Source organism: Brevibacillus daliensis (assembly GCF_021245735.1).
GTDB lineage: Bacteria > Bacillota > Bacilli > Brevibacillales > Brevibacillaceae > Brevibacillus_B > Brevibacillus_B daliensis.
Window position 1 is genome coordinate 57,672 of record NZ_JAJISB010000006.1, and the last position, 115,343, is coordinate 173,014.

General features: G+C 41.9%; 113 protein-coding genes and 4 pseudogenes (2 of these 117 cut by a window edge). 106 read left to right on the forward strand and 11 right to left on the reverse strand.

Annotated features, from left to right (window positions below):
* The 7 genes and pseudogenes from LM917_RS07955 to LM917_RS07980 form a co-directional block, all read left to right on the forward strand.
* Positions 1-66, forward strand: the 3' portion of a protein-coding gene (locus LM917_RS07955; RefSeq protein ID WP_232696968.1) for a response regulator transcription factor. 309 nt of this gene lie to the left of the window's left edge; 66 of the gene's 375 nt are visible here — the last part of the coding sequence; its start codon lies off the left edge, out of view; its stop codon occupies positions 64-66.
* Between the two features lie 16 nt (positions 67-82).
* On the forward strand, positions 83-2,602 hold the full coding sequence (locus tag LM917_RS07960; protein WP_232696969.1) for an ATP-binding protein: 2,520 nt from the start codon (positions 83-85) through the stop codon (positions 2,600-2,602).
* 120 nt (positions 2,603-2,722) lie between these two features.
* Positions 2,723-3,976: pseudogene (locus LM917_RS07965) on the forward strand (GGDEF domain-containing response regulator); the annotation flags it as partial.
* A gap of 78 nt (positions 3,977-4,054) precedes the next feature.
* Positions 4,055-4,390 (forward strand): annotated as a pseudogene (locus tag LM917_RS24765) (response regulator transcription factor); the annotation flags it as partial.
* A 179-nt stretch (positions 4,391-4,569) separates the two neighbouring features.
* Positions 4,570-5,232, forward strand: coding sequence for a GGDEF domain-containing protein (locus LM917_RS07970; RefSeq protein ID WP_232696971.1), 663 nt, complete (start codon positions 4,570-4,572; stop codon positions 5,230-5,232).
* A 371-nt stretch (positions 5,233-5,603) separates the two neighbouring features.
* Positions 5,604-6,221 (forward strand): DUF47 domain-containing protein, encoded by a 618-nt coding sequence (locus tag LM917_RS07975; protein ID WP_232696972.1) that lies wholly within the window; start codon positions 5,604-5,606, stop codon positions 6,219-6,221.
* Positions 6,214-7,221 (forward strand): inorganic phosphate transporter, encoded by a 1,008-nt coding sequence (locus LM917_RS07980; protein ID WP_232696973.1) that lies wholly within the window; start codon positions 6,214-6,216, stop codon positions 7,219-7,221. Before LM917_RS07975 ends, LM917_RS07980 begins: the two co-directional genes overlap by 8 nt.
* 25 nt (positions 7,222-7,246) lie before the next feature.
* Here the strand turns inward: LM917_RS07980 and LM917_RS07985 are convergent, their stop codons facing one another.
* The 4 genes from LM917_RS07985 to LM917_RS08000 all read right to left on the reverse strand — a co-directional run bounded on the left by LM917_RS07985 (position 7,247) and on the right by LM917_RS08000 (position 10,134).
* Positions 7,247-7,474, reverse strand: coding sequence for a hypothetical protein (locus LM917_RS07985; RefSeq protein WP_232696974.1), 228 nt, complete (start codon positions 7,472-7,474; stop codon positions 7,247-7,249).
* Between the two features lie 143 nt (positions 7,475-7,617).
* Positions 7,618-8,406: a prolipoprotein diacylglyceryl transferase gene (gene lgt, locus LM917_RS07990; protein ID WP_232696975.1), complete on the reverse strand. Its 789-nt coding sequence runs from the start codon at positions 8,404-8,406 to the stop codon at positions 7,618-7,620.
* 124 nt (positions 8,407-8,530) lie between these two features.
* Positions 8,531-9,427, reverse strand: coding sequence for a non-homologous end-joining DNA ligase (gene ligD, locus LM917_RS07995; RefSeq protein WP_232696976.1), 897 nt, complete (start codon positions 9,425-9,427; stop codon positions 8,531-8,533).
* Between the two features lie 233 nt (positions 9,428-9,660).
* A complete protein-coding gene (locus LM917_RS08000; RefSeq protein ID WP_309241944.1) occupies positions 9,661-10,134 on the reverse strand; it encodes a pyridoxamine 5'-phosphate oxidase family protein in 474 nt (157 codons plus the stop codon).
* Positions 10,135-10,245: 111 nt separating this feature from the next.
* On the opposite strand from LM917_RS08000, the gene pdxR reads away from it, so the two are divergent.
* Positions 10,246-11,709: a MocR-like pyridoxine biosynthesis transcription factor PdxR gene (pdxR, locus tag LM917_RS08005; RefSeq protein WP_232696977.1), complete on the forward strand. Its 1,464-nt coding sequence runs from the start codon at positions 10,246-10,248 to the stop codon at positions 11,707-11,709.
* A gap of 23 nt (positions 11,710-11,732) precedes the next feature.
* Here the strand turns inward: pdxR and LM917_RS08010 are convergent, their stop codons facing one another.
* Positions 11,733-12,662 (reverse strand): ATP-dependent DNA ligase, encoded by a 930-nt coding sequence (locus tag LM917_RS08010; RefSeq protein ID WP_232696978.1) that lies wholly within the window; start codon positions 12,660-12,662, stop codon positions 11,733-11,735.
* Positions 12,663-12,800: 138 nt separating this feature from the next.
* Here LM917_RS08010 and LM917_RS08015 point away from each other — a divergent pair, with 138 nt between their 5' ends.
* Positions 12,801-14,306 (forward strand): YybI family spore inner coat protein, encoded by a 1,506-nt coding sequence (locus LM917_RS08015; RefSeq protein WP_232696979.1) that lies wholly within the window; start codon positions 12,801-12,803, stop codon positions 14,304-14,306.
* Between the two features lie 134 nt (positions 14,307-14,440).
* Here the strand turns inward: LM917_RS08015 and ku are convergent, their stop codons facing one another.
* Together ku and LM917_RS08025 are read right to left on the reverse strand one after the other, a co-directional pair.
* Positions 14,441-15,469 (reverse strand): non-homologous end joining protein Ku, encoded by a 1,029-nt coding sequence (ku, locus tag LM917_RS08020; RefSeq protein WP_232696980.1) that lies wholly within the window; start codon positions 15,467-15,469, stop codon positions 14,441-14,443.
* 76 nt (positions 15,470-15,545) lie between these two features.
* Positions 15,546-15,689 (reverse strand): hypothetical protein, encoded by a 144-nt coding sequence (locus LM917_RS08025; protein ID WP_232696981.1) that lies wholly within the window; start codon positions 15,687-15,689, stop codon positions 15,546-15,548.
* 427 nt (positions 15,690-16,116) lie between these two features.
* On the opposite strand from LM917_RS08025, the gene rsmD reads away from it, so the two are divergent.
* Positions 16,117-16,680, forward strand: a complete 564-nt coding sequence (gene rsmD / locus LM917_RS08030) for a 16S rRNA (guanine(966)-N(2))-methyltransferase RsmD (protein ID WP_232696982.1) — start codon at positions 16,117-16,119, stop codon at positions 16,678-16,680.
* Positions 16,681-16,683: 3 nt separating this feature from the next.
* A complete protein-coding gene (gene coaD, locus LM917_RS08035; RefSeq protein WP_232696983.1) occupies positions 16,684-17,172 on the forward strand; it encodes a pantetheine-phosphate adenylyltransferase in 489 nt (162 codons plus the stop codon).
* A gap of 56 nt (positions 17,173-17,228) precedes the next feature.
* Here the strand turns inward: coaD and spoVV are convergent, their stop codons facing one another.
* The gene (spoVV, locus tag LM917_RS08040; RefSeq protein WP_232696984.1) at positions 17,229-18,446 is read right to left on the reverse strand and encodes a dipicolinic acid transporter SpoVV; all 1,218 of its coding nucleotides are present in this window, start codon (positions 18,444-18,446) and stop codon (positions 17,229-17,231) included.
* Positions 18,447-18,578: 132 nt separating this feature from the next.
* Between spoVV and LM917_RS08045 the strand changes: the two genes are divergently transcribed.
* Together LM917_RS08045 and LM917_RS08050 are read left to right on the forward strand one after the other, a co-directional pair.
* Positions 18,579-19,412, forward strand: a complete 834-nt coding sequence (locus tag LM917_RS08045) for a patatin-like phospholipase family protein (protein WP_232696985.1) — start codon at positions 18,579-18,581, stop codon at positions 19,410-19,412.
* Complete coding sequence (locus LM917_RS08050) at positions 19,369-20,469, forward strand: SepM family pheromone-processing serine protease (RefSeq protein ID WP_232696986.1); 1,101 nt, start codon at positions 19,369-19,371, stop codon at positions 20,467-20,469. The genes LM917_RS08045 and LM917_RS08050 overlap by 44 nt, the downstream gene beginning before the upstream one ends.
* Here the strand turns inward: LM917_RS08050 and LM917_RS08055 are convergent.
* Entirely contained in the window at positions 20,435-21,679 is a 1,245-nt protein-coding gene (locus LM917_RS08055) for a nucleotidyltransferase (protein WP_232696987.1), read from the reverse strand. The two genes, LM917_RS08050 and LM917_RS08055, sit on opposite strands and share 35 nt — an antisense overlap.
* Positions 21,680-21,849: 170 nt before the next feature.
* Here LM917_RS08055 and LM917_RS08060 point away from each other — a divergent pair, with 170 nt between their 5' ends.
* The 26 genes from LM917_RS08060 (at position 21,850) to LM917_RS08185 (ending at position 45,783) form a co-directional block, all read left to right on the forward strand.
* Entirely contained in the window at positions 21,850-22,368 is a 519-nt protein-coding gene (locus LM917_RS08060) for a YceD family protein (protein WP_232696988.1), read from the forward strand.
* Between the two features lie 190 nt (positions 22,369-22,558).
* Positions 22,559-22,729, forward strand: a complete 171-nt coding sequence (gene rpmF / locus LM917_RS08065) for a 50S ribosomal protein L32 (protein ID WP_232696989.1) — start codon at positions 22,559-22,561, stop codon at positions 22,727-22,729.
* Between the two features lie 789 nt (positions 22,730-23,518).
* On the forward strand, positions 23,519-24,103 hold the full coding sequence (fapR, locus tag LM917_RS08070; protein WP_232696990.1) for a transcription factor FapR: 585 nt from the start codon (positions 23,519-23,521) through the stop codon (positions 24,101-24,103).
* 53 nt (positions 24,104-24,156) lie between these two features.
* Positions 24,157-25,170 (forward strand): phosphate acyltransferase PlsX, encoded by a 1,014-nt coding sequence (gene plsX / locus LM917_RS08075; RefSeq protein WP_232696991.1) that lies wholly within the window; start codon positions 24,157-24,159, stop codon positions 25,168-25,170.
* Positions 25,167-26,177: a beta-ketoacyl-ACP synthase III gene (locus LM917_RS08080; RefSeq protein ID WP_232696992.1), complete on the forward strand. Its 1,011-nt coding sequence runs from the start codon at positions 25,167-25,169 to the stop codon at positions 26,175-26,177. The genes plsX and LM917_RS08080 overlap by 4 nt, the downstream gene beginning before the upstream one ends.
* Before the next feature lie 40 nt (positions 26,178-26,217).
* Positions 26,218-27,165, forward strand: coding sequence for an ACP S-malonyltransferase (gene fabD, locus LM917_RS08085; RefSeq protein ID WP_232696993.1), 948 nt, complete (start codon positions 26,218-26,220; stop codon positions 27,163-27,165).
* The gene (gene fabG / locus LM917_RS08090; RefSeq protein WP_232696994.1) at positions 27,159-27,899 is read left to right on the forward strand and encodes a 3-oxoacyl-[acyl-carrier-protein] reductase; all 741 of its coding nucleotides are present in this window, start codon (positions 27,159-27,161) and stop codon (positions 27,897-27,899) included. Before fabD ends, fabG begins: the two co-directional genes overlap by 7 nt.
* A gap of 53 nt (positions 27,900-27,952) precedes the next feature.
* The gene (gene acpP / locus LM917_RS08095; RefSeq protein ID WP_232696995.1) at positions 27,953-28,186 is read left to right on the forward strand and encodes an acyl carrier protein; all 234 of its coding nucleotides are present in this window, start codon (positions 27,953-27,955) and stop codon (positions 28,184-28,186) included.
* A 126-nt stretch (positions 28,187-28,312) separates the two neighbouring features.
* Positions 28,313-29,554 carry a beta-ketoacyl-ACP synthase II gene (gene fabF, locus LM917_RS08100; protein ID WP_232696996.1) on the forward strand — a complete coding sequence of 414 codons (1,242 nt, stop codon included), beginning with the start codon at positions 28,313-28,315 and terminating at the stop codon, positions 29,552-29,554.
* Positions 29,555-29,611: 57 nt separating this feature from the next.
* Positions 29,612-30,274, forward strand: a complete 663-nt coding sequence (gene rnc, locus LM917_RS08105; RefSeq protein WP_232697169.1) for a ribonuclease III — start codon at positions 29,612-29,614, stop codon at positions 30,272-30,274.
* Between the two features lie 193 nt (positions 30,275-30,467).
* Positions 30,468-34,040, forward strand: a complete 3,573-nt coding sequence (gene smc / locus LM917_RS08110) for a chromosome segregation protein SMC (RefSeq protein WP_232696997.1) — start codon at positions 30,468-30,470, stop codon at positions 34,038-34,040.
* Positions 34,041-34,101: 61 nt separating this feature from the next.
* On the forward strand, positions 34,102-35,142 hold the full coding sequence (ftsY, locus tag LM917_RS08115; RefSeq protein ID WP_232696998.1) for a signal recognition particle-docking protein FtsY: 1,041 nt from the start codon (positions 34,102-34,104) through the stop codon (positions 35,140-35,142).
* A 205-nt stretch (positions 35,143-35,347) separates the two neighbouring features.
* Complete coding sequence (locus LM917_RS08120) at positions 35,348-35,686, forward strand: putative DNA-binding protein (protein ID WP_232696999.1); 339 nt, start codon at positions 35,348-35,350, stop codon at positions 35,684-35,686.
* 11 nt (positions 35,687-35,697) lie between these two features.
* Positions 35,698-37,140 carry a signal recognition particle protein gene (gene ffh, locus LM917_RS08125; RefSeq protein ID WP_232697000.1) on the forward strand — a complete coding sequence of 481 codons (1,443 nt, stop codon included), beginning with the start codon at positions 35,698-35,700 and terminating at the stop codon, positions 37,138-37,140.
* A gap of 104 nt (positions 37,141-37,244) precedes the next feature.
* Positions 37,245-37,520 (forward strand): 30S ribosomal protein S16, encoded by a 276-nt coding sequence (rpsP, locus tag LM917_RS08130; RefSeq protein WP_232697001.1) that lies wholly within the window; start codon positions 37,245-37,247, stop codon positions 37,518-37,520.
* A 21-nt stretch (positions 37,521-37,541) separates the two neighbouring features.
* Positions 37,542-37,769 carry a KH domain-containing protein gene (locus LM917_RS08135; protein ID WP_232697002.1) on the forward strand — a complete coding sequence of 76 codons (228 nt, stop codon included), beginning with the start codon at positions 37,542-37,544 and terminating at the stop codon, positions 37,767-37,769.
* A 101-nt stretch (positions 37,770-37,870) separates the two neighbouring features.
* Positions 37,871-38,287: a YlqD family protein gene (locus LM917_RS08140; protein ID WP_232697003.1), complete on the forward strand. Its 417-nt coding sequence runs from the start codon at positions 37,871-37,873 to the stop codon at positions 38,285-38,287.
* Positions 38,288-38,296: 9 nt separating this feature from the next.
* A complete protein-coding gene (gene rimM / locus LM917_RS08145; RefSeq protein ID WP_232697170.1) occupies positions 38,297-38,809 on the forward strand; it encodes a ribosome maturation factor RimM in 513 nt (170 codons plus the stop codon).
* A 14-nt stretch (positions 38,810-38,823) separates the two neighbouring features.
* Positions 38,824-39,573 (forward strand): tRNA (guanosine(37)-N1)-methyltransferase TrmD, encoded by a 750-nt coding sequence (trmD, locus tag LM917_RS08150; protein ID WP_232697004.1) that lies wholly within the window; start codon positions 38,824-38,826, stop codon positions 39,571-39,573.
* Positions 39,574-39,828: 255 nt separating this feature from the next.
* Positions 39,829-40,176, forward strand: a complete 348-nt coding sequence (gene rplS / locus LM917_RS08155) for a 50S ribosomal protein L19 (RefSeq protein ID WP_232697005.1) — start codon at positions 39,829-39,831, stop codon at positions 40,174-40,176.
* A 202-nt stretch (positions 40,177-40,378) separates the two neighbouring features.
* Positions 40,379-40,939, forward strand: coding sequence for a signal peptidase I (gene lepB / locus LM917_RS08160; RefSeq protein WP_232697006.1), 561 nt, complete (start codon positions 40,379-40,381; stop codon positions 40,937-40,939).
* A 52-nt stretch (positions 40,940-40,991) separates the two neighbouring features.
* Positions 40,992-41,888, forward strand: coding sequence for a ribosome biogenesis GTPase YlqF (gene ylqF, locus LM917_RS08165; RefSeq protein WP_232697007.1), 897 nt, complete (start codon positions 40,992-40,994; stop codon positions 41,886-41,888).
* 264 nt (positions 41,889-42,152) lie between these two features.
* Positions 42,153-42,932, forward strand: a complete 780-nt coding sequence (gene rnhB, locus LM917_RS08170; protein WP_232697008.1) for a ribonuclease HII — start codon at positions 42,153-42,155, stop codon at positions 42,930-42,932.
* Positions 42,933-43,033: 101 nt separating this feature from the next.
* Entirely contained in the window at positions 43,034-45,103 is a 2,070-nt protein-coding gene (locus LM917_RS08175) for a TP0910 N-terminal domain-containing protein (protein WP_232697009.1), read from the forward strand.
* Positions 45,104-45,118: 15 nt separating this feature from the next.
* Entirely contained in the window at positions 45,119-45,409 is a 291-nt protein-coding gene (locus LM917_RS08180) for a FlhB-like flagellar biosynthesis protein (RefSeq protein WP_232697010.1), read from the forward strand.
* On the forward strand, positions 45,406-45,783 hold the full coding sequence (locus LM917_RS08185) for a YraN family protein (RefSeq protein ID WP_232697011.1): 378 nt from the start codon (positions 45,406-45,408) through the stop codon (positions 45,781-45,783). The genes LM917_RS08180 and LM917_RS08185 overlap by 4 nt, the downstream gene beginning before the upstream one ends.
* Positions 45,784-46,129: 346 nt before the next feature.
* Here LM917_RS08185 and LM917_RS08190 read toward each other — a convergent pair whose 3' ends face one another.
* Both LM917_RS08190 and LM917_RS08195 read right to left on the reverse strand, forming a co-directional pair.
* Entirely contained in the window at positions 46,130-46,378 is a 249-nt protein-coding gene (locus LM917_RS08190) for an AbrB/MazE/SpoVT family DNA-binding domain-containing protein (protein ID WP_232697012.1), read from the reverse strand.
* 377 nt (positions 46,379-46,755) lie between these two features.
* Positions 46,756-48,360 (reverse strand): YifB family Mg chelatase-like AAA ATPase, encoded by a 1,605-nt coding sequence (locus LM917_RS08195; protein ID WP_232697013.1) that lies wholly within the window; start codon positions 48,358-48,360, stop codon positions 46,756-46,758.
* Between the two features lie 504 nt (positions 48,361-48,864).
* Between LM917_RS08195 and LM917_RS08200 the strand changes: the two genes are divergently transcribed.
* The 67 genes and pseudogenes from LM917_RS08200 to rnpM form a co-directional block, all read left to right on the forward strand.
* Positions 48,865-49,029, forward strand: coding sequence for a transposase (locus tag LM917_RS08200; RefSeq protein ID WP_232697171.1), 165 nt, complete (start codon positions 48,865-48,867; stop codon positions 49,027-49,029).
* A gap of 11 nt (positions 49,030-49,040) precedes the next feature.
* Positions 49,041-49,097: pseudogene (locus tag LM917_RS24770) on the forward strand (helix-turn-helix domain-containing protein); the annotation flags it as partial.
* A gap of 45 nt (positions 49,098-49,142) precedes the next feature.
* Positions 49,143-49,579: pseudogene (locus LM917_RS08210) on the forward strand (zinc ribbon domain-containing protein); the annotation flags it as partial.
* 166 nt (positions 49,580-49,745) lie between these two features.
* Positions 49,746-51,680 (forward strand): ABC transporter ATP-binding protein, encoded by a 1,935-nt coding sequence (locus tag LM917_RS08215; protein WP_232697014.1) that lies wholly within the window; start codon positions 49,746-49,748, stop codon positions 51,678-51,680.
* A 553-nt stretch (positions 51,681-52,233) separates the two neighbouring features.
* On the forward strand, positions 52,234-52,530 hold the full coding sequence (locus tag LM917_RS08220; RefSeq protein WP_232697015.1) for a hypothetical protein: 297 nt from the start codon (positions 52,234-52,236) through the stop codon (positions 52,528-52,530).
* Between the two features lie 239 nt (positions 52,531-52,769).
* Positions 52,770-53,684, forward strand: a complete 915-nt coding sequence (locus tag LM917_RS08225; RefSeq protein ID WP_232697016.1) for an AlbA family DNA-binding domain-containing protein — start codon at positions 52,770-52,772, stop codon at positions 53,682-53,684.
* Between the two features lie 41 nt (positions 53,685-53,725).
* Positions 53,726-54,781, forward strand: a complete 1,056-nt coding sequence (locus tag LM917_RS08230; protein ID WP_232697017.1) for a hypothetical protein — start codon at positions 53,726-53,728, stop codon at positions 54,779-54,781.
* A 263-nt stretch (positions 54,782-55,044) separates the two neighbouring features.
* Entirely contained in the window at positions 55,045-56,205 is a 1,161-nt protein-coding gene (gene sucC / locus LM917_RS08235; RefSeq protein WP_232697018.1) for an ADP-forming succinate--CoA ligase subunit beta, read from the forward strand.
* A 53-nt stretch (positions 56,206-56,258) separates the two neighbouring features.
* The gene (gene sucD, locus LM917_RS08240; protein WP_232697019.1) at positions 56,259-57,161 is read left to right on the forward strand and encodes a succinate--CoA ligase subunit alpha; all 903 of its coding nucleotides are present in this window, start codon (positions 56,259-56,261) and stop codon (positions 57,159-57,161) included.
* 155 nt (positions 57,162-57,316) lie between these two features.
* Entirely contained in the window at positions 57,317-58,420 is a 1,104-nt protein-coding gene (gene dprA / locus LM917_RS08245) for a DNA-processing protein DprA (RefSeq protein ID WP_232697020.1), read from the forward strand.
* Positions 58,421-58,487: 67 nt separating this feature from the next.
* A complete protein-coding gene (gene topA / locus LM917_RS08250) occupies positions 58,488-60,569 on the forward strand; it encodes a type I DNA topoisomerase (protein WP_232697021.1) in 2,082 nt (693 codons plus the stop codon).
* Between the two features lie 55 nt (positions 60,570-60,624).
* Positions 60,625-61,938: an FADH(2)-oxidizing methylenetetrahydrofolate--tRNA-(uracil(54)-C(5))-methyltransferase TrmFO gene (gene trmFO, locus LM917_RS08255; RefSeq protein WP_232697022.1), complete on the forward strand. Its 1,314-nt coding sequence runs from the start codon at positions 60,625-60,627 to the stop codon at positions 61,936-61,938.
* Between the two features lie 61 nt (positions 61,939-61,999).
* A complete protein-coding gene (gene xerC, locus LM917_RS08260; protein WP_232697023.1) occupies positions 62,000-62,923 on the forward strand; it encodes a tyrosine recombinase XerC in 924 nt (307 codons plus the stop codon).
* A gap of 7 nt (positions 62,924-62,930) precedes the next feature.
* Positions 62,931-63,482: an ATP-dependent protease subunit HslV gene (gene hslV / locus LM917_RS08265; protein WP_232697024.1), complete on the forward strand. Its 552-nt coding sequence runs from the start codon at positions 62,931-62,933 to the stop codon at positions 63,480-63,482.
* A 7-nt stretch (positions 63,483-63,489) separates the two neighbouring features.
* Positions 63,490-64,887: an ATP-dependent protease ATPase subunit HslU gene (hslU, locus tag LM917_RS08270; RefSeq protein WP_232697025.1), complete on the forward strand. Its 1,398-nt coding sequence runs from the start codon at positions 63,490-63,492 to the stop codon at positions 64,885-64,887.
* Between the two features lie 60 nt (positions 64,888-64,947).
* Positions 64,948-65,727 (forward strand): GTP-sensing pleiotropic transcriptional regulator CodY, encoded by a 780-nt coding sequence (codY, locus tag LM917_RS08275; RefSeq protein ID WP_232697026.1) that lies wholly within the window; start codon positions 64,948-64,950, stop codon positions 65,725-65,727.
* Between the two features lie 341 nt (positions 65,728-66,068).
* Positions 66,069-66,479, forward strand: a complete 411-nt coding sequence (gene flgB / locus LM917_RS08280) for a flagellar basal body rod protein FlgB (RefSeq protein ID WP_232697027.1) — start codon at positions 66,069-66,071, stop codon at positions 66,477-66,479.
* Positions 66,480-66,486: 7 nt separating this feature from the next.
* Positions 66,487-66,948: a flagellar basal body rod protein FlgC gene (gene flgC, locus LM917_RS08285; RefSeq protein ID WP_232697028.1), complete on the forward strand. Its 462-nt coding sequence runs from the start codon at positions 66,487-66,489 to the stop codon at positions 66,946-66,948.
* A gap of 13 nt (positions 66,949-66,961) precedes the next feature.
* On the forward strand, positions 66,962-67,261 hold the full coding sequence (gene fliE, locus LM917_RS08290; protein ID WP_232697029.1) for a flagellar hook-basal body complex protein FliE: 300 nt from the start codon (positions 66,962-66,964) through the stop codon (positions 67,259-67,261).
* 37 nt (positions 67,262-67,298) lie between these two features.
* Positions 67,299-68,867, forward strand: coding sequence for a flagellar basal-body MS-ring/collar protein FliF (gene fliF / locus LM917_RS08295; RefSeq protein ID WP_232697030.1), 1,569 nt, complete (start codon positions 67,299-67,301; stop codon positions 68,865-68,867).
* 12 nt (positions 68,868-68,879) lie between these two features.
* Positions 68,880-69,893, forward strand: coding sequence for a flagellar motor switch protein FliG (fliG, locus tag LM917_RS08300; protein ID WP_232697031.1), 1,014 nt, complete (start codon positions 68,880-68,882; stop codon positions 69,891-69,893).
* Positions 69,877-70,707, forward strand: a complete 831-nt coding sequence (locus LM917_RS08305) for a FliH/SctL family protein (protein WP_232697032.1) — start codon at positions 69,877-69,879, stop codon at positions 70,705-70,707. The genes fliG and LM917_RS08305 overlap by 17 nt, the downstream gene beginning before the upstream one ends.
* Entirely contained in the window at positions 70,704-72,026 is a 1,323-nt protein-coding gene (gene fliI / locus LM917_RS08310; protein WP_232697033.1) for a flagellar protein export ATPase FliI, read from the forward strand. Before LM917_RS08305 ends, fliI begins: the two co-directional genes overlap by 4 nt.
* Complete coding sequence (fliJ, locus tag LM917_RS08315) at positions 72,027-72,479, forward strand: flagellar export protein FliJ (RefSeq protein ID WP_232697034.1); 453 nt, start codon at positions 72,027-72,029, stop codon at positions 72,477-72,479.
* Positions 72,480-72,493: 14 nt separating this feature from the next.
* Positions 72,494-73,378: a MotE family protein gene (locus LM917_RS08320; protein ID WP_232697035.1), complete on the forward strand. Its 885-nt coding sequence runs from the start codon at positions 72,494-72,496 to the stop codon at positions 73,376-73,378.
* Between the two features lie 59 nt (positions 73,379-73,437).
* Positions 73,438-74,769: a flagellar hook-length control protein FliK gene (locus LM917_RS08325; RefSeq protein ID WP_232697036.1), complete on the forward strand. Its 1,332-nt coding sequence runs from the start codon at positions 73,438-73,440 to the stop codon at positions 74,767-74,769.
* A 23-nt stretch (positions 74,770-74,792) separates the two neighbouring features.
* Positions 74,793-75,194: a TIGR02530 family flagellar biosynthesis protein gene (locus LM917_RS08330; RefSeq protein WP_232697037.1), complete on the forward strand. Its 402-nt coding sequence runs from the start codon at positions 74,793-74,795 to the stop codon at positions 75,192-75,194.
* A gap of 85 nt (positions 75,195-75,279) precedes the next feature.
* A complete protein-coding gene (locus tag LM917_RS08335; protein ID WP_232697038.1) occupies positions 75,280-76,086 on the forward strand; it encodes a flagellar hook-basal body complex protein in 807 nt (268 codons plus the stop codon).
* Positions 76,087-76,208: 122 nt separating this feature from the next.
* Positions 76,209-76,427 carry a flagellar FlbD family protein gene (locus LM917_RS08340; protein ID WP_232697039.1) on the forward strand — a complete coding sequence of 73 codons (219 nt, stop codon included), beginning with the start codon at positions 76,209-76,211 and terminating at the stop codon, positions 76,425-76,427.
* 12 nt (positions 76,428-76,439) lie between these two features.
* Complete coding sequence (locus LM917_RS08345; RefSeq protein WP_232697040.1) at positions 76,440-76,889, forward strand: flagellar basal body-associated FliL family protein; 450 nt, start codon at positions 76,440-76,442, stop codon at positions 76,887-76,889.
* A gap of 57 nt (positions 76,890-76,946) precedes the next feature.
* Positions 76,947-77,942, forward strand: coding sequence for a flagellar motor switch protein FliM (gene fliM, locus LM917_RS08350; protein ID WP_232697041.1), 996 nt, complete (start codon positions 76,947-76,949; stop codon positions 77,940-77,942).
* Entirely contained in the window at positions 77,935-79,287 is a 1,353-nt protein-coding gene (gene fliY, locus LM917_RS08355) for a flagellar motor switch phosphatase FliY (protein ID WP_232697042.1), read from the forward strand. Before fliM ends, fliY begins: the two co-directional genes overlap by 8 nt.
* A gap of 29 nt (positions 79,288-79,316) precedes the next feature.
* Positions 79,317-79,679 carry a response regulator gene (locus LM917_RS08360; protein WP_232697043.1) on the forward strand — a complete coding sequence of 121 codons (363 nt, stop codon included), beginning with the start codon at positions 79,317-79,319 and terminating at the stop codon, positions 79,677-79,679.
* A 4-nt stretch (positions 79,680-79,683) separates the two neighbouring features.
* Complete coding sequence (locus LM917_RS08365; protein WP_232697044.1) at positions 79,684-80,379, forward strand: flagellar biosynthetic protein FliO; 696 nt, start codon at positions 79,684-79,686, stop codon at positions 80,377-80,379.
* A 2-nt stretch (positions 80,380-80,381) separates the two neighbouring features.
* A complete protein-coding gene (fliP, locus tag LM917_RS08370) occupies positions 80,382-81,161 on the forward strand; it encodes a flagellar type III secretion system pore protein FliP (protein ID WP_373688769.1) in 780 nt (259 codons plus the stop codon).
* Positions 81,162-81,176: 15 nt separating this feature from the next.
* Entirely contained in the window at positions 81,177-81,446 is a 270-nt protein-coding gene (gene fliQ, locus LM917_RS08375; protein WP_232697045.1) for a flagellar biosynthesis protein FliQ, read from the forward strand.
* Positions 81,447-81,449: 3 nt separating this feature from the next.
* Positions 81,450-82,235 carry a flagellar biosynthetic protein FliR gene (gene fliR, locus LM917_RS08380; RefSeq protein ID WP_232697046.1) on the forward strand — a complete coding sequence of 262 codons (786 nt, stop codon included), beginning with the start codon at positions 81,450-81,452 and terminating at the stop codon, positions 82,233-82,235.
* Positions 82,232-83,332, forward strand: a complete 1,101-nt coding sequence (flhB, locus tag LM917_RS08385; protein ID WP_232697047.1) for a flagellar biosynthesis protein FlhB — start codon at positions 82,232-82,234, stop codon at positions 83,330-83,332. The genes fliR and flhB overlap by 4 nt, the downstream gene beginning before the upstream one ends.
* Positions 83,329-85,383: a flagellar biosynthesis protein FlhA gene (gene flhA / locus LM917_RS08390; protein WP_232697048.1), complete on the forward strand. Its 2,055-nt coding sequence runs from the start codon at positions 83,329-83,331 to the stop codon at positions 85,381-85,383. Before flhB ends, flhA begins: the two co-directional genes overlap by 4 nt.
* Positions 85,380-86,864 (forward strand): flagellar biosynthesis GTPase FlhF, encoded by a 1,485-nt coding sequence (gene flhF, locus LM917_RS08395; RefSeq protein WP_232697049.1) that lies wholly within the window; start codon positions 85,380-85,382, stop codon positions 86,862-86,864. The genes flhA and flhF overlap by 4 nt, the downstream gene beginning before the upstream one ends.
* The gene (locus LM917_RS08400) at positions 86,857-87,723 is read left to right on the forward strand and encodes a MinD/ParA family protein (RefSeq protein WP_232697050.1); all 867 of its coding nucleotides are present in this window, start codon (positions 86,857-86,859) and stop codon (positions 87,721-87,723) included. Before flhF ends, LM917_RS08400 begins: the two co-directional genes overlap by 8 nt.
* 48 nt (positions 87,724-87,771) lie before the next feature.
* On the forward strand, positions 87,772-88,914 hold the full coding sequence (locus LM917_RS08405; protein WP_232697051.1) for a protein-glutamate methylesterase/protein-glutamine glutaminase: 1,143 nt from the start codon (positions 87,772-87,774) through the stop codon (positions 88,912-88,914).
* A gap of 16 nt (positions 88,915-88,930) precedes the next feature.
* Entirely contained in the window at positions 88,931-90,997 is a 2,067-nt protein-coding gene (locus LM917_RS08410) for a chemotaxis protein CheA (RefSeq protein ID WP_232697052.1), read from the forward strand.
* A gap of 17 nt (positions 90,998-91,014) precedes the next feature.
* A complete protein-coding gene (locus LM917_RS08415; protein WP_232697053.1) occupies positions 91,015-91,497 on the forward strand; it encodes a chemotaxis protein CheW in 483 nt (160 codons plus the stop codon).
* Positions 91,498-91,500: 3 nt separating this feature from the next.
* Positions 91,501-92,136 carry a chemotaxis protein CheC gene (locus LM917_RS08420; RefSeq protein ID WP_232697054.1) on the forward strand — a complete coding sequence of 212 codons (636 nt, stop codon included), beginning with the start codon at positions 91,501-91,503 and terminating at the stop codon, positions 92,134-92,136.
* A complete protein-coding gene (locus LM917_RS08425) occupies positions 92,123-92,608 on the forward strand; it encodes a chemotaxis protein CheD (protein WP_232697055.1) in 486 nt (161 codons plus the stop codon). Before LM917_RS08420 ends, LM917_RS08425 begins: the two co-directional genes overlap by 14 nt.
* A 2-nt stretch (positions 92,609-92,610) precedes the next feature.
* Complete coding sequence (locus tag LM917_RS08430) at positions 92,611-92,988, forward strand: hypothetical protein (protein WP_232697056.1); 378 nt, start codon at positions 92,611-92,613, stop codon at positions 92,986-92,988.
* Between the two features lie 17 nt (positions 92,989-93,005).
* Positions 93,006-93,797, forward strand: a complete 792-nt coding sequence (locus LM917_RS08435; RefSeq protein WP_232697057.1) for a FliA/WhiG family RNA polymerase sigma factor — start codon at positions 93,006-93,008, stop codon at positions 93,795-93,797.
* A 48-nt stretch (positions 93,798-93,845) separates the two neighbouring features.
* On the forward strand, positions 93,846-95,243 hold the full coding sequence (locus LM917_RS08440; RefSeq protein ID WP_373688771.1) for a flagellar assembly protein A: 1,398 nt from the start codon (positions 93,846-93,848) through the stop codon (positions 95,241-95,243).
* 18 nt (positions 95,244-95,261) lie between these two features.
* Positions 95,262-95,591, forward strand: coding sequence for a hypothetical protein (locus LM917_RS08445; protein WP_232697059.1), 330 nt, complete (start codon positions 95,262-95,264; stop codon positions 95,589-95,591).
* A gap of 28 nt (positions 95,592-95,619) precedes the next feature.
* Positions 95,620-96,213, forward strand: a complete 594-nt coding sequence (locus tag LM917_RS08450) for a DUF6115 domain-containing protein (RefSeq protein WP_232697060.1) — start codon at positions 95,620-95,622, stop codon at positions 96,211-96,213.
* Between the two features lies 1 nt (position 96,214).
* A complete protein-coding gene (locus tag LM917_RS08455; RefSeq protein WP_232697061.1) occupies positions 96,215-96,940 on the forward strand; it encodes a hypothetical protein in 726 nt (241 codons plus the stop codon).
* A 285-nt stretch (positions 96,941-97,225) separates the two neighbouring features.
* Complete coding sequence (gene rpsB, locus LM917_RS08460) at positions 97,226-97,930, forward strand: 30S ribosomal protein S2 (RefSeq protein WP_232697062.1); 705 nt, start codon at positions 97,226-97,228, stop codon at positions 97,928-97,930.
* A 142-nt stretch (positions 97,931-98,072) separates the two neighbouring features.
* Positions 98,073-98,960, forward strand: coding sequence for a translation elongation factor Ts (tsf, locus tag LM917_RS08465; RefSeq protein ID WP_232697063.1), 888 nt, complete (start codon positions 98,073-98,075; stop codon positions 98,958-98,960).
* An 87-nt stretch (positions 98,961-99,047) separates the two neighbouring features.
* The gene (gene pyrH, locus LM917_RS08470) at positions 99,048-99,773 is read left to right on the forward strand and encodes a UMP kinase (RefSeq protein WP_232697064.1); all 726 of its coding nucleotides are present in this window, start codon (positions 99,048-99,050) and stop codon (positions 99,771-99,773) included.
* Positions 99,773-100,330, forward strand: a complete 558-nt coding sequence (gene frr / locus LM917_RS08475; RefSeq protein WP_232697065.1) for a ribosome recycling factor — start codon at positions 99,773-99,775, stop codon at positions 100,328-100,330. The genes pyrH and frr overlap by 1 nt, the downstream gene beginning before the upstream one ends.
* 68 nt (positions 100,331-100,398) lie before the next feature.
* The gene (gene uppS / locus LM917_RS08480; RefSeq protein WP_304502586.1) at positions 100,399-101,169 is read left to right on the forward strand and encodes an undecaprenyl pyrophosphate synthase; all 771 of its coding nucleotides are present in this window, start codon (positions 100,399-100,401) and stop codon (positions 101,167-101,169) included.
* 24 nt (positions 101,170-101,193) lie between these two features.
* Positions 101,194-102,042, forward strand: coding sequence for a phosphatidate cytidylyltransferase (locus LM917_RS08485; protein WP_232697066.1), 849 nt, complete (start codon positions 101,194-101,196; stop codon positions 102,040-102,042).
* 33 nt (positions 102,043-102,075) lie between these two features.
* Positions 102,076-103,230 carry a 1-deoxy-D-xylulose-5-phosphate reductoisomerase gene (locus tag LM917_RS08490; protein ID WP_232697067.1) on the forward strand — a complete coding sequence of 385 codons (1,155 nt, stop codon included), beginning with the start codon at positions 102,076-102,078 and terminating at the stop codon, positions 103,228-103,230.
* Between the two features lie 165 nt (positions 103,231-103,395).
* Complete coding sequence (gene rseP / locus LM917_RS08495) at positions 103,396-104,649, forward strand: RIP metalloprotease RseP (protein ID WP_232697068.1); 1,254 nt, start codon at positions 103,396-103,398, stop codon at positions 104,647-104,649.
* A gap of 59 nt (positions 104,650-104,708) precedes the next feature.
* The gene (gene ispG / locus LM917_RS08500) at positions 104,709-105,773 is read left to right on the forward strand and encodes a flavodoxin-dependent (E)-4-hydroxy-3-methylbut-2-enyl-diphosphate synthase (RefSeq protein ID WP_232697069.1); all 1,065 of its coding nucleotides are present in this window, start codon (positions 104,709-104,711) and stop codon (positions 105,771-105,773) included.
* Positions 105,774-105,804: 31 nt separating this feature from the next.
* Complete coding sequence (locus LM917_RS08505; RefSeq protein WP_232697070.1) at positions 105,805-107,517, forward strand: proline--tRNA ligase; 1,713 nt, start codon at positions 105,805-105,807, stop codon at positions 107,515-107,517.
* Between the two features lie 252 nt (positions 107,518-107,769).
* Complete coding sequence (locus LM917_RS08510; protein ID WP_232697071.1) at positions 107,770-112,083, forward strand: PolC-type DNA polymerase III; 4,314 nt, start codon at positions 107,770-107,772, stop codon at positions 112,081-112,083.
* Positions 112,084-112,269: 186 nt separating this feature from the next.
* Positions 112,270-113,247 (forward strand): DMT family transporter, encoded by a 978-nt coding sequence (locus tag LM917_RS08515; protein WP_232697072.1) that lies wholly within the window; start codon positions 112,270-112,272, stop codon positions 113,245-113,247.
* A gap of 400 nt (positions 113,248-113,647) precedes the next feature.
* Positions 113,648-114,106 carry a ribosome maturation factor RimP gene (gene rimP, locus LM917_RS08520; RefSeq protein ID WP_232697073.1) on the forward strand — a complete coding sequence of 153 codons (459 nt, stop codon included), beginning with the start codon at positions 113,648-113,650 and terminating at the stop codon, positions 114,104-114,106.
* Between the two features lie 22 nt (positions 114,107-114,128).
* Positions 114,129-115,226: a transcription termination factor NusA gene (gene nusA / locus LM917_RS08525; protein ID WP_232697074.1), complete on the forward strand. Its 1,098-nt coding sequence runs from the start codon at positions 114,129-114,131 to the stop codon at positions 115,224-115,226.
* A protein-coding gene (rnpM, locus tag LM917_RS08530) for an RNase P modulator RnpM (protein ID WP_232697075.1) crosses the window boundary here: on the forward strand, positions 115,223-115,343 show its beginning. Its footprint extends 170 nt past the window's final position; 121 of the gene's 291 nt are visible here — the first part of the coding sequence; the start codon lies at positions 115,223-115,225; its stop codon lies beyond the right edge, outside the window. Before nusA ends, rnpM begins: the two co-directional genes overlap by 4 nt.

The window sequence follows — 115,343 nt, forward strand, 5'->3', positions numbered from 1 at the left end:
GCGAAACCATTCAGTCCTTTTCAGCTATTAGATGAGATTGAACTATTATTGAATAGACAGAAATGAAGAGTAGGTGTGCAGCATGACGAAGAGAAGAGGCTTAGCAAGTCGGATAGCACTTTTGATTTTTGTAAGTTTACTGTTTTATTCTATCGTTGCTGCGTCAGCATATTTAGTCATTAATCAGCTGCAAAATACGCAGGACCAAGAGATTATTACATATGGCAAAACGTTAAAAGAGATCGACCAACTGGAAAGTATCTATGATGAGCTAGTACTAAGTTTTCGTGGCTACATTGCGTTTGGTACAACTCATCAGCTAACGATTATTGAGCAGGCGAAAATGGATTTTATCAATCAATTGAAAGAGCAAAAAGCGAAGACATCTCAGATACAGGAGTTTCAAAAGGAAAAACAGCAAGCGATAGCTGAGATTGAAGATTCCTGGAAAGCATATATGAAATGGGTTGAAGCTTGTATTCAGCTTAAAAAAGAAGGCAAGACGGAAGAGATCGAAACACTGCGAGTACAAGTTGGCACAGAAGCATTAGGAAATATGAATGAGGATCTTGCTCGCTTATATCGATATTATGAAATACAGATGGATCAAGCTTATCAGGAGAGAGAAACATATAATACTTGGGAATATGTTGTACCTGTATTTATCCTGTTGGGGCTTTTGATAACAGGGATCTTTTTAGTTCGATTCTTGCGTAGGGACGTCGTGACCCCCATAGAAGAAATTGACAAAACAATGAAACAGATCAGTGCAGGTGAGTTTGCCTGGATTCCTGAAAACAAACGGGATGATGAGCTAGGAACATTGGTAAAAGGCATTAATCAAATGAGCAGTGAGTTAGAATTACGCCAACGGGAGCTAGAAGACAGCAACATTGAGTTGATTGCACAACGAGATATGTTGGAGACACAGAACGAAGAGATCATGGCTCAGCAAATAGAGCAGGAGGAAACACTCTATAAGCTGACAAATCGTGAGCAAGAATTGGAATACATTACGAACTATCAGGAGAAGCTAGCTAGTTACTCTGATCTTGATAGCTTTCTTCATCAATCAGTAAGCTCTTTGTTGCGCGTCTTGCATTATGATGCAGCCATCGTTGGGCTTCGAAATACTGACGATGAAGACTTGGGGAATGTAGTATTTACGACGGGGTATAACAATTCACATTATCCACGTAGCGAACAAATACCAGGACTTGCAAAGCGAGCTATGACCGAAGGAGTAGAGCTAGTAAGAGTTCGGGCAGTAACAGAGGATGAAAAAGCCATTCATATGGAACTCTCCAAGGCATGTGATCGATATAATCCATTGCAAAATGACAATAAGGAAGTTTTTGGATTCATGATCCTGACCAGCTATCACCAAGCGGAATATCAGGAGAGTAGAGATAGACTGGTCCGAGGCTTGGTAAAACAGTTTTCACTCGCCATGTATACGCAACTATTAAACGATGAACGGCGTAAACAGGCAGATGAATTGGTCAGATTAAATGAGACATTGAAAAAAGAACAGCAACATATTGAAGAACAACGTGACTTGATCAAACAAATTTTAAATGCTAATCATGAGGGAATGTTACTGTGTAATTCAGAAGGAATCATTATGTATGCCAATCCACGCATGGAAAAGAATCTTAATGAATGCAATTTGATTGGTAGACATGTTACAGAGCTTTGGGTACAATTTTTTGACACGCCGAATCGAACTGAATCTGGTGCTCTTACCCAGCTTACCGAATACTTGCAGGGTGATAATGAGAATTTCATACAGCGGTTTACCTGGCAAGATGAAAATCAACAGAAGATTTATTTTGAGGTATATGCAACGGTAGCAAGTAACGAAGGAGAAGAAAAAAGCGGCTATCTGTTTGTGTTCCGTGACCGAACGGAAGAAGAGAAGGTAGATGAAATGAAGAACGAAGTCATAAGCGTAGTCTCCCATGAGTTACGTACGCCACTCGCTACTGTACTTGGTTTTATGGAAATTTTATTGCACAGAGAGCTATCTCCTGAAAAACAGCAAAAGTATCTGGAAACGATTTATAAAGAGGGAAAGCGACTTTCCCAATTGCTAAACGATTTCCTTGACCTTCAGCGGATGCAGGTTGGTAAACAAGAATACCAGTTTTCAAAGGTGAATCTGCTAGAAATCCTTCATGATATCAGTGAACAATGGGAAACAGGTCATTCTCACAAGATTAAACTGACTTACGATGAAGAATCGATATTTGTGGAAGCAGATGAAGGGCAATTATCTCAGGTATTTCATAATTTAATTAGCAATGCCGTGAAGTATTCTCCAGAAGCTGATCATATTGATGTGAATATAACGGCAGATGAAAAGATGGTACGCGTGGAGATTAAAGATTACGGACTAGGGATTCCAGCGGACATCGGTGAAAAGCTATTTGATAAATTTTATCGGGTAGATAACAGTGACCGCAGACAGATTGGAGGAACGGGTCTGGGGCTTGCCATTGTAAAGGAGATTGTAGAAAGCCATAACGGTAGCATTTCATATCGTTCTATATTAGGACAAGGAAGCAGTTTTTATGTTATAGTACCAAGGATTAATTCATAAGTAAGATGCAAATATCCTTTTGATAATAATAGATAATAATAGATAAGAATAGTTACCTAATGTACATCAAGGCAATAGTTACGGTGTGGTTAGGAGTGAGGATGGAAGTGATATGACTCCATGACAATAACAAGGAAACAAAAACACCTGCATGAAGCGCGAAAACTGTTCTTGCAAGAGTTACACCGTCATATCAAGCACATGGAAGAACAGTTGCTCATTCATGAATCTGTGGGCAACAGAGAATCAGCCTATGAATGTTATCGCATCGCCCACACGCTAAAGGGAAGCGCTCCTTTGTTCGGGCTCAACCGAATCGGTAAAATGGCTGAAACGCTGGCTCACGAATTCGAGTGGACGCAGAACGATGAAAAAGGACTAGCAACAATAGAACAAATAGCCCTTGCCAAAAATTTGATTGAACAATTTAAAATTGAACACAATTTCAGCCAGAATGAGCTCCTGCATGAGGAAAAACAGATGCAGGAAGAAAATATGATGATGCTAGAAAAACAGACGTATCGTCTTCTTTTAATTGATGATGATCAGGTTTTGAGCTCTTATCTGAAAACGAGACTACAGGAAGTTGGCTATCAGGTAGAAACAGCTGTAACTGTAGGAGAAGCTAAGCTGAAATTGCGTGAGCAGACCTTTGATCTGATTACGCTTGAATTGATGATGCACCCTGAATCGGGTTATGAGATATTTGAATTTGTCCGAAATGACCTGTTGTTAAAATGGGTACCACTTATTGTGTTGTCCAGCAGAAAAAATAGCAAGGACAAGCTACGGTGTTTCCGGATGGGGGCAGATCAATACCTGACTAAACCTTTCCATTTTGAAGAATTGGAAGCAATTATTTTCCGATTGTTAACCAGGATGCAGCATTACGAACAAATGGCATTCCATGATCCTTTGACTGGGGTAGCCAACCGACGCTACTTCGATCATCAGTTACAAATAATATTACAAGACTGTGAGCAACGTAAACTACCTGTAACGCTCGCTTTTATTGATATTGATAATTTCAAAAAGATAAATGATCAGCATGGACATCAGTTTGGTGATCTTGTTCTGCAAGGCTTAAGTTATAAAATACAGCAAAACTTGCGAGCGAGCGATTTATTGGCACGTTACGGAGGGGAAGAATTTGTTATCGCATTCCCTTTTACCTCCATCACGAAAGCAACAGAGCTATTAGAGCAAGTGCTAGACCATGTTCAGCATGAACCTGTTGTTCAAGCAGAGGGAGAAGACTTTTTTATCACTTTCTCAGCGGGATTAGCTGAGTGGAATGGGAATATGACCAAGCAGAGCTGGATTGAAAATGCTGATCATGCTATGTATGAAGCGAAGCGTGCTGGTCGAAATCGAATTTGTGTCTCACATCTTACAGATCAAGAGAAGGGTAAGCAAGTGGTCGTGCGTAAGAAAAAGCTATTGTTAGCTGATGATGATGCGATTATCAGGTCCATGCTTACAGCGAAACTGGCCCATCCAGCTCTGACGATTTTAGAGGCAGGGGATGGAGAAACAGCTTGGGAAATGATGAAGCGTGAACGCCCACACCTCTGCATTTTGGATGGTATTATGCCAAAATTAGATGGATTTACTCTTCTTGAGCAGATTCGTCAGGATGAGGATCTACAAAAAATGAAAGTGTTAATGCTCTCGGGAAGAAATCGGGAGGTAGACATCGTTCAGGGACTCACGCTTGGTGCTGATGATTATATGTCTAAACCTTTTTCCATGATTGAATTGGAGCTACGTGTAAAACGAATGTTACAATTGGAATAGATGAAGGCTAAAGAAGCTTGGAGGATACTCCAAGCTTTTTCTGACGAATTCGAATATTTGTAGGTATAAAAAACTATTCAAAGTTGAAAATATATATTCATATAGGTAGAATTAACTAAAGGAATACAAAAAGCTAGTCTAGCTGCCTCTCTATAAAGGAGGAAACGGAGATGAGAATAAGGTACATTGGTGTTGGCATCGGTATCCTGTTAACAAGTTGCTGGTGGTTTGTTATTCAAAGCTTTACTCCCTATCCTATCCTGATAGGTAGTCTGGTTATTTTTCAGATAGGACTTGGTTATTATGTTGGAAAAAAATTCGAAGAGCTTCAATGGTTAGCTTTTCATGATTCGTTAACAGATGTTTTTGCAAACAAATACTTTTTCAATAAGATGGAGGAAGAAATTGTTCAAGCAAAAAAGTATCAATATGAAGTAACCCTGATTGTTTTTGATCTGGATCACTTCAAAAAATATAACGATACATGCGGACATGTGGCTGGCGATCAACTTCTACAAGATTTTGCCCGATTACTTAAGAAAAATATTCGCCGTGGGGACGTAATTGGAAGATGGGGAGGAGAAGAGTTTGTTATTTTGCTTCCCCAAACAAATACAGAGGATGGCGTGGAGGTTGCATCTCGTATTCAACAAAACTTTCGTCAACAATTTAATGGAATTACAGCCAGCATTGGAATAGCTTCGTTTCCTACACATGCCCAAACTGCAAAGGAACTAGCTACATATGCGGATGAAGCAATGTACGAGGCTAAAAAGAAACGAGATAGTCTGCACATAGCAAAATCAATAGCGAACTACACTTCAAGTGGCTAAGGTTGCGAACATGTAGTGTTACCATTCTTATAAAAAAAGCAGTAGCCTAAAAAATAAACAGCTTCGTCGAGAGTAACCGGGATAATTTTCCAGGTTATTTTTTTTAGATTTTCATTAACAAGATTTGGATACCATAAAGATCAAGTTACAAAATATGAAACTCTTGCAAAAAATAATGGAGTTTTTCTTTTGGAAAATGGGCATAAATAACGGTAAAAGCCTTATTCCTAGCGGTTTATTAAATCTTATCGAAATCTTTACAAAAACTTTACATTGTTTTTGGGAAAAAATATGTTTTAAAAGATTTACGTATTAAAAATCCTCTGCTATATTCGGAAAGGTGATAAATCAGAAGGAGTGAGATTTCTTTCATGCTAAAATCTAATAAAACAGCTTTTTTCGATCTTTTTGAACAACTTGCAGGAACTGTTCATAAAGGAACCCATCTCTTCTTTGAAATGGTGAATAATTATGAAAACCTCGAAGTAAAAGCTGCTGAAATTAAAAAGGTTGAAAAAGAAGGCGATGAGGTGGTTCGCACAATCATGAACCACTTAAATTCTACATTTATTACTCCGCTAGATCGTGAAGATATTCATCAGTTGGCTCATACGCTGGATTCTGTAATCGATTTGGTAGACGGGACAGCAGAATGTCTTTACCTGTATCAAATCAAGAAAGCAGATAGTGGTGTAGTGGCACAAGCAAATATTTTGCAACAAATGACTCAAAAATTAATTGAGCTAACTCGCACACTACGTAAACTAGATCATGGTGCAGTTCTGTCCATTGCTCGCGAAATCAAGCGTTTAGAACAAGAATCTGATAAAAATTACCGTACGATGGTATCCGAACTATTGAATACTCCAGGTCAGGACCCAATTGAAGCAATCAAATTGAAAGAGATTTATGAGAAACTAGAAGATTGTGCTGACTTTGCAGAAGACGTTTCCAATTTGGTTGAAGGGATTGTGCTGAAGAATGCTTAATTTTTCGCCAGAAATGATTATCCTCATTGTTGTGGTAATCATGGCATTAAGCTTTGATTTTATCAACGGATTCCATGATACAGCTAACGCGATTGCTACTTCTGTTTCGACTCGTGCTTTGGCACCTCGTACTGCTGTATTATTAGCTGCGTGTTTTAACTTGGCTGGTGCGCTTACTTATACCGGAGTAGCTAAAACAATTGGTGGAGATATCGCAAACCCATTTGCTTTAGAAAATGGTCTGGTTGTAGTTGCTTCTGCGTTGCTCGCCGCAATTCTCTGGAATCTAATTACCTGGTGGTTCGGAATTCCCAGTTCATCTTCTCACGCACTAATCGGTGGTATCGCGGGCGCTGTTGTGGGTGCAGAAGGTTTTGGAGCGATTAACTACGGTGGGTTTACCAACATTATTCTTGCTCTTATCATTTCACCTATCGTCGCATTTGCTGTTGGTTTTGTTATCATAAAAATTGTTTCGAAGATCGTATCAAACATGCCGTATCACAAGACGAATCAAAAATTCCGTTATTTGCAGGTACTATCTGCTTCCTGGCAATCTTTTAGCCACGGTGCCAATGATGCGCAAAAAACAATGGGTATCATTACGTTCGCGCTTATTACAGGGGGCTTTACCACAGATACAGATATTCCGTTGTGGGTAAAATTATCAGCTGCATTAGCTATGGCACTAGGTACTTCACTTGGCGGATGGCGTATTATTAAAACAATGGGTGGCAAGATCATGAAGGTTAAACCGATTAGCGGTTTCTCCGCAGATATTTCTTCTGCACTGATCATCACCATTTTTACGATATTAAAATTACCAGTAAGTACAACGCACGTAATCTCCTCTGCTATCATGGGGGTAGGTGCTTCGCAAAAGTTCTCGGCAGTTAAATGGGGTATGGCAGGTAGAATCCTCTTTACGTGGGTTATCACATTGCCGACAGTTGCGATCCTCGCAGCAGCTAGCTATCGTGTACTTGACGTATTCCTATAAAACCATAATGTTTAAAGGATAAAAGCTAGGACACTCCGGTAATTCGTTGCCAGAGAGTGGGCCTGGCTTTTATTTCGATTTTACGTATAGAAGAAAATGGAATGAAGCATAAATGGTGTTGTTTAAGTAGAATACCACTGGCATCATAATCATGCAGAATTCCTTTTTCAGTCGCGGAAGAACCAGATGTTCCTTCTACAATGTAAACGATTATGCTGTAATCCAAATAGTCATCGAGGAGATCATGCTCCATACTGTTTCACCTCAATCAAAAGGAATTGTCGATTGCGACAGGATAATATCCAGTATAGACGCATTCATTATTGCCTAAACATACTGAAAGTCACAAAACCCCCGAATATCCAAGTTATCAGGATACGGGGGTTTTTGTCTTACTTATTCTTTTTGGTTGACAGAAGAGTTACTTTTACTTCTATTCCAACAGTAGACAAGGATGATAAGACCAGCGACTATCAGTGCTAAGCTAACGACTTGAGCTACACGTAGTGGACCGAGATAAAGACTGTCTGTGCGCATGCCTTCGATGAAGAATCGACCTAGTGAATATAAAATCATGTAGCTAGCCAGAATTTGACCGTCGAATTTTTTGAAGCTGTATAGCATGAGCATCAAAATCGCAAAAACGAGCAAATTCCATACAGACTCATATAAGAAAGTAGGATGGTAGTATTGGCCGTCAATTAACATCTGGTCACGGATAAATGCGGGGAAGTTAGCCATGAACTCGGCAGATACTACATCGCCATGAGCCTCCTTGTTAATAAAATTCCCCCATCGTCCAATTGCCTGTCCAAGAATAACACTCGGAATGACCAAGTCAGCCATGCGAAATAAAGGAAGGTTATGTATTTTTCCGTACGTAAGACCAGCGATGAATCCTCCGATTAAACCACCGTGTATCGCAAGACCGCCCTTCCAAACATACAAGGCGCTTATAGGATTATCCGCATAATTTTCCCATTCAAAAATAACGTAGTACAACCGCGCGCATATAATGGCTGCAGGGATGATCCAGACAACCATGTTCAGGATATGATCAGGATCGATACCTGCGCGTTTTGTATTATATCTTGCTACATAGGTAGCAATTAGAAAAGCAGTCCCCATGATCAATCCGTACCAATGTACATCGATTGGACCAAGCGAAAAAGCAATAGGGTCCATAGAATTAATCTCCTCCTCTTATTATTATGCGAGAAGTATACCATAGATAGCACGGGTATTTCCTCTAGCTTAAGGGGAAGAAGTATAACAAAAATAGTTTTTTCTTATAAAAATTGGTTCGAAACTAGCTTGTAGGAAGGCTATTTAAAATATGATCAAGGGAATTGCGTGATGTAGAGAGTAATGGTTGAAAGAGATCCCCTACCTGCTTCGTGCGCCCTATCATGGTATGGATGGTGAAAAGTGAGGGATGAACCTTCTCGATCTCTGTCCAGCTGAGAGGTGCAGATACAGTTGCCAGCCCCTGCGCACGCGTACTATAGGGAGCGGGCAATGTTTTCCCGCGCCAATGCTGAAGGTAATCTAGATACAATTTCGTTCCTCGATTTTTTACGAGTCGCTCAATAGTAAGTTGCTCCGGGTATCGCTGTACAAGATAGGTACAGATGAATGAACCAACTTTTCGCGTTTGCTCAAAGGAATACCCATGACGAATAGGAACATACACTTGAATGCCACTTGCTCCAGATGTCTTTGGATAACTCTGTAGCTGAAGATCATCCAATACGGATTTAAGAGCAAGACTAGCCGTAATCACATCAGAAAAATCAGAAGTGGACGGGTCAAGATCAAAGACAAGCTCAGTTGGCAAATCATTCTGCACGAGATGAAAAGAAACATGGAATTCAAGAGCAGCTTGATTGGCCATCCAAATGAGTGTAGCGGTATCATTTAGTAAGGCATAATTGATTTTTCCATCTGTAGCACGATGTATCCAGTCAGGTGCATAGGTGGGAAGGTTTTTTTGATAAAAGGACTGATCACCGACTCCATGTGGAAAACGAATCACAGTAACATAGCGGTCACGTGTATAAGGAAGAAGGAAAGGTGCGATTTCTACGAGATACTGCAGATAATGTAGCTTGGTGATGCCTGCTTTTGGCCAAAGCAGTTTATCAGGGTTTGTAATTGCAAGCTCCTTGTTATCCACAATAAGCGAATAGGATTTTGTGGTAGCCATATTCCCTTCTTCCTTTCGTTGACAGCTAGGAATTTATAAAAATTCCTAGCTGCATAAGTGCAACTAAGGCTTTACCTGCGCCAAAGGCTTGGCAAAGGCTTGGCAAAGCCAAGTTTTCTAATTCCTGATGTATGCTTATTCTTCCCTGAACGAGCGAGAATGCTTCTGGTCATCTGTAATTTTTTTGCCTTCATAAAATTGTTTTTCAGGAGACAAGAGATTCTCTTTAGCCGTCAATTGTTCCACATCAATTCGATATACCTGTACATGACTTCCAGTGACGATTGATACTCTTGTACGTGTTTTTTAGGTAGAGCCCGATTGAAGTATCCCGGTACATATTTGTCCAGCATGGCTTGTAGAACGAGGGTTGCTTCATCCAGTTCCTTCACTGGTGCAATAGTTCCAAATAGCATGACGCTAAAATAGGCAGTGTCAACATGAGCAGGAATGGGATCGGACATCGTTCCAAGATCCTCACAAATGGTGAAACAGACTTGCTCGTTTTGTAAGATAATCTCTGCTTTCCTTCCAACAGTAGCTCCGTGGAAATAGATTGCGCCACCTACCCAAGCAAAATTAAGTGGTACTACATACGGTTTCCCAAAATCACTAAGTCCCAAATAGCCAACTTTAGCCTTTTCAATAAAACATTCAATTTTTTCCTGATCCTTACATTCATTCATCTGTCTTCGTATCTGAAACATCTGGCATTCTCCCACTTTCCTTTAGATGTTATAATTTTCATAAAAATGTGACCTCTAAACAAGTGGCAGTTTATTATTAGTTGATGGGGTCAGATTGAGGTGTAGGAGTACATGGCAATTTGGGATCAGGAGGATCATAAAGACTTGCCTCTCTATCAAAGGTTATATGGCTATATTCGAAGGGAGATTGAGCAAGGGAAGCTGAAAGCAGGGGATAAGCTACCGTCAGTCAGACAGATGGCTAAAGAGTACGAGATCAGCAGAAATACCGTAGAGACAGCTTATCTGCAGCTGCTTGAGGAAGGGTATCTGATCAGCAAACAAAAAAGCGGGTACTATGTAGAGCACCTGCAACCTGACTGGTTTGAGAGAAAAGGGAGCGAAAGGGGTAAGGCAGAACAGAGCGAAGAGCCACAAGAAAAGCAGCAAGATAAGCAACAAGATAAGCAACAAGCCTGCTCGCCCGATAAACAGGGGATTGAGCGTCCTACTTATGATTTTATCTATGGTGAAACGGATAGGGATGCCTTTCCGTATCAGGAATGGCGCTCATGTGTCCAGGAAGCTATCCGATGGGAAGAAACAGAAGGAGGAACATACGACAACAATGTTTTTGGAGAACTGGAATTACGGGAACAATTTGCTGATTACCTGTACAGAGCGCGAGGTATCACATGTCAACCAGATGAAATTATCATTGGAAGTGGCACACAACAATTATTGATGGTATTGTGCCAAACAATAGGTAAGGATAAGCCAGTTCTCGGGATGGAAGAGCCAGGATATGACCGGATCCGCTATGTTTTTCAAAATCATGGTTGCCAAGTGGTACCGATCACGTTAGATACGGAAGGAATGCGCGTGAACGAGTTAATGAAAAGTAACGCGCAGCTCGCCTATGTAACACCATCCCATCAATATCCGTATGGAATGGTAATGCCAATTCAGCGAAGGATGCAAATAATCGAATGGGCAAAACAGACGGGTGGCATGATTATTGAGGATGATTATGACAGTGAATACCGATATGTGGGTAAACCAATTCCTGCATTAAAAGGATTAGATGAAGAGGGGGCAATTATTTATATGGGTACTTGCTCCAAGCTGTTACTCCCCTCTCTTCGGATTAGCTACATGGTGGTACCCCATCAAGTAATACGAGAAAACAAACAAGCATTCAGACAATATTTGCAAACAGTACCCCGTTTTTTACAAATCGCTTTAGCACTGTTTATGAAAAAAGGCGAGTGGGACAGGCATATCAGGAGAATGAGAACGCGTACTAAAAAAAAACACCAGCTGCTTATCCAAGCCTTACAAAATGAACTAGGCGAGAAAATTGAGATCATAGGTAGCGAGGCAGGCTTACATCTGCTCGTGCAGGTAAAAACGAAGGATACGGAAAACGAGTTAATCCAAAAAGCATTGGCACATGGCGTAAAAGTATATTCCATACAGTCCTATCGAACAAAGCCTACGGAGTCTTCCTACCCCGTTTGTCTTTTAGGTTTTGGGGCCATGCCATTAGATAGGATAGAAGAGGCGTGTGGGGCATTAGGAAGAGCGTGGGGATAAAGACTTCCACTCATTCAACCTAATTATAATCTGCAATCATGTGGAGAGATCGTAACAATAGCCTGAATACTTGGCTGGCGCAAGGAGTGTCCCTCGATCCACTCGGCAAATTTTACTTTTACTGTGATCTTCGGTGTAAGCCATATCGTACTATTGTTTCGAGGTGGTGGCGTGGCAAAAGGCATGTTGTTTTGAATGAGTGGCTGGATACCTTTCGTTAAGGTGCGCCAATCTTCGTTAGTTAGTCGTCCTGTACCAGCATGTCCAATATAAACAAGTAGCCCATTCTTGTTGTATAGCCCCAACAAGAGAGAATTTACAATATTATCTCTCAATGTGACGCCACCGACTACTGCAATCAAGTCTTTATAAAATTTTTTCTTTCTCCAACGTGAATCTTTCCCATTAATTACGTATGAGCTCGTAATATCTTTGATAATAACTCCTTCCATCTCTTGTTGTTTAATTACCTCATATAAAGTTGAAGCGTCGTTGAAATTTTCAACAAGCTGCACAGTTTCGTTTGGTTTGATTACCTTTTTGAGAAGTTCTTGTCTTTCAGTGAGAGGTAAGGAAGTAACCCATTTTCCCTCTAGAAATAGAACATCAAAAATCATGTAGGTAATAGGTACCGTATGCCTGCGGAGATTTATCTGATCTAGCTTCCGTAACCCATCCCGTTTCATTACTTCATAAAAGGATGGTTTGCCCTCTCTGAATGCAATGATTTCTCCGTCCAGAATGATTGAGCTAGCCGAACAATAGGTAGTAATATCGGTTAGTTCAGGGTAATGATACGTTCGTTCATTTTGCTTGCGATTATAAAGACGTACTGTCTGTCCATCGAAATACGTAACTACTCGCACTCCATCCCATTTCACCTGTCCGATCCAATTAGGTCCTGTGGGGAAATCTTCCGTACTGATCGGTTCAAAAGGGATAAGAATATCCATCGTTCCATTCCTTTACCTTTGTGGCGTGTTTTGGCTAGTTTTCCTAGTGGAACGTAACCTTATGTAATCCCTTAAGAATGAATGGTAGGAAAGCATTCATATACTCTCTTATGAATGGTTGAAAAGCGAGGGACTTTTATGGGACAAGAGAGGTTGATTGATCTACATGTACAGGTGATTCACCGTTTTTTACCAAAGATGGCAGAGGTAGTGTATATGCTACAGTCTTCACATCCACCAGCATTCATCGTGGCCGATCTAGATGGTGATGGGCAAGAGGAAATGGTAGCGGCATATAGGTGTCAGGGAGAAATGTATCTCATGATTCTGAAGAAGAACAGAGACTGGTATAAAATCGCAGAAGTAAAAGGAACGGGATATAACATTACTGATATGCTTGCTGCGCCTGTCACTCATTCGAATCAAATCAATCTGATTATTGGCTGGCAGGTGGGGAGTATTTGGTCTGAATTAGACATTGTGCAATGGACTACAACAGGGTATAAGCATGTGTTACGTAAAAAATATTACTACAGCAAACTGGAAATAGTAGATATGCCAGATGACACAGGGAAAAATGGCAAGTATGAAGTGGCGCTCTGGTCTCATGACACTGGGGAATCGTACAAGGTTGAAGTTTACAAATGGCAGCATGACGAACTCGTTTCAGCGAAGGAATATTACCGCTATTACTTTCCAAAAGTTATGAATTATTACGAGGGCTTATTGAAAAAAGCCCCAGCTTCACCTGTCTATCTTTATTATCTGGCTGATGCTCAAGCGAAATCAGCTAGGCCCGAACAGGCGCTGAAAACATTAGAGATGGCTCAATCTTTTCCCTATCCTTATCCATCTAAAGAATTGATCTCACAATATATAACAGAGCTACAGGCGATCCCGAAAAACCACTCAATTCCTTCAAGTATTACTGTTAACGGAGAAGAATATCTTCTCGATTGTAAGCAAGCAGATGTGAACAGGGATGGAGTAAAGGATAGAGTGTTAGTAGTAGCAGAGAAAATAACCGATAAAGGAGATCGCACGTTTGTCGAGCAAGTCTCGGTACTTGTTCAGGATGGACGAACAGGTTTACAAAAAAGGATCCCCATACCTACTCATGCTGGTTATCATCCTACCCTCTTTTTAGGAGATTTTACAGGGGACAAGCGAAGCGATATTCTTGTTGTGATCAATACAGGTGAAAATGATGGATTATTACATGGTTATCTATATACGTTTGTGGATGATGAGTATGCTCTCATTTTTCATTCGGATACATTTCTTGCAGAGAATAAATATATGGTTCGTTTTCGGGATGGGTATCACGTACACATAGAGAATCCAGTATCGTCGAAGAGCTATCTGCTGGACATTTCTGATAAAAAACAGAGTTATTTAGATGAAATATACAAGAGTGATACAACTCTAAAGAAGCCGATAATTGGGAAAGTAGCTGGTATAAAAGAGTTGTTTCCCACTGACTATGAAAGGAATGGAACGTATACATTACAGATTAACCAAAACATCCTCGGTCAAGATGATTCAGATTGCCTTGCCGTGGTTGAAACGATTCTAAAGTGGGAGGGCGTCGCTTTTACTCCAAATCGGCAACAGGTTGCTATATCTGGTAAGGTACGTAGCTAACATCTAGCATGTTATGCCCGTTTAAAAACCTCCATTATCCAATCCTGCAAGGAGTACGTAGTATACCTTGGTCGGATGAAATGGAGGTTTATTAAATCAGATAGAGCTTTGTTTCTTACAATACTACTGATCATTCACTGTTTCGTTTCTTTCTTTTTCTTCTTTTTAACCGTTTTCGTGGTAGCAGGTGTATCAGGGGTCGTTCCTTGTAACAGTGTGGCCAAGGCATCGTTATTATGCATTTCTTTTGCTGCAACCTGCTTACGTGCGGCATATGTTTCAACCAGCTCGATTTTTCTTTCCTGCTTTTTTGTACCAGGGGTTTCGGAACTAACTGGCGTTAATGCCGCAGATGTTGGAGTTGGTACCTGAGAGTCTGGGGGTGCGGTTGGAGCGCCAGCTTGTGCCAGACTCTCCTTTAAAGCCTGCATCAGATCAAGCACATTAGTACGAGGAGCACTTGGTGCAGTTGCGATCTCTTTGCCTTCCAACTTTTTCTGAATCAGTTGCTGCAAATCTTCCCGATACTCGTCCTTATACTTGGTAGGATCGAAGGGCTGAGACATATTGGTAATCAGCTGCACCGCCATATCCAGTTCGGTTTCTACAAGTGCTATATCTTGAGCAGGGAGTGCTGGAACCAAGGAAACATCCCTTACCTCATCAGGATAGAAGATGGTTTCAAGAACCATTCCATGTTCATAGATGCGTACGGCTGCAAGACTTTCCTTGTTTCTTATGGTGATGCGGGCGATAGCGATTTTTTTGGTTTTTTCAAGCGCAGCACGTAATAAGGAGTATGCCTTCTCTCCAGTTTCCTGGGGGGAGAGAAAATAGCTTTTATCAAAGTAAATCGGATCAATTTCAGCAAGATTCACAAAATCAAGGATCTCAATAGCGCGTCTCGTGTCGGGAGCAATTTTTTCAAGATCCTCGGCGGTGATAATGACAAAATTGCCCTTCTCATACTCGAATCCTTTTATGATTTCATCAGTCCCTATTTCACGATCACAAGTAGGGCAATGCTTGGAGTAACGAATAGGTGTATGACACTCAGCATGTAGTTGACGAAAGCGGATGTCGCGATCTTCAGTTGCAGTAAACATGCGAATCGGGATATTAACGAGTCCAAAGCTGATAGAACCTTTCCAGACCGTATGCATAAGAAAACGCCTCCTTGTAGCTAGTATCAGCACAGGAGGCGTTCTTTCGTACATGTAACTTTTGGGTGACTACTCTTTACTGATTATGCTTTCTCACATCAGCATGATCTGCTTCAGATTGCATCTCTTTTGCACGCTCAACACCTTCGCCGGTTTGAGCTGCGATGGATTGCGCCTTTGAGGCTTCCAGTTTACGTTGGGATGGTTTTTTTGATGCCATGAATGCTCGCTCCTTTGCAATTCGATTAATTGAAAGTGAGTTTATAGTTACCCCTTTTTGTGCAAAAAAAATACCTCAACTTCCAAAACAGAAGTGAGGCAGTCGTTCAAGCGTGTTTCTCAGGGAAACGAGTGACCGCAATGCTCCTATCTACACGCGGTGCACAACTGAACAGACTTACAATTATGGGAGAGGAGAAACCGGAGGAAGAGCTTATGGGGAAACGTAAGTCTTCTCCGCGGTTGTCAGCGACACCGTAGTATCGCTTATACAAATTTTTGCCAAAACTACACCTGTTTATACACCAGCCTATAATTTTTTGTGCATTTTACGTTGTTCTATTCTGTGTGGTAGTATGAAAATGGTAATCATCTACCCTATAGAATGGAGCTAGATGGAAAAAAGGATGTAGATAGGTGAACAGCGAATGAGAGTCATTTCAGGTGAACACCGGGGGCGAACCCTGGCAGCAGTTCCGGGAACGAGTACCAGACCAACGACAGACAAGGTAAAAGAGTCCATCTTTAATATGATAGGACCGTATTTTGATGGAGAATGGGCACTGGATTTGTATGCTGGAACAGGTGGTTTAGGTATTGAAGCGCTTAGCAGAGGCGCGATGAAGGCAGTATTTGTAGACAGCGATGCGAAAGCGTTTGCGACGGTAAAGCAAAATGTAACTCTATTGAAATTGATGGATCGAGCTGAGATATACCGTAGCGATGCAGGGCGAGCTTTAAAAGCACTAGCGAAAAAAGAGGTTCGTTTTGATTTAGTTTTTCTCGATCCTCCCTATGCAAAACAGAATCTAGAGCATGAAATAGGTGAATTGCAAGAACGTAACCTGCTAGCAGATGATGCTTGGATTGTTACCGAACATGATATAAAGGTGACGTTACCAGAACAAATTGGGCAATGTGAGCAGCATAGGATCTCAAAATACGGGGATACAACCGTTACGATCTATCGGTACATAAAGGGAGGGGAGTAACAGATGAGAGTTGCAGTATGTCCAGGAAGCTTTGATCCAGTTACAAATGGTCATGTAGATATTATTAGACGAGGAGCCAAAATTTTTGACAAGGTAATTGTCTCTGTTCTGGTTAATTCCAATAAAAAACCGTTGTTTACCATTGAGGAGCGAATGGCATTGTTACGCGAGGTTACGGCTGATCTCTCCAATGTAGAGATTGACTCGTTTCATGGACTGTTAATTGACTATATGCAGCGAAAAGAAGCGCGCGTGCTATTAAAAGGACTGCGCGCCACCTCTGATTTTGAATACGAAATGCAAATGGCATCCATTAACAGGCACTTAAATGATGAGATTGAAACGATATTTGTTATGACGAATAATAAGTATTCGTTTCTTAGCTCCAGTATTGTGAAGGAGCTTGCCAGTTATCAAGCTCCAATAGCAGAACTTGTACCCCCAGTAGTGGAGCAGGCGATTCGTTTAAAGATGCAGGAAAACAAATCATAATCGTACATATCAGCTAGACGAATCGAGCATCATGGGTAATCGCAATCGTTCTCTTTTTACCGTTTTACCGTTTTTGACAAAATATAGCTTAGAAGAAGTAAAAAGAATGCGATAGAGATGGCTATGGTGCTCATCTGCGAAAAGATCTGCCACCAGGAGTTGGTAGAAGATAGATCATCTCCTAGTAGAAAAGCAGGAATCGATGATGGGATATTCATGGTAAGTAATGTGAGCGGCTCCCAACAAAGAATGGTTAAGCCAGCAGCCATACCCGCATGAAGAAACCGGCCAAATAAATAGGGAGCCATGCGGATATCGGTCTTACTTAAAATGCTCGCAACTTGCGCATGAACACTAAGTCCACCCCATGAGATGATGGCTGCTGCAATTGCTCCTTTTGCCATCATGGACATTCCGGTAATTTCACTTGTAATCTGGGCACCCATTGTAACTTCGAACAAACCCGCCAATCCTGCATTGCCCATCGCTTCTTGAAAGCCAAAGGGTCCAAATAACAACAGCAAAACTTGATTAAACACAGCAGTTATGTGTACGGTCGCAAGCATTTGTAGCAATACGGAAAACATAATGATAAAGCCACCTACCACCATCAAGGTTTGGAGTGCAGATTGTACAGCGTCACCCATCAGCTTGCCAAACGGTCTATTGTCCCTGAGGCGTGCACGATGCATGGCTTGTAGAGCGCGATAGACAAGAGAATGACGGGAACGCTCATAGGCGGTAGTAATAGGTGCTTTAGGTTGGTGCATGCGATAAAGGATACCAAGTAATATTGCTGATCCATAGTGGGTAGTAGCAATGATATATCCCAATTGATCACTGTGAAAAAAACCGACAGCAACCGCTCCGATCACGAAAAGCGGATCACCTGTAGTAGCGAAGGTAACGAGACGTTCTCCTTCTACTTGGGTAATATTTCCACGCTCACGCAAGCGGGTTGTCAGATTGGCAGCAACGGGATAACCGGAGGAAAAGCCCATGGTTAAGACAAATCCACCCGTTCCTGGCACATTAAATAACGGACGCATTAGTGGTTCTAGAAGTACCCCGACGAAATGGACGACACCAACACCCATCAACAACTCTGATACGAAGATGAAGGGAAGCAAAGCAGGAAATACCACTTCCCACCAGATTCCCAGACCCCGAACAGCAGCTTTAAAAGAAGGATCTGGATTAATAATAAGGACAAGGACCAAAAGAATTGAACAAACGGCAAGGCTGATCGTTAGAAAAGGGGAACGGTGTGACATAGAACCCTCCTGAACGTTGCATTAGTACATGTCTACTCTCGAAGGGTACAAACTATTCATGACACCTTTAAAGCAAATTGTGAATGGTGAGAGGTTGTTCACATAAGATAGGGAGAGGAGGCGAAAACTGACATGTCAGAGAAAAGAAGACCGAAGATTGGTTTAGCACTCGGTTCTGGAGGAGCCCGTGGATTTGCTCATATCGGTGTCCTGAAAGTATTGGACGAGCACGATATACCGATTGATTTTATTGCAGGAAGCAGTATGGGTAGCATGGTTGGTGCTCTGTATGCGAATCAGATTGAACCGCACATGATTGAAAAACTAGCGGCCAATCTAAAAAGAAAGTATTGGCTTGATGTAATGATGCCTAAAATGGGTTTCGTTTCTGGTCAAAAGATTAAGGAAATCATTCGCCTGCTTACTCATGGCAAAAATATCGAGGATCTGGCTATTCCATTAGCCGTTGTTGCTACGGATATTGAGAATGGCGAGCGTGTGGTTTTTCGTGAAGGGCCAGTAGACGTAGCCGTGCGTTCCAGTATTTCTATTCCTGGAATTTTTGTTCCGGAGCGAGTAAATGGACGTTTACTCGTGGATGGTGGTGTTATCGATCGAGTACCGATAACCGTAACAAAGGAGATGGGCGCTGATATCGTCATTGGAATAGATGTTGCCAATTTTGATACAGTGATGAAAGTAACAACCATCTTTGATGTAATCGCACAGACCATTGACGTAATGGAGCGAGAGATTTTGCGTTACCGGATTCTCTCTGCTGATTTACTCATTCGTCCAGAAGTGGGGCATATCAGTAGTCTGGCTTATTCCAATTGTAATGAAATTGTGGATTTGGGAGAAAAGGCGGCTCTTTTTTATGTCGACCAGATAAAAGAAATGATTGAAAATTGGGAGGAAAAGGATGAGCAACAACCAGCTTTTGAAAGCCAACTCGAACAAAAGTAGATACCTTCTTCTCCTACTGATTACAGCTATCCTTGCTTTAACTGCTATCAGCCTCTATGTACCGCTTCCCTATTATGTGCAACGAGCAGGTTCAGCGAAAGAATTAGCTCCCATAATTACGGTAAATGGCGGAGTGAAAGATGAAGCAGGTACGTTCATGTTGACAACGGTGCGTATGTCAAAGGCAAATCCAGCTTGGGTTCTATACTCATATTTTTCGAAAGATGTTGATTTGATTCCGGAGCGGTTGCTTACAGTAGAAGGAGAAAGCCCAGAGGATTATTCCAAGCGCGAACTGTTGGTTATGAAGAACTCACAACAGGTATCACAAGCAGTCGCGTTAAAAAAAGCAGGTTACAAGGTAAAAATGGATGATCGTGGTGTATTGATTCTGTCGATTAAGGAAGGTTTTCCAGCAAAGGAAATATTACAAACCGGAGACATCCTCACCACCTTTGATAGCCATCCTGTCCGAAATAGAAGTGATTTGCTCCTCCTTCTTGAGGGGAAAAAAGCAGGAGAAACGGTGGAGGTAGAATTTTTACGAGACAATCAACCGAGGAAGGTCTCGTTAGAGTTGATGCAACTGCCTGAAGATAACGGAGGAAAGTCAAATCGAGCAGGATTAGGAATCGTGTTGCAAGATTATAAACAGATTGACATGCCTGATAAGGTAAATATCTCTGCTGGAAATATTGGTGGTCCCTCAGCAGGTCTCATGTTTACATTAGAAATATATAATCAGCTACGCACGGATATTGATTTGACCCGAGGTTATCGGATTGCAGGTACTGGGGAAATGTATGCGGATGGAACCGTAGGAAGAATTGGAGGGATTAATCATAAGGTGATCGCCGCTGATGCTGCCGGAGCAGAAATCTTTTTTGCTCCAGATGACACAAGCGGCGATGTCTCTAACTATGAAGAGGCACTTGCTGCTGCTAAACGTATCCATACGTCTATGCGCATCGTACCCGTCAAGACTTTAGATGATGCGATTCAATATTTGATGCAGCTTACGCCTAAGTCGAAGACTGTGGCACAGAATGCTGCATAGGAAAACGTCGATACTCTTCATGAAATGGCTCGGATAAGCTGTTCCGCTGAGTAAGTCGATATATGGCATTTGCTTTTATATCCAGATCAAGCATCGGGTGCATGCCATCTCTTACATTGGTGAAGAGGGGGATGCTCCCATTTTTCTTTGATTGCTGCAGAAGCTCTCTCCCGACAGGGCTGAAACCTAAGATTCTAGCGTAGGGAGCTCCCTGTTTCAGTTGAAAGGAAGCGATTTGCTGTTTTGTAATACCTAGAAGCAAATTGAGCAAAATACGTTGAAGACGGTTATGGGTAAAGCGTTTCGTTTTTGCCTGTTGTAGCAACTGTTCAACGGAAGTGGAATGAAGGGCAGCTTGCTTGATGCGATATTCAATTCCTTCCTCTACTTCATGAAAGGCAGCAAGTTCTTTTGGAGAATGCCGTAACAACAGATGAAAAAGAGGTGTGGTAAAATGCTCCCAGGTGATTGGCTCTCTTCCTAGACTTTTTTCGTCCTGAAGAATTTGTAGCGTGCCTGGTGGGACATAATCTCGGAGAGCCTCTGGCGAGTGCCCCTGTTCGTTTAGTATTTTTCGTAAGGCAGTTGCGCTGGCAATCTGCTCGTCAGTAATAGAGGATTGATGATAGCCTGCTTTTTCTCTTCGAATGGTAAGTGGACTCATCTGGCTGTTTAGTCTGGCTAGCGAAAGTAAATAATTGAACCCAAGAATATTATTGGGTTGATCCAGAGCGACATCGTTAATACCCTGCGTACCTAAATAGCTTGCTGCAGCCTGCGCATATGCTTTTGGATAAGGTAATCCGATATCTAAGCCCTCTTTTAATATAGCCGAAAACGCAGGCGGCTCATGGGCGAGGAGACGGGCAGCCTGTATCATCCAATCAATATCGCCACTTTCACTGCCAAAGCAGACTGCATCTACCACGCCAAGGCGATCCAGAATAGAGACGGCTCCGTGGGCGAACAGCTCGGCATTGGCAGTAGCAAAAGGAACGGGTAATTCAATAACTAGGTCAATACCTAGGGAGAGAGCCATTTCTGTTCGTGCCCATTTGGAGACGATAGCTGGCTCGCCCCTTTGTAAAAAGTTGCCGCTCATTACGGCAATACTCGCATCAGCTTGTGCTGTTTCCTTTGCTCGTTCATAATGGAGTTTGTGACCGTTATGTAGCGGATTATATTCAACGATGAGACCCACGGTTTTCATTGATTACTTCTCATCCTTTCTGGTTTTTGCTTCCATGTAATTGTAAGTGTAGTCAAGTTCCTCTTTTCTGGCAAATGAAACGGGGGGAACAATAAGGTGTCAAGGAAAAATGGTTGACAAAGGTGTAGAGCTAAAGCTATAATCATCTTTGTTGTGCATGAGGTGATAACATGAATATTAAATTGATAGAGTTGCAACATCGAAAGGGAGAACCTCTTCCTTTTCAAACTACGCTGGATTCACAAGATCTGAAGAAGCGCCACCAGGAGATTCGCGACCTGACACCAGTTCAGGTAAAAGGCGAAGTACAGGAATTAGGCGGTCTGATCTATGTAAAAGGGGACATGCAAGCAGAAGCTCAGTTTGTATGTGCGAGATGTCTTACCTCTTATCGTGAAGAACTGCATATTCCGTTCACTGAGACGTTTGCTCCGGCAACCGCTGATATTGAATGGGATGAGGATAGTGATATTCACGAGATTACAGGTGAAGAGATCAAGCTTGACCCGATTCTTGAAGAAGACTTCTTACTTTCCGTTCCGGCTTTCCCTGTCTGCAATAAGGATTGCAAAGGGCTTTGCCCAAGCTGTGGAGTTAACCACAATGAGCAAGCCTGCAGCTGTTCTACGGAACGTATCGACCCTCGTCTGGAAGCTTTAAAAGGGTTTTTTCGGCAAAATGATGAGTAAAATGTTTTCAAGATGTTGTCACTAATCTTCGGATGAACGGCTTCATTTTTGAACAGATGGGTTGTTGACTTAAGATCTCTCCCATCCAAACATACATCGGTTCCGCTCATAGCTCATTCGCCTGTGCGTAGTGCCAGGTTTATATATGGGGAACCATTAGACATAATCACTCGAAGGAGGTGTAAGGAAGATGGCAGTACCTCAACGTAGAACTTCCAAAACTCGTAAAAGAATGCGTCGTACGCACTTCAAACTAGAGATTCCAGGTATGGTGAAATGCGAAAGCTGTGGAGAACACAAATTGGCTCACCGTGTATGCGGAAGCTGTGGCACTTACAAAGGTAAGAAAATTGTTCAATAAGCAAAGAAAGCAAGGTGCTAACAGTCACCTTGCTTTTTTTTGTAAGATCAGAAAGTATAATGACTAGTTTAGTGGGCATGCAGAAGAAGCACATTTTTTGTCTGTGAACTCGTTAAAGTCCAACAAGAAAGCGAAGACTGTCCGCTACTGGACAAAGAATGCGGAAAGTGCAAAAGGTCGAGAATGCTACGCAGAATCTCAAGGGTTGCACTTTTTTATCCGCCCTCTTTGTCCAGTAGCTAGGTTGGACCTTAAATAGTTCTAGACAAAAAATGTACTTCTTCTGCCAAGGGCTTCAGTGAAAAAATAAAAATACAACAAACCTAAAGCATGAAAAACCAGCTTCTCTTTTCACACAGAGCGTCTTGGCGAAGCCTGACCCAGCGGAGCACTATTCATCGGGATAAAGAAGCGAAACCCAGCAAGTCTTACAGTGAAGACATCGTTTTGAGCTTCCCCGATGAAAAGTGCGGAGCGGACAGTCTAACCCCTTAAGGGGCGAAGACTTTTAGCGAAGGGTGAAAAGAGAAGATGGTTTTCTCCACTACAACTAGGAAGAAAATGATTCTTTTTTAATAGATAGGAATTTATAAAAGTTCCTATCTACATAAGTGCAACTAAGGCTTTGCCTACGCAATAGGCTTGGCAAAGCCAAGTTTTCTTACCATTTTTCATGGTGGGTATTCAGTTTTTCTTCCATATAAGGCTTGTAAAAACAGAGTGCCTCCCTTATACTGATTTAGTACCTGGTATTAAAAACAACTAGTAAGACAACGATAACCAAAGGGGGTGCCGGATATCGCTAGGTTAGCCAAAAAAGATCGCCAGCAACAGCTTGTCTCAAGTCTTGAACAAAATCCATTTGCTACTGATGAAGATCTGGCAGCGATGTTCGATGTAAGTATTCAAACGATCCGCCTTGATCGGTTGGAGCTTGGAATACCAGAATTACGTGAAAGAATTAAGCATGTTGCAGAAAAAAGCTTGGATCCAATCAAATCGCTAGGAATTGACGAGGTAATTGGCGAAATAATAGACTTACAGTTGGATGACTATGCTATTTCTGTTTTGGAAATAAAGGAAGAACATGTATTTACCCGCACGCAGATTGCTCGCGGACACTATATATTTGCTCAAGCTAATTCACTAGCGGTTGCTGTGATCGATGCGGACGTTGCTTTAACGGCTACAGCTCGCATTCGGTTTGTTCGCCCGGTTAAACAAGGTGAGAAACTGATTGCCAAAGCAGTGGTTCGTTCTACGAATGGGGACGAAAGCAAGGTGCGCGTCGAAACGAAAGTGCAAGGAGAAAAGGTGTTTACTGCTACATTCCGTGTCTTTCGCATCCGTCAGGAGCAGAATGAGGGCTTATAGTCATCTGAGAATTGTCATCAATAGCCGTGCGCTATAAGTAGGAGGGAACATCTTTGCGTATTTCACTAGACGCCATGGGGGGCGATCATGCACCCCGTACAGCTATTGAGGGAGCATTGGAAGCCATTGCTACCGAACCTAACTTGGAGATCGTTCTTGTGGGGGATGAAACTGCTATTCGTGAGTTTCTTCCAAATCCAGTACCAGCTAACATAGAGATTTTACATACAACAGAAGTGATTGCTACGGAAGAAGAACCGGTTAAGGCAGTTAGACGCAAAAAAGACTCATCGCTCGTAAAAGCGGTAGAACTAGCTAAGAAAGAAGAAGTAGATGCGGTTATTTCAGCAGGAAACACTGGTGCCTTAATGACGGCAGGTCTCCTTGTTGCTGGAAGAATGAAAGGGATAGAACGCCCTGCTTTAGCAACTATGATCCCAAAAATCCAGGGGGGCGTATCGCTTGTGCTAGACGTAGGCGCCAACATGGATGCCAAGCCTGCACACTTACAGCAATATGCAATCATGGGAAGTCTCTATATGGAAAAAGTGTTAGGTATCAGTAATCCTCGAGTTGGCTTGCTCAATGTAGGGGCAGAAGAAGCGAAGGGGAATGACCTAGCAAAAAGCACCTTTCCTTTATTAAAGGAAACTCCAGTTAATTTTATTGGGAACGTAGAAGCGCGTGATGTGCTAGATGATGCATGCGATGTACTTGTATGCGAAGGTTTTTCAGGTAATATTTTGCTGAAAAACACTGAAGGAACGGCAATGGCGATATTCAGTCAGCTAAAAAGAGAAATGACGTCCAGCTTCTTTAATAAAATTGGAGCTGCGATTTTAAAGTCGAGTCTAAAACGTTTCGCAAAGCGCCTGGATTATGCTGAGTACGGAGGAGCACCAATGTTAGGGCTGAAACGTCCCGTATTTAAGGCGCACGGATCTTCCGACGCGAAAGCATTTAAAAATGCATTGCTTGCCGCAGCACGTTTTTGCAAATCTGATGTGAATGAGTTAATTCAAAAAGAGCTACGGATTAGCGAAAGTGGAAAAGAGGAGAATTCATGAAGGGATTACGTTCAGTAGGAATTTTGTCTACAGGTTCTTATACACCTGAAAAGATACTGACCAATGCTGACTTAGAAAAAATGGTTGATACATCGGATGAATGGATTGTATCTCGTACTGGAATCAGGGAGCGTCGTATTGCAAGCGACGATCAAGCGTCTTCAGACTTGGCTTATGAAGCGGCAGTAAAAGCTCTTCAAAAGGCAAATATCAGTGCAGAACAACTGGACATGATTATAGTAGCGACAGTTACTCCGGATCATTCTTTCCCATCTACCGCCTGCATTTTACAAGATAAACTGGGAGCTTCTAAAGCGGCTGCTCTGGATGTTTCAGCTGCATGCACGGGATTCATCTATGGTATCACAATAGCAACTCAATTTATCGCAAATGGGTTGTACCGCTATGTGCTGGTAATTGGTGTAGAGGCCTTATCCAAAATAACTGACTATACCGACCGTAATACCTGCGTCTTATTTGGAGATGGAGCAGGGGCTGCATTACTTGGTCCTGTTGCATCTGACAAGGGATTTAAATCCTTTGATCTAGGTGCTGACGGATCAGGAGGAAAGTTGCTTTCCGTTGCTGCTGGTGGATCACGTAATCCGGCAACAGCTGAAACCCTTGAACAGAAAATGCACTACCTGAGCATGAGCGGAAAAGAAGTATTTAAGTTCGCCGTTCGAGTCATGAACAATGCAACGGAAACCGTTTTATCCCAAGCAGGGTATGAAAAAAATGATATTGATCTATTGGTTCCTCATCAAGCCAATCAGCGAATTATTGATTCCGCAGTAAAACGTTTTGGTTTGTCTGAAGATAAAGTAGTTGTTAATCTCGATCGTTATGGAAACATGTCTTCTGCATCTATTCCTGTTGCATTGGATGAAGCGGTTAACGAAGGAAGAGTGAAGGATGGCGACAAACTGGTTCTTGTTGGTTTCGGAGGCGGATTAACATGGGGTGCAGCTGTGTTAGTCTGGGGAACCGAGGAATATGTCGAATAGGAAGTAAGCTACCTTTTAGTGTGGAGGCTGAAAAATTACAATGAGTAAAATTGCTTTTGTTTTCCCAGGGCAAGGGTCTCAGTTTGTCGGTATGGGGCAAGAACTTTATCAACAATCTGAAGCGGCACGCGCAATTTTTGATCAGGCTGATGTAGTGCTGGGATTCTCTCTTTCGAAACTTTGCTTCGAAGGCCCGGAAGAGGAATTACGCCTTACAGCGAATACGCAGCCAGCTATTTTGACTACAAGTATAGCTGTTTTGGAAGCAATGCGTGAAAAAGGTGTACATCTTGTACCTGACTACGTAGCTGGTCACAGCTTAGGAGAATATTCTGCACTTGTTGCTTCAGGCTCTCTTTCATTTGCAGATGCAGTGCGAACCGTTCGTGCACGTGGTCAGTTTATGGAAGCAGCAGTACCAGCAGGGCAAGGAGCGATGTCTGCTGTTTTAAATATGGAGCGCGCTCAGTTGATTGCTATCTGTGAAGAAGTAACAAATCAGGGACATCCTGTACAACCAGCAAATATGAATTGTCCTGGTCAAATCGTCATCTCGGGAAGTGCGGAAGGTGTAAGGCTGGCTGGTGAATTAGCGAAGGAAGCAGGAGCAAAACGCGTTTTGCCGTTAAATGTAAGTGGACCGTTCCACTCCTCTCTCATGCAGCCTGCCGCAGATCAGCTGAAAAACGTTCTTCAGGAGATCGATGTGCAGTCAGCACAGATTCCAGTAGTAGCCAATGTGTCAGCCAGAGCTGTTACCGATGGGTCTGAAATCACGCAGAAGTTAGTAGAGCAGGTGGCTTCTCCAGTATTGTGGGAAGATTCCGTTGCCTGGATGGTTGAACAGGGCGTTACTACTTTTGTGGAGATAGGTCCAGGGAAGGTGCTAGCAGGTTTAATCAAAAAAATTGCTCCAAAGGAAACAACAATTCTGTCTGTGCAGGATATTGGTTCCATTGAGCAGTTGGTAGGAGGAGAATCATGCTAACAGGAAAAGTTGCTCTGGTAACAGGCGCCTCTCGCGGGATTGGAAAAGCGATTGCTCTAGAGCTTGCTAAAGCTGGAGCTAATATTGTCGTAAATTACTCAGGTAATGAGGCAAAAGCAGCCGAAACCGTTGAAGAGATTAAAGCATTAGGCAGAGATGCCATTATGATTCGTGCTAATGTTGGTACAGTAGACGAAGCAGAGGGCATGGTTAAAGAATCTATCGAGAAATTGGGTAAAATTGATATTCTCGTAAATAATGCAGGGATCACTCGCGATAATCTATTAATGCGTATGAAAGAGTCGGAATGGGACGAGGTCATTAACGTTAACTTAAAAGGCGTTTTTAACATGACAAAAGCAGTAACCCGTCCGATGATGAAACAGCGTAGTGGTAGCATTATAAATATTACCTCCGTGGTTGGTGTTCTTGGTAATGCAGGGCAAGCTAATTATGTGGCAGCCAAAGCTGGTGTAATTGGACTAACCAAGACAACTGCACGTGAGTTAGCTTCTCGCAATGTGAAGGTGAATGCCATAGCCCCAGGCTTTATTACCACAGATATGACGGAAATTCTGCCTGAAGAGGTAAAAGAAGGTCTATTAAGTCAAATTCCACAGAATCGTCTTGGTTCTGCGGAAGAGATTGCCAAGGTAGCATTGTTCCTTGCAACAGACGCTTCTAGTTATATGACAGGTCAAGTCTTGCATGTTGACGGTGGCATGTACATGTAAACTGGTTTTTGCTAGAAACATCTCGTATAATACCTTGAGAGGGGGTGAAGTTAGTGGCAGATACTTTTGACCGTGTAAAGAAAATCGTCATCGATCGTCTTGATGTTGAAGAAGATAAAGTAAAATTGGAAGCTTCTTTCAAAGAGGATCTGGGAGCTGATTCCCTTGATGTAGTTGAACTTGTTATGGAATTGGAAGATGAGTTCGACATGGAAATCTCTGATGAAGATGCTGAAAAAATCGCAACAGTGGGCGATGTAGTTACCTATATATCTTCCCACAAGTAAAGGTAGAAGGAGAGGTTCTGCTTAGCGGGACTTCTCCCTTTACACAATGACTGATTTTTTTGCACCTTACAACGTAGTAAAGGTAAGCAAGGAAGCGAAAGCTGATTGATATAGAGGTGAATGCATATGAGGCGCAGAGTAGTGATTACGGGTAGCGGGGTAATGACCCCTTTAGGTAATAAACCGGAACTCCTTTGGGAGAACCTGCTTGCGGGTAAATCTGGTGTAGGGCCCATTGAGTCATTTGATGCATCGGAATATTCAACACAGATCGCTGCTGAAGTAAAAGACTTTCATCCCGAAGAATATATGGATAAAAAAGAAGCACGTCGTACAGATCGTTTTGTACAATTTGGTTTGGCTGCAGCGAAGGAAGCTGTTAAGGATGCAAAGCTTTCCATTACAGATGAAAATGCAGAACAAATTGGAGTATACATAGGATCAGGAATTGGCGGACTTAGCACGTGGGAAGAACAGTATGCACTACTGATTGAAAAAGGACCACGTCGAGTAAGTCCTTTCTTTATCCCTATGTTAATTGCTAATATGGCTTCAGGATTAGCTTCTATTGAATTGGGAGCAAAAGGGCCTACATCTAGCGCGATTACAGCCTGTGCGACAGGAACCAATGCACTTGGAGATGCTTTCCGCCTCATTCAATACGGGCAAGCCGATGTAATGATTGCTGGAGGAGCGGAGGCAAGCATTCGTCCAATGGGCGTAGCTGGTTTCTGCTCGATGAAAGCAATGTCTACGAGAAATGATGAGCCTACCAGAGCGAGCCGTCCTTTTGATAGTGAACGTGACGGATTTGTAATGGGTGAGGGTGCAGGTGTCCTGGTTCTTGAAGAATTGGAACATGCAAAAGCACGTGGTGCAAACATCATCGCTGAGATTGTTGGATATGGAATGAGTGGAGATGCTCATCACATTACAGCACCACCTGAAGATGGTAACGGTGCACGCCGCTGTATGCAGGCAGCATTAAAAGATGCGGATATCAAGCCTGAACAAGTAGGCTATATCAATGCTCACGGTACGTCTACACCTGTAGGGGATATTGCTGAGACGAAAGCAATCAAGAACCTGTTTGGAGAACATGCTTATAAATTGTCTGTTAGCTCAACCAAGTCAATGACTGGTCATTTACTGGGTGCTACAGGTGCAATTGAAGCATTGGCAACTGCTTTTGCATTACGTGATCAAATTATGCCACCAACAATTAATTTGGAAAATCCAGATCCAGAATGTGATCTTGATTATGTACCGAATAAGGCGAAAAAGGCTGAGTTAGAGTATGCACTTTCCAATACATTTGGCTTTGGTGGGCATAACGCAACGTTATTATTGAAACGCTATACGGAGTAATCATGCACTTGGTAAGGGAAGGCGGTTAGAGTGGTGAACTTTAAAAAGCTGCAGGAAATGATCGGCATCACTTTTTCTGATGAAAACCTGCTACGGCAGGCATTCACCCATTCTTCCTATGTGAACGAGCAGAGAGGCAAGCGTATTTCAGATAATGAACGTTTGGAATTTCTGGGTGATGCGGTATTGGAATTAACCGTATCCCAGTTCTTGTTTAAGATGTTTCCCAAAATGAGTGAGGGAGAAATGACTAAATTACGTGCGGCGATTGTATGTGAACCGTCACTCGTTAAATTTGCGGAGATCCTTCAATTTGGAGACTTTGTACTCCTTGGGAAAGGTGAGGAGATGACGGGTGGAAGACAACGCCCGGCTCTTCTCGCCGATGTATTTGAGGCTTTTGTCGGTGCACTGTATCTAGATCAAGGCTTGGATGCTGTATTCCTATTTATGGAGAAGTACGTCTATCCACGAATTGATAAAGGTGATTTTACACAAGTAACCGATTTTAAAAGCCAATTGCAAGAGCTTGTTCAACAGGATAGCCTGGGAGATATCATTTATCGGATTGTACAGGAGCGCGGACCGGCCCATAATCGGGAGTTCGTCTCTGAGGTACTATTAAACAACAATCAGTTGGGGGTAGGAGCTGGCCGTTCCAAAAAGGAAGCGGAACAGCGGGCTGCTGCTCTGGCTTTGATAAAGTTGGGAGATAAATAACACGTACTTTTGTGATGTTACGATTGAAAAGTAGGTAAAAAGAGTCGCATCGAAATGGTGCGGCTTTTTTGCTGTCACTTTCAAACAGCTTGTCAACTCGCCCTACGATATTACGCCTATCTATGGTAAACTAGGAGAGTTATAAGCAATTTGGATACACATGGTATCAAGTAGGTTTTAGGGGAGATTAATCATGTATTTGAAACGGTTGGAACTAATCGGCTTCAAGTCGTTTGCAGATCGTACCGAGTTGGAGTTTGTGCCTGGGGTTACCGCAGTTGTGGGACCGAATGGAAGCGGAAAGAGCAATGTATCAGATGCAATCCGCTGGGTACTGGGTGAACAGAGCGCCAAATCGTTGCGTGGCTCTAAAATGGAAGATATCATTTTTGCCGGGAGCGATACGCGCAAACCGGTTAATTTCGCAGAGGTAGCATTGACGTTAGATAACTCCGATGGATCGCTGGATACTGATTATTCGGAGGTCACCGTAGCACGCAGAGTATACCGTTCAGGAGATAGTGAGTATTCGATAAACAGACGTTCCTGCAGGCTAAAGGATATTATGGAATTGTTCATGGATACCGGTGTCGGAAAAGAAGCGTATTCTATCATTGGACAAGGGCGTATCGAAGAGATATTAAGTACAAAATCTGAAGATCGTCGAGGGATATTTGAAGAAGCTGCAGGTATTGTGAAATATAAATCTCGGAAAAGAGAAGCGGAGAAAAAATTAGACGAAACCACGCAAAATCTGGTGCGTATTTATGATATTCGCTCCGAGGTGGAAGAACAGGTAGGACCGCTAAAAGAACAAGCGGAAACAGCAAAAACCTACAAGCTGTTACACGAACAGCTAACGAAGCACGAAATCTCCCTTTATGTACAGCAGATTGAAGAAACGCATACAAAGTGGGAAGAAACGAAAAAACTGGTTGCTGATTACCAGTTACAGCTAGCAGAAAAAATGAAGCATTCAGGTAGACGGGAAGCTGAGCTGGAGGATGCTCGTTTTAAAGTAGCACAGATTGATGAATCGATAGAAGAGCTGCAACAAGTGCTTTTGCATGTGAGTGAAGAAGCAGAGAAGGTAGAAGGACGAAGAGAGGTTCTCCGTGAACGTAAGCGAAATCTGGAATCAAACCGGAAACAAGCCATGGAGCTCATGCATCGCTTGACAGAGAAAAAGTATGCGGTTGAAGAAGAGCTAAAGGTTGAGGATAATCGCCGTGAAGCTTCGAGAGTGAAATTAAGGGAAGCTGAAAATCAACTAAAAAAATCTGAGACAGACTTTCAGGTCATGGTTCGTGGATTGACAGATGACTTGGAAAAGCTAAAGAGCGATTACTTCGAGAAGTTAAATGAAATGGCTCGTGTTCGAAATGACATTCGGCACGTCGAGCAGGTACGTGATACCAGTCATGCCAGAGTGGAACGGTTGAGAATGGACCGCGAACGTCTTACAAAAGAAGAATCGACCCACCAAAATACGGGGGCAGCACATGCAACCGATCTGGACAAGCTGGAGAAGAAGATTAACGATACACTAAACCGTTTTCGCCAATTGATAGGAGAAACAAAGGAACAACAAAAATTGTTGGAAGAAGCGGAACGGGAAATTAGGCAACTGGAACAGAAGAGAGAAGCAGCTCTCTCCAGATTGGAACTGGTAAAAGAAATGCAATCAGAATTTGCCGGATTCCAGCAGGGTGTAAAAGAAATCCTGCGAGCACGTGAAAAAGGTATGAAAGGTATTCATGGAGCTGTAGCCGAGCTCGTGACTGTACCTCGCAAAGTGGAAACTGCGGTTGAAGTAGCATTGGGTGGCGCGTTGCAAAACGTAGTAGTAGAGGATGAGGCAGCAGGTAGAGAAGCCATCGGTTACTTGAAAAAGCATAATCTCGGACGTGCAACCTTTTTACCTTTAACTGTAATTCGCTCTCGCTCTCTATCACAGGAAGATGAACGCCAGGTGAGAGGACAAGCAGGGGTTGTCGGGATTGCCAGTCAGTTGGTTGAATGTGAGCCCAAATATCAGTCAGTTGTGGAATCAATGCTAGGGAATGTCATCATTACGGAATCTCTAGAGATTGCGAACCGAGTAGCCAGAAGCTGTAACTATCGATATCGTGTCGTAACGTTAGAAGGTGACCTGGTAAATGCCGGCGGTTCGATGACAGGTGGTGCTCTCAAGAAGAACACAACCAATTTATTAGGACGCAACCGACAAGCTGAAGAGCTAGAAACGGTCCTAGCTGAAGTTAATCAGCAGATTAAAAGGAAGAAGATTGAGATTGTAGACCTGATGCAAAAAGCAAAGCAGTCAGAGGTTGAGCAAGAGACTTTGCGTGAGCAGGGAGAGGTCCTACGAGGCCGAGAAACTGAGCTAAAAGGTCTACTTCAACAAACGGAGCTCTCAGAAAAATCTTTGCGAGATCGAATGTTTGTTCTCGATCAAGATATTGAATCATACCAGAAGGAAATGACAGACGCTGAAAATAAACTGGTGGCCTGCAAGAAGCAGCTTACTCTATTAGAAGAAGAAGAGCATCTGCTTACAACAGCGATCTCTACTGCCGAAACAAGACGTCAGGTCCATGTGACTAGCAAGGAAGAGATGACTGAACAGATTACTTCCTTAAAGGTGCAAGTAGCGCAGTTTAAACAGGAGCACGCATCTCGACTGGAACAGGTGGAGCGTTTAATCGAGCAACGCAGCTCGCTTGTAAAAGAGTGGGAGGATGCGAATCAGTCCCTACAAGATTTAAATAGCCTCGATGACAATAATGACTCTTTCTTTGGCGAGTTAGATGGCAAGATTACTGAACTTCGTGAAGACAAGGATCGTGTAGCGAACCTGATTCAAGAAAGACGGAGTGACAGAGCTACTCTGTATACAACGCTTGAACATGTCGAGATAGAAGTAAAAGAACTTCGCAAACTGGTGAAAGCATTGGAAGAGAAATTGCACCAGGAAGAAGTAAAAGGAAATCGACATGAGGTGGAATTGGATCATTTGCTGAATAAGCTGGCTGAGGAATATGAGCTGAGTTTTGATCTTGCGAAGCAAAAGTACCCTCCACTTGGTGAGATTGCAGAACAACAGACGATTGTAAATCGACTAAAACGGGAGATTGCAGCGCTTGGCCCAGTTAATCTTGGCGCCATCGAGGAGTATGATCGCTTGCATGAACGGTTAGACTTTTTACGCAAACAGGAAGAAGACCTGGTGGAAGCGAAAGATATGTTGTACCAAGTTATTGGCGAAATGGATGCTGAGATGTCTCGCCGATTTGAGATTACATTTTCTGAGATCAGAGAGCAATTCCAGGATGTGTTCGTTCAATTATTCGGTGGGGGTCGAGCAGATTTGATCTTGTCCCAACCAGATAATCTGTTGGAGACAGGAATTGATATTGTAGCTCAACCGCTAGGGAAGAAGCTGCAAAATCTTGCCCTTCTCTCAGGTGGAGAACGTGCACTTACAGCAATGGCCCTTCTTTTTGCAATCCTGCGAGTAAAACCTGTTCCATTCTGTGTACTGGATGAGGTAGAGGCAGCGCTGGATGAAGCTAACGTGAATCGCTTTGCAGAATACATGCATCATTTTAGCAGCCAGACACAATTTATTTGCGTAACCCATAGAAAAGGAACTATGGAGAGTGCAGATGTATTATACGGAATTACCATGCAAGAAGGTGGAGTATCCAAGCTGGTTTCAGTTAAACTGGAAGATACGAAGAAATTGGTTGAATCCGCATCGTAATCGTAACTAGTAAGGGTAAACATGATCGTGACCAGCGTAGGCTGGCAAGGAGGAAAGTGTAGTGAGCTTTTTTAAGAAACTGCGTGAAACGATTGTAAAAAAATCAGAAGAGGTTACTCAGAAATTTACAGATGGTTTGTCCAAGACACGCGATCTCTTGGTCGAGAAGGTAGATGATCTGGTACGCCGCTACAAAAAGATCGACGAAGATTTTTTTGAAGAACTGGAAGAGATCCTGATCGCAGCAGACGTTGGTGTAAATACAGTAATGGAGCTAGTGGATGAGCTTCGCAGTGAGGTACGCAAGCGTAAAATTGAAAATGCATTAGATCTTCAGCCAGTACTTTCTGAAAAGCTGGTTGAGCTTTTGAAAAACAACGAAGATCAGAATTGCAAGCTTAATATAGAAGAAGGTCGTCTAAACATCATTCTGTTTGTAGGTGTAAACGGAGTTGGGAAGACTACGACGATCGGTAAAATGGCGCACATGTTTAAACAGGAAGGCAGAAAAGTGTTACTTGCAGCAGGGGATACGTTCCGTGCAGCAGCTATTGAACAGCTGGAAGTATGGGGTGATCGTGTCGGTGTTGATGTAGTGAAGCATCAGCAAGGTGCAGACCCCGCTGCCGTTATCTTTGATGCCGTGCAGGCTGCTAAATCACGCAAAGTAGATGTCTTATTGTGTGATACAGCTGGACGTTTGCAAAACAAAGTGAATTTGATGGAAGAACTGAATAAGGTCTTCCGTGTGTTGCAACGAGAAGTTCCGGACGCTCCACATGAAGTAATCCTGGTACTTGATGCTACTACCGGACAGAATGCGATGGCACAAGCAAAAGCATTTGGTAAATCAGCTGGAGTTACAGGGATTGTCCTTACGAAGTTAGATGGAACAGCAAAAGGTGGTATCGTAATTGCAATCCGCAATGAGCTTGATATTCCGGTGAAGTATGTGGGGCTAGGTGAAAAAATGGATGACTTACAGCCATTTGATCCAGAACAATTCGTTCACGCGTTATTTGCAGGGCTGATTGCCAAAGAATCAGAAGAAGCAGAAGAGGATTCAGAAGGTACTTCCCAGTCTGATTTCGAACAAAAATAAACAAAACGGTCATGACCGTTTTGTTGGACCGCAATCGGTCACATCCAATTTTATGATAAATGTCGAGACGTTTTTCACAGAAAAAAATCAATGTCAACAAAAACGCTTGACAGTAGGCGCAGGATTGTATAGTATATTACTTGGCTCTGTAAAGTAAAAAGACTTTACACAGTTGCAACCGATCTTACCGAAAAGGATTGGTTTCATGCTGGAAAAAACGAATCAAGTGAACCTCTTGTTTGATTTTTACGCTCCTCTGCTAAAAGGGAAGCAATGCGAATACCTTGAGCTTTATTACCTGGATGATCTGTCCTTAAGTGAAATTGCTGAAATGTACGAAGTTAGCAGGCAAGCGGTTTATGATCATATCAAACGTGCAGAAAAGCAGTTGAATGAGTATGATGGAAAACTGAGACTAACAAGGAAGCATGAACAGCGTCAAGAGTTAGTAAGGAAGATAACGGATCTGGTAGAAGCGACAGATGAGAGCAATATGAAAGAGGAAATGCTTACCTTGCTCCACCAACTGTCAGAGATGGATTAGGAGGGGCACATATGGCATTTGAAAGCTTGGCATCTAGACTGCAAAGCACCTTCGATAAGCTGCGTGGCAGAGGAAAGATCGACGAAGCAATTGTGAATGAAGCAATGCGTGAAGTGCGTCTCGCTCTTTTAGAAGCAGATGTTAACTTTAAAGTCGTTAAACAGTTTGTCGCACGCGTCAAGGAGCGGGCAGTTGGTCAAGACGTGCTAAAAAGCTTGACACCAGGGCAAATGGTTATCAAAGTGGTTAACGAAGAACTGACTGAGCTTATGGGAGGCAATGTCTCCAAGCTGGCAGTTTCCAACCGCCCACCGACCGTCATCATGATGGCAGGTCTTCAAGGGGCTGGTAAAACAACCACAACCGGTAAACTGGCCAAGCTATTACAAAAGCAGAACCGCAAGCCTTTGCTTGTTGCCTGCGATATATATCGCCCCGCTGCGATCAAACAGTTGCAGGTGTTAGGACAACAACTGAATGCTCCCGTATTTTCACTGGGTGATCAGGTAAGTCCTGTGGAGATTGCCAAACAGGCGATTCAACACGCGAAAGAAGAACATCTTGATTACGTGATTCTCGATACAGCAGGTCGTCTGCATATTGATGAAGCGCTGATGGAAGAGCTACAGCAGGTTCGTGAGGTTGCCAAACCGGATGAGATCTTGCTGGTAGTTGATGCCATGACAGGACAAGATGCCGTTAATGTAGCGGAGAGCTTTAATGAACAATTGGAGCTTACTGGTGTTATTCTCACCAAACTGGATGGGGATACGCGCGGTGGTGCTGCCCTTTCTGTTAAAGCCGTTACTGGCAAGCCAATCAAGTTCGCTGCGATGGGTGAAAAGCTGGATAGCTTGGAGCCATTCCATCCTGACCGGATGGCATCCCGTATTCTTGGTATGGGTGATGTTTTGAGCCTGATCGAAAAAGCGCAAGAAAACGTCGATATGGACAAAGCTAAAGAGATGGAACGCCAGATGCGTCAGGGAGAGTTCACGTTTGACATGTTCCTTGATTCCATGCAGCAGATGCGCCAGTTAGGTCCTTTAGAAGACCTGCTAGCCATGATGCCAGGCATGAACAAGATGAAGGGCATGAAAGACCTTAAGGTGGACGAAAAACAGCTTGCTCGTACGGAGGCTATCGTGAAATCGATGACTGCGGAAGAGAGAGCTAATCCTGATCTGATGAGTTCCAGCCGCAGGAAGCGTATCGCTTTAGGAAGCGGAACAACGATTCAGGAAGTAAATCGCTTCATCAAGCAGTTTGATGACATGAAAAAAATGATGAAGCAGTTTACAGGCATGACGGACAAGATGAAAAAGAAAAGCAAGAAAAAAGGCGGATTTCTTCCGTTTAAAGGGAAGCCCCCTGTTGATCCATTTGGAGGCATGGGCGGTGCTGACGGTAAAAAGAACGGCGGCATGAATTTCCCGTTTAACCCATTTAAATAGGTATATTGAACTTTCTTCGCTGACCAGTAGTAAATACTAAAAGCGATAGTTCAGATATAGAAACAAACAACGTTAATCGTTGATCTTTTTAGGAGGTGAACAACATGGCAGTTAAAATTCGTCTAAAACGTATGGGTCAAAAAAAGGCTCCTTTCTACCGTGTGGTAGTTGCTGATTCTCGTTCTCCACGTGACGGTCGTTTCATTGAGGAGATTGGGTACTACAATCCAGTTGCTCAACCAGCAGTTGTAAACATTGACAGCGAGAAAGCTGTACAATGGATCCTGAATGGTGCACAACCTACCGATACAGCTCGCAACTTGCTTTCCCAAGTAGGAGTACTTGCGAAAGTAAATGAAGCGAAGTTCGGCAAGAAGTAGGAATGGGATGGTGATCTTTAGATGATAGCTTTGGTCGAAACAATCGCAAAAGCTCTTGTGGATCATCCTGAACATGTGAAAGTAAACGCAGTGGATAAAGAGCGCATCCTTGTTTTCGAACTTTCCGTTCATCCTGATGACATGGGAAAGATTATCGGTAAACAAGGGCGCATTGCAAAAGCCATGCGTACGGTTGTAACAGCGGCTGCAGTGCAAGCTGACAAGCGGGTTACAGTAGAAATCGTTTAAAAAAGACTGGGGGACTCTCCAGTCTTTTTTTCGCATCTACTGACTTACTTACTTAAGTAACTCACTTACTACATCATTTTCACTGTCGGAAGGAGAATCCTATGATCAGCATCGAACGCGCGATACATGTGATTATTATTTTGACAGAGAAAACAAAAGAGACATTACGGGAAGAATATCTGAATAAAGCCCAGCTTGTACATATGCAAATGGAGCAATGGCTTTTTCAACGCAAAAAGCTGTTGGCAGAAGCAGAGAAGCGTTCTGCTGATGGCTTGCGCCTTGTTCAGGAGCATCTGGAAAAAGAGGAACAGGGCTTGCGTGATAAATTATCTACGTTGCAGTTTCAACTCGAACAGTTAGACAAGCTGCCAGAGGGCAGTGAACTCCATTATCAAACGCTGAAAAGTTTTGTACCTGTACAGGTAGGGGATGTCTGGAAAGAACGAGTAGGAGAGGCAGAGATCGTCATCAAGGATGGCATTGTGGTGGAAATTCGCCAAGGAGGCTCGAAATAAGTGACGCAAATGAAATATTATACAGTGGGAAAACTGGTAAACACGCAAGGTTTACGTGGGGAAGTTCGGGTAGTCTCCACAACTGATTTTCCTGACATTCGTTTTAAAAAAGGGAACAAGCTATTGCTGTTTCTTGAAAAACAAAATCAGCCGATTGAACTTGAAGTAGCTTCCTTTCGTGAACATAAAGAATTTTTTATCCTGACTTTTAAAGGCTATCCAACGATTAATGATGTGGAAAAATTAAAAGGTGGAGACTTGAGAGTACCTGAAACCGACCTGATTGAGCTAGATGAAGACGAATTTTATATTCATCAGCTGATCGGTTGTGAAGTGTTTACAGATGAGGGAGAGCTTCTTGGTACAATTAAAGAAGTACTGCAACCGGGAGCAAACGATGTCTGGGTTGTAAAAGGAAAAGGCGGTAAAGAAATTTTGTTGCCGTATATTGATGATTGCATTAAGCAAGTTGATGTACAAAATAAAAAAGTAATCTGCCATATCATGGAAGGCTTGCTGTAAGGGAGAGGGTCTTGATGCGTATTGATGTACTCACTCTCTTTCCTGAGATGTTTACAGGTGTACTCAACACTAGCATCCTGGGAAAAGCAGCAGAGAAGGGCATCGTAGAATTCGGTGTTACCAATTTTCGCGACTATTCCAAGAGCAAGCACGGCAATGTAGATGATACCCCATATGGTGGCGGGGGTGGCATGGTCCTGAAGCCAGAACCGATTTTTGACGCGGTAGAGGACTTGCTTGTGAGTGAAGAGAGCAAACCACGAGTCATCTTGATGTGTCCACAAGGGAAACGGTACAATCAAAAGCTGGCGGAGGAGCTAGCTCGTGAGGAACACCTGATTTTTATCTGTGGGCATTACGAAGGGTACGACGAGCGAATCAGGGAACATTTAGTGACCGATGAGATTTCAATTGGTGATTATGTGTTGACTGGTGGAGAGCTGGGAGCTATGGTCGTGATTGACAGTGTGGTTCGTTTACAGCCGGGTGCGCTAGGCAATGAAATGTCTGCTGTGACGGATTCTTTTTCAACAGGGTTACTGGAGCATCCCCACTATACACGACCTGCTGAATACCGTGGCTGGAAGGTTCCTGATATCCTGGTTTCTGGTCATCATGCCAATATCGATCGATGGCGTTTAAAAGAGTCGTTAAAGCGTACATGGGAAAGAAGACCAGAGTTGCTTGATGAAATAGAGCTAACAAAAGAGATGAATAAATTGCTAGAAGAGATTCGCTCGGAGGCAACGAAGGAAGAAGAATAAAGAACAGAGTATGTCGTGGAATAAGGTTGATATAGTAATGTCTGGAAAACCATGAGTTTCTCTTTATATCAGCTATTTTTAACCGAGATTTATAGAATAAAAATCTTGTACGGAAGGGCAAGGTGTGCTATTATATTCCTTGTGGCATTTTGCCCGTTGAATACGACGGTCCGCTACTCGTTCTTGAATCGACAGGTTCGATTCTTGGTTTGAAAGGCGAGTAAGAACGTCTGTGTGGAAGGAGTGAGATTGAAGATGAATCAAATCATTCGTGAATTGCAAAAAGAACAATTGAAAACGGATCTTCCTGCGTTCCGTCCTGGTGATACTGTACGTGTACACGTAAAAGTAATCGAGGGAACTCGTGAACGTATTCAGGTGTTCGAAGGTGTTGTTATCCGTCGTCGCGGTACAGGGATCAGCGAAACTTTCACTGTTCGTAAGATTTCTTACGGCATTGGTGTTGAGCGTACATTCCCGTTGCACACACCTAAAATTGACAAGCTAGAAGTAGCTCGTCATGGTCGTGTTCGTCGTGCGAAGCTGTACTATCTTCGCGATCGCGTAGGTAAAGCTGCTCGTATTAAGGAAATTCGTCGATAATAGACAAAGGGGGGCTGGTTGCAGTCCCCCTTTTTTCCGCAACTATAAGTATGTAACACTATAGATTTAGTAGGGACGGCTTCAGACAGAAAGAAGTCGTCCTTATTTGTTTCAAGAATAAAAAGAGTGCCATAAAAATGTGTACAGATGCCCACACTTATATATAATAGAGGATGAAACTGGTTAAGCAGGAGGAAAAAACATGAGCGAAAACGCAGCCTCGACTACGAAGAAAAAAAATGAAGCATGGGAATGGATTAAAGCGATTGCGATCGCACTTGCTTTAGCCTTCTTTATACGAACTTTCTTATTTGCCCCGTTTATTGTCGAGGGCGAATCAATGGAGTATACCCTGCATAATACGGAAAAACTTCTGGTAAATAAGGCACTTTACCACATTAGAGAGCCTCAACGTGGAGAGATTATTGTTTTCCATGCAACAGAGAAGAGAGATTATATTAAGCGTGTCATTGCCGTTGCCGGTGATACAGTTGAGATGAAAAATGATCGGCTTTTTGTGAATGGCGAAGAAGTGGAAGAAACGTATCTAACAGAGAAAAAACGAGAAGCTGAAGAGGAAGGTAAATTACCTCTTACAGATGATTTTTCTAAGACAGTGCCTCCTGGACATATCTTTGTTCTAGGTGATAACCGTAAGCACAGTGAAGACAGCAGACATATTGGTGCAGTACCTGTAGAAAATGTCGTAGGACGTTCAGAATTCGTTTTCTGGCCTTTGGACCAGATTCGTATGACAAGATAACTGCTTACGCATGATATAAGAACAGCATGGATATAAAAGTAGGTGAAGTGAAATGACTATTCAATGGTTTCCTGGACACATGGCGAAAGCACGTCGCCAGGTTACAGAAAAACTGAAGCAGATTGACGTGGTAATTGAACTATTGGATGCCAGACTACCACTTTCAAGTAGAAATCCGATGATCGACGAGATCGTCGCAAATAAACCACGTTTGATTTTATTAAATAAAGCAGACTTGGCTGATTCCTCCGTTACAGATATGTGGGTTCAGTATTTTAAGGGACTGGGTGTACGCACATTGCCAATCGATGCACTGTCAGGTAAGGGTGTTAACAAGCTACCATTACTTTGTCAGGAATTAGCTTCCGAAATGCTTCAGAAACGGACGGACAAAGGTATGCAGGCCAGAGCCGTACGCATCATGATTCTGGGTATACCGAATGTAGGGAAGTCTTCTCTCATTAACAGACTAGCGAAGCGGTCGGTAGCCCAAACAGGTGACAGACCTGCTGTTACTAAATCGCAGCAATGGGTAAAAATGGGCGATACACTCGAACTGCTCGATACACCAGGTATCTTGTGGCCTAAGTTTGAAGATCAGATGGTAGGATTGCGCTTAGCAGCAAGTGGTGCAATTAAGGATGAGTTAATCGATTTTGGAGAAGTTGCTCTTTTTGCAGTACGTTATATGATGCATTACTATCCGGAACGTTTACAAGACCGATTCAAGGTAAGTGAACTACCGGAGGATGGCGTAGAAATGCTTGAAATGATCGGGAAAAAACGTGGATGTATGGCATCAGGTGGACACATTGATTATGATAAAGCCGCTGAGCTGTTCCTGCGTGAACTACGATCTGGAAAACTGGGAGAAGTATCATTGGAGCGCCCGCTTGATTGGGAAATGGAAGTACCAATTGGTAAACCGCGTTCCATTTATGACGAATAGTATTGCAACCTTTCTCATTGATATGGGGAAGGTTTTTTTACTGTATCAGAAAATATAAACTTCAGAGCTTCTCACGCTGATACGCATGAAAAACATCCGCTAAGGAAGGACCAGCTTCTTCGAAAAGACTTCGATAGAAGTTTTTCTTATTAATCAGCAACAAAATCTATAACGTTCCCAAAAAGCTTTTTTGTCAGAGGTTCTATCATGCGCTACAATAACGTATAAAGCAAAATTCGAGAAAAGATAACAGGAGTCCTATCAATGAATATCAATGAGATGTCGATACAACAAATAAGAGCTATACTTGCTGAGAATAACGTCACAGATGAACTGCGATCAGCACTCTCTTCCGATCAGCGAAAAGGGGTGCAAGATCTGCTGCGCAAGTTAGAAGCCCAAGAAAAAAAGCAAGCTCAGCAAAAAGCCCTATGGGATACGATGACTCAGTATGAAAAAGCCTACTGGGAACAAGGAAAAAGCATTGTAGTAGGCATAGACGAGGTGGGAAGAGGTCCGTTGGCAGGACCAGTGGTAGCTGCTGCGGTCTCCCTTCCAGCAGATTTTTATTTACCAGGACTAAACGACTCTAAAAAGGTCCCTCCTGCGCTACGTGAGGCATATTACGAGGTTATTATGAGAGATGCTTTGTCGGTAGGGATAGGGAATGTATCGTCAGAGCGTATTGATGAGATTAATATCCTGGAAGCTACCAAGGAAGCCATGTATGAAGCGGTTACTAATCTGGGTGTTTCGATTGATGCTTGTCTTATCGATGCAGTCCATTTAGCAAAACTACCTTATGAACAAATCTCTTTAATAGGTGGCGACGGCAAAAGCGTTTCAATTGCTGCCGCTTCGATTATAGCCAAGGTTACGAGGGACAGACTTATGCAGGAGTATGCACTGACCTACCCTGAATATGGATTTGCTCAACATGCGGGATATGGCACGGCAGAACATTTACATGCGCTTCGTACATATGGTCCTTCCCCCATTCACCGGAAAAGCTTTGGGGGAGTTAAGGAATTGATATCGTTGTAGATCATAGATAATTTCCTCTAGGCCAAGAAAAGTAGATTTTTGTTCATTGAAGATATGAATATGGTCTGTAGTAGTTTCACATAAAAAGGAGGGATGTAAGCGTGTTGCGAGCTGGAGAATTGATCTCAAACATCTGGAGTAAGGCCCAGACGAGTGGAACGAAACAACTTGAGCTTACCCCGAATCAATTGGTCAAGGGTACTGTAGTAAAAATTTTGCCCGATCACTCTGCTGTCGTACAGATGGGTGGCATGCAGGTTGTTGCACGAATGGAAACGCAGCTTGAACCAGGACAACAAGCCTGGATGCAAGTACAAAATAGTACTGAGCCAATCACGTTAAAGGTCGTTCAGACAGAAGCACAGTCCATGGGAAAAGAAGCAAGTATCGAAGGATTGCTACGTTCATTTGGACTACCAATTCGAGCTGAATGGAAGGAAGCCATGCAATTCCTTGTTGATAAAAATCTGCCAGTCACAAGAGAATCAGTGATGCAGGTTGGTGCCATCATTAAAGCACACGGAGGTGGAGAAGAAGTATTGTCAGCAATACAGACAGCTTTGCAACGACAATTACCTTTGTCCTCTACCGTTGTAATGGCACTCCGCTCATTTTTACTAGGGAATCAGATTACCACAAATATGCAAAATCTGTTACAGCTACTCAATCAATTTATTGGGAATGAGAATACCGGTAATGCTTCTGGTGTACAGACGCAAGGACAAACTCTGGGGCAAGGGCAGGGACAGCAACAAATTGCGCAACCTAGTCAGTCCGCAGGTTCTAGCGCACAACAAGGTGCTCCTAACTCTCTCTTAGGAACATTGAATACGTTGAAACAATTACTTACTTCACTTCCTCTTCAGGTATCAGATCTACACGTGAAGAGTGATTCCAATCAGGTAAATGGACGACCTATACAAGCTCAACCAGGAACGACATCTCCTATCGGCAATACTGTCGTGCAGAGCAGTAGCCCACAGAATTTGGCAGGAAGGCTTACAGGTAATACACTAGGACAATCTATAGGTCAAAATCAATCACCTAATGGATTCCCCCAGACACAAGGGATATTAACTGAGGGAGGACCTATAAGTAATGTGACAGCTAACCTCTCTGGAAATGTTGCAGGGTTAAATAATGCGACTGGGGGCACTCCTGCTCATTTATTATCTGCCAGATCTTTAGACGGAGTAGCTGGCTCGCCCTTGAATAGTGGAATGAATCCATCTGAAAATAAAGGTAACACTCCTTTCAGTGCACAAGGAAGCAGTTCTTCAATAACAAATTCAGTACAACCAGCGGATCATCAACAGCAGAATCAACCAGCAATAAGTCAAATGAATAATCAGGCTGGTACTCAAAATGGCACGAGCAATCTGACTACGCCCAACCAGCTTGCAAATGGATTTAATCCTTTGCTTTCAAATAGTGGGGGAGCAGAAGGAAATTCTTCAGCACCTTCAAACAGCCAGATACTTAGGCAAGCTGCCCAACAAGGGCAAGAGGTGCAAAAGAGTAACATCCCCGTCTTACAACAAAAATTAGAAATGTTAGGAATGGGGATGGAGCGTTCTTTATTGCATGGAGTAGCAGATGGTAACGATTCGGGTGAACGATTGCAAACCATAAAGCAGCTTCTTTTACACATCACGCAATCAACGCATGCATTACCAGCTGCAATGAAAGAAGCCGCAGATACCTTGTTACAACAGATTACAGGACAGCAGTTGATGCTTGCCACTTCTCAGCAATCTCAACCCTTAACTCACGTGATGATGCAGATACCACTGAAGACACCAGATGGTAGCGGTGAAGAGACGGCATTTGTACATGTCGAAGCAAGGAAGCAGAAGAATGGGAATTTGGATTCTAACAATTGCCGATTGGTATTCCAGCTTGATCTACAAATGTTGGGTTTCACCATGGTAGATGTAAATATCGTTAATAAAATTGCAAATATACAGGTTTACAATAATCAGGAATGGCTGGAACAAATGGTGACAGCTGAGAGGGAAACTCTTCAGAGACAACTGCATGATGCGGGATATCAATTGTCAATTTTACGAGTTCAGCCCATGCCAGGTACGGAATCTGGGGCCCTTCGTCCTTTATTTGATAAGGAGCGGGCAAGCACTCCTGCCTATAAAGGAGTAGATTTTCGGATTTGATCGGGGGAGATTTACATGGCAACGAATAACGGGCAAGGATATCAGTCAAAAAAAGCAGTTGCATTAAGATATGATGCAAATCAGAATGAAGCCCCTCGTGTCATAGCCAAGGGAAGAGGATATGTAGCGGAAAATATCCTCCAAAAGGCTAAAGAGAACGATATTCCGATCCAGGAAGATCCTTCATTGATAGAAGTGTTATCCAAACTGGATCTCGATCAACAAATACCTCCAGAATTGTATCAGGTTGTTGCGGAGGTCCTGGCTTTTGTCTATCGCCTTGATAAAAGAGACAAACTACTATGAGTGACAGCAGAAAGCACCTTGGAAAAATTGGTGAGGAGTATGCGTCTTCCTTTCTTCGAAATCTAGGATATGAAATAGTAGACCGGAATGTACGGTTACCAGGGGGAGAATTGGATATAGTAGCCAGAGATGGCGGGGAGCTAGTAATTATTGAAGTGAGGAGCAGAAAAGGAAAGCAAAAGGACATTTCCTATGGTTCACCACTTGAATCAATTACATGGCGCAAGCAAGCTAAGTTAAGACAGCTGCTTATTCATTACTTACAACAAAATCAACACGTCTACAACTCGTTTCGAATAGATGTAATCGGTATCTTGTTTTCCCCCGACCTCGATGCACCACCTCTTTTCATTGAACATGTGAAACATGTGTAAAAAAATTAGGCTAAGTTTTCGTGATAAGTGTCTACATCAGAAAATAGAGTGAGTGCGTAAGATAAAGTGTACTCGACACGTACTAACTCCTCCACAACAGGACAATTTTCCTCCCATCATGAATGTAGGGAGGAGTTTTTTTTTGTGGGAAGATGGGGGAATTTTTCTGCGACTTGTCTGGGGATACCTTTGCCCAGAAGTTTCTGTACTCAAAAAATAAAAGATTGTATCAATGTTCAGCATCTCTTTTTAACTTTATAATAATAAAAAGAAACCATTTTCTTTTTATTTGAAAAGAAAACGGTTTCGGGTTATGAAATAATCAATTGGTAATTAGTGCTATGTATTACTCTTTTGTAACTGGAATTTCAGAAAGACAATCGTTGCAAATAATTTTACCTTTAAAATGAACAATTTGATCTGCATTTCCACAGAAGATACAAGAAGGTAGATATTTTTTCAAGATAACACGTTCGCCATCTACATAAATCTCCATTGGATCTTTAATTTCGATGTTAAGGGTACGACGCAATTCAATAGGTAATACAATGCGGCCTAATTCATCAACTTTTCTTACAATTCCTGTTGATTTCATGAGAATAATCCCCTCTCTCCTAGATGTTCGTCAACAATAATCGACATTTTTTGCTAAGTCCATAGTACCAATATTTAATAAAATAGTCAATAATTCGTTACTTCAAAAATGTGACTAAATAACTAACAAATAAGCCTTGTTTTCGCTTACATAAGCAGATGCTAATACATGCACAATGGAAAAAACTGTTCAAAGCAAGCAATTACATGAATTATTTCGCAAAACATAACATCCTTGGCTAGGGAAGATCTATTAGGAAGAAACGACCAAAAAAGTATGCCTAGAGATTATTTACCCGAATATGGACAATTGCAAACCTGTTTTTTTATTTTATCTTAAAAAGATATAATAAAATTAAAAATGACTAGGATTATGTACTATATTTTATAATCAAGCGAGCGATATTGAATGGCTTCTGCCACATGACTGCTATTGATTTTCTCAGAAAAATCCAAATCGGCAATTGTTCTCGCAACTCGGATAATCCTATCGTATCCCCGGGCACTAAGGCCTAAATTTTTAAATGCTAGTTCCATTAATTGTCTCCCCTCTTTCTCCAATACACCAAAAGCTCGGAGTTCATTTCCAGACATTGTACTATTAAATGAAAAATTTTTTCGATGAGGATAGCGCTCTAGTTGAATCAGTCGTGCCTTCTCCACACGCTTGCGAATATCAACGGAACTCTCGCTGATTCTTCTGCTAGATATTTCTTCAATGGAAATACGAGGTACTTCTAAATGTATATCAATACGATCGAGCAAGGGCCCAGACAATCTACTGCGATACCGCTGAATCTGTTGGGGAGTACAGGTACACTCCTGCTGGCCTTTAGAACCGTAGTAACCACATGGACAAGGATTCATCGAGCCAAGCAACAGAAAGCGTGCGGGATAGGTGTATGTTTGTTTTGAACGGCCTATAATGATTTCACCTGATTCTAACGGCTGTCTAAGGACTTCCAGAGCTGCACGGGAAAATTCAGGCATCTCGTCGAGAAACAGAATTCCAGAATGTGCCAGGCTGCACTCACCGGGACGAGGGATTTGGTTTCCACCACCAGCAAGTGCACTTTGAGAAATCGTATGATGAGGTGAGCGCAACGGCCGAGTACGAATTAATCCCCCGTGAGAACGTAATTGGCCTGCAATACTATAAATCTTGGTCACTGCAAAGGATTCTTCGATATTTAATTCCGGCATGATTGAAGGTAAGCATGTAGCCAGCATTGTTTTGCCAGAACCAGGTGGACCAATGAGTATGACATTATGCATACCGGCAGCAGCCACTTCAAGTCCTCGTTTAACGAAATGTTGACCAATTACATCACAAAAGTCAGGGGTTTGAACAGCATTCTCAAAGGTCCTCTTCTTTTTGGAAGGGAAAGTAGAGAATCGTACTTCCTGGTGCTGTGGATCAGACATTTGCTCATCGGATGCAGTTTCTATTAGTTCTACTTGTGTATGTGTATCATTATTTTCCCCGGACCATCGTTTTACTGCCATTTTTAAGTGGTTGGCTGACAAAACGGTTAGTCCTGCCAAAGCAGCTTCCTCTTGGTTTTTCTCAGGCAGGAGAATCTGGTCAAAGCCATGCTCATGAGCGCTTAGAGCCATTGGTAATACACCAGGAACAGGACGTAAACTACCATCTAAGGCTAACTCTCCTAAAATCAGTGTGGGGGTTGCTGGCGTCTTCATTTGTTCTGAAGCGATCAACACACCTAACGCGATGGCAAGATCAAAGGCAGATCCATCCTTTCTTACATCAGCAGGGGCTAAGTTGACGGTGATACGTTTTAGTGGATATTCATAACCAGCATTTCGCAAGGCAGATCGGACTCTGTCACGCGCTTCTTTCACCGCACTTCCACCTAATCCGACAAGCTCAAAGTGAGGTAATCCATTCGATATATCAACCTCTACTGTTACTAGTAATCCATCTATTCCGTGTACCGTAGCGGCATATAGTTTCGCATACATAAAGTAGTTCCTCCTTATTCAACATTCCTCTGCAAGCTCTATATCAATACCATAGTAAAAGACAAACCCTCCTCGCAAAAATTCTTTATTGTCATAGGCAAATCAAATATTTTTCAAAACTGAAATCTATCTTTCAATAATGAAAAATAAGAAAGAAACTTTTTTAAGATTCTGCGGAAGAGTGGGTCTAACAAAACGCCTCTATCTTCATTGTTCCACCGATTTACAGTTTAGGTAAAAAAGCTAGCATATATATTTCGGATATTCAGTTAAATAAGATGAGCACAAAATCAGCAGGGGAGGGATTCATTCGTGAAGGTAGAGTATACACACAGATTTGATTTGCCAAGGGAACAGGTATGGAAATACATACAGGATGAAGAGGTCGTGCAAAAAGCATTATATTCCTAAAAAATGAGAACGATGTTTACCCGTCGATCCTGGCTGGTTTTTCATATAAGGTTTTATGAGCCAGCCGATTCATCTCGTGATTTCAATCACGAGATGAATCGGCTTCGGACAAGGCGTATCTTCAAATACGTCAATTGTCCGACATATGTTATTCTGTATTCAGGTCATCTATGGAATCCTTCTTATTTTGTGGCAACGGTTAGTGATCATACAGGAGCACAAATACGAGAATACATCCAAAAACAAAAAGTGAGGTGAGAACAGTGATTGTGAATAAAGCATATAAGCTTCGTATCTATCCTAATAAGGAACAGGAAATCTTAATAGCTAAAACAATTGGCTGTTCTCGGTTTGTATTTAATCGCTTTTTGACACAACACAATCCGAAGTTTTTTCGCGCGGTGGAAAAATTTAGCAATGGAACAACGCATTCTTTCCAGACGTAATCGTGGTAGTTCTAACTGGAATAAGCAACGAATCAAAGTAGCTCGTATCCAAGCAAGTGTCAAATATGTTAAAGAATCACAAGCTATCCAAAGCAATTAGCGAAGTTTCTTGGTCACAATTTAGAACGATGCTTGAATATAAAGCAAAATGGTATGGCAAAGAAGCTGTGTCTAAAACCTTTGCAAGTTCTCAGATGTGTTCAGGCTGTGGCTATAAAAACAAAGACGTTAAGAATCTAAACCTTCGTGAGTGGGACTGCCCTTCTTGTGGCACACATCACGACAGAGATATTAACGCAGGACAAAACCTTAGAGACGAAGCTATAAGACTTCTAACCGTAGGGACTACGGGGATAGCCTAATCAATTAGAAACCGTTAGGTTTCCGTACTTAGGAATTTCGTCACTTTAGTGATGAGAGGTTCATTCCTTCCCTTACTTCCTGTACAATATGAATAAACCCGAAAAGGAAAAAATCTTCCATTCACCTCATGTAAAAAGGCGAAAAACAACGATAAGGATGATTCGATTGAATATAGTAACAGCTGAACAAATAAGCAAAAGTTACGGAGAAAAAGTGCTTTTTGATAACATTTCCTTTTATATTACGGAGCAACAGCGTATCGGCTTAATTGGTGTTAATGGCACAGGGAAATCAACATTACTCCAAATATTAGCAGGAATTGAACATGCTGATAAGGGAGAAATCATTACCTCCAACCATTTCAAGGTTGAGTACTTACCACAGAACCCACAGTTTGACAGTGAATCAAGCGTGTTGGAACAGGTGTTTTATGGTGACAGTCCCTTAATGCAAGCCATGAGAAATTATGAAGTGGCGTTAGATGAGCTTCAGCTTGAACCTGAAAATACAGCGAAACAGAACAACTTGATAAAAGCGCAGCAACAGATGGATGCGACTGATGCGTGGGATGCAAGTACAATGGCTAAGCAGATTTTGACTAAGCTGGGTATAACGCAATTCTCTCAAAAAGTAGGAGAGCTATCTGGTGGACAGCGCAAACGAGTAGCAATGGCGCGAGCACTAATTCAACCTGCTGATCTACTTATTCTAGATGAGCCTACTAACCATATTGATAATGAAACAGTGGAATGGCTGGAAGGGTTTCTAACTTCTTGGAAAGGCGCGCTTTTGTTAGTAACGCATGATCGATATTTTCTTGATCGGGTTACAAACCGGATTTTTGAACTGGATAAAGGAAACCTTTACAGCTATGAAGGGAATTATGCGTCATTTTTAGAAAAAAAAGCTGCGCGTGAAGAGAATGAAGCAGCACAAGAGGATAAGCGTCAAAACCTTCTGCGAAGAGAGTTGGCGTGGTTAAGACGTGGAGCCAAAGCACGAACGACAAAACAAAAAGCACGTGTACAACGAGCGGAAGAGCTGAGAGATAAAAAAGTAGTAAGAGACGCAGATAAATTGGATATCGCTCTTGGTGCAAGTCGTTTGGGCAAAAAGGTAATTGAAATGGAACACGTCAGTAAATCTTTTGGAGAACGCCAATTAATTAACGATTTCACATATATTGTTGTACCTTCTGATCGCATAGGAATTATTGGTCCAAACGGTAGCGGGAAATCCACACTACTTAATATGTTGGCGGGCAGATTGCAACCAGATGAAGGGCTGATTGCGACAGGAGAAACAGTTAAGGTTGCTTTTTATACACAGGAACATGTAGAAATGAACGAGAATATACGCGTAATCGAATACATTAAAGAGGTGGCAGAGCAGATAAAAACAGTTGATGGCTTTACCTTATCTGCCTCGCAGATGCTAGAAAGATTCTTGTTTACACCTGACCAGCAATGGACATTTATTTCCAAGCTCTCTGGTGGTGAACGACGCAGACTATACCTGCTTCGTACCTTGATGGGCGAACCAAACGTTCTATTTTTGGATGAGCCAACTAATGATCTGGATATTCAGACTCTTAGCATTCTTGAAGACTATCTAGAAAGCTTCCCTGGTGCTGTTATTACCGTATCCCATGATCGATATTTCCTAGATCGTACAGTTGAGCATCTATTTGCTTTTGAAGGTGGAGGCAAGATCAGACACTACATGGGCAATTACACAGATTATCTGGATGATCGCAAATTGGAAAAACAAGCAGAACAACGAGCAGAGAAAGCAAGAGAAGAAGAGCGAAAGAAAGAGCAAGCAAGTTCTCAGGATAATCGTGGTAACAAGCGAACCAAAAAGTTATCTTATAAAGACCAACGAGATTGGGATGAGCTGGAAGACAAAATCGCTGCGTGGGAACAACAGCTGGAAGAAATAAAAACAGCCATTGTCCAAGCAGGTAGTAATTTTGAACGTGTCCAAGAATTGTTTGAGATTGAACAGGCGATAACGCTTCAATTAGATCAGGGATTGGAACGTTGGACCGAGCTTTCACTACTGATAGAAGAGATTGAAGCAGCAAACAAAGAAAAATAATCATGTAAAGGGGCCAATGGTTGGCTCCTTTTTCTGTGAAAAACGTCTCGACGTTTTTCATTAAATTGGATGTGACCGCTTGCGGTCCAACAAAACGGTCATGACCGTCTTGTTTCCATCAAGTATCAAGGATAATTTGTAAATAAGTACGGTTTCCTCTAATGGTGTATTACATGCATTTGATCAGCGTGGAGAAAAACTCTGGGAGTATAACTTGAAACATAACTTTTATTTATACACTAGTAATTGGATTTAATGGAACAATCTATCTCACAACCACTAACGGTCTTTGTGTAGCAATTGGTCAATAATTATTTGGAAAACAACAAGGAAGGAACCGCCTTGCCAGAGCGGTTCCTTCCTTGTTGTTTACGCTAATTTGATTCATTCATTTCAGATATGGTTATGTATGAAATAAGTTTAAAATTGTAAGAAAATCGATTGTTTGGTAATAACTACTTGCTATAGAAGTTTGACCCTTAAAAGTAAAAATGATAGCATGGGCTACTGTATAAGATAAAACTTATTTTGAAACAGGAAAGGAGAAAAACAGATGACAGCGACACAAAAAAGGATTGCAATGGCAGGTGCAATCGTATTAATTGGGATTGCAGCATTTTTCTTCTTCTACATGAAGGAAGGACAATTGCCTTTTACTGCTCAAGGTCCGATGGCTCCCTTATTCCTAAATGACTTGAATGCAACACAAATTGCAGAAGTAGAAGAGTTTCTTCAAAAGAAAGATGTAAAGTATGAATTACAGGAACATCAAGTGTTAGTTCCTGAAACAGAAGTTCTTGACACGCAAGTAGAATTAGGTAAAGCTGGTATTCCATCTTCTTCACGTTAAATAGTAGATCATATCAAAACGAGTGACTTCTTACGAGGAGTTGCTCTTTTTTTTGCAAGAACATAAATTCCACTAGGAAAATTGCTCACTGTTTTGTATGATAGGAAAAAAATATGCGTAAGAATAACTGTATAATGGGAATAAACAAGTAAGAAATATATTAAAGTATATATGAAATAATGACAGTATGAATGGGCAAACAAATATCTCAGTAAAAATATGTTGGCAAAGGTGAGAATATGAATACCTATTGTACGTTTGTAGCAGAGGTACATCAATGTAAGGATGATTTGGTTTTCTTTACTCTTTATCATCAAATGATTCCCAATCAACATCTGGTTTTAATGAAACGGGACGTCATTTTGCCAGCTACTTACTTTTTGTTTCTAGTGGAAAAAGACGTGTTACAAGTATCATCAGGAGGGAAACATGTTCCTGTAAAGCTGGATGTGGGTGACACTCTTGAAACAAGTACAGTTGCAGTGGGAATGAATATCAAATCGCTAGGAATTTCCGTTATGTTTGACATGTGTTTTTCCCCGCAAACTTATAAATTGTGGCAGAAAATGGATGCTGTAATTGAAGATATTTCATTACCTGCTGATTTGTTTGAAGATTATGTGTATCGATTAGGAGCATTGAGTAGATTTAGGCATCTTGGCAGAATAGATGATCCACTTCTTGCTATCAAAATTGGTGAAAACGACATGATTGAATTCAAGCGAGATTTTTTGCACTCAAAGCATACCATCATTAAGTCAATCGTTGCTTTTGCAAATAGTAACAATGGCAATTTGTTTCTAGGAATCAGTGATGATTGTAGCATTATTGGAGTGAACGAGGAGCTAGAACATTACGGAGACCAGGACAAATACTTATTGGCGATTACACAATACATACATGATAAAACAACTCCAATATTGAATCCGTTCCCAAAAATTACGTTAAAACAGGTTGGAGACAAGTATGTTGTTGTTATTTTTGTAGAAGTAGGAAATGAATTAATCTGTGGTAAAGATAAAAGCGGTGAAAAATATGTATCAATCCGTACCAATAATCGCTCCTTCATTGTAAAAGATCCGCATCAGATTGGTGAGATTTATGTACAACGCAGATTAGGTAGCGATATAAGTCGACGACTCGGATTACTGTAACGGTACATAAAAGGGATCAGAAACGAAAGGGGAGCATGCACATGATGAAAAAATGGCATGTTTACTTTGTATCAGTTATGTGGACCTGTTTCGCCGCAACAGGTTGCCAAGCACCACTTGAGGAACAAAGTATTAAACAAGAGATGAATATGACAGATAGGCTCCAGTATGTTGATAGAGTTTCCATATTAACTACCAGTGGACAAGAAATTCAAATTGATCCGATGCGCTTTCATCAGCTTGTATTGGAAGGAAACTATAGAAAGCTATCCCCAACGCCGGAAAAATTATCTGAGGAAGAGATATTTTATCGATTAATCGCCTACGTTCCACAGGAAGCCCCAGTGGTTATGGAAGTGGGGCCAACTGGCTTTACATATGCGAATCAAACGTTTAGAGGAAGCGATGCAGAGGAGTTTTATCAACAGACTAAGGTGCAATTAGGGAATGCATTACTTCCGGATAATCCACCTATGTCTTTAGAAATGAAAGCAAACGATTTACCTGGACGTCCCTTCGCTAATTTACAAGGAAATAAACTGGATGAAGCATGGGATACACTATCTCAGATTACATATACGAATGATGAATTCCGAGGGTTGTATCCATTATATCCTTCTTATCAGATCAGCTTCAGGCATAGAGATGGGCAGATACAGTTTCAGGTTCTTAATCCTGGGTTGCTTAAGTGCATATTAGGAAAAGAGACATTATATTATCAAGCTTCTGATGAATTATATCCGTTTATTGAAGACTTGTTGCCTGTTAAAATGGATAGTAACAAGTGGCAAGCCTTATATGAAGCAGATGAATTAAAAGTTGTTCAGGTTGTAAATAAGTCAGAAGAAAAGGATAGTATATTGAAGGCGGACAACCAAAAAGACAAAAGTTCTATGCATCAGGTTGTTCGATTGCTACAAGGTTCATATTCTCAAACTGAAGTAACAGAACAGGGACCTTCTTACCTGCGGTTACTTATTATAGAACAAGAAAATGTACACGAAGTGAAAGTTTGGAAGGACTATTTTGAGTGGAATGGACAGATTTTTCGACATGTAAAGCTACAGGAAAAATTGGAAGTGTTGTTATTTTCATAAGATCAAAATAGTGAAAATATGCTTTCTTATTAGCTTCCTGATGTTTTGGTTCAGTTTTTTCTAACAAAAAAATACTTAGTATATAAATGAGAGCATATCATTTAAGTGACAATTGCAGAATGTTGTCGTAAAATGAATACGTCACAAGATTGTGACGGTTTTCAAAACAATGCCAGACCCTTCTTGTGGGCTGGTTTTTGGGCTGGCTATCATTAATCTTTTGCTCGTTATTATTGATTCAAACTGCCATAGGAGGTTGCAGAATGAACATTCATGAGTATCAAGGGAAAGAGATACTAAAGAAATACGGGGTAAAGGTACCGGAAGGCCGCGTTGCTTTTACTGTAGAAGAGGCTGTTAAAGCAGCAGAAGAGCTAGGAACAAAAGTAGTTGTTGTTAAAGCTCAAATCCATGCAGGTGGACGTGGTAAAGCTGGTGGGGTTAAAGTAGCGAAAAACATGGACGAAGTGCGTACATACGCAACTGATATCCTGGGTAAAGTACTTGTTACTCATCAGACTGGTCCAGAAGGAAAAGAAGTAAAACGCTTACTTATTGAACAAGGCTGCGACATCAAAAAGGAATACTACATTGGTGTTGTTGTAGACCGCGCTACGGATCGCGTCGTTTTGATGGGTTCTGAAGAAGGCGGAATGGACATTGAGGAAGTAGCTGAAAAGACTCCAGAAAAAATCTTCAAAGAAGTAGTAGATCCATTGGTAGGATTAACTCCTTTCCAAGCACGTCGTTTGGCGTATTCTATCAAAATCCCTAATGAATTGGTAAACAAAGCTGCCAAATTCATGATGAGCTTGTACCAAGCATTTGTGGACAAGGATTGCTCAATCGCTGAGATCAACCCTCTTGTTGTAACAGGTGATGGTGAAGTAATGGCTCTTGATGCGAAGTTGAACTTCGACAGCAATGCGCTATATCGTCATAAAGATATTTTAGAATTGCGTGACTTGGATGAAGAGGATGAAAAAGAGATCGAAGCTTCCAAATTTGATCTTTCCTACATCGCTCTTGATGGTAACATCGGATGCATGGTTAACGGAGCAGGTCTAGCCATGGCAACAATGGACATTATCAAATTCTACGGTGGAGATCCTGCCAACTTCCTAGATGTAGGGGGCGGAGCTACTGAGGAGAAAGTAACTGAAGCATTCAAGATTATCCTGTCTGATGAAAAGGTTAAAGGAATCTTTATCAATATCTTTGGTGGAATCATGAAGTGTGATATCATTGCCAGCGGTGTAGTTGCGGCTGCTAAACAAGTTAAGTTGGACAAACCACTAGTTGTACGCCTTGAGGGTACAAACGTTGATCTGGGTAAGAAAATTCTAAAAGAATCAGGTCTTGATATCGTAGCAGCAGATTCAATGGCGGATGGCGCTGAAAAGATCGTTGCTCTCGTAAAATAGTAGATTCGTTAGAGAGAAGCAAGAAGACGACAAAAAGGTGGGAATTATACGCGATGAGTATTTTGATTAATAAAAATACGAAGGTCATTACGCAAGGGATTACAGGCGCGACAGGTTTATTCCATACCCGCGGCGCTGTAGAATATGGTACGAACATGGTAGGCGGTGTTACACCAGGTAAGGGTGGCACAGAAGTAGACGGCATCCCTATTTTCAATACAGTTGTAGAAGCTGTAGAAAAAACAGGTGCTAACGTTTCTGTTGTATATGTACCACCAGCTTTTGCTGCTGATTCTATTATGGAGGCAGTAGATGCAGGACTGGATTTGGTTATTTGTATCACAGAAGGTATCCCGGTTCTAGACATGGTAAAAGTGAAGCGCTACATGGAAGGTAAAAAGACTCGTCTGATCGGTCCTAACTGCCCAGGCGTTATCACTCCAGGTGAATGCAAAATAGGTATTATGCCTGGCTACATTCATTTACCAGGAAAAGTGGGTATCGTATCCCGCTCTGGTACCCTGACATATGAAGCAGTACACCAAACTTCTACTCGTGGCATCGGTCAATCTACTGCTGTAGGTATTGGTGGAGACCCTGTTAACGGTACGAACTTTATCGAAGTTCTTCAATTGTTCAACGAAGATCCTAATACAGAAGCAGTAATTATGATCGGGGAAATCGGTGGTACAGCAGAAGAAGAAGCGGCTGAGTGGATCAAAGCGAACATGAAAAAACCTGTAGTAGGATTCATTGGTGGTCAAACAGCACCTCCAGGAAAACGTATGGGACATGCTGGTGCAATCATCTCAGGCGGAAAGGGTACAGCTGCTGAAAAGATTGCCAAACTGGAAGAGTGTGGTGTTCGCGTAGCAAAAACCCCAGCAGTTATTGGAGAAACGTTAGTAGAATTGCTAAAAGAAAAAGGTATGCTAGAAAGCGTACTCTCGAAATAGTAAAGCCTTACTCTCTTAGCTAGCCAACAGGTGGGAATCTTTCTTTCTTCGAACAGAGGAGAGAAATCATGCTCACGGGTTGGCTAGTATTTTTTGTGCCTCCCATCTGTCTCTTTTTATAATGAAGAAACAAGGTGGAAGGAGTGAAGAGAAAAATGGGTAAGCGCTTACAAGAAAGAGATTATTTGTACTCATTAGTAAAAATCCCGGGAATAGGTCGTAAAAGTATCTGGAAGATATACGAGCAATTTGGAAGTTTTGAGACGCCATTTAAGCATGGGAGAATTGAATGGGCAACAGAGAAAAAAAGCAGAGTGATTCCAATAGATGAAGAGCAGGTGTGGAACGATAAGCAAGAGGCAGAGGAGCGGGGGGTCAGTTTTTTTACGCTTTGGGATGACGTGTATCCTTCCTATTTGCGTGAGATACCTGATCCGCCGTTACTTCTATTCTACAAGGGAAACTTATCGTGTTTGCAAAATCCCTCGATAAGTGTCGTAGGATCGCGAATTCCATCGACCTATGGAAAAAATGCCTGTCAGGTACTTACTGGAAAATTGGCAAGCATGGGGATGACGATCGTTTCTGGATTTGCCAAAGGAATTGATACAGAAGCTCACCGTGCAGCTTTAAAAACAGAAGGAAGTACAATTGGAGTGTTTGGATCGGGGCTTGATCAGATTTATCCAGCTGAAAATAGGTTATTATATAGCCATATCCAAGAAAATGGACTTCTGCTTTCGGAATATGTACCATCCACTTTACCACGTCCTGGTTTTTTTCCTGAACGAAACCGCATTATCAGTGGATTAAGTTGGGCGACTCTCGTGATTGAAGCCGCAATAAAAAGTGGATCATTAATCACAGCACAGTTTGCTTTAGAGCAAGGCAGAGACGTATTTGCTGTTCCAGGTTCGATTTTTTCCATAAAAAGCGAAGGTACGAATAACCTGATTAAAGAAGGGGCAAAACTAGTAGTTTCGATAGAAGATATTCTGGAGGAACTTCCCGTCTATATGCGAAGTGTACTGAAAAAAAGTGAAGAGGGACATGCTGTTACTCTCTCATTGGAAGAGAAATGTCTCTTTGATCTGTTCAGTGATGAATCCATGCACTTTGATGAATTATATCGACTAATGCCTGAAAAATGGAAAAAGGAACTGCCTATACTATTGCTTCAATTGATGGGAAAAGATATAATTGTGACCCTGCCAGGGAACTTATATGAACGAAAGCAAAGTGTAAGTGGAAATAAATAGCAGTTTGACAAATGAAATTGCATATTGAATAATAGGGGAGATTCAGATTGTTGGGGGGAGGAATAGAATGGCTGACACTCTTGTTATCGTCGAGTCCCCGACGAAAGCAAAGACGATAGGAAAATATTTAGGCAGCAAATATACCGTGAAAGCTTCGATGGGCCATGTTCGTGATCTCCCAAAGAGTCAAATGGGAGTAAATGTTGAGGACCATTTTGAACCTAAATACATAACCATTCGTGGTAAAGGTGACATTTTAAAAGGATTAAAAGATGCAGCAAAAAAAGCTAAAATTGTGTACCTCGCAGCTGACCCGGATCGCGAAGGGGAAGCAATTGCGTGGCACTTAGCACAATATTTAAATCTAGATCTATCTAAACCGATTCGTGTCGTTTTTAATGAGATAACGAAAGATGCCATCAAGGATGCTTTTAAGCACCCGAGGCATATTAATATGGATTTAGTACATGCACAACAGGCTAGAAGGATTTTGGATCGACTTGTAGGCTATAATATCAGTCCAATCCTTTGGAAGAAAGTACGTAAGGGGCTTTCTGCTGGTCGCGTACAATCCGTTACGGTAAAATTGATTATCGATCGGGAAAAAGAAATTTCTGCATTTATCCCGGAAGAGTATTGGTCGATCACAACAACACTTCTCTCAGGAAAAAAACCACTGGAAGCTCGTTTTTATGGTATTAATAACGAGAAAGTGGAAATAAACTCAGAAGAAGAAGTGCAAAAGATTTTGCGAAAAATCAAGAAAGACGAATACCGAGTAGCAAAGGTGCAAAAGCGGGAACGGAAAAGAAACCCTGCCCCTGCTTTTATTACTAGCTCCATGCAACAGGAAGCTGCAAGAAAGCTCAACTTCCGTACTTCAAAAACGATGATGATCGCTCAGCAGCTTTATGAGGGTATCGATCTAGGTAAAAAAGAAGGTACTGTAGGTTTGATTACTTACATGCGTACAGATTCTACACGTGTCTCTCAAACAGCTCAGTTAGAAACGAAAGATTATATCAATGAGCAATTCGGTGATGCATTTCTAATGAAGGAAGAAAGAGTTCCTGTCAAAAAAGAGAACACACAAGATGCTCACGAAGCCATTCGCCCAACATCTATCTTGCGCACTCCTGATTCGTTGAAAGATAACCTGAGCAGAGATCAACTACGCCTTTATCGCCTGATTTGGGAGCGATTCCTTGCTAGCCAAATGGCATCTGCCATACTGGATACAATGAGCGTAGATATTGATAATAATGGAGTGGCCTTCCGTGCCAGTGGTTCAAAAGTGAAATTCCCTGGCTTTATGAAAGTGTATGTGGAAGGTAACGATGAGAACAAGAATGACGACGATAAACTATTACCACCGTTAGAAGAAGGTCAAGTACTGACGGAAGAGTCGATGGAACCAAAGCAACACTTCACACAACCACCGCCTCGTTATACAGAGGCTAGAATGCTAAAGACGCTGGAGGAAAATGGGATTGGACGTCCATCTACATACTCTCCAACTCTTGAGACGATTCAAAAACGCGGGTATGTAGCTTTGGAAGAAAAACGATTTGTACCTACAGAATTGGGTGAAATCGTAATTTCGTTAGTCGAGGAATTCTTCCCGGAGATTTTGGATGTAGAATTTACATCTGGAATGGAAGGCAATTTGGATAAGGTAGAAGATGGAATTGCTGACTGGGTTAATATCCTGGACTCCTTCTATGGCGGTTTTGCTGAAAGAGTAAAAGTTGCCGAAGAAGAAATGAAGGAAGTAGAGTTGAAACCTGAATACTCTGATGAACTCTGTGAAGAGTGTGGAAAACCACTCGTTTACAAACTGGGTCGATTCGGCAAATTCCTTGCTTGTTCCGGATTCCCAGAATGTCGTGTCACCAAGCCGATTGTGAAACATATTGGAGTAGAATGTCCGCTATGTAAGGAAGGACAAATTGTAGAACGTAAGAGTAAGAAAAACCGAATTTTTTACGGATGCACCAATTATCCAACATGTGAATTCTTATCGTGGGATAAGCCAATTGCCAGACCTTGTCCTAAGTGTTCACATATGTTAGTGGAGAAAAAACGTAAAAAACAAGGTGTTAATATCGTATGTAGCAATTGTGATTATGAGGAAGAAGGCGATACCTGATTCTCGGGTCCTTCCCTTCTCCTCTTTATTCCGTAAAAATAGTGAGGAGTTCACCATGACACAACCATTCGTTACAGTGGTAGGAGCAGGGCTTGCTGGCAGTGAAGCTGCCTGGCAAATCGCCAATTCAGGTGTAGCTGTCAAATTGTATGAAATGAGACCTGTAAAACAGACCCCTGCCCATCATACTGATAAATTCGCTGAACTAGTATGCAGTAACTCATTGCGTGCCAATTCGCTGACAAATGCAGTTGGGGTTTTAAAAGAAGAAATGCGACGGTTTAATTCCATTATCATGAAAGGCGCAGACGCATGCCAGGTTCCTGCAGGTGGTGCACTAGCAGTTGACCGTCATGAATTTGCTGATCATGTAACGAGTGCTGTTCGTAATCATCCGTTAATTGAAATTGTTAACGATGAGATTACCGAGATCCCGGATGGAATTGTCGTAATCGCTACAGGTCCTTTAACTTCCCCAGATCTTTCAGCGAAATTGAAAGAACTTACGGGAGAAGAATATCTATATTTTTATGATGCAGCTGCACCAATCATCGAAAAAGAATCGATTGACATGGAAAAAGTATTTGTAGCATCCCGCTATGATAAGGGAGAAGCTGCTTATTTGAACTGCCCAATGAATGAGGAAGAGTTCACACGTTTTTATGATGCACTCACAACTGCTGAGACTGTTCCCGTGAAGGAATTCGAGAAGGAAGTATTTTTTGAAGGCTGCATGCCGATAGAGGTTATGGCGTCACGCGGAAAACAGACAATGCTATATGGACCATTAAAACCAGTTGGGTTAACTGATCCTCGCACGGGTGAACAACCACATGCGGTCATTCAGCTTCGTCAGGATAACAGTGCAGCCACTTTATATAATATCGTTGGATTCCAGACACATTTAAAATGGCCAGAACAAAAAAGAGTGTTTCAGTTGATTCCAGGTTTGGAGAACTGTGAGATTGTTCGTTACGGTGTCATGCATCGCAATACGTTTATTAATTCTCCTAGATTATTGAGCCCAACCTATCAGTATCGTGACCGTGATACCCTTTTCTTTGCTGGGCAAATGACAGGTGTAGAAGGTTATGTAGAATCAGCGGCTTCTGGCTTACTAGCAGGTCTTAATGCTGCTCGTCTAGCGAAAGGTGAAGAATTACTTGTCCTTCCTCAAGAGACAGTTATGGGAAGTATGGCACATTATATAACCACAACCAGTGCGAAGCATTTTCAACCTATGAATGCCAATTTTGGTCTGCTGCCGAACTTGGATAAAAAAATACGGAATAAAAAAGAAAAAAACGAACACTTAGCTGAACGAGCATTGGATAGTATTCAGAATTTTACACATAATAGTCACAAATGAAGTTGAACCCTTTTATTGCCCTATGTTACTATATAGGTGATTTGGGAGGAGTACGTCTCAGATGGACAATTCTGTTCAACTATCCAAATGGATCACATCGTTCGTCCATTACCTGAAGGTAGAAAAGAACGCCTCTCCTTACACGCTGAAGCAATACGTAGCAGATATCAATGAATTTGTCGTATTTATGGAACAGCAACAAATCACAGAATTTGCTGCTGTTTCTTATTTACAAGGTCGTTCTTTTTTGGCATATCTGACCAAGAAGGGGTTATCACGTCGCAGTATGGGCAGGAAATTATCCAGTTTGAGGAGTTTTTACCGTTTTTTGATGAGAGAGTCCTATACGGAACAAAATCCTTTTCAAATGGTCACGACTCCGAAAGTGGAAAAAAAACTTCCGACTTTCATGTATCCACATGAAATGGAGGCATTGCTACATGTTGTTGATTTGGAAACACCATTGGGTCTTCGAGACAAATGCATTTTGGAATTACTATATGCCAGCGGAATGCGCGTTTCAGAATTGGTAACACTGAGTATAAGCGCAGTGGATCTTGAAAACGGAGTCGCATTGGTATTTGGTAAAGGTTCCAAAGAGCGTTATGTTCCACTTGGATCATATGCAGTTGCTGCTGTTAAACGCTATTTGAATGAAGGTCGATCAAGATTGTTGGCAGGACGTGAAGAGACCGAGATGCTTCTGCTCAACTATCGAGGTTACCCGTTATCCGATCGAAGCGTGCGCCGAATTGTGGATAAATATTTGCCAAAAGCTGCGCTTCATCTGGGGATATCACCCCATACTTTTCGGCATACATTTGCTACACATTTATTGAATGGTGGGGCAGATTTACGAACAGTACAGGAGCTTCTTGGTCATGTTAACATCTCCACAACGCAGATATACACACACATTACGAAAGAAAAGTTACGTGATGTTTATGATGAGGCACATCCGCGTGCAAATTTTCACAGGAGGTGAACGACTTTTGGAACAATTCCATGCGACTACGATTTTTGCTATCCAACACAATGGAGAAGCAGCTATTGCGGGAGACGGGCAGGTTACATTTGGAAATAGCATGGTGATGAAAAATGGTGCAAAAAAGGTAAGAAGGTTGTACCGTGGCGAGGTCATGGCTGGATTTGCCGGATCGGTAGCAGATGCCATCACACTGTTTGAGCTATTTGAAGGCAAGCTGGAAGAGTACCATGGTAACTTGCAGAGAGCCGCAGTTGAATTAGCAAAAGATTGGCGTTCTGATAAGGTTTTACGAAGATTGGAAGCGATGATGCTTGTATGTAATAAAAAACATCTATTGCTCATCTCAGGTAATGGAGAAATCATTGAACCGGATGATGGAATACTTGCTATTGGATCTGGCGGGAGTTTTGCACTAGCAGCAGGGCGGGCGCTCAAGAACAATGCCCCACATCTTACTGCGCGGCAAATTGCAGAAGCAAGTCTTTTGACAGCCGCAGAAATTTGCGTGTTTACCAACACTAATTTGGTAATTGAAAACATGAAAATGGAAGTGTAAGGGAGAGATGTCCTTGAATAACTGGGAGCAATTAACCCCCCGCATGATAGTAGAAAAATTGGATAAATACATTGTAGGGCAACAGCAAGCTAAACGTGCAATTGCTGTAGCACTCCGCAATAGATATAGACGAAGCAAATTGCCGGAAGGCATGAAGGATGACGTCATTCCAAAAAACATCCTGATGATTGGTCCAACTGGTGTCGGTAAAACGGAAATCGCCAGACGAATTGCTAAGCTAACCAAAGCGCCGTTTATAAAAGTTGAAGCTACGAAATATACGGAGGTTGGCTATGTAGGACGTGACGTTGAGTCCATGATTCGAGATTTGGTCGAATCTTCCATTCGCATCGTTAAAAACGAGAAGACAGAAGCAGTTAAAGAAAAAGCTGAAAAAAATGCTGAAGAGGCTATCGTTCAGCTGCTCGTTCCATCGAAGAAAGCGCAGAATAACTACAAGAATCCTTTTGAGATGCTATTTTCCAATCAACAACAGACACCACAACCAGAACCGGAAGATCAATCTCTGGAACAACAACGCAGACAAGTTTCGTGGCAACTTGCATCAGGACAACTCGAAGAGCAAATTATAGAGATAGAGGTTGAAGATCAATCGCCTACTATGTTTGATATGCTTCAAATACCTGGAGCAGAGTCTATGGGCAACCAGATGCAGGATATGCTTGGAAGCTTGATGCCAAAGCGTACAAAGAACCGCAAGCTTACCGTTAAGGAAGCACGAAAGATCCTGACTCAACAAGAAGCACAGAAATTGGTTGATATGGATGAAGTGATTCAAGAGTCAATCATGCGTGCTGAGCAATTTGGTATCGTATTTATTGATGAAATCGATAAAATTGCGGGCAAAGATAGTAGAGGACCAGATGTATCCCGAGAAGGTGTTCAAAGGGATATTTTGCCAATTGTGGAAGGTTCTACAATTATGACGAAATATGGACCTGTAAAAACAGATTACATGTTGTTTATTGCAGCAGGTGCTTTTCATGTAGCGAAACCATCTGATCTGATACCGGAATTGCAAGGTAGATTCCCAATTCGTGTGGAGTTAACCAATTTACAAATCCAGGATTTTGTACGGATTCTAACTGAACCTAAAAATGCGTTGTTAACACAATACATTGCACTTTTGGAAACGGAAGGAATTAAAATCGAGTTTAGTGAAGAAGCTATATATGAGATAGCACGATTGGCAGCAGAGGTGAATCAATCAACAGATAATATTGGAGCGCGCAGATTGCATACCATTTTGGAGAAGTTGCTTGAGGAATTATCGTTTGAAGCACCAGATATTCACTTAGGTGTGATACAAATCACTCCCCAATACGTGCATGAGAAGTTAAATAGTATTGTACAGAATCGTGACTTAAGTCAATACATTTTATAAAAAGAAAAAAATAAGAGATTGATGATCGATTTGTGAGAAGATGTCAGGAGGAAACTAAAAATGGATTTATTAGCAAAAACAAGACGAATTAACCGTATGTTACAAAAATCAGCGGGTCATGCCGTTAACTTTAATGAGATGGCGAATGTACTAAGCGATGTAATCGACGCCAATATTTTTGTACTAAGCAGAAAAGGTAAATTGCTTGGCTATGCAATTGCCCAAGAGATTGACAATGATCGTATCCGTAAAATGCTGGAGGAGCGCCGCTTCCCAGAAGAATATAGCAACGGTTTGTTAAAAGTTGAAGAAACATCTGCAAACCTGGATGTAAACAGCCCACACTCTGCTTTCCCTAGTGAAATGAAAGAAGTGTTCCGCACTGGTTACACTACCATCGTGCCAATCATGGGTGGCGGAGATCGTCTAGGTACATTGATCTTGGCTCGTGTGAACAATGAGTTTGTTGATGGTGACCTATTGCTGGCAGAAGTTGGAGCGACTGTAGTTGGTATGGAAATTCTGCGTGAGCGTGCAGAAGCTATTGAAGAAGAAGCTCGCAGTAAAGCAGTCGTACAAATGGCAATTGGATCCCTGTCTTACAGTGAGTTGGAAGCAGTAGAACATATCTTCCAAGAGCTAGATGGGAAAGAAGGCCTACTTGTAGCGTCGAAAATTGCCGATCGAGTAGGAATCACACGTTCGGTAATTGTAAATGCTCTTCGTAAATTGGAGAGTGCAGGTGTAATCGAATCTCGTTCACTTGGAATGAAAGGTACTTTCATTAAAGTCCTAAACGAGAAATTAACGCCTGAGTTAGAAAAATTAAAAACTCCATAAGAAACGATAAAGCTTGTATTAAAAGCTTTTTAAGAAAGGAAAGGGAGGTCTTAGGACCTCCCTTTCCATTTTTCTCTATAAATAGTCAAAATCTACATAGTTCATTTGTATTATTCACATTGTTAATAAGAAATTATCATTTTATGAATATGATAAAAAAGCATTATCTGAAACAGGGATTTTAACCTAATTGAGACTTTTGTAACATTTTTCCTAGACCTATTAAGATAGGGCTTTTATAGTAGAATAACGCATGGTATTATAGGAACGTATTCATTGTCGAACAAAATAGAATTTAGGGAAAATATGTCATTACTAGGAAAAAAGGAGGGGAGAGCAGAGTGATTCAAACCAAACAGTTACAGATGATGGAAAGATCGTTGGATGCAGCTATGGCAAGGCAAAAGGTAACTTCAAATAATATTGCAAATGTAGATACGCCCGAATTCAAGAGTAAACAGGTCGTGTTTGAAGGTATGCTGCTTGAAGCTCTAGAGGGAAAAACTGGTCAATTGGATGCATACCAGACGAACCAAAAGCATATACCATTTGTCTCAGGACTCGGGACTATCCCTCATGCCCGTATAGTAAGTAACAATCAGACAGCTATTCAAAATAACGGTAACAACGTAGACGTTGAGTACGAAATGAGCCAACAAGCCAAAAATACCATCTGGTACAATGGTCTGGTTCAAATGACTAATGGGTATTTTACAAAGATGAAGAGTGTTATCAATGGCGGGGGGAATTAGGTAGATTATGAATCTATTCCGAGGATTTGATAGTAGTGCTTCTGCCTTAACAGCAAATCGCTTCAGGCTCGACGTTATTGCATCTAACATTGCTAATGCAAATGTAACAAGAGCAAATAATGTAGATGGTGCTTGGCAACCGTACAAGCGTAAAATGGTGGAATTGTCTCCGAGAAGTGGAGATTCTTTTGACACATTGCTAGAAGCAGCTATAGGAAACGTAGCAGGAAAGCAACAAAATGGTGTTCGAGTTTCTTCGATTAAAGAAGATTCAACACCATTTAAACGTGTGTATAACCCTGATCATCCCGACTCCGATCAGGAAGGCTATGTATTAATGCCAAATGTTGATTTAACACGTGAGTTTGTAGATCTAATTTCAGCTTCCAGAGCCTATGAAGCAAACGTGACGGTGCTAAATGCTACAAAAGCTATGATGCAAAAGGCTTTTGAAATTAACGGAAAATAAGGGGGAGCGCAAGATGGAAATTAGTGGTTTAGGTTCTGTTATGAATACGCCTTCAACACAATTGGAACAGACCGCTTCTCCTGCTGAAGTAGCTCGTTCATTTTCAGAATTTATGACGAATGCATTGGAAAAGGTCGATCAAGCTCAGGTGGAATCATCTCAGTTGAATCAAAAGTATATGGCAGGTGAGATAACAGATATTCACAATGTTATGATATCCAGCCAAAAAGCAGCGGTCATGCTTCAAATGACGATGGAAGTTCGAAATAAGGCTGTAGAAGCTTATCAAGAAATAATGCGGATGCAGGTGTAAGATTTCATAGGGTTAGTAGCTCTTGTAGAGGTGAATCATGAACGAAAGATTATTGCTATATCGAGACAAAGTAAAAACCATGTGGGAAAAGCTCTCCAAAAAACAAAAAATGTTGTTTGGTGCATCCGTACTGTTTCTGATAATCTCGCTGGCGCTCTACCTGTATATTGCTTCGCGCCCGGTCTATGTAAACTTGTATGACCAGTTAAGTCAGAAAGAAGTCGGCGTGATCCGTGAAGAGCTGGAGGCACGTAAAATTGACTACCGCATCACAGGAAATGGAACAGGTATACAGGTTCCAGAAGTTGTTGCACAGGAAGTAGTCGTTGATTTAGCAGCAATGGGATTGCCAAAAGATGCAGGCATCAGTTCTGATATCTTCACAGGAAGCATGTTTGGTATGACAGATCGACAATTCGAAGTTATGCAAAAGGATGCCCTGCAACAGGAAATCAGAAATATACTTAAAAAAGTTGAAGGAGTCAGAGATGCAGAAGTTATTTTAACCATGCCAGAAGATACGCTCTTCGTCTCCGATCCGAATGAAAAAGCTACCGCATCCGTAATGGTAATTACGGAAATGGGTACAGATCTTACTGATAAACAAATTAAGTCCTTATATTATATTGTGTCACGATCAGTAAAGAATTTGCCACTCGAAAATATTACCATTTCAAATCAGAATTCTAATCTACTAGAAATGAAAGATGAAGATGACGGTACATCACTAACTTCATTTGAACAACAGGAAAAAATTCGCCAAGAAGTTGAAAAGAAAATCCAACTTAACCTGCAAAACATGCTCTCAACTATTATGGGACGTGACAAAGTAATCGTACATACTATGGTGAAAATGAACTTTGACAAGGTTAACCGTGTCGAAAACATGGTTCAACCTGTTGTAGATGATGAGGGCATTATTATAAGTTCTCAACAATTATCCAAAACATACTCTGGCACAGGAGCTACTCCGCCTGGTGGTATTGGTGGAACTGGTGATAATCAGGTTCCAAGTATGCAGTCAGCGGATGGCCAAGGTGGTAACAGTGAATACGAAGAGCTTACCAACACTGTAAATCGAGAAGTAAATCGAATTACACAAAATGTAATACAGAGCCCATATCAGATAGAAGATATTTCGATTAACGTTGGAGTAGAACCTCCAGATGGCGGTCAATTGGATCAGCCTACACTTGATAATATCGAGCAAATCATTGGGAATGTAGTACGTGTAACATTAAGCAATAAGAATATGTCAGAACAAGACATTAATAACCGTATATCTGTATTTGCGAAACCATTTTCAGGTAAAGCTGTTGTTGAAGAAACACCTTTCTTTACACCAACAATGATGATTGGAATTGGTGTACTTGCTTTACTTGCAGTTGGTGCGGCAGCCTATGCAATCATACGTCGTCGCAAGCAACAGGAAGAAGACGAAGAGTTATTAGAGGAATTCACACCTCCACAATCACTTATCATTCCTGATCTATCAATTGAAGATAATTCAGATGATGTTGTTGTTCGTAAACAACTTGAAAAATTAGCAAGAAGCAATCCAGACGAGTTCGTCGTCTTGCTTCGTACATGGTTAGCAGAAGACTAAGGAGTGAGTTAAGTGGCTCGTGCTGTAAAGGAATTAACGGGAAAACAAAAGGCAGCAATTTTGCTCATATCACTTGGTCCCGATGTCTCTGCACAAGTATTTAAGCACTTACGTGAAGAAGAGATCGAACAGTTGACATTGGAAATAGCAAATGTACGTCGTGTAGATCATGAGGATAAGGGTAAAATTTTGTCGGAATTTCATCAGATTGCAGTTGCAAACGAGGTAATTGCTCAAGGTGGTATTACCTATGCGAAGGAAATTCTTGAAAAAGCATTAGGTGAAGACAAAGCGTTAGATATATTAAATCGATTGACTGCTAATTTGCAGGTTAGACCGTTTGACTTTGCCCGTAAAGCAGATCCAAGTCAAATCCTTAACTTCATTCAAAATGAGCACTCTCAAACGATTGCCCTTGTCTTGGCATATCTTGAGCCTCAGCAAGCATCGATGATCTTGTCCTCTCTTTCACAAGATAGACAAGCAGATGTAGCTAAAAGGGTAGCACTGATGGATAGTACTTCTCCAGAGGTGATTTCACAGGTTGAAAACGTACTTGAACAAAAATTGTCAGCTACTGTTACTCAAGATTACACCCAAGCAGGCGGTATTGAATCAATTGTAAATATTTTAAATGGTGTTGATAGAAGTACAGAGCGCACCATCCTTGATTCTCTAGAGATTCAAGACCCTGAGCTAGCAGAAGAAATTAAAAAACGCATGTTTGTTTTCGAAGATATTTCACTTTTGGACAACCGTTACATTCAACGTGTCATCCGCGATGTAGACAACAACGATCTACAGCTTGCACTGAAGGTAGCAAGCGAAGAAGTGAGAGAAACAGTTTTCCGCAACATGTCAAAACGGATGGCAGATACTTTCAAAGAAGAAATGGAATTCATGGGACCGGTCAGATTGCGTGACGTTGAAGAAGCGCAATCCCGAATTGTGGCTACAATTCGTCGCTTAGAGGAGGCTGGTGAAATCATCATCGCCCGCGGCGGAGGAGATGATATCATTGTCTAGGATTCTAAAGGCAGACCGATTTGTCCAATCATCTGATAAGTTTCTTTTAGAAGTTACTAAAACTGTTGTAGCAAAACATAAGACGATAGAACCTGAAGAGATGTTTCAAGAATGCGAAGATCAAACTGTAATGGAAGCAAATGAAGAAGCTGAAGCAATCATCCGTGATGCTCAGGAGTTAGCGCAGACTATTCTAGCTGATGCTTCCAGACATGCTGAAGAAAAGCGTGAGCAGGTTAAGCAGCAGATTGCTGCTTGGTGGGATGAGAAATCTCAGGAAGCAGAGATGATGGCTGCAAAAAGCTATGAAAAGGCTCATGAAGAAGGGTATGCCTTGGGAAAAAATGAAGGCTACCAGGATGCAATAAAAGAAGAAGAACACCATGTGGAAGAGGCGAAGGCACTGTTAGTACATGCTCATCAAATAAAAGAGCAGATTATTGCAGAATCAGAGCCTTTTCTCGTGGAATTAAGTACAGAGATTAGTAAAAAAATTATTCAACAAGAATTACAGCTTTCTCCAGAGAAGATTTTGGAGATTGTCAAACAGGCTCTGAGAAGCTCACGTGCTTCAGGCCAGGTAACTATTGCTGTAAATCATAAATTTTACACTATTGTTGAAGAACAAAGAGAAGAGTTGCTTTCTCTTTTTGATGGACAGGTGGAATTAATTATTTACCCTGATTATTCCATTGCCGATGAAGGTTGTGTCATACGAACGCCATTTGGAAGCGTTGATGCAAAAGTAGATACGCAGCTAAATGAGATTAGACAGACCTTACTTGAAATCGCACAGGGAAGTGAATTAGCGTGATAACCCTGGATACAGCAAAATACCTCACTACATTGCGAAACGTTAATCCACATCGGATTAATGGAAAGGTAATGCAAGTGGTCGGACTAACTGTGGAGTCACAGGGGCCAGAAGCGAAGTTGGGTGAGGTATGCTTGATTGAGTCACCACATCATAATGAGCCTATCATGGCGGAGGTCGTTGGCTTTCGGGACAATCGAGTATTGTTAATGCCACTAGGTGATCTTTCCCACATCGGGCCAGGTTGTGATGTTGTTGCTACCGGACAACCTTTATCAGTAAAAGTAGGACCCGAAATATTGGGTAGTATCCTAGATGGGTTAGGGCGGCCATTAACCAATGAACGTCTCCCTTATGGGCTTACTACTTATCCAACAAACAATCCACCTCCTAACCCGCTTATACGGCCTCGTATTAACGAACCGCTTAGCCTGGGGGTAAGAGCGATTGATGGGTTGCTTACAATCGGCAAGGGGCAGCGTGTTGGTATTTTTGCCGGATCAGGTGTAGGGAAAAGTACACTAATGAGCATGATTGCCCGCAATACGACAGCTGATATTAATGTCATTGCTCTTATAGGTGAACGAGGTCGTGAGGTCCGGGATTTCATCGAGAGAGATTTAGGCGAAGAGGGACTGAAAAGATCAGTTGTAGTAGTAGCCACATCAGACCAGCCTGCGATGATCAGAATAAAAGGCGCAATGATTGCAACATCCATAGCGGAATACTTCCGAGATCGTGGGAAAAATGTCATGTTGATGATGGATTCAGTTACTAGGTTCGCCATGGCTCAACGTGAAGTGGGACTAGCGGTAGGTGAACCACCTGCAACGCGGGGTTATACCCCTTCTGTATTTGCTCTTTTGCCCAAATTATTGGAGCGATCAGGAACTTCTGAAAAGGGGAGTATCACAGCTCTGTACACGGTGCTTGTAGATTCTGATGATATGAACGATCCGATTGCTGATGCCGTGCGAGGTATCCTGGACGGTCATATCGTACTAGATCGTAAAATCGCGCAAAGAGGACATTTTCCTGCCATAGATATATTGCAAAGTGTGAGCCGGGTCATGAATGAAATTACAACTTCTCAGCATATGCACGCTGCACGGGAATTAAAACGTCATATGGCAACCTATAAGGAAGCAGAAGATCTCATTAACATTGGTGCTTACAAGATGGGAAGCAATCGAGATATTGATGCAGCTATTCGGTATCGTGATGTCATTCGAGATTTTACTGCGCAAGGAACTCATGAACCATCTGAGATCAATTCAACGGTACAGGCATTACTAGCGCATTTTGGGGGAGTGATGTAAGTGAAATCGTTCCGCTTTCATCTACAACGTGTTCTTGATGTGAAGGAAAAAGAAAAAGAACAGGCTGAATGGGCATATGGACATTCCGTTCAAGTAAAACAGCAGGAAGAGGCTACCTTATACAAACTTGTTAATCGCAGGGAAGGAATGGCTGAAGCACTGGTTGATATGCAGGGCGATTCTTGTAGTGCGGCCCAACTACTTGCTGTAACGAAATACCAGCAGGTTGTGGATAGACAAATTACTTCTCAAAAAGTAAAGATTATTGGTTGTGAAAAAGAAGTGCAACGTTGTCAAAATAAATTATATGGTCATATGCAAGAGACGAAGCTCTGGTCCACTTTAAGGGAGAAGGCTGAAATAAAACATCAAGAGTTTCAAATGCAGCTGGAACAAAAAGAAATGGATGAAATCGGAGTTCGACGCTACCATAGGCGAGTGAATCAGGGATGAAAGGAGGCTCATCTGTGGAAGAAGTCCAAGAAGAACGCGGGTATGGCAGATGGGAGTTCTTTTTCTATATCATCCTGATTCCAGCTTTATTTACTAGTTTATTGCTTGGAATTATCCTCAGCTTTTCTGGGTACGATGTCATCGGGGGAATCAAAGAAACGATTAATAAAATTCCCTTTATTGAGAAGGTAATAGATGATGGTCCAAATACAGCGACAAATCCTGTAGCCGATGAAAAAAATAAAGGTCTTCAAACGGAACAGGTGTTGGAGAAAAACAAGCAAGAAACAGCTAAGTTGGAAGAAGCGGTCAACGAAAAAGAAGCGACCATCCAGGCTTTGCAGACGCAAGTTAAAGAATTACAACGAACATCAGAGCAAAAGCGTGTGGATGAAGAAGAGCGACAAAAGCAGTTTCAAAGCCTAGCCAAGACATATGCTACTATGTCACCTAAGAACGCCGCTGCTATTTTAGAAAACCTGTCTAATGAGGAAGCTGTAGTGGTTTTAGCCAAAATGAAAACAGACGTACAGTCACAAATATTGGCAAAGATGGACCCTAAAAAAGCGGCCGATCTTTCCATCTTAATCAAAGATCAGCAGATTTCTAAAGATGATGATATCGCAGCACTTCAGCAGCGAGTTATTATCCTAACGAAGGCGTTAGGAGAAACAAGAGATACGAGCAAGGTTACTTCAGAGAAGCTGGTAGCGAGTTTTAACTCCATGAACACGATTGATGCAGCCAAAATTTTGTCAACACTGTATAAAACGAATACAGAGCGTGCTCTAAGTATTCTTAGTCAGATGGCAGATGGCAAACGTGGCGAGATATTGGGTGAAATCAGCAAAACTGATGCTGGGCTAGCTGCCCGCATTACCAATGCGTTGCCCCGTTAAAAGTTTTCCTTTTAACGTATACATAAAGCAACGAAATTGATTATAAGGGAGGTGATTGGATGAACGTGAATATGATGCCTATTTCATCAGTAACTACGGGTGCAGCACAACCAGGAGGCGTCACTCCTCCAGGTGTGCAGCAGATGACAGAAGGAACCGGATCGAATGGTTTTGCTATTCAGTTTGGTGCAGCATGGGCTTCGTTAGAATCGATGGATTTGATTCAACAAGAAGGTCTATCAGAAGAGGATCAATTGGCAATATTGGATTTGTTAGCAATGCTTCAACAAGTGCAAATTACCAAACCTGAGATTTCACTTGAGGAGCAGTTGCAACAATTGGTTGGAGAAGAGAGTACGATCGCTACCAATCAGGAAGGCAAAATCCTTATTCCATTACAACAGCCAGAGGGCAAACAACTTTTGCAACAGCTGTTCATCAAACAGGGTATGCCGGAAGAAGATGCTGGCAAATTAGTAGACTTAATTGGGAAAATGTCTTCGATTCCTTTGGATCAGACAAAAGGAAGCAATCGTGATTTTCTGAATCAGGTTGAAAAAAGCTTAGCTCAAATGGGAATTAATCTGACACATCTTAAAGAAAACGGCCAAGCAAAATCAACTCAGTCTACCATCGTACAAGCAGGAATGAACGGATATGCTGTCTCCTCTGCCTTACTTGAAAAACCACAAATGACAGTAAATCATGTTCAAACACCAGCATTTCAGTCTGCATTGATGAAGTACTCTCAAGAGGCAGGAATAGCTAAGCCACTTGCACAGGCAGCCAATCAGCATGTAAATGTAACGGTAGCATCTACAGAGCAGGCTAGTGAGATGCAAACAGCTTCACCATTGATTCAGGTTAATATGCCATCTACTTCTATCGTACAACCTACAGGGGCATCACAGACTCTGAACAGTTATCTAGTTGAAGCAGAAAAAATTCCTGAGCAAGTAACAAACCTCTTTGTCAGACAGTTAAAAATCGGGTCTGCGGAAGGTGTAACTGAAGCGAGAATTGTTCTTCATCCAGCAGATTTGGGAAAAGTTGATGTCAAAATCACTTCGCATAATGGTGTAATTACCGCACAGTTTGTTGCAGAAACCAAGCATGGAAAAGAAGCGTTGGAACAACAGCTTTCCCAGCTTCGTACAGCACTTGCTGGTCAAAACATTCAAGTGGACAAGATCGAAGTAAATCAGAACAATAGCTCTACCCCTTTCACGTTTGATCAAGGAAGAGAGCAAGCTGGACAGCAAGCAAGGGATCAGCGTAATCGTGATGACAAAAGCGAAGAATCAAGTGATTTGACCTTTGACACTCTACTGAATAATGAAACGGAGATTCGTGGGATAAGTACTGACAAATCAGTTGACTTCACCGCGTAGGATCAAGGGATGGTGATTGAAAGATGAATCAACCAATACGAGTAGGCAGTGCCTATTTTCCCACGAGAACAGTCGTACCACATGTTATTGATAAGCAAAAAACTGCTAACAATTCCTTTGAGCAGATTTTTGCAGAATCACTGCAGCAAGCAACTAATAAGCAGAAGGTATCGTCACTCTCATTTAGTCAACACGCATTGCAACGATTACAAGAAAGTAACATTACCTTGATGCCTGATGAAATCACCAGACTGGAAAACGGTGTGCAAAAAGCAAGACAAAAGGGAGCAAGAGAAACGCTCGTCTTAATGGATCAAGTAGCCTATGTCGTTAGTGTACCGAATCAAAAGGTGATTACCGCAGTCGAACAAGGTCGTATGAAGGATAGTGTCTTTACCAATATAGACAGTGCTGTATTTGTATAAATGGGCCGGACCTCACGAGAGGAAGCCTTAGAATTGCTGACTGATTGATGCAATTCATCGATTCAAATCCCAGGGAGGAAAAACAATGTTACGTTCCATGTATTCCGGAGTATCCGGTATGAAAGGCTTTCAGACAAAATTAGATATAATCGGTAACAACATTGCTAACGTTAACACGATTGGATTTAAGAAAAGTCGCGTGGTATTCCAAGACATCTTAAACCAGAAAATCGGAAGTGAATCTGCTGGTGGAGATGGACAAGGGGGTATTAATCCAAAGCAAGTTGGGTTGGGTGTAAATCTTGCTGCAATTGATACAATTCATTCAGCAGGTAGCCCAATGACTACTGGATTAACTTCTGACTTGTCAATTGAAGGCGATGGATTCTTTGTTGTAACGGATGGAGAAGACCAACAATTTTTAACACGTGCCGGGAATTTTACCAGAGATGTAAATGGATTTTTGGTAAATCCACAAGGCTTGTTCCTTGCAGATAGCGGTGGGGCACCTATTCAAGTCTCACGTGAAGAATTTGGCTCCTATTCAATCTCACCAACTGGTTCTGTAATCGGTATTCCTGCTGAAGGTGGAGAGCCAGAAGAAATTGCAGTAGTGGGTGTTACTGCGGTCTCTAATCCAGGAGGTCTTGAAAAACTAGGTGGCTCCCTGTACAAAGTAACAGTTGCAGCCAATCCAGATGGTGCTTTTGAAATTGTAGAACCAACTGCTGCTAACTCTAAAGTCATCTCCGGTCAACTAGAAATGTCTAATGTTGACTTGAGTGAAGAGTTTACAGAGATGATCGTTGCTCAACGTGGTTTCCAGGCTAATTCACGTATCATCACCACTTCTGACTCAGTGTTGGAAGAACTGATTAACTTGAAACGATAATATTTTTATGGAGCAAGAAGGGGATAGCATAGTTCCTATCCTCTTCACTGTTCCACACCAAGCTGGACAGTAGGATCTACATAACTATTACCATTTATTATGGAAGAGGAGATGTGAAGGCATTGATCCATCTCACACGATTTAATGGTAGCAAGATCTACCTGAATGCCATTCATATCGAGCTGGTTGAGGGAACCCCAGATACCGTCATTACCTTGACTACTGGCAAAAAGTATTTGGTCAAAGAATCGGTTGAGGAAATCATTGCACAGATGAAACGTTTTTATCAAGAATCTTACCTGGCAAAGACCATTGGGCAACCGAGTAAATCCAGTGAATAACGGGAGGCCAACATGTTTCAAAACAAATTGCTTAATATGGCACTTATTATGCTTATCGGTATTACCTTGCTGGGTGTAGCTGCATTTTTCTTGTGGATATACAAATTTGCACCTACACAACCCGCAAATTCTACTCAAGTTGTACAAGCACTAACCGCCAATGAAATGGTTGAGTTTTCAGTTGAGACTGGAGAGATCACCACCAATTTATTAACGAACAACTTTGTTGTGGTTCAATTTACGCTTACTACTGATGGCAAGTATGGTAAAGAAGAATTAGAAAAAAGAATGCCTCAAGTAAGACAGATCATCATTAAAACACTAGCTGGTCTCACTCTGGATGATTTAAAGGGAACAGAGGGGCTGAATAAATTAGAAGCTAAGGTTTTAAATGATATTAGCTCAATCATGCAAGATGGTAAGATCGTCTACGTATCCACCACGACATTGAAAAAGACATAGCAAGCGAGAGGATACATATGGGACGAGAGATACATAGCACAAAGGGAGGTGACCGCCATGGCCGAGGTACTTTCACAGAGTGAAATTGATGCGTTACTCGCTGCCCTTTCCTCAGGGGAAATGGACGCGAATGAGCTGAAGAAGGAAGACGCTGAAAAGAAGGTAAAAGTATACGACTTTAAACGAGCACTGCGCTTTTCCAAGGATCAAATCCGTGGACTTACTCGTATTCATGAAAACTATGCAAGGCTGTTAACCACCTATTTTTCAGCTCAGCTTCGGACCTTCGTGCAGATCAATGTCGCCTCTGTAGATCAATTACCGTACGACGAATTCATACGTTCTATTCCGAAGATGACGATTCTGAACGTTTTTAAAGCTCCACCTCTTGAAGGCAGGATGGTAATGGAGGTTAACCCCAATATTGCATACGCCATGCTGGATAGATTACTGGGTGGTCAGGGAATGATCCCCGATAAAATGGGAGCTTTAACTGAAATTGAGAACACGGTAATGGAAAGAGTTTTCAGCAAGGCATTGGATAGCTTTCATGAAGCTTGGAAACAAATCATTGAGTTTGATCCCTATCTTGAAGTGCTGGAGATGAATCCGCAGTTCATGCAAATTGTATCCCCGAACGAAATCGTAGCTGTTATTTCATTTAGTACGAAAATCGGTGATACGACAGGGATGATTAACCTTTGTCTACCTCACGTTGTTCTGGAACCGATCATGCCAAAACTATCTGGTCAATACTGGTTTGCTACAAACCAAAAAGAACGGAATGAAACGGAACAATTACTGTTACAAGAACAAATTAAGACAGCAAAGCTTCCGATTTGTGCAGAGCTAGGTACCAGCACGATTACAGTTCGAGAATTTTTGGGGCTAGTTCCAGGGGACGTAATACAGCTCGATAAAGTAATCGATTCCAAACTACAAATAAAAGTGGGAAGTCGACTCAAATTCCTTGCTCAACCAGGAACGTTGAAAGGCAAGGTTGCGGTTCAAATTGATGAAATAATTGAGGAGGGGGAGGAGCTTTATGAGTAGAGACATGTTGTCGCAAGAAGAAATCGACGCTTTGCTGAAAGCCAGCGACAACCTCTCCGAAGAACAAACGGATGAGGAAGCAAAGCCGGATGTGGATGGATTTTTATCCCCTTTTGAGCAGGATGCACTAGGAGAGATTGGTAATATCACGTTTGGAAGTGCTGCTACAGCATTATCAACCTTATTAAATCAAAAGGTTGATATTACGACGCCAACAGTAACCATTGTAAAAAGAAGTGAATTGGTTGATGAATTCCCTCGTCCACATGTGGCTGTACATGTAGAATATACGGATGGATTTCAGGGAATCAACATGCTAGTTATCAAAGTCTCTGATGCATCAGTAATAGCAGACTTAATGATGGGCGGAGACGGAAGAGACGGTAATCTGGAATTATCTGAGATGCATTTAAGTGCCGTTCAAGAAGCAATGAACCAGATGATGGGTTCAGCGGCAACCTCGATGTCAACGATCTTCAATCAATTGGTAAATATTTCGCCTCCAGGTATCGATATGCTTGATTTACAAACTGGTCAAGGCGAAGAAGGCTTACCATCTGGAGAAGAGCTGGTAAAAATCTCTTTCCAAATTAAAGTGGGTGACAAAGGGGAGTTGATTGACTCTTCTATCATGCAATTATTGCCGATCGATTTTGCTAAGCAAATGATTAGTCGATTAACAGGATCGGATCAAGCGGTAGAAGAATTAGCTGCCAGTGTAGTCGCACCTGAGCCAATAGCAGCACCTCCATCTCAACCGGAAGCAAGCTATTATCCGCCAGAGAATAGCGTTGATGTTCCTGCTGCTCCCTATCAACAAAGTGCGCAGCCATACGTTCAGCCACCAGTTCAGCAAGCTCCACAGCCAAACTATGGTATGCCGATGAGTGCACCAACTGGTTATGAACAACCGCCATACGGATATCCACCGCAACAACCATATGGTTATCCAGGTCATGTTCCATATCCACACGGGTATTACCAACAACCAACGCAACCAAACATGGGGCATGTGCAACCACAGGCGAATGTGAAGCCTGCGCAATTTGCAGCTTTCCAAACACCTGCTTCCAGTGGAATAGATGATCAAAACCTAGGCCTGCTGTTAGATATACCGTTACAGGTAACAGTTGAACTAGGTAGAACGAAGAAGCTTATCAAGGATATTTTAGATTTATCTGCTGGTTCTATTATCCAACTGGATAAATTAGCAGGTGAACCTGTTGATATCTTGGTTAACAACAAGCTGATTGCAAAAGGTGAAGTTGTTGTTATCGATGAGAATTTTGGTGTTCGTGTAACAGATATTATTAGTCAGTGGGATCGAGTACAAAAGTTACAATAAAGTAGAGAGTTTTCGAGGAGGAACTATCCATGTCCAACAAAGTTTTAATCGTAGATGACGCCGCATTTATGCGCATGATGATTAAGGAGATCCTGAGCAAAAACGGGTTTACCGTTGTCGGCGAGGCGAGTGATGGTGCTCAGGCAATTGAGAAATACAAGGAATTGGGACCAGACCTAGTAACCATGGATATCACCATGCCGGAGATGGACGGAATCGCTGCCTTGAAAGAAATTCGTAAGATCGATCCAAGTGCTCGTGTAATTATGTGTTCTGCAATGGGGCAACAGTCGATGGTTATTGATGCTATCCAAGCAGGCGCAAAAGACTTCATCGTAAAACCATTCCAAGCTGACCGCGTTATTGAAGCGATCAAAAAGACACTGAGCTAGTCGGATGAAATGGTTCACACGCTGTACAGTGCTGGTTACATGCATTTTGAGTTGTTTGTTCCTTGTTCAAAGAGAACAAGTCGTATTTGCAAATGCGCAGACCTCTCCTGGGTCAGCGTATGATTGGTTACAACCGGAAGGGACGGGAACGCAAACGGACCCGGCAGGGGAGAAGAATGAAGCACCACTTCCGGAGAGCCCAAGTATCGCTAGCTTTTTAATTCAGACTTTCTTTTCCTTGGCAGTTGTGGTCGCTCTTATTGTGCTCCTGTTAAAGTGGTTGGGCAAAAAACAGACGGGGGGCTTTCGTGAAAATGGTCCTTTTCGTTCGTTGGGTGGTTTTCCATTAGGGAACGGTAAGTCATTGCAACTAGTCATGATAGGAGACCATCTTTACATAATTGGGGTAGGCGATAGTGTTCAAATGATCCGTCATATCCCTCCAGGTGATGAATTGGACGTCATTCCAGGTGATGAATTGGACGTCATTCTAGTTGATATGGAATCAAGGAAACCATCAACAGAATGGTCCTGGAGTAAGCTGAATAGTTTGCTGCCTTCTAAAAACAAATTCCAGGCTGAAGAACAGGATCAGCAGGATGCATCTTTTGGTGAGATGCTGGAGCAACAGTGGCGGGAGGTTTCTGATCAAAAGTCCACGCAGGAACCTTGGAATCAAAACCGTCACAAAGGGGATTAATCATGAAACGAATGTTACACCTATTTATTTTCTGTGTGCTATTTCTCGGTCTGTTTTCACAAGCGGGCATTGTAGAAGCAAGCCCTACGTCTGGTGGATTTTTACCACAAATTCCTCAAGTAGAACTGAAAATTGGTGGAGATGCGGATACTCCTGAGTCTACGACTACTACCATGCAGTTATTGCTTATTTTCACAGTATTATCAATAGCACCAGCTATTTTGATTCTTATGACCTGTTTTACCAGGATAATCGTGGTTCTGTCATTCGTTAGGACTTCACTAGCTACCCAGCAGATGCCACCTAACCAGGTTTTGGTTGGGATAGCTTTATTTTTAACATTCTTTATCATGGCACCCACATTACAGACAATCAATGATAATGCCGTTCAACCATTCATGCAGGGGAAATTGTCACAAGAACAGGCTCTGACTGAGGCAATAACACCACTCAAATCTTTTATGCTGAAACAGACGAGACAGAAAGATCTTGCACTGTTCCTTGAATACTCTAGAGCTGAGAAACCAGCGAGTATTGAGGATGTTTCCCTGGTGGCTTTGGTTCCGGCATTTGCGATCAGTGAACTGAAAACAGCTTTCCAAATCGGGTTTATGCTTTTTATCCCGTTCTTGGTAATCGATATGATTGTAGCTAGTATCTTGATGGGTATGGGTATGATGATGCTACCGCCTGTCATGATTTCTCTTCCATTTAAAATTTTATTGTTTATTATGGTAGACGGCTGGTATCTGGTTATTAAGTCACTGTTCTTAAGCTTTTAGGAGGCCTGATATAACATGACATCCGATATGATTTTGCAGATTGCACAATCTTCGGTTTATACCATTTTGATTGTTTTGGCTCCAATTTTGGGAATCGCTCTTCTAGTGGGTCTTACGGTCAGTATATTTCAGGCCACGACACAGATACAGGAACAGACACTAGCCTTCATACCGAAGATTGTGGCAGTTTTTATCTCCCTTCTTATCTTTGGACCATGGATGCTTCAGACTGTCGTAGAGTTTACTACTAACATTATGAGTAATCTCTATCAATTCGTGGGGTAGGAAATGGCACTTATCGAAACATTATTACCAGTTTACCTGCTGGTGTTTGTCCGAATTGCATCTTTTATCATTGCAGCACCGCTATTTAATCAACGGGGAATGCCTAACCATTTTAAAATCGGGTTTGCCGCAGTGATGGCCTTTATCAGCTTTGCCTACGTACCAATAACTGGGAAAATCCCACTAGATATATCCTTCACAGTATATGCACTAAAGGAAACGGCGATCGGCTTGGTACTCGGTTATCTATTACAGATGATGTTCTCTGTGGTGAGAGTAGCTGGTGGTTTAATGGATTTGCAAATGGGTCTTGCCATGGCTAACGTGGTGGATCCCGCAACAGGTGCTTACGTTCCGATTACAGGACGGTTAAAGGAAATTTTGGCGACGCTTTACTTTCTATCCATTAACGGACATCACCTGATGATAAGAGGGATAATCTCAAGCTATCAATCCATTCCAGTAGATTCACTCATCGTAGATTTACACTCCGATGCTTTTGGGTTTTTCGTCATAAAGGCTTTTTCTCATATGTTTTTCAGTGCTTTCATGATGGCTGCACCCATTGTGGTTTCCTTGTTCTTAGTGGACCTATCCTTGGGGATTATCGCGAAAACAGTACCACAATTTAACATTTTTGTTGTCGGTTTACCGATTAAGCTTTTGGTCAGCTTCCTACTCTTGATTGTGGTCATGCCAGGATTTTTCATTATCCTTGGCAACTATATTTCCCAGATGTTCCATGCACTTGCTGAACTGATTGGGATATTGGGGGGAGGCACATCATGAGCAGACATCCATTCTTATTCCAGATGGATCTTCAGTATTTTAATGGAGAGAAAACAGAGAAAGCGACTCCCCATAAAAAACAAGAGTCCAGAAAAAAAGGTCAGGTTAGTAAAAGTGCCGATTTAGCACCAGCGGTTACGATTACCTCCGTATTTTTTCTACTGATGGTTGCAGGTCCATGGATGCTAGAACTATGTCTCCATATAGTTCGGGAGACGCTGAACCATTATCTTAATTGGGAGATTGCTTATGGGAATCTACAGGCGATTACAATGCAAATCGTTTCTGATGCCGCTCTCATTATTGCAATGGTTTTCGCTGTTTGTTATTTGGTAGTTGTCACCGTGACCTATATGCAAGTCGGTGTACTATTCTCAACTGATCCAATCATGATGAAGCTGGAAAAGCTGAATCCAATAGAAGGGTTCAAAAAGATATTCTCCATGCGATCGCTCGTGGAATTATTAAAATCGGTTTTGAAAATTACAGCGGGCATGATAGTAGTTTCCATGATTTTATGGGGAATAAAGGACCAAATTCCACTGCTATATTTCTATTCTTTGGAGGGTCTCCTTCAATTTGCGGGTGACCGGGTTGTAAGTCTGGGAATATCGGTGGGTGTATTGCTGACCATTCTGGCCATTATGGATTACATGTATCAGCGATATGATTATGAAAAAAATCTGCGCATGTCCAAACAGGACATCAAGGATGAACATAAGAAAATGGAGGGCGATCCCCTCATCAAAAGCAAGATCAAAGAAAGACAAAGGCAGATGGCTATGCGTCGTATGATGCAGGAAATACCTAATGCTGATGTAATTATCACAAATCCGACGCATTTTGCTGTAGCGATCAAATATGATTCTACACAAATGGTGGCGCCAACCGTCATTGCTAAGGGGCAAGATTTTCTGGCATTAAAAATTAGAGAGATAGCCAAAAAAAATCGCATCGTTACGATGGAAAACAAGCCTTTGGCCCGAGCGTTGTATCATCAGGTAGAAATCGGACAACAGATACCTGAGGATCTCTTTAAAGCGGTGGCTGAGGTTTTGGCTTATGTGTATAAAATTCAGGGTAAAACGAAGCGATGAGAGGAGGAGACAGGGTGGGTGCGAAACAGATGGGCACGATTTTCTTCGTGCTTAGTATAGTCGTAATGATGGTCATACCACTTCCATCTGCAGTTTTGGATATACTGCTTATTGTTAATATTTCTTTAGCCCTTGTCATCCTACTTGTCTCCATGTACACAATGGAAGCATTAGACTTTTCAATTTTTCCAACCGTTCTGCTATTAACCACTTTGTTCCGATTGGCGTTAAACGTTTCAACTACACGGAACATTTTGGCCCATGCAGAAGGTGGTTCAGTTATCCACGCGTTCGGGGACTTTGTTGTAGGCGGTAACGCAGTAATTGGTTTTGTGGTCTTTCTTATTCTCATTATTATACAATTTATCGTTATCACCAAAGGTTCGGAACGTGTAGCAGAGGTAGCGGCTCGCTTTACGTTGGATGCTATGCCTGGAAAACAGATGAGTATCGACGCAGACCTTAATGCAGGGATGATTAGTGAACAAGATGCACGTATTCGCAGAAGAAAAATTGAGCGTGAAGCGGATTTTTACGGGTCAATGGATGGTGCAAGTAAATTCGTAAAAGGGGACGCCATCGCAGGGATTGTCATTTTCATTGTTAACATTATTGGCGGTTTCATTATTGGGGTCGCTATCCACGAATTGAGCTTTATGGAATCCTTACAAAAATTCACACTACTCTCCATCGGTGATGCACTCGTCAGTCAGATACCGGCCTTATTAATATCGACTGCTACAGGTATCATCGTGACGCGAGCATCATCAGAAGGTGGACTGGGCGAAGATATTACCGGTCAACTCTTTGGTCAACCGAAACTTTTATATGTGGTGGCAGGAGTAATGTTTCTTCTCGGTCTTTTCACCCCGATTAGCATTATTCCAACTGGTATCGTTTCTGGTATCCTATGTTTGGCTGCCATGCAGCTAACGAAGAAACAGCAGAGCGACCAGGAAGAAACGTTTACACAAGAAGAGGAGCAACAAATGGAGGAAGTGCGTAGCCCAGAGAGTGTTATCAACCTCCTTCAGGTTGATCCAATCGAATTTGAATTTGGCTATGGATTAATTCCTCTTGCAGATACAAAACAAGGCGGTGATTTATTAGACCGCGTTATCATGATTCGTCGTCAGTGTGCGCTTGAACTGGGGATCGTGGTACCAGTAATTCGCATACGAGACAACATCCAATTAAAACCGAATGAATACATCATAAAAATCAAAGGTAACCAGGTGGCATCAGGTGAGATTATGATGGACCATTACTTGGCGATGAGTCCTGGTTTTGAAGACGAATCAGTAGTGGGGATACCTACAACGGAACCTGCCTTTGGTTTACCTGCTTTATGGGTTTCGGAGGAGAATAAGGAGATGGCGGAGCTCTCTGGTTATACCGTAGTCGATCCTCCTTCAGTAGTAGCAACCCATTTAACAGAAATCATCAAGAGACATTCGCATGAATTGGTAGGACGTCAGGAAACACGTGCACTGGTAGATAATGTAAGAGAAACAGCTCCAGTTCTGGTTGATGAATTAATCCCTTCCTTATTGTCTATCGGTGATGTTCAAAAAGTTATACAGAAACTATTAAAAGAAAAAATCTCGGTTCGAAACTTGTCAGTGATTTTGGAAGCACTTGCAGATCATGCACTATATTCCAAAGATCCTGAAGTATTGACCGAATATGTGAGACAAGCACTTGCTAGACAAATCACTCTTCAATTTACACATCCGGGCGAGCCGCTTCGCGTTTTGACAGCTGGTCCTACCTTGGAAAAAGTGATTTCGGAGAATGTCGAGCAATCCGAGCAGGGAAGTTACCTAGCGATGGATCCTGATACGTCACAACGAATCTACCAACATATGTCTGAACAGGTAAATCGAATGATAAATATGGGACAACAGCCGATCATCTTGTCTTCACCTATGACAAGAATGTACCTGAGACAACTGATGGAAAGAATCATGCCTGATATCCCAGTCCTTTCCTACAGTGAATTAGAGCCCCATATTGAAGTTCAGAGTGTAGGGGTGGTGAATGTATCATGATTGTAAAACGTTATGTGGTAGACTCCATGCCAGAAGCCATGGATAAAATCAAAGTGGAACTAGGTAAAGATGCTGTCATCCTGAATACCAAGCAAGTGAAAACGGGTGGCTGGTTGGGGATGTTTCGGAAACAACAGGTAGAAGTTATCGCTGCCGTTGAGGCAAAAGAAGAGACGACTGTACAACAAAGGGCTCCATTGCGCCAAGCGGCGAAAAAGGAGCCGATTGTGCGTCCAGCCTCCAACCATTTTGTGCACCGAGCGTACCAACAAACAAATGAGCCTATCAAACCAGATAACACAACAGCTCCATCAGCGGTAACGTTAATGGAGAGAGCTCCTGAAGCACCTAGCGTAACGAAAAAGGAACCGGGTGCACAGAGACCATTTATAACGAATGAGCCAAAGAGCTTCGAACTAGAAGAGAAGCAGCCTTTGAGCATAGTTGCTTCTTCCCAAGGTAAACAAGCAACTGTTGCAGAACGATTGGAACAAACTGCAACTGATGCTCCAATAACAACAAGTAATGAAAATAGGATCCAGGCCAATTCTGCTTCTTCTTCAACTATCACCCCTGAAAAAAACGCTGGAATACAAGAGTATCAAGACATGCTGGGTGAGCTGAGAGATATGAGGGAAATGTTTCAAAAACTGCTCTTTTCCAAAAAAGGGGAAGAACAGTTGCCAGCTGCTCTTGCAAAATGGCGGGATCGATTAGTGAAGAATGAAGTAAAAGAAGAGATTGTTGCTAGCCTTTTACAAGATGTGATGAAAGAGACATCTGATATGTCTACTCTTTCAAAAGAAGAGACAGACAGACTCATGCGCACTACTATTTATAGACGAGTAGAAAAGGCAGTTGCAATAGGTAGCAAGATTGACAGCAATACTCGCTATTTGTTCTTTTTTGGACCGACTGGGGTAGGAAAAACAACGACTATTGCCAAATTGGCTGCTTGGCACATGTTGCAGGAGAAACGAAAGGTAGGCTTCATTACAGCGGATACCTATAGGATCGCTGCTGTGGAACAATTAAAAACATATGCCAACATTTTAAACGTTCCTCTTGAAGTCGTTTTTTCACCAGCTGAGATGGAACAGGCGCTGGAAAGACTTTCGACCTGTGACCTTGTGTTTATCGATACAGCAGGGCGTAACTATCGAAATGATGAGTATGTAGACAGAATGAGAGATTTATTGCAATGGCCTGAACAGAGTGAACATCTTCTCGTTATGAGCCTAACATCCAAGTACAAGGACATGGAGACGATTATCAAAAAGTTCAGGGATGTACCTATTTCAAGTGTCATTCTCACCAAAGCAGATGAAACAACTCAGTATGGTTCTATTTTAGGCTTGATTGAAGAGCATAATATGAAGCTCTCCTATCTTGCTACTGGACAAAATGTTCCAGATGACATCGAAGCGGTCACAGTTACAAAAATAACGAATCTGATCGCAGGAGAAGAAGGCCATGAATGATCAGGCACAACGTTTGCGAGAACAAATCCAGGAGAAGACTACCGGAAGAAGCACGAGACTCGTTGCTGTGACCAGTGGTAAAGGAGGAGTTGGAAAATCGAATGTAACGCTCAACTTTGCCCTTGGATTGATAGAAAAGGGTCAGAAGGTTTTATTGTTTGATGTGGATTTGGGACTAGCTAACCTTGATGTACTAATGGGTATAACCCCGAAGAAGAATTTAATGCATCTGTTAGAAGACGATAAAACAATTTTTGACATTATTGAAAAAGGTCCAAATGGGTTGGAGTTTATTGCGGGTGGTTCTGGTTTTACCCAATTTTCTCAACTCGAGGAGTGGCAGCTAGGAAAGGTATTTACTGAACTTACCAAGCTGCAAGGTTATGCAGACGTTATCCTGTTTGACACGGGAGCGGGTATTACGAAGGAATCGTTGCAGTTCATCCTTGCAGCGGATGAGATTTTATTGGTAACGACACCTGAACCGCCTGCAATCACTGACGCCTATGCCATGATGAAGGTTGTTCATATGAAGAAACCGGATGCAAAAATTAAATTAGTTATCAATCGGGCAACCTCGACCCAAGAAGGGGAGCAGACGGCAGAAAAATTAACAGTGGTTGCAGAAAAATTTCTTGGATTTCGTGCTTCAACACTAGGGATGCTTCCTGACGATCAACACGTGTCAAAAGCAGTAAAACAGCAGCGACCATTTATTATCGCCTTTCCTTATTCACCAGCTGCAAAAGGAATAAGGCAACTTGTTTCAACTTTTTGCGGAACGGATGAGAAAAGAGTTCAATTCGTGGATCAGACAGGATTAAAAGGATTTCTTACCAGGCTGCGAAAATGGATGTAACAAAATGGATGCGGTATCACAGCGAATTGAGAAGAAGGGAGCGGTCAGATGACAAAAATACGTGTACTAGTAGCAGACGATTCCGCTTTCATGCGCAAGGTGATTTCCGATATTTTGGAGAGCGATTCTTCCATTGAAGTAGTGTCCAGGGTTCGAAATGGTGAGGAGTGCCTGAACAAAGTAAAGGAAGTTTCACCAGATGTAATAACCCTCGATGTGGAAATGCCAGTAATGGATGGACTTGCTACTTTGGAGAGATTGCAAGAAGAATATCCCGTCCCTGTTGTCATGTTAAGCAATGTGACCAAGGAAGGGGCAGATGCGACAGTAAGAGCTTTACAGTTAGGAGCTTTTGACTTTGTTAATAAACCGTCGGGAGCAATTTCGCTCGACATTCATAAGGTTGGCCAGAATATTGTTGAGATGGTAAAACAGGCGGCTGAATCACGTAAGCAAAGAAATTCGGTAAAGGTAATAGAGGAATTGAAATCAGATTCCATTACACCTCTACCATCTCTTGTAAAAAAGCGAACGACAACGCGAGTAATAAGGCAAGAAGTTCCTTCTACAAAAAAGTTGAATGTAGAGCAAAGAATAGAACGATCAGATGGTTCATTAAAGAAATTGGTATTACTAGGCACGTCTACAGGTGGTCCTCGTGCGCTACAAACCTTATTGCCGGACATACCAGTTGATTTTCCTGCTCCTATTTTGATTGTTCAACACATGCCGCCAGGTTTTACAAAGAGTTTAGCGCAACGCTTAGATACTCTTTGTGCCATTACTGTAAAAGAAGCAGAACAAGGCGAGGAAATATTGGCAGGCACTGCGTATATAGCACCAGGTGGTTATCATATGGAAGTTGAACAACAATCAAATGGGTCCTTATACATAAAATTGCATCAAGCAGAACCGAAAGGCGGACACCGTCCTTCGGTAGACGTCATGTTTATGTCAGCAAGTCAATTGAAACGAATCCGTCAGTGGGCAGTCATTTTGACTGGAATGGGGGCGGATGGAACAGAAGGCTTGCAAAATCTGAAAGCATCAGTTCAGGTAACAGGATTAATAGAGGATCAAAGTACATGCGTGGTATTTGGAATGCCCCGAGCAGCCATTCATGCTGGACTTGCAGACTATGTCGTTCCTCTTAACAAGATGGCAGATACGCTAGTTCGACTCGTAACCTGATAGGAGGTTATTCACAATGGATATGAATCAATATCTTGACATGTTTATCGAGGAATCAAGGGAACATTTACAGGCTATTAACTCCAATTTACTAACACTTGAGGATGATCCTCACGATATTAGTGTCGTTAATGAAATTTTTCGCTCGGCTCACACTTTAAAAGGTATGGCAGCTACGATGGGGTTTGAAGATTTGGCAAGCCTCACCCATGAAACAGAGAATGTACTAGACTTGATTCGCAATCAGAAATTGACTATTACCAGCGAAATCATGGATGTCATTTTTAAAAGTGTTGATGCCATGGAAGAGATGGTACAAAGCATTATGGAAGGTGGGAACGGGGTACTTGATGTATCGCAATTAGTAGAAGTGCTAAGAACGATCGTATCAGGAGACTTTGAACAAGCCGTCCAGGAAAGTGCTGCTGCATCCGCTGTTGCCCTTTCTAATGAAACTAGTGAGGAGATCGTTCATAGCGAAGGTACTCAGGAAAGTGTAACTCGTAACTATGAACTTGATGATTACGCCATTACAATTATGCGTCAATCTAAAGAGAGTGGTCACAATATTTACTGGATACACATCTCTCTACGTGAAGATTGTGTTTTAAAAGCGGCACGTGCGTATATGGTGTTTGATCAGTTGGAAACATTGGGTGAAGTTATCAAGACTACACCAGGCGTAGAAGACATTGAGAATGAAAGATTTGATCGCTCATTTGAGGTCATTTATATTACTGCTCGACCAGCAGAAGAAATCACCAATAAAATCAGCAATATTTCTGAGGTAAGTGAAGTGCTGATTGAAACAATTCAGCTTCCTGATATGAATAAAGAGGTTGCTGCATCTGCACCAGTCGCACAAAAACAAAAAGATGAAACAAAAGGGAATACACCAGCACAAAACCAAACAGCAACAAAAAAAGTAAATGGGAATAAAACAATTCGAGTTGATATTGAACGTCTTGATATTCTGATGAATCTGTTTAGTGAATTGGTAATTGACCGAGGACGTTTAGAACAGCTTGCTAAGGAAATTGATAAAACCGAATTGCATGAAACAGTTGAACACATGAGTCGCATCAGTGGAGATTTGCAAAACATCATCTTAACTATGCGCATGGTTCCTGTTGAGCAGGTCTTTAACCGATTCCCACGTATGGTCCGAGATTTGGCAAAAGAACTGAACAAAAAAGTTAATCTGGAGATTATTGGAGCAGAAACAGAGCTGGATCGCACCGTTATTGATGAGATTGGTGATCCACTTGTCCATCTACTTCGTAATTCTATTGACCATGGGCTTGAATCTCCTGCACAGCGCACTCAAATGGGCAAGCCAGAGGAAGGCGTCGTTCAATTAAAGGCTTATCATAGTGGTAATCATGTTTTTATCGAAGTACAAGATGATGGTTTTGGAATCGATAAGAACAAAGTATTGAACAAAGCGCTACAACGTGGCATCGTCACACCTACTATGGCAGAGACATTAACAGATAGACAGATTTACGAACTTTTGTTCGCGTCTGGATTTAGTACAGCAGATCAAGTATCTGATATCTCTGGCCGTGGTGTAGGGCTTGATGTTGTAAAAACAAAGATTGAATCGCTCGGTGGATCAGTTTCGGTGGATTCTTCTCCTAACGCTGGTTCCATCTTCCGTATCCAATTACCGTTAACCTTATCAATTATTTCTGCCATGCTGGTTCAGATTGAAGCTGAGAAGTATGCTGTTCCGCTTAGCTCAATCATCGAGACTGCCGTCGTTAAGAAAAGCGATATCATGATGGCACATCGTCAGCAAGTGATAGATTTTAGAGGAAAAATAGTTCCGCTTGTCTCGTTAAAAGAAATTTTTAGTATTCCTGTTAACGGTATTACAAAAGAAGACGAAGTGGCGGTTGTTATTGTTCGTAAGGGAGATAAAATGGCTGGTCTGATCGTTGACTCTTTCATTGGCCAGCAAGAAATTGTTCTAAAAACCTTGGGAAAATATCTTGTTAATGTATTTGCTATTTCAGGTGCAACCATTCTAGGTGATGGACAAGTTGCCCTCATTCTGGATTGCAATGCGTTAATTAAATAGTTCGGGGAGGAATAAAAATGAGCCAGATAGAGACCAAAACAGCAGACGAGGAAACGAAAGTAATCATTTTCAGATTACTTGACGAAGAATACGGCGTTGAAGTCCAACAGGTTAAGTCCATTGAAAAACTAGAGCACATTACTCGCGTCCCTCGAACACCTTCTTTTGTAAAAGGTGTGATTAATCTGCGCGGTGTGGTAACTCCTATCATCGATTTGCGCAGTCGATTCTCTTTAGAAGAGGCAGAACCTACAGATGCTACTCGAGTTATTATTGTAGCCGTTGATGAATTAGAGGTTGGGTTGATTGTAGACTCAGCTAACGATGTTGTAGACATCCCGTTACAAGCTATTGCACCTCCACCTGCAGTGGTTGGTGGTGTGGAGGCTGCCTATCTTAGAGGTGTAGCAAAACTGGAAAAGCGTCTCCTAATCTTGTTAAACCTGGACAAGGTATTAAGTACAGACGAGATTAAGCAACTTGATGCTATCGAGGGATAAGCGATGATGCAAATTGGGAAAATGGGAGAATTTCAACTAGATGTTCTTAGAGAAGTGGGAAACATTGGAGCAGGGAACGCAACAACTGCTCTATCCCACCTCATTCAAAAAGAAATCGATATGACCGTTCCGCAAGTAAAAATCATTTCTTTCCACGAGATAGCAGATTTTATCGGAGGAGATGAAGTAGTCGTAATAGCTGTATTCCTCCGAGTGGAAGGCGATTGCCCCGGAAATATGTTTTTTATACTTGATATTCCTTCAGCTGATTACCTACTTGAGCATTTAATGGGAACGTTGCCAAAACGATCTGAAGAAAGTCAATTTACAGAAATGGAATTGTCAGCGCTTCATGAGATCGGTAATATTCTGGCAGGGTCATATCTTTCTTCACTTGCAGATTTTACAAAATTGAACATGCAGCCTACAGTACCGTCTTTAGCGATTGATATGGCTGGCGCTTTGCTAAGTTACGGTTTAATAGAATTGGGACAAGCTGGGGACTACGCGCTTACGATTGATACAGCATTTTTTGAAGGGAATGAAAATGTACGAGGACACTTTTTTCTCATTCCAGATCCAGATTCTTTTGAAACACTATTTACTTCATTAGGGGTTCCTTTACATGGAGATTATTAAAGTAGGAATGGCTGATGCAGCTGTAGCAAAAAGTCCCGATAAAATTAGAACAACAGGATTGGGTTCATGCGTTGGGGTTGTTCTATATGATCGCAACAAAAAGATAGCAGGGATGGCACATGTGATGCTACCCGATTCTACACTGGGAAAAAATTTAGAAACCAACCTGTTGAAATATGCTGATACGGCAATTCCAACATTAATCAATAGGATGGAAGAGATTGGAGCTAATAGCCGCATGCTCGTGGCAAAACTGGCGGGAGGAGCACAAATGTTTACCTTCCTCTCCCAAAACGATACCATGCGAATTGGTCCGCGCAATGTGGAAGCGTGCAAGCAAGTCTTAAAAGAGCATTCCATTCAGATTTTAGCTGAGGATACGGGCGGCAGTAGTGGACGGACGATTGAGATGGATGCAGAGACCGGAATATTACAAATTCGTATGGTAAATCAAGGAACTAAGGAAGTATAAACATGAATCAAACAGTGAAAGTAAGCCTTTGGTTAGGAATCATAGCTTTTATTGTAACGTTTTTGGCTGCTGTCATGCAAAACTTGATTTCAGTTGCTTTGATTCGTGCTGTCATTGGTTTTATCTTCATTACCATTGTTGCTTTTCTGGTTCAAACGGTAATTACTTTTTTTACCGCACAATCACCAGTTAAGGAAACAGAGCAGGAAGATGAAGTCGTATCAGACGAATCAACCGAAGAAACGGCTCCAGAGAAAAATGACGGCCTGACAGAAGCGAATGATTTTATTCCTATAAAACCACAAAATTTGGAAAATGTTGAAAATGAACATGATCCAAAGCTGATTGCCCAAACGTTAAGAAGATTTTCTGATCAGTAAAGGCAGGTGATTAGACCATGGCTAGAGTATATAATCAAGAGAAGGTAACGAAAGAATTTGACACTTGGTTAGAATGGAAAGAACATGGGAGTCGAGAAGCGGAAATAGCCTTGGTGGAAAAATTTTTGCCTCTTGTAAATAAAGTGGCGATGCGTCTTTCTATCGGCTTACCCAATAATGTGGACAAAGATGATCTCATCAGCTATGGTCGTTTCGGCTTGCTTGATGCGCTTAATAAGTTCGATTATAAGCGTGGACTGCAATTTGAGACGTATGCAATGTGGCGTATTAGAGGCGCCATGATTGATGGTTTAAGGGAAAATGACTGGATTCCACGTACAGTAAGGGATAAGGCTAAAAAAATCGAAGAAGCGTATACACATTTAGAACAACACTTACTTCGATCCCCTACTGATGAGGAAGTTAGCCAGCATTTGGGTGTTTCTGAGAAGGAATTGAAACAGGTCATGTTTGATACCTCACTTTCAAGTATGTTATCGATTGATGAAGCGGTGGGAGACGAGGAAGAACAAAAGATTGCCCGGCATTCCTACCTGATAGACGAACTGATTATTAGTCCGGAAAGTGCAGCTGAATTGCATAATCTAAAGGAAGTTTTAATTCAAACAATCGATAAATTACCCGAAAAAGAGCGCCTGGTGGTCACCCTGTTCTATTTTGAAGAACTTACCTTATCTGAAATAGCTGAAGTGATGAGCTTATCTCCTTCACGTATCTCCCAACTGCATTCAAAAGCGATTTTTCGTTTGCGCAATACCTTAGCGAAATGGAAGTCGCAACTTATGTAGGGAGGGAACCTCTCTCTTAACGGATGAAAAAGGGGGCTTCAAATCATGGTGAATCAATTGGCTGAATTAGCAACAATAACTGTTTCTAAAGACAAACTGTTGGCCGAACTTATTCTTCAGGACAAGTTCGAGGGCCAACTTTTAGAAGATGATGTAATTAAATTTTGCCATGCGAAGGGTATTACCTTTGGATTAATTGAAAACCATATACGCTCTATTTGTGCCAACCCAAACAAGTTTGTCCAAGTTCCTTTGAATATTGCTGAGGGAAAAGAAGCAATACCTGGAAAAGACGGAGAGGTTCATTACCTGTTTCAGAAAAAAGGTGTTGAAGTAAATTCTCCGAAAATATTAGAGGATGGCCGAGTTGACTTTTATTCTGTTCTTACGATTGAAAATGTTACGAAAGGTCAGCTACTCGCTGAAAAAATTCTGCCAACAGCAGGAGAGAACGGAACAACAGTAACAGGTGAATCGATTCAAGCAAAGCCAGGTCGGGAAGCAAAGCTAAGACCAGGAAAGAATGTGGTGTTTAACTCGGAGAAGACACTCGTCTACGCAGTTATCGATGGACAAGTTTCGTTAGAAGAGGACAAAATAAGTGTTTTTCCTGTCTATGAAGTTAATGGCGATGTAGATTATAGCGTTGGTAATATTAATTTTATAGGGACAGTTGTTGTTCGCGGTAACGTACCAACTGGTTTTTCCATCAAAGCTACTGGTGATATTCGCATATACGGTAGCGTGGAAGGAGCCGAGCTTACGGCTGAAGGTTCAATTGAAATAAAAAATGGGATTGCTGGCCAGGATAAGGGCCATGTAATTGCGGGAAATGATGTAACAACATCCTATATACAAAACGGAAATGTGACAGCAGGTAACAGTGTTCAAGTAAAACAAAGTATCATGTTTTCACGTGTAAGAGCGAATAAACAAGTCATCTGCCAAGGTACAAAGGGAATTATTATTGGTGGAGTGACACAAGCAGGAGAAAAAATTGTAGCAAGAACGATTGGTAACTTCAATTCAACTCCAACTACTTTGGAAGTGGGCGCAAGACCTCAATCACGACAGGAATTGGATTCACTTAAACTAAAATTGCCGGTTCTCCATGATAATTTGCTTAAGACGAAACAAGGATTACAAGTTCTAGCACAGATCTTGAAAGCAACGGGAGACTTACCGCCCGATAAGCGTACTCTTCAAGCAAGATTAGATCACACACATGGGATACTTACAAAAGAGATTAAAGAACTTGAAGAGCGTAAGAATGCTATGGAAGTAGAATTAGAAAAGGAAATACCTGCTATAATTGAAGTAACGAACCTCATGTATCCAGGAGCAAAGCTGGTATTTGGAAAGTATATCAGGTTTATTAAACAGGAACACAGCCGTACCCGCTTTCTTTTGCTTGAAGGAGAGATTACAACCTCTGTCCTTATATAGGTAAAGGAGTGATTGCTGATGAGTTTTAAAGCATTGGAATTACAACATGCTATTCCGCGTACCCAGGAAATGGGAAGATGGCAGGAACAAACTCAGCAACGGGCGGCAGCGGAACATCAACAATTCAGGGAAGAACGCAAAAGACTAGACGAAGCTGCCCGTACAAAAGCAGAACAACTTACTAAATCAGAACAGCAAAAAGTGAAAAATCAGGAAGAATCTACGAAGAAAGGCCATGATGGACCAGAACAACAGGCGAAGGGAAAGTCACATGAAGAGGATCATCATGCTTCTTCCACACCTTCACCAGACCCGATTCGAGGACATCATATTGATATTTCTTTGTAGCAGTCACTCATGATATAAGGTGGATAACATGGAACAAATGATATGGATACTCTTGGGTATTGGAGCTTTTGCTATTCTCGTATCAGCTGTTTCTCTTTATCTTTCAAGAAAAAAAGAACAGTCTGATGGATCGGCTAGGCAAACTTTTCATCCAGCTGAAACTACTTCTTCACATGTGGAGCGTAGTGAGATGGAGCAGGCATTGAAGAAGTTTGTTAGTCAGGTGAAAAAGGAGAATGAACAGACCAACCGTTATGCCGAAGCGAGCGTCCGTGAGTTAAAGCAAGAGAATAATTACCTTAAGGATGAGATTGCTGACCTGTATCAGCAAATATCATCCTTATCGAAAGAACAGCAACAACTGATACATAATCTCCAGCAGTCCCATTCTACTGAACAAGTAGGGCCCGAGGAGATACAAAATGAAAACGATATTTTTGCACTGAAAAACCGATACAGTCGAGTTTTTGAACTAGCTAATAGCGGAATGTCGTCCATTGATATCGCAAAAAAATTAGGGGTAGGACACGGGGAAATTCAACTTATTATGTCCTTGTCAACTTCTACACCCGTTACTGATGAACAGACGCAAATGGATAGACAGCAGGAAAGAGAGGCGTAACATGAACGCAAGAATCGGATGGATGGGATTTGGTCTTGGGGTCGTGTTTTCTGCTCTCTTTTTGTTGATATCAGAACAAATCTTGGATAGCACTGATAATTGGAAACAGAAAGCTGCGCAAGAAAATCTGATACTTATGACCCAGGATGAGCATCAGGCGCTCTTACTAAAAGCTCAGGGTACTGAAGCAAATCAGAATGAAGCGGATACTAGCAAGAATAATACCGCTAAACCTGGAGAAGCACAGAATAATTCACAAACTGGCCCATCTACTGTGGGAAATGGTCAATCAACTAATTCTTTAAACTCTAGTAACAATCAAGATACTAAAGCTGAATCCACCGTACAGACACAGCCTAAGAAAACAGAAGAAAAACAAAGTAAAAAAACATCAACTTCAAAGCAGAATACGAAATCAACAGAGAATCCTTCCAATAAAATGGATAAAGGTCAAACGAACTTACCTTCTAAAACGACTGATCCTGTTCAGCAAAAGGAGGGTTCTCAATTAAATACGCCACAAACTCAGCCGGTAGTTGAGGATAAGAGTACTACCAATCAAACTGAAACTACTGGCGGAAATTCAACAACTTCGAATCGTACAGAGAACGTCCCTAATACTGAAATTGAACCTGGTGAAACAGGTAAAGAACAAGAGTCTCAGCCGTTGACTCCACCTACACCACCAGCTTCACCCCTTCCACCTACACCACCAGATATAAAATGATAACGAGTTAGGGTGGTATCCCCTTTGGTAGATAGCCATAGTATTCGTAAGACCGTGAACTCTATGCTTTCGAAGTAAGATACAAACTCAAACCACAATACTCATTTCCAACTTTTCTAACACTATTTATTGCATTTGTGATTTTGATATGATATAGTTTTCTTCGGTGTTAAATACGCACGTAAACCAATCCCTGCAACGGTGCTACCTATTTGGTAGTTTTGTATGGGAAATGCGGTTTTCGGAGGTTGACACAAAAAAACCAAATCAGAGGAGGTGTGAAATATGGCGGTAATCTCTATGAAACAACTTCTTGAGGCTGGTGTTCACTTCGGTCACCAAACTCGTCGTTGGAACCCAAAAATGGATCGCTATATCTTCACCGAACGTAACGGAATTTATATCATTGACTTGCAAAAGACAGTGAAAAAAGTAGATGAGGCGTACAACTTCATGCGCGAACTTGCTGCTAACGATGGTAAAGTACTTTTCGTTGGTACTAAGAAACAAGCGCAAGAGTCTGTTAAAGACGAAGCTACTCGCACTGGTCACTACTTCATCAACCAACGTTGGTTGGGTGGTACATTGACTAACTTCGAAACAATTCAAAAGCGTACTGCTCGCCTTGCTCAACTAAAACGCATGCAAGAAGACGGTACTTTCGATTTACTTCCTAAAAAAGAAGTAATCGTACTAAACAAAGAAATGGATCGCCTAGAGAAGTTCTTGGGCGGTATTGCTCACATGAAAGAATTGCCGGACGCATTGTTCGTAATCGATCCTCGTAAAGAGCGCATTGCTGTTGCAGAAGCTCGTAAATTGGGTATCCCAATCGTAGCTATCGTTGACACTAACTGCGATCCAGACGAAATCGACTACGTTATCCCTGGTAACGACGATGCTATCCGCGCAGTTAAATTGTTAACTGGTAAAATGGCTGACGCCCTGATGGAAGGCAACCAAGGCGGAGAAGAAACAACCACGGCGTAATGATCAAGGGTGGACTGAGGGTTTCAGAACCCCCCGTCCACCTTTTTTTACGAGTACAACAGTATTCTCTCGATGATTTTTCCATACATTACATACGTAGGCGGATTCTTGCTTGCGTCAAGAATAGAAGGAGGCTTTACTAATGGCAGCAATTAGTGCTCAAATGGTAAAAGAATTGCGTGAAAGAACTGGCGCAGGTATGATGGATTGCAAACGCGCTTTGGAAGAAGTAAACGGTGACCTGGAAAAAGCAATTGACTTGCTTCGTGAAAAAGGTATCGCTAAAGCAGCTAAAAAATCTGGTCGTATCGCAGCAGAAGGTTTGACTGGTTTTGCTGCTAATGGAAACGTAGGTACAATCGTAGAGATTAACTGCGAAACTGACTTCGTTGCTAAAAACCCTGAGTTCCAAGCTCTTGTAAAAGATATTGCTGAGCATGTAATCGCACATCGCCCAGCTTCTGTAGAAGAAGCTCTGACTCAATCTTTCCAAGGTGGAGAAGACCTAGGAACCGCAATCAACGCGAAAATCGCAACGATTGGTGAAAACCTCAACTTCCGTCGTTTTGAAATCCTTGAAAAAACAGATGCTGGCGTATTCGGCGGATACTTGCACATGGGTGGAAAAATCGGTGTGCTTGTAGCTCTTGAAAACACAACTGATGAAACACTTGCAAAAGATCTTGCAATGCATGCTGCAGCTTCTAACCCTCGCTTTGGTGTTCGTGAAGAAGTATCTCAAGATGAGATCGATCGCGAGCGCGAAGTATTGAAAAACCAAGCTTTGGGTGAAGGTAAACCAGCTAACATCGTTGACAAAATGGTAGAAGGCCGTATGTCTAAGTTCTTCGAAGAGTATTGCTTAGTAGAACAACCATTTGTTAAAGATCCAGATAAACGTGTTTCCCAACTATTGAAAGAAGCAGGTGCTACTTTCGGTAGCTTCGCTCGTTTCCAAGTTGGCGAAGGTATTGAGAAGAAGCAAGACGATTTTGCTGCTGAAGTAATGGCGCAAGTGAATAAGCAATAAGATTAAAATAGGGAACACCGCAGTGTTCCCTATTTTTAAAGAAAGATGCGAATCAAAAGCCTTAAAGATAAATGGAGGTCAATTCACATGCCGGATGCTGCATATAAACGAGTCATACTTAAGCTAAGTGGGGAAGCACTTGCTGGTGAACAAGGGTATGGAATCGACCCAAATGTTATTGCTTCAATTGCTGATCAAATTAAAGAAATCGTGGAACTAGATGTTGAAGTTGCCGTAGTCGTAGGTGGGGGTAACATCTGGAGAGGACTGTCTGGTAGTTCTCAAGGGATGGATCGTGCAACTGCTGATTATATGGGAATGCTCGCTACCATTATGAACGCACTTGCATTGCAGGATGGACTTGAAAATGTAGGAGTTCCTACACGAGTTCAAACCTCTATCGAAATGCGTCAGGTAGCAGAACCATATATTCGCCGTAAAGCGATTCGTCATCTGGAGAAAAAACGAGTTGTGATTTTTGCAGCTGGTACTGGTAATCCATATTTCTCCACAGATACAACTGCTGCCTTACGTGCTGCTGAAATCGAAGCAGAGGTTATTTTAATGGCGAAAAACAAGGTGGATGGAGTTTATACTGCCGATCCTAGCTTGGATGAATCAGCCACGAAATATGATAGCCTCACCTTCCTCGAAGTCTTAAACAAAGGTCTTGGAGTGATGGACTCTACTGCTTCAAGTCTTTGCATGGATAATCATATTCCGCTTATTGTTTTTGCCATTACGGAAGAAGGTAACATTCGTCGGGCCGTGATGGGAGAAAAAATCGGAACAATTGTAAAGGGGGATGCCTAATGCCACAATCAATTATAAAAGATACTGAAGAGCGTATGAGTAAAGCAATATCTGCACTTAAGAAAGACTTGGCTACCTTGCGTGCAGGTCGTGCTACTCCACAAATGCTGGATAAGATTGTAGTAGATTACTACGGAACACCTACACCAATTAACCAATTAGCGAACGTATCGGCCCCAGAACCTCGTTTATTACAAATCCAGCCTTGGGACAAAGGCGCATTGAAAGATATTGACAGAGCTATTCAACAGTCTGACCTTGGCTTAACTCCGACGAATGATGGTATTATCATTCGTATTGCTATTCCAATGCTGACGGAAGAACGTCGTAAAGAGCTTGTAAAAGTAGCTGGAAAAAGTGGAGAAGAAGCAAAAGTAGCTATTCGTAATGTGCGCCGTGATGCGAACGAGGCTATCAAGAAGCTGGAAAAAGCAGCTACGATTTCAGAGGACGAATCTCGTGATCATCAAGATACCATTCAGAAGACAACTGACAAGTTTATTGCTGAAGTGGATAAGACGGTAAAAGATAAAGAAAAAGACATTCTTGAGGTATAATGAAAGATGCGTTCCCCCTCCTCGTGAGGGGGAGCTGTCTATATCTCTCTTTATTGGGGGAAACCTGTATGCTAGAGCGACTAGGTAAAATGTTAGGCGGAAAACAAGAAGATACTACATCAACAACTTTTGATGATAAAGGTGTTATTCCACACCACATTGCTGTTATTATGGACGGGAATGGAAGATGGGCAAAAAAACGTAATTTACCTCGTATTGCCGGACATCATCAAGGGATGAAGACTGTTAAAGAGATTGTAAGAGCAGCTGATGCAATAGGTGTTGGTATATTAACGATGTATGCCTTTTCTACTGAGAACTGGAAACGTCCAAAAGATGAAGTGGATTATTTGATGAAACTTCCTCAAGAATTTTTGGCAACTGAATTAAAAGAATTGATGGAACGTAATGTTCGAATATCAATGATTGGTTCAAGAGAAGAATTACCTGAACATACGTTAAAAGCTTTATTGGAAGCGGAGCAAAAAACTAAGAATAATACAGGATTGCAGCTCAACTTTGCCTTGAATTATGGTGGACGGGTAGAAATTGTGAAGGCAATGAAAGAAATCGCCGATCTTGTTAAGGCGGGAGAATTAAAACCTGAACAAATCGACGAAGAATTGATTTCTTCACATTTGTACACACGGGAAATTCCTGACCCCGATTTATTAATACGTACAAGTGGTGAAATACGGGTAAGTAATTTCATGCTGTGGCAGCTAGCCTATACCGAATTCTGGTTTACAGACGTATTCTGGCCGGACTTTAAACGAGAACATTTCTATCAGGCGATAGCTGATTATCAAAGGCGGGCTCGTCGCTACGGCGCAGTGTAAACCAGCCATAAGAGGTGGAACGAAGTGAAACAGCGAGTTATCACAGGATTAGTCGGAGGCATTCTGTTCGTTTCTCTGATGTATCTAGGTGGGATGTGGTATTCATCCTTTATTTTACTTTTAGCGTTAATTGGATTTTATGAATTTATGCGTATGGCAGGAATTCGACCATTTGGTATTGCGGGAATTCTGGGTTACATTATTTTGATATCAATATTAAGTACGAATTTTGTGGGCTTGTGGACTGTTGCAATCAAATATTTGAGCGTACAGCAGTTAATGGCAATTTCAACGAGTACGTCAGAGATCATTTTACCGATGATTATTTTGTTATTGCTATATACCGTTGCAAGCAAGAATAAGTTTAACATCGAACATGCCGCTCTTACTTTATTTGGAGCGTTATACATAGGTTTTGGGTTCCATTATGTAACTATTGCCCGAAGCTACGTGGGAATGGGGGGCTTCTGGTTAACCCTGTTGATCTGGTTCGCAATCTGGTCAACTGATTCAGGGGCTCTTTTTGCTGGACGAGCCTTTGGTAATCGTAAATTATGGCCAGAGATAAGCCCGAATAAAACAGTTGAAGGTGCACTAGGCGGCTGGATTTCTGCTATTATCGTAGTTGTAGTAACTGACTGGTTGCTTCTTACTCTGAACGTACTGGGGGCATTGCCGCTTTCTCAGGCATTTTTTATTGCTCTTGTAACAGGAGTGGTCGCCCAACTAGGAGATTTGGTAGAATCAGCTTATAAACGTCATTTTGGGGTAAAGGATTCTGGGCGGATAATTCCAGGGCACGGTGGCGTTTTGGATCGTTTTGATAGTATGTTGATTGTCTTTCCTATTTTGTATCTGTTTGGGCTTTACTAGAAGAAACACTACTTTTGGTTTGAGGTGAAGAGGTTGAGAAAAATAGCGCTGTTAGGATCTACGGGATCTATCGGAACGAGCACCCTGGATGTAGTACAACATTACCCAGACCGCTTTCAAATTGTAGCAATGGCTGCAGGTAGTAATATCGACTTGTTCGAGCGCCAGATACTCGAAGCGAAACCAGAGCTTGTCTCGATTGGTTCCGAGGAATTAGCGAAAGAATTAAAAGCCCGTCTTTCAGGGAAATATCAGGTTGAGATTGTATGGGGAATGGAAGGGTTAATACAAGTAGCGACACACCCCGAAGCCAACTTTGTCATGACGGGTATTATGGGTAGCGTTGGCGTACGCCCAACACTTGCTGCAATCGAAGCTGGTAAAACCATTGGACTTGCTAACAAAGAAACACTGATAAGTGCAGGAAAAATCGTCATGGAGACAGCTCGTAAGCATAACACGACAATCATTCCTGTCGACAGTGAACATTCTGCTATTTTTCAGGCGATGCAAGGGGAAAATCATGATGAAATCTCTCGTCTTATCATTACGGCTTCTGGAGGATCGCTCCGTCATTTAACTCGAGAAGAAAGTAAGCATGTGATGAGAGAACAAGCCCTACGACACCCGAACTGGAGCATGGGTGCAAAAATCACGATTGATTCAGCAACCATGATGAACAAAGGTTTTGAGGTAATAGAGGCGCACTGGTTATTCGGTATACCTTATGATCAGATTGATACTCTGTTACACTATGAAAGTATCATACATTCTATGGTAGAATACAAAGATAAAGCTGTGATGGCTCAACTTGGTTCCCCAGATATGAAGGTTCCCATTCAGTATGCACTGACCTATCCGAATCGAATGTCATTGCAAACTGAGACATTAGATTTGGCTAAGTGTGGAACGCTAACCTTCAAAGAAATGGATGTAGTACGATATCCGTTACTGCAATTGGCATATGATTGTGGAAGAGTAGGTGGTAGCCTACCTGCGGTTCTCAATGCCGCTAATGAGGTAGCTGTAGCCCGGTTTTTACGTAAAGAAATGTCGGTTGTGGGAATCGAGGAATTGGTTCATCATGTGTGTGAAAAACATCAGGTGATTTACAGTCCGTGCCTAGAGACGATTGAAGAAGCAGATGTTTGGGCTCGGCGTGAAGCAGAGGCTTTTTCCTTTGAGTAAGAGCTACTCTTCGCTTCAAGTGATCCTAATTAGGTAAAAGGTACTGTATGGATAAGGGGACGACATATAATGTATAGATTGTCCTTACATGCTGTCTGGTTGCTTGGTTAATGGCTAATCAGCAGATTGTCCGGATCACGAATCAGAAGGAAAGGTGGCTCCGATATGCAACTGCCTCCGGTGGAGTTTAATTTCGTATCCATATTGGCGTTCGTTATCGTTTTTGGTTTACTTGTATTTTTTCATGAGTTGGGACACTTTTTACTAGCGAAACGAGCAGGAATTTTATGCCGTGAATTCGCTTTAGGTATGGGTCCGAAAATTTTTAGCTATAAGAAGAATGAAACGGAGTACACGGTCCGATTGTTACCAATTGGTGGTATGGTTCGTATGGCCGGTGAAGATCCCGAGCTGGAAGTACTTCGCTCGCATATGGATGTGGGCCTCGAGTTTAATGAGGCTAATCAAATCAGTAAGATCTATACAGATCGGAATAAGTTTCCCATGCATGCAACGGTGGGAGCGTTAATGCGACATGATCTGGTGCACCACCTTAAAATGAGTATTGAAATTGCAGGAGATGTCATGGAATACGATGTACATCCAAAAGCCAACATGATTGTGGAAGGCAAGGAAGTACAGATAGCTCCTTATGATCGACAATTTCAAGGAAAAACAGTTGGGCAGCGGTTCTGGGCCATTTTTGCAGGTCCAGCAGCTAACTTTATTCTAGCTTTTGTTGCGTTTATGGTTGGTGCCATGTTGTTTGGTGCACCAAGTGATAAAGCATTAATTGGTGAAGTTATGCCCGGTGGTCCTGCTTACGAGGCCGGACTACAAATGGGAGACAAGATTCTTGCTATCGATGGTACACCGTTAAAAGACTGGGATCACATGGTAAGTATCCTAGGAGCTTCTGCTAATAAAAAGCTAGAAATGAAAATTGAGCGTGATGGAAGCCAAATGGTAGTTCCAGTGCAATTAGGTGAAAAAGGGCTACTAAACGTCTACCAAGGTACGGAAAAATCACTCTGGTTGTCAATGAAGGCTGGTTATGATCAAACAGCCAGATTTACCGGAATGATATTCTCCAGTCTAGGCATGTTATTTACTGGTGAAGTAGGTGTTAAGGACTTGAGTGGTCCTGCCGGTATTTTTACCATGACGAGTCAAATGGCTCAAGGTGGACTATCCATGCTAATTACATGGACAGGGTTCTTGAGTATTAACTTAGGGATCTTCAACTTATTACCTATTCCTGCTTTGGATGGAGGCCGTTTGATCTTCATCGGAGTAGAGGCTGTGCGTGGCAAACCAATTGATCCACGTAAAGAAGGTATGGTTCATGTAATCGGTTTTGCTTTACTGATGATGTTAATTTTAATTGTTACCTGGAACGACATTCAGCGTTTATTATAAGGAAGAGCGACTGAAGGAAAGTATCATTAGACAAGGAAATATAAAGGGGAGTGCTTACATTGTTTAAGCGCGAGGAGACAAAACCAATTTTTGTAGGTGGAGTTCAAATCGGGGGACAAAAAAGCGTAGTCATTCAATCGATGACTACCACAGATACACGTGATGTGGAAGCAACTCTCGAACAGATTCAAAGACTGCATGACGTAGGGTGCCAAATCGTTCGTCTTGCTGTTATCAATGAAGATGCTGCTAAAGCAATTAAACAAATTAAGGAACGCTCACCATTGCCGTTGGTTGCCGATATTCATTTTGACCATCGCCTGGCATTAACAGCATTGGAAAGCGGTATTGATAAAATCCGGATTAACCCGGGAAATATTGGATCTAAGGAAAAGACCAAAAGAGTGGTTGAAGCCTGCAAAGAGCGTAATGTACCTATTCGAATCGGGGTTAACTCTGGTTCAGTAGAAAGACGTCTTTTAGAGAAATACGGCTATCCGAGTCCAGAGGCGATTGTGGAATCTGCGATGGACCATATTGAAATTCTTGAGGACCTTGATTTTACGGATATCGCAATCTCTCTGAAATCATCAGATGTACCTACTATGATTCAGACCTATTCTTTAATGGCTGAGAAACGCAACTATCCGTTGCACGTTGGGGTAACGGAGGCAGGAACTCAATTCTCTGGCGGTATCAAATCCTCGGTCGGTATTGGAACCGTGCTATCGATGGGAATTGGTGATACGATTCGTGTCTCTCTAACTGCTGATCCAGTTGAAGAGATCAAGGTTGCCAAACAGATTTTACGTAGTCTCGATATCGTTAATAATGATCCTATCGTAATTGCCTGCCCTTCTTGCGGTCGTTGTGCAATCGATCTAATCGGTCTTGCTACGAAGGTAGAAGACGCGATCAGTACATTGAAAAAGCCTCTGAAGGTAGCTGTCATGGGTTGTGCTGTTAACGGCCCAGGGGAAGCTCGTGAAGCTGACGTAGGTGTTGCGGGTGGTAATGGAGAAGGATTGATCTTCCGTAATGGTGAGATTATCCGTAAAGTAAAAGAAACAGAGTTATTTGAAGAGCTAATGAAAGAGATCCACTCCATAATGGACGAAAAATAGAGAGGTTTGCAAGATTAAAGGAGGAACTTGTGTGTTAAGGCAAAGTCAACTATTAATTCCAACTCTACGCGAAGTACCATCAGATGCAGAAATCGCCAGTCATAAACTATTACTTCGAGCTGGTTTGGCTAGACAACTGGCTTCTGGGGTTTATACGTTTATGCCGCTAGCCTTGCGTGTCCTCCAAAAGATTCAGGCGATCGTTCGCGATGAGATGAATAAAGCAAGTGCGCAGGAAATTTTAATGCCAACCATTCAACCAGCTGAAATCTGGGAAAAAAGTGGACGATGGGATCATTATGGACCAGAGTTAATGCGCTTGAATGACCGTCATGACCGTCGCTTTGCACTTGGACCAACCCATGAAGAGGTAGTAGCAACACTTGTAGCGAATGAAATCAATTCCTATAAAAAACTACCAATTAATTTATATCAAATTCAGAGCAAATTCCGTGATGAAGTACGTCCTCGTTTTGGACTTATTCGTTGCCGTGAATTTATTATGAAGGATGCTTATTCCTTTGATACAACACAAGAAGGATTAGATAAAAGCTTCAATAATATGTTCAATGCTTATCACCGTATTTTTACGCGTGTTGGATTGAAATATCGTGCTGTAGAAGCTGATGCTGGTTCTATCGGTGGTACTGGAACATATGAATTTATGGCATTGTGTGAAATCGGTGAAGATACGATTGCTTATTCCACTGACGGTGACTATGCTGCTAACCTGGAAAAAGCGGAAGTTGTATACGATGGACCTACTGCACATGATGTAGCAGCAACAATGGAAAAAATTCACACACCAAATATCCGCACCATTGAGCAATTGAAAGAAAGTCTGGGTGTAGAGGGGAAAGACATTGTCAAATCTCTTGGATATATGGTTGATGACAAGTTCGTCCTTGTTCTTCTTCTTGGAGATCACGAACTGAATGAAGTAAAATTAAAAAACATGTATGATGCAATTGATGTGCGCATGGCTACTGAGGCTGAAATCAGCGAAAAACTGGGTGCACCAGTTGGGTTTGTGGGCCCTGTAGGCGCTCAGGATAAAAAGATCGAAGTTGTAGCTGATAACTATGTACAGGAGTTTGCTACAGCTATCATTGGAGCTAACGAAATGGATTACCATTTCAAAAATGCTCAAATTGGCCGTGATTATCAAGTGGATCGCTTTGCTGATCTACGTAATATCATGGAAGGTGATAAATGCCCTCGTACACAAGCACCAATCGAATTTGCACGCGGTGTGGAAGTAGGTCACGTGTTCAAGCTAGGTACGAAATATGCAGAACCGCTTGGAGCCAAGTTCCTTGATGAAAATGGTCGTGAGCAAACCGTAATTATGGGTTGCTATGGAATCGGGGTTTCCCGCACATTAGCTGCTGTCATCGAACAAAATAATGATGACTTTGGAATCATCTGGCCTGCATCCGTTGCTCCATTCCATGTTCATGTGATTCCGATTAACGCAAAAGTGGATGCTCAGCGTGAAGCAGCGGAGCAAATTACAGCTACGCTAGAAGATGCTGGCATCGAAGTTCTGTATGATGATCGTGCTGAACGCGCTGGTGTTAAATTCAAGGACGCTGATCTGATTGGATTGCCACTTCGTATTACCGTTTCTGACAAATTGGAGCCAGGTACAGTAGAGGTTCGTGTTCGTCGTACAGGTGAAGCTACTGTAGTCGCTGTTAGTGACTTGGTAGCACATGTGAAAGAGCAGCTAAACAACCTGTAAAATTAGATCTCTCATTAGTAATCAATCTCCCGTAATAGGAGATGAATTACTTGTCTAAATAGCAGGAAAATCGTCAGTTTTTGGAGAAAACAAATAGAGGTACCCCAAAGTGCTGGGGTACCTTTCTATATGTGTAGGGATAGGTTTTATTCAAAAAATGATAGATATTACCTTTGGTTTAAGGTGCTCAAATGTCGTATGTTTATAGAGCGCAATCCTTGAGGTATGTATAACGAGAGGTGAAAAAATAGAGTGGATCTAGTGGCAGAACAAAAACAGAGATTCTCCTTGCTTCTTCAGCAATTGGAGGTACCTGCTGAAATGATCGACCGCTATTTTGCGGAAGGGTACATTGAGAAGCTAGAAGTGCATAAACAGACGAAAGAATGGGTTTTCTTTTTTACATTAGATAAAATGATGCCTGTAGATATATATCGCGCATTTACGAAACGCTTGAAGCAAACCTTTGCTCATTTAGCCAAAGTAGATGCGATTTTTCGCTATTCCCTTCAACCACCTGTTCATATCGTAGTTGAGGAATACTGGGATTATATGCTTCAAGATTCTGAAGCCAATCTGCAAACGTTGGCAGGAACCTTACGTACGGCAAGACTTGAAACAAAAGCAGACGAAGTAAAGCTGTATTTTCCTACAGATGTGACTGCTGAAATCATGAAAACCAAGAAAGCAGATCAGCAGATTGCCGATCAGTTATGGAAGATTGCCCAAGTACGTCCGCGCTTCTCTTTTCTAAGTGAAGAGAATGACGAAGCGATGAAGGCATTTATTGAACAAAGACAAGAGGAAGAGCGAGTTCTTGTTGAGAATGTGATGACGGCACAAGCACAAGCAGAGAAAGAGAAAAAAGGATCGGAAGTAGAAGCGATCACTAATGTAACGATTGGTTACGATATAAAAGAGGATGCAGTACCAATATCAGAGATTCAGGAAGAGGAACGTCGCATTACCATTCAGGGAATGGTCTTTAATGCGGAGCTACGTGAACTAAAAAGCGGTCGACACATTTTGACATTTAACGTAACCGATTATACGGATTCTCTGACAGTGAAGATCTTCTCTCGGGACAAAGAAGATGTTAGGTACCTAGAAGCAGTTAAAGACGGAATGTGGGTAAAAGCTCGAGGTAGTGTTCAGCATGACACGTTTTTACGTGAATTGGTCATGATGGCTAATGATATTAACCAGATTGAACAGCAGGGACGTAAAGACAAGTCGGAGGAAAAGCGTGTCGAATTACATGCACATACTCCAATGAGTATGCTAGACGGTGTTGTATCGGTAAAATCCTTGATTTCTACAGCAGCCAAATGGGGTCATAAGGCCGTAGCCATCACGGACCATGGCGTTGTGCAATCATTCCCGGAAGCGTATAGCGTAGCGAAAAAGAATAATATCAAATGTATACTTGGCTTGGAAGCATATGTCGTAGAGGATGGCATTAATATTGTTTATAATCTGGACCGTGGTGCGACTAACTATCAAATCGATAACGATACCCCTTATGTGGTTTTTGATACAGAGACAACTGGTTTAAATGCAAATGAACATACGATAATTGAGATTGCTGCCGTAAAAATGAAGGGTGGCGAAATCATTGAAGAATGGACAGAATTAATTGATCCTGAACTTCAGATTGGGCCTAAAACCACTGAAATTACGGGGATTACCAACGAAATGCTGCGAGGCAAGGATAAGCTAGACGTTGTCTTGCGACGATTTAAGGACTTTGCCGGTGATGCTATTCTAGTAGCGCATAACGCGGAATTTGACCAGGCATTTATTAATGCGTGTGCGATTCGAGTGGGCATGGAACCATGGAAGAATGCTTTCCTTGATACCTTACCACTTGCACGAATGCTGTACCCAGGAATGCGTACGTACCGATTAGGTTCACTTGCAAAACGGTTTAAGGTGGACTTAATTAACGCTCACCGAGCGTTAGATGATACCGTGGCGTTGGCGAAGCTTTTTCAGTTTATGTTAAAAGATATGAAAGAAGCTGAGATAGGTAGCTTGTCAGAATTAAATGAGCGAAGTAACGCACAGGCAGATTACAAGAGCTCTCGTCCTTTCCATGTAACTATCCTGGTTACGAATAAGGAAGGATTAAAAAATCTGTACAAACTGGTTACAATTTCGCACACTGAAACCTTTTTCCGTGTACCACGAATTATGCGAAGCCAGATCAATAAGTATCGGGAAGGCTTATTTATTGGTACAGCATGTAAAGAGGGTGAGCTTTTCCAAGGTATTCTTCGAGGAAAGCCGGAAAGTGAATTAGAGGATATTGCACGTTTTTATGATTATATTGAGCTACAACCATTACAACATTACAGACCACTTTTGCGGAATGAAACGATTCCTCACACCGATGTGGTAAAGACCTATCATGAGACTTTGCTTCGCATTGGGGAAAAGTTGGGGAAAACAGTCGTAGCAACAGGAGATGTGCATTTTCTTAACCCGCGGGATCATACGTTCCGAGAGGTGTTTTTGCTATCTAAAGGTGACCAGGATGCTAATGATCAACCTCCGCTTTACCTTATGACCACAGAAGAAATGCTAGATGCATTTGAATTCCTTGGTGCAGAAAAGGCGAAGGAAATTGTTGTTCATAATCCGAATAAGCTGGCTGATATGATTGAAGATGTGAATCCGATTCCGGATCAATTATATACCCCGATCATTGAGGGAGCCGATGATGAATTACGTGATATGTGTTATGCCAAAGCACGACGTATTTATGGTGAGACTCTTCCTGAAATAGTAGAAAAACGCTTGGAGAAAGAATTAACCAGTATTATCAAACACGGTTTCGGAGTTATTTATCTCATTTCGCAACGTCTGGTAACCAAATCACTCAACGATGGCTATCTGGTAGGTTCACGTGGTTCGGTAGGTTCTTCATTCGTAGCCACCATGTCAGACATTACCGAAGTTAATCCATTACCACCTCACTATGTGTGTCCAAGCTGTCAGCATAGCGAGTTTATCATGGACGGATCAATCGGTTCCGGTTTTGACTTACCTGATAAAAATTGTGAGGAATGTGGCGCGAGCTATACAAAAGATGGTCAAGATATTCCGTTTGAAACGTTCCTTGGATTTAAAGGGGATAAGGTTCCCGATATTGACTTGAACTTTTCTGGTGACTATCAGCCTCGCGCTCATAAATATACGCAAGAATTATTTGGTGTTGATAACGTGTTCCGTGCAGGTACAATCGGTACAGTTGCTGAGAAAACCGCGTATGGTTATGTAAGAAAATGGGCGGAAGAGCGTAAATTGATGCTCCGAGGAGCAGAAATCGCCCGTTTGGTTAACGGATGTACTGGTGTCAAGCGTACGACCGGTCAGCATCCAGGTGGAATTATCGTTTTACCTGATTACATGGAAATGGAAGATTTTTGTCCGATTCAGTTCCCGGCAGATGATGTGGATTCCGAATGGAGAACAACGCATTTTGATTTCCACTCCATCCATGATAATCTGCTAAAACTGGATATTCTGGGACACGACGATCCGACCGTCATCCGGATGCTACAGGATTTGACGGGTCTCGATCCGAAGAAAATTCCATTGGATGATCCGAAAACCATGTCAATCTTTAGCTCTACAGAGGCTTTGGGAGTTACAGCAGAACAGATCAGAACGAATATGGGTACATTGGGAATCCCAGAGTTTGGGACCAAGTTCGTTCGTCAGATGCTTGAAGATACAAAACCAACTACCTTTGCAGAATTGGTTCAGATTTCTGGTCTTTCTCATGGTACGGATGTATGGTTGAATAACGCCCAAGAGCTTATTCGAAACGGTACATGTAAACTGTCAGATGTTATCGGGTGTCGTGACGATATCATGGTATACCTGATTTATAAAGGATTAGAACCTTCTCTTGCCTTTAAGATCATGGAGTCAGTTCGTAAAGGTAAAGGAGTTAATGAAGAGGATCAGACTGAGATGCTACAGCATGATGTCCCCGAGTGGTATTTGGAATCATGTCAACGTATCAAGTACATGTTCCCGAAGGCGCATGCTACTGCTTATGTCATGATGGCGGTTCGTATTGCATATTGCAAGGTTCATCATCCGCTAGAGTATTATGCGACTTACTTCTCTGTACGGGCTGATGATTTCGATATCCCGTTAATGGTAAAAGGATCAGCAGCAATCATTCAGCGCATCGAAGAAATAGAAGAGAAGGGACATGATGCCCAACCAAAGGAAAAATCCTTGCTCACTGTTCTGGAGATGGCTTTGGAAATGATTGAACGTGGATTCACATTCCAAAATGTGGACCTGTATCGTTCCGATGCGACGAAGTTCCTGATTGACGGTAAGAGTTTATTAGCGCCATTTAATGCATTGCCAGGCCTAGGTACCAATGCGGCAATCAGTTTGGTAGAAGCAAGAGAAAAGGGAGAATTCTTGTCCAAAGAAGACCTGTTGAATCGTTCTAAGATTTCTAAGACCATACTTGAATATCTGGACGAACAAGGTGCGTTGCAGGGATTACCGGAGTCAAATCAATTGTCGTTGTTTTAGAGATAGGTGAGCCCTCTGCATGGATATCGTGCAGAGGGCTTTTTGTTGGAAATATGTTAGAATTAATCGAATAAATAATTGTCAGAAGACACATCCATCTAAATAGTTAGGAATTGCGTACAACTTTGTTTGTCCATATCCATATCTATTTCAATAAGAAATAATTGTAACATTGAGGTGAAATCCTTGAAACCTATTCGGTTAGGCATATATTCTGCGTTCTTTTTTGCCTTTACCTTTGTCCTGAATCGTTCCATGGAGCTATCAGGTGGCAACTTTGCATGGAGTGCCTCCCTACGCTATTTTTTTATGGTACCATTTCTGTTGGTCATCGTAATAATGCGAAAAAATCTCCGTCCCCTTTTGGCGGAAATAAAAAGAGAACCAGGTAAATGGATTCTTTGGAGCACAGTTGGATTTGGACTGTTTTATGCTCCGCTCTGCTTTGCTGCCGTGTATGGACCTGCATGGCTAATTGCAAGTACGTGGCAGATTACAATCATTTCGGGAGCACTTTTAGCTCCATTATTTTATGAAGTGAAAATGACAAAACAAGGTCCTTTGAACACGAGAGGAAAAATCTCTTTTTCAGGCTTGTCTATGTCCTTATTTATTTTAGCAGGGGTTATTCTGATGCAGATTGAACATGCTGGAAAAATTGGAATGGAAGAAATAGCCCTAGGATTTATACCAGTTGTCATTGCGTCATTTGCCTATCCCTTGGGTAATCGTAAAATGATGTACGTGGTACAGGGGAGGTTGGACACATACCAGAGGGTGTTAGGTATGACGATTGCCAGTTTGCCATTTTGGGTGATTTTAGCAGGCTATGCTTATTTTACAAGCGGTGCACCCAGCTTTGAACAAAGCTACCAATCAGCGTTGGTTGCCCTATTATCAGGTGTTTTTGCAACCGTGCTGTTTTTCAAGGCGACAGAAATGGTTCAAGGGAACATGAGTAAATTGGTAGCAGTAGAAGCGACTCAATCCATGGAGGTTTTGTTTGCGACAGCAGGAGAAATCATGCTCTTATCCGTTGCTCTGCCTGGCTTGTTATCTTGTATAGGAATCGCATTTGTTGTGGTTGGAATGGTTCTGCACAGCTATTTTACTGCGAAAATTACTGAGGAAAAAACTGGAGAGATTTCACCAACAACCATGTAGATTAACCGGTTACATTCAATGGGAATAATAGATTGACAGCCCCCAGTTGCTATGATCAAATGACCCAGTAGTTGTCAAGGATAACCGTGTTATGCTATAATTTTTTTGGAAATACTGGTTATACGTCGTTCGAGAGTGGGGAGACCCACTCTTTCTTCTTGGCTCCATGTAATAGCCGGATAGATATGAATGTAACACATTATGTGATACTGAGAGAATCCGGCTCCCACAGGTAGCCGGTTCTCTCATATAACAGTATGGAATTGTTTATCGGATGTATCAGAAGGTAGTAACTTCGTAGATGCACAACCTGATAGGCATGAAAAACATCCTCTAAGGAGGAACCCGCTTCATCGAAGAGACTTCATAAAGAGAAGTTTTTTTAAAAGGAGGTACTTGCTTGAGCAAGGTGGTAAAAATCGTAGAAGAGCTCCTCAATCCGATCATGGAAGAAACAGGATTGGAACTAGTGGAAATCGAATACAAGAAAGAAGGAAGCAACTGGTTCTTGCGCATCTTTATCGATAACGAAACAAGTAACATTGATATTGATGATTGTGGACTGGTTAGCGAAAAGCTGGGACAAAAATTGGATGAACTTGATCCGATCCCAACTGCATATTTCTTGGAAGTTTCTTCTCCAGGTGCGGAACGTCCGTTACGCAAGGAAAAGGATTACCATAAAGCTGTAGGCAAACACGTACACATCATTACGAAAGAACCTGTAGATGGTAATAACGTGTTTGAAGGCAAACTTACATCTTTTGAAGATGAGACACTTACAGTAGCAGAAAACAAAAAAACGTACACTATTAAACTGGAAGAAATTCGCGAAGCCCGTCTGGCTATCGTCTTTTAATTGAGGGGAGGACATCAATACCATGAATGCCGAGTTTATCGAGGCGCTGCATGATCTGGAAAAAGAAAAGGGTATCGACAAAGAGGTGTTAATCGAGGCGATTGAAGCAGCACTCATCTCTGGTTACAAGCGGAACTTCAATTCTGCTCAAAACGTACGTGTCGATGTAAACCGCCATACCGGTCAGGTTCGCGTATATGCTCGCAAAAGCGTCGTGGAGGACGTATTGGACTCCCGCATGGAAATATCTTTAGAAGCAGCGCAGGAAATTGATCCTAACTACCGCATCGAAGATATTGTTGAAATTGAAGTAACACCGCGTGATTTTGGGCGTATCGCTGCACAAACTGCTAAACAGGTAGTAACACAGCGTATCCGTGAAGCTGAACGCGGCTTGATTTACAGTGAATTTATTGATCGTGAAGAAGACATCGTAACTGGAATTGTGCAACGTCAAGATTCCCGTTTTTACTATGTTGATCTTGGAAAAGTAGAAGCGATCATGCCACTTACTGAAAAAATGCCTTCTGATGAATTTAAACCACAAGATCGGATGAAAGCATATATTATCAAAGTGGAAAAAACAACAAAGGGACCACAAATTGTGATCTCCCGCACACATCCGGGATTATTGAAGCGCCTCTTCGAATTAGAAGTGCCAGAGATCTATGATGGTGTAGTAGAAATCAAATCAGTTGCACGTGAAGCAGGAGATCGTTCCAAGATCGCTGTATATTCCGTTAACTCCGAAGTGGACCCAGTTGGTGCCTGTGTTGGGCCAAAAGGAATGCGTGTACAAACCATTGTAAACGAACTGAAGGGCGAGAAAATTGATATTGTTCGCTGGTCTGAAGATCCTGCTGAATACGTAGCGAATGCCCTTAGTCCTTCCAAGGTTGTGCACGTTGAAGTAAATGCTGAAGAGAAAATGACTCGTGTCATTGTACCAGATTACCAGCTTTCCCTTGCAATTGGAAAACGTGGTCAAAACGCACGATTAGCAGCGAAATTGACTGGGTGGAAAATTGACATCAAGAGCGAAAGCCAAGCAGAACAAGAGGGGATTTCCTATCCAAAAGCTTCTAATCAAGAGAATGCTGCGGATGTGGATGCACAATGAGAGTAAAGAAAGTTCCTTTACGTAAGTGTATCGTTTGTCAGGAAATGTATCCTAAAAAAGAACTACTTCGTGTAGTACGAACTCCCGAGGATCAAATTTTGATTGATTTGAGTGGTA

Excerpts from the sequence above, each read along its gene's own strand:
- LM917_RS07960 (WP_232696969.1), top strand. The coding sequence starts at position 83 with ATGACGAAGAGAAGAGGCTTAGCAAGTCGGATAGCACTTTTGATTTTT.
- LM917_RS07970 (WP_232696971.1), top strand. The coding sequence starts at position 4,570 with ATGAGAATAAGGTACATTGGTGTTGGCATCGGTATCCTGTTAACAAGT.
- LM917_RS07975 (WP_232696972.1), top strand. The coding sequence starts at position 5,604 with ATGCTAAAATCTAATAAAACAGCTTTTTTCGATCTTTTTGAACAACTT.
- LM917_RS07980 (WP_232696973.1), top strand. The coding sequence starts at position 6,214 with ATGCTTAATTTTTCGCCAGAAATGATTATCCTCATTGTTGTGGTAATC.
- LM917_RS07985 (WP_232696974.1), bottom strand. The coding sequence starts at position 7,474 with ATGGAGCATGATCTCCTCGATGACTATTTGGATTACAGCATAATCGTT.
- lgt (WP_232696975.1), bottom strand. The coding sequence starts at position 8,406 with ATGGACCCTATTGCTTTTTCGCTTGGTCCAATCGATGTACATTGGTAC.
- ligD (WP_232696976.1), bottom strand. The coding sequence starts at position 9,427 with ATGGCTACCACAAAATCCTATTCGCTTATTGTGGATAACAAGGAGCTT.
- LM917_RS08000 (WP_309241944.1), bottom strand. The coding sequence starts at position 10,134 with ATGTTTCAGATACGAAGACAGATGAATGAATGTAAGGATCAGGAAAAA.
- pdxR (WP_232696977.1), top strand. The coding sequence starts at position 10,246 with ATGGCAATTTGGGATCAGGAGGATCATAAAGACTTGCCTCTCTATCAA.
- LM917_RS08010 (WP_232696978.1), bottom strand. The coding sequence starts at position 12,662 with ATGGATATTCTTATCCCTTTTGAACCGATCAGTACGGAAGATTTCCCC.
- LM917_RS08015 (WP_232696979.1), top strand. The coding sequence starts at position 12,801 with ATGGGACAAGAGAGGTTGATTGATCTACATGTACAGGTGATTCACCGT.
- ku (WP_232696980.1), bottom strand. The coding sequence starts at position 15,469 with ATGCATACGGTCTGGAAAGGTTCTATCAGCTTTGGACTCGTTAATATC.
- LM917_RS08025 (WP_232696981.1), bottom strand. The coding sequence starts at position 15,689 with ATGGCATCAAAAAAACCATCCCAACGTAAACTGGAAGCCTCAAAGGCG.
- rsmD (WP_232696982.1), top strand. The coding sequence starts at position 16,117 with ATGAGAGTCATTTCAGGTGAACACCGGGGGCGAACCCTGGCAGCAGTT.
- coaD (WP_232696983.1), top strand. The coding sequence starts at position 16,684 with ATGAGAGTTGCAGTATGTCCAGGAAGCTTTGATCCAGTTACAAATGGT.
- spoVV (WP_232696984.1), bottom strand. The coding sequence starts at position 18,446 with ATGTCACACCGTTCCCCTTTTCTAACGATCAGCCTTGCCGTTTGTTCA.
- LM917_RS08045 (WP_232696985.1), top strand. The coding sequence starts at position 18,579 with ATGTCAGAGAAAAGAAGACCGAAGATTGGTTTAGCACTCGGTTCTGGA.
- LM917_RS08050 (WP_232696986.1), top strand. The coding sequence starts at position 19,369 with ATGAGCAACAACCAGCTTTTGAAAGCCAACTCGAACAAAAGTAGATAC.
- LM917_RS08055 (WP_232696987.1), bottom strand. The coding sequence starts at position 21,679 with ATGAAAACCGTGGGTCTCATCGTTGAATATAATCCGCTACATAACGGT.
- LM917_RS08060 (WP_232696988.1), top strand. The coding sequence starts at position 21,850 with ATGAATATTAAATTGATAGAGTTGCAACATCGAAAGGGAGAACCTCTT.
- rpmF (WP_232696989.1), top strand. The coding sequence starts at position 22,559 with ATGGCAGTACCTCAACGTAGAACTTCCAAAACTCGTAAAAGAATGCGT.
- LM917_RS08080 (WP_232696992.1), top strand. The coding sequence starts at position 25,167 with ATGAAGGGATTACGTTCAGTAGGAATTTTGTCTACAGGTTCTTATACA.
- fabD (WP_232696993.1), top strand. The coding sequence starts at position 26,218 with ATGAGTAAAATTGCTTTTGTTTTCCCAGGGCAAGGGTCTCAGTTTGTC.
- fabG (WP_232696994.1), top strand. The coding sequence starts at position 27,159 with ATGCTAACAGGAAAAGTTGCTCTGGTAACAGGCGCCTCTCGCGGGATT.
- fabF (WP_232696996.1), top strand. The coding sequence starts at position 28,313 with ATGAGGCGCAGAGTAGTGATTACGGGTAGCGGGGTAATGACCCCTTTA.
- rnc (WP_232697169.1), top strand. The coding sequence starts at position 29,612 with ATGATCGGCATCACTTTTTCTGATGAAAACCTGCTACGGCAGGCATTC.
- smc (WP_232696997.1), top strand. The coding sequence starts at position 30,468 with ATGTATTTGAAACGGTTGGAACTAATCGGCTTCAAGTCGTTTGCAGAT.
- LM917_RS08120 (WP_232696999.1), top strand. The coding sequence starts at position 35,348 with ATGCTGGAAAAAACGAATCAAGTGAACCTCTTGTTTGATTTTTACGCT.
- ffh (WP_232697000.1), top strand. The coding sequence starts at position 35,698 with ATGGCATTTGAAAGCTTGGCATCTAGACTGCAAAGCACCTTCGATAAG.
- rpsP (WP_232697001.1), top strand. The coding sequence starts at position 37,245 with ATGGCAGTTAAAATTCGTCTAAAACGTATGGGTCAAAAAAAGGCTCCT.
- LM917_RS08135 (WP_232697002.1), top strand. The coding sequence starts at position 37,542 with ATGATAGCTTTGGTCGAAACAATCGCAAAAGCTCTTGTGGATCATCCT.
- LM917_RS08140 (WP_232697003.1), top strand. The coding sequence starts at position 37,871 with ATGATCAGCATCGAACGCGCGATACATGTGATTATTATTTTGACAGAG.
- rimM (WP_232697170.1), top strand. The coding sequence starts at position 38,297 with ATGAAATATTATACAGTGGGAAAACTGGTAAACACGCAAGGTTTACGT.
- trmD (WP_232697004.1), top strand. The coding sequence starts at position 38,824 with ATGCGTATTGATGTACTCACTCTCTTTCCTGAGATGTTTACAGGTGTA.
- rplS (WP_232697005.1), top strand. The coding sequence starts at position 39,829 with ATGAATCAAATCATTCGTGAATTGCAAAAAGAACAATTGAAAACGGAT.
- lepB (WP_232697006.1), top strand. The coding sequence starts at position 40,379 with ATGAGCGAAAACGCAGCCTCGACTACGAAGAAAAAAAATGAAGCATGG.
- ylqF (WP_232697007.1), top strand. The coding sequence starts at position 40,992 with ATGACTATTCAATGGTTTCCTGGACACATGGCGAAAGCACGTCGCCAG.
- rnhB (WP_232697008.1), top strand. The coding sequence starts at position 42,153 with ATGAATATCAATGAGATGTCGATACAACAAATAAGAGCTATACTTGCT.
- LM917_RS08180 (WP_232697010.1), top strand. The coding sequence starts at position 45,119 with ATGGCAACGAATAACGGGCAAGGATATCAGTCAAAAAAAGCAGTTGCA.
- LM917_RS08185 (WP_232697011.1), top strand. The coding sequence starts at position 45,406 with ATGAGTGACAGCAGAAAGCACCTTGGAAAAATTGGTGAGGAGTATGCG.
- LM917_RS08190 (WP_232697012.1), bottom strand. The coding sequence starts at position 46,378 with ATGAAATCAACAGGAATTGTAAGAAAAGTTGATGAATTAGGCCGCATT.
- LM917_RS08195 (WP_232697013.1), bottom strand. The coding sequence starts at position 48,360 with ATGTATGCGAAACTATATGCCGCTACGGTACACGGAATAGATGGATTA.
- LM917_RS08200 (WP_232697171.1), top strand. The coding sequence starts at position 48,865 with ATGAATCGGCTTCGGACAAGGCGTATCTTCAAATACGTCAATTGTCCG.
- LM917_RS08220 (WP_232697015.1), top strand. The coding sequence starts at position 52,234 with ATGACAGCGACACAAAAAAGGATTGCAATGGCAGGTGCAATCGTATTA.
- LM917_RS08225 (WP_232697016.1), top strand. The coding sequence starts at position 52,770 with ATGAATACCTATTGTACGTTTGTAGCAGAGGTACATCAATGTAAGGAT.
- LM917_RS08230 (WP_232697017.1), top strand. The coding sequence starts at position 53,726 with ATGATGAAAAAATGGCATGTTTACTTTGTATCAGTTATGTGGACCTGT.
- sucC (WP_232697018.1), top strand. The coding sequence starts at position 55,045 with ATGAACATTCATGAGTATCAAGGGAAAGAGATACTAAAGAAATACGGG.
- sucD (WP_232697019.1), top strand. The coding sequence starts at position 56,259 with ATGAGTATTTTGATTAATAAAAATACGAAGGTCATTACGCAAGGGATT.
- dprA (WP_232697020.1), top strand. The coding sequence starts at position 57,317 with ATGGGTAAGCGCTTACAAGAAAGAGATTATTTGTACTCATTAGTAAAA.
- topA (WP_232697021.1), top strand. The coding sequence starts at position 58,488 with ATGGCTGACACTCTTGTTATCGTCGAGTCCCCGACGAAAGCAAAGACG.
- trmFO (WP_232697022.1), top strand. The coding sequence starts at position 60,625 with ATGACACAACCATTCGTTACAGTGGTAGGAGCAGGGCTTGCTGGCAGT.
- xerC (WP_232697023.1), top strand. The coding sequence starts at position 62,000 with ATGGACAATTCTGTTCAACTATCCAAATGGATCACATCGTTCGTCCAT.
- hslU (WP_232697025.1), top strand. The coding sequence starts at position 63,490 with ATGTCCTTGAATAACTGGGAGCAATTAACCCCCCGCATGATAGTAGAA.
- codY (WP_232697026.1), top strand. The coding sequence starts at position 64,948 with ATGGATTTATTAGCAAAAACAAGACGAATTAACCGTATGTTACAAAAA.
- flgC (WP_232697028.1), top strand. The coding sequence starts at position 66,487 with ATGAATCTATTCCGAGGATTTGATAGTAGTGCTTCTGCCTTAACAGCA.
- fliE (WP_232697029.1), top strand. The coding sequence starts at position 66,962 with ATGGAAATTAGTGGTTTAGGTTCTGTTATGAATACGCCTTCAACACAA.
- fliF (WP_232697030.1), top strand. The coding sequence starts at position 67,299 with ATGAACGAAAGATTATTGCTATATCGAGACAAAGTAAAAACCATGTGG.
- LM917_RS08305 (WP_232697032.1), top strand. The coding sequence starts at position 69,877 with ATGATATCATTGTCTAGGATTCTAAAGGCAGACCGATTTGTCCAATCA.
- LM917_RS08325 (WP_232697036.1), top strand. The coding sequence starts at position 73,438 with ATGAACGTGAATATGATGCCTATTTCATCAGTAACTACGGGTGCAGCA.
- LM917_RS08330 (WP_232697037.1), top strand. The coding sequence starts at position 74,793 with ATGAATCAACCAATACGAGTAGGCAGTGCCTATTTTCCCACGAGAACA.
- LM917_RS08335 (WP_232697038.1), top strand. The coding sequence starts at position 75,280 with ATGTTACGTTCCATGTATTCCGGAGTATCCGGTATGAAAGGCTTTCAG.
- LM917_RS08345 (WP_232697040.1), top strand. The coding sequence starts at position 76,440 with ATGTTTCAAAACAAATTGCTTAATATGGCACTTATTATGCTTATCGGT.
- fliM (WP_232697041.1), top strand. The coding sequence starts at position 76,947 with ATGGCCGAGGTACTTTCACAGAGTGAAATTGATGCGTTACTCGCTGCC.
- fliY (WP_232697042.1), top strand. The coding sequence starts at position 77,935 with ATGAGTAGAGACATGTTGTCGCAAGAAGAAATCGACGCTTTGCTGAAA.
- LM917_RS08360 (WP_232697043.1), top strand. The coding sequence starts at position 79,317 with ATGTCCAACAAAGTTTTAATCGTAGATGACGCCGCATTTATGCGCATG.
- LM917_RS08365 (WP_232697044.1), top strand. The coding sequence starts at position 79,684 with ATGAAATGGTTCACACGCTGTACAGTGCTGGTTACATGCATTTTGAGT.
- fliP (WP_373688769.1), top strand. The coding sequence starts at position 80,382 with ATGAAACGAATGTTACACCTATTTATTTTCTGTGTGCTATTTCTCGGT.
- fliQ (WP_232697045.1), top strand. The coding sequence starts at position 81,177 with ATGACATCCGATATGATTTTGCAGATTGCACAATCTTCGGTTTATACC.
- fliR (WP_232697046.1), top strand. The coding sequence starts at position 81,450 with ATGGCACTTATCGAAACATTATTACCAGTTTACCTGCTGGTGTTTGTC.
- flhB (WP_232697047.1), top strand. The coding sequence starts at position 82,232 with ATGAGCAGACATCCATTCTTATTCCAGATGGATCTTCAGTATTTTAAT.
- flhA (WP_232697048.1), top strand. The coding sequence starts at position 83,329 with ATGAGAGGAGGAGACAGGGTGGGTGCGAAACAGATGGGCACGATTTTC.
- flhF (WP_232697049.1), top strand. The coding sequence starts at position 85,380 with ATGATTGTAAAACGTTATGTGGTAGACTCCATGCCAGAAGCCATGGAT.
- LM917_RS08400 (WP_232697050.1), top strand. The coding sequence starts at position 86,857 with ATGAATGATCAGGCACAACGTTTGCGAGAACAAATCCAGGAGAAGACT.
- LM917_RS08405 (WP_232697051.1), top strand. The coding sequence starts at position 87,772 with ATGACAAAAATACGTGTACTAGTAGCAGACGATTCCGCTTTCATGCGC.
- LM917_RS08410 (WP_232697052.1), top strand. The coding sequence starts at position 88,931 with ATGGATATGAATCAATATCTTGACATGTTTATCGAGGAATCAAGGGAA.
- LM917_RS08415 (WP_232697053.1), top strand. The coding sequence starts at position 91,015 with ATGAGCCAGATAGAGACCAAAACAGCAGACGAGGAAACGAAAGTAATC.
- LM917_RS08420 (WP_232697054.1), top strand. The coding sequence starts at position 91,501 with ATGATGCAAATTGGGAAAATGGGAGAATTTCAACTAGATGTTCTTAGA.
- LM917_RS08425 (WP_232697055.1), top strand. The coding sequence starts at position 92,123 with ATGGAGATTATTAAAGTAGGAATGGCTGATGCAGCTGTAGCAAAAAGT.
- LM917_RS08430 (WP_232697056.1), top strand. The coding sequence starts at position 92,611 with ATGAATCAAACAGTGAAAGTAAGCCTTTGGTTAGGAATCATAGCTTTT.
- LM917_RS08435 (WP_232697057.1), top strand. The coding sequence starts at position 93,006 with ATGGCTAGAGTATATAATCAAGAGAAGGTAACGAAAGAATTTGACACT.
- LM917_RS08445 (WP_232697059.1), top strand. The coding sequence starts at position 95,262 with ATGAGTTTTAAAGCATTGGAATTACAACATGCTATTCCGCGTACCCAG.
- LM917_RS08450 (WP_232697060.1), top strand. The coding sequence starts at position 95,620 with ATGGAACAAATGATATGGATACTCTTGGGTATTGGAGCTTTTGCTATT.
- LM917_RS08455 (WP_232697061.1), top strand. The coding sequence starts at position 96,215 with ATGAACGCAAGAATCGGATGGATGGGATTTGGTCTTGGGGTCGTGTTT.
- rpsB (WP_232697062.1), top strand. The coding sequence starts at position 97,226 with ATGGCGGTAATCTCTATGAAACAACTTCTTGAGGCTGGTGTTCACTTC.
- tsf (WP_232697063.1), top strand. The coding sequence starts at position 98,073 with ATGGCAGCAATTAGTGCTCAAATGGTAAAAGAATTGCGTGAAAGAACT.
- pyrH (WP_232697064.1), top strand. The coding sequence starts at position 99,048 with ATGCCGGATGCTGCATATAAACGAGTCATACTTAAGCTAAGTGGGGAA.
- frr (WP_232697065.1), top strand. The coding sequence starts at position 99,773 with ATGCCACAATCAATTATAAAAGATACTGAAGAGCGTATGAGTAAAGCA.
- uppS (WP_304502586.1), top strand. The coding sequence starts at position 100,399 with ATGCTAGAGCGACTAGGTAAAATGTTAGGCGGAAAACAAGAAGATACT.
- rseP (WP_232697068.1), top strand. The coding sequence starts at position 103,396 with ATGCAACTGCCTCCGGTGGAGTTTAATTTCGTATCCATATTGGCGTTC.
- nusA (WP_232697074.1), top strand. The coding sequence starts at position 114,129 with ATGAATGCCGAGTTTATCGAGGCGCTGCATGATCTGGAAAAAGAAAAG.